This is a genomic window from Brevundimonas sp. GW821-FHT12E07, assembly GCF_058807035.1.
Window position 1 is genome coordinate 53582 of record NZ_JBXAQH010000001.1, and the last position, 110914, is coordinate 164495.

The window sequence follows — 110914 nt, forward strand, 5'->3', positions numbered from 1 at the left end:
GGAGACCTCGATCGCCGAGACCCACTGGACCCCGATCGAGAACCGCAATCGCGACAAGACCTATAACGAATACACCATCGCCAAACTGGCCGAGGAAGCCCCGGGCTTCCCCTGGCAGGCCTATTTCGACGCCGCCCAGCTGGGTTCGGCGCCGCGCCTGATCGTGTCGCAGAACACGGCCATGCCCAAGATCGCGGCCATCTTCGCCCAGACCCCGGTCGAGCTGCTGCAGGCGTGGGAAGCCTTCCACACCGCCGACGACGCCGCGCCGCGTCTGTCGCGCCGCTTCGCCGACGCCCAGTGGGAGTTCCGTTCGCGCGACCTGTCGGGCCAGCCCGAGCAGCGCAGCCGTGAGAAGCGCGGCATCTCCTTCGCCGAGGGCACCCTGGGCGAGGCCACGGGCCGTCTCTACGTCGCCGAATACTTCCCGGCCGAGTCCAAGGCCAAGATGGAGCAGCTGGTCTCGAACATCCGTTCGGCCCTGTCCGACCGGATCGCCAACCTGACGTGGATGGGCGCCGACACCAAGGCCCAGGCCCAGGACAAGCTGTCCAAGATCACCGTCAAGATCGGCTATCCGAACAAGTGGCGTGACTATTCGGCCCTGGAAATCCGTTCCGACGACCTGTTCGGCAACGCCGAGCGCACCGGCATCTTCCAGTGGAACTACCAGCTGGAGCGCCTGAACAAGCCGGTCGACAAGACCGAGTGGGGCATGACGCCCCAGACGGTGAACGCCTACTACAACTCGTCGAACAACGAGATCGTCTTCCCGGCCGCCATCCTGCAGCCGCCCTTCTTCGATCCGGACGCGGACCCGGCCGTCAACTACGGCGGCATCGGTGGCGTGATCGGTCACGAGATCGGCCACGGCTTCGACGACCAGGGCTCCAAGTCCGACGGCGACGGCGTGCTGCGCGACTGGTGGACCCCGGCCGACAAGGCGAACTTCCAGGCCCTGACCACGCGTCTGGGCGCCCAGTACGACGCCTTCGAACCCCTGCCCGGCTACCATGTCCAGGGCGGGCTCACGATGGGCGAGAACATCGGCGACGCCTCGGGCGTGGCTGTGGGTCTGGAGGCCTATCACATCTCGCTGAACGGCCAGGCCGCCCCGGTTCTGGACGGCACCACCGGCGACCAGCGCTTCTTCTACGGCTGGGCCCAGGTGTGGCAGTCGAAGATGCGCGACGAAGCCGCCAAGCAGCAGGTCGCCACCGACCCGCACAGCCCGGCGATGTTCCGCGTCATCGGCCCGCTGCGCAACTCGGACGCCTGGTACGAAGCCTTCAACGTCCAGCCCGGCGCCAAATACTATCTGACCCCGGCCGACCGGGTTCACATCTGGTAAGACGGGCGACAGTCCAGAAAGCGAAGGGCCGGAGCAGCGATGCTCCGGCCCTTTCGTTTGGGGCGGGGTCGTTTGACCTCAGCTCTTGCGCAGGGTGACGTAGATCGCGCCGTCGCCGCCGTGACGGCGGTGGGCCGAGGCGAAGCCGGAGACGACGGGGCGAAGGCCCGGCGACTGCAGCCATTCGTGGACCGAGGCGCGGATGATCCCGCCCCCTCTGCGGCCCTGCCCGGTGATGACCAGCACCGACTTCAGCCGGCGCGCCTGACAGCCCATGAGAAAGGCCCTGAGCTGGTCCTCGGCCTCGAAGCGGCTGAAGCCGTGCAGGTCGATGCGGTCCTCGATCGGATCGCGTTCGCGCGACAGGCGGCGCTGACGGCGCGGCTCCAGCTCTTCCGGCGCGCCCCGGGGGGCGTGAGGCGCGGCGGTGGGGGTCGGCGCGGGCTTCGCGGACGACCTTCCGGCGGATTTTCCGGCGACGGGCCGCTTCGTCGGCGTGGTCGCGGTGGCGAGGCTGGCGGGCGGATCGGCGGGCAGCGGGCCGCCGGGAATGACCAAAGCGGCCTTTCGGCTCCGGGGTGGCGTGACCGAGCCCGAGACCCGGGCCCAGATGCGATGATCCTCGGCCGTCAGATCCCCTGAGGCCTTCGCGGGCTTTTTGGGAGGCCCCTTGGCCACGGGTCAGTCGTCGCCGCCAAAGCCGTCCGGGCCGTCCGCGCTCATCTCCTGCGGGCCCGGCTCGTGGCTGAGCAGGTCGCCCGGCTGGCAGTTCAGCTCGCGGCACAGGGCGTCCAGGGTCGTGAAGCGGATCGCCCGCGCCTTGCCGGTCTTGAGGATCGACAGATTGGCCAGGGTCACGCCTACACGGTCGGCGAGCTCGGTCAGCGACATGCGCCGTTCGAGCAGGATGCGGTCGAGCTGAATGCGAATAGCCATGGGAATGTGCGCTCGATCAGATCGTCAGTTCGCTCTCGCGTCGCAGACGGGCGCCCTCGCGGAACACCTCGGCGAGGACGAAGACGACCAGGACGGAGAAGATGGGGGTCAATAGCTCACCGAACCCCTGGGGGTCCATCTGTCCGGGCACGAGGCCGGCGGCGACCATCCCTTGCGCGACCCAGACGCCGGCGGTCACCGTGGCCAGGGTCAAGCCGATGGCGCGCAGGCGGCGCACATTCTCGGGCCGGAAGGGATCGCCCGCGGTCAGGGTGCGGAAGATGAGGCGCAGATTGCGCAGGATCAGCAGGAAGCCGCCGACCCAGGCCGTCAGGGCCCCGAGGCCGAACAGCAGCAGCGGCTGGGTGAGGGGCTGTTGCAGCCCGCCGTCATGGGCGGTGACGGTGACGTTGTAGTTGGAGATGGGGATGAAGATGGCGGCGACGAAGGCGATCAGCAGGCCTGCGGTCACCAGCATGAGCAGCACATAGGCCACGTCGAGGGCGATCTTCAGAAGACTGGCGACCGAGCCGGGACCGAGAGTCCGCAAGGGGCCGCGAAGAAGGGGGGCAAACAGAGAGGAAAGACCGAAGCGGGGCCTGAAGCCCCTGGCGGGAAGCCGACCTTTCAGATTTTCCAGGGTCGGAAGACGCATCGGCCGTGTCGCTCAGGCCGGAAGGAAGGAGGCGAATGCCGCGCGGGGTCCGGCGAACCCCGTCGCGGTCTTATTCATCGCGATCTTCATGGGTCTCGTCAAAGCCTCACAGGACGTCTTTACCGTGAACCGGGGGTCATTGCTGACCCCCATGGTCAAATCCATGCACCGATCGAGGTGCAAGGCGCGGTAGACGGTCTCAGAAGGCCTGGACGAGGATGGCGACCAGAGCGGTCGGCAGGGCGGCGAGCAGAGCGGCGTTGACCAGCACGTTGCCGACCTTGTCCATGAAAAGCGAAGCGTTCATCGTGTTCATCGTGGTTCTCCTGATTGAGGGGGTCGTTTATTGCCACCTCGGTTATGACTGCGGGGTAAAGATTGTGCGTTTCCGTCAATCTCTGGAACAGTGCAGCCCCTGTTCGTGAGAACATAGATAGGCCTTGCAACGGGGAAGGTCACGTTACATATCGTTTAACGATATTAAACTTTGGCAATGGATTGTAACGGGGTTCGTGAAGAGCGATGAAACTCAAGCTTATCAAAGGGATGCGCCTCGTCGCGGCCACGCATAACCCCGGAAAGGTCCCCGAAATCGCGGCCTTGCTGGATGGAAATTACGAGATTGTCACGGCGGGAGAGCTGAATCTGCCCGAGCCGGACGAGACCGAGACCACTTTTGGCGGCAACGCCATGCTGAAGGCGCGCCACGCGGCCCGGCTGTCGGGCGAGGTTTCGCTGGCGGATGACTCCGGAATGTCCGTTCTGGCGCTGGACGGGGCGCCGGGTATTTTTTCCGCGCGCTGGGCCGGACCGGGGAAGGATTTCGCCCTGGCCATGAAGAAGGTGGAGGAACGGCTTGAGGAGATCGGATCGACCGACCGCCGCGCCTGGTTCACCTCGGCCCTGGCCGTCGCCTGGCCGGATGGCCCTTGCGTCGTCGTCGAGGGCGAGGTCCACGGCGAACTGACCTTCCCACCCCGGGGCACGCGCGGCTTCGGCTATGACCCCATCTTCGTCCCCGAAGGCTTCGACCAGACCTTCGGCGAGATGGAGCCGGCGGCCAAGGACGCCATGAGCCACCGCGCCCGCGCCTTCGCCAAGCTCAAGGCCGCCCTGATTGACTGATCTGGATCCGGGCTCGGACGTCGCCGTCTATGTCCACTGGCCCTACTGCGCCCGCATCTGCCCCTATTGCGACTTCAACGTTGTGCGCGACCGTGGGAAGACGGACGAGCAGGCCGGACTGGTCGCGGCGATCCTGACCGATCTGGAGGCGCAGGCGGCGCTTGTGGGCGAGCGACGACTGGCCTCGATCTTCTTCGGCGGCGGCACACCTTCGCTGATGCCGCCCGAGGCGGTGGCGGCGGTCATTGAGGCGATCCACGCCCGCTTCCCGGCCGCGCATCCGGTCGAGATTACCCTCGAGGCCAATCCGACGGACGCCGAGGCGGCCCACTTCCGCGCCCTGGCGGACGCCGGGATCAACCGGCTGTCGCTGGGGGTCCAGTCGCTCGACGACGCCGCCCTGAGGTTCCTCGGCCGAAACCATTCCGCGGGCGAGGCCCGACGGGCCATCGAGATCGCGGGCAAGGCCTTCGCCCGGCTGTCGATCGACCTGATCTACGCCCGGCCGGACCAGTCGGTCGCCGACTGGACCGCCGAGCTGACCACCGCCGTCGATCTCGGGTTCGAGCACGTCTCTCCCTATCAGCTGACCATAGAGCCCACGACCGCCTTCGGCCGGGCCTTTGCACGCGGCGACTGGACTCCACCCGACGAGGACCTGTCCGCCGCCCTCTATGAGACCACGCAGGCGGTGCTCGGGATCGCCGGGTTCGAGGCCTATGAGGTGTCCAACCATGCGCGCGGCGTGGCGGCCCGGTCGGCGCACAATCTGCATGTCTGGCGCGGCGGCGACTATCTGGGCCTCGGCCCCGGCGCCCATGGACGGCTGACGTTGGACGGCCTTCGCACCGCCACCGTCGCCCACCGCAGGATCGGGGACTATATGGCGGGGGTCGGGGAAGGCTCGCCCTGGGCCGAACGCGAGGCGCTGGACGCCGAAGGCGCCGCCGAGGAGCGGATTCTGCTGGGCCTGCGCACCGTCGAAGGCGTCGAAGCCTCGACCTTCGGGACGCTCGGGATCGCCGACCGCGTCGCCGCGCTGGCCGAGGACGGCTTCCTGACGGTTTCGAACGGGAGGGTCGTCGCGACCGAGGCCGGCCGGCCGGTGCTCGACGCGGTGTTGAAGGCGCTTCTGACATAGAGTGCTTGGCCTGAGGCCGTCGGGCTGGCACGGTCCCGCGCCATGACTGAAGCCGCCCTGTTCCCGCCGACCGCCCCGCCGTCGCGTCTCGTTTCGCCCGGCCTCTACCTCGTGGCGACGCCGATCGGGAACCTGCGCGACATCACCCTGAGGGCGCTCGACGTCCTGGCCGCCGCGGATCTGGTGCTGGCCGAGGACACCCGGGTCACCGCCAAACTCCTCTCCGCCTATGGACTGAAGGCGAAGCTGGAGCGCTGCGACGACCACGCCTCGGCCCGGGCCGCCGAGATCGCCATCGAACGGGTGCGGGAAGGCCAGGTCGTGGCCCTGGTCTCCGACGCCGGCACGCCCGTGATCTCGGACCCCGGTTTCGTGGTGGCCCGCGCCTTCATCGCCGCCGACCTGCCCGTGCATCCGATCCCCGGCGCCTCGAGCCTGCTGGCGGCCCTGTGCATCGCCGGCCAGCCCTCGGACCGGTTCCTGTTCGCCGGCTTCCTGCCGCCCAAGTCGGGGGCGCGGAAAACCATGCTGGCCGAACTCAAACAGGGCCGTCAGACCCTGGTCTTCTTCGAGAGCGGGCCGCGTCTGGCCGCCAGCCTCGCCGACATGGCCGAGGTGCTGGGCGACCGCCCCGCCGCCGTCACCCGCGAACTGACCAAACTCTATGAGGAGGCGGTCCGGGGCACGCTGTCCGAACTGGCCGCCGACCCGCGCTGCGATGCGCCCAAGGGGGAGATCGTCATCGTCATCGGGCCCGGCGCGGTCGAGGTGGCCTCGGCCGCAGACGCCGATGCGGCCCTGATCGAGGCCCTGACCCGGTTGCCGACCGGAGAGGCCGCGTCCGAGGTGGCCCAGGCGCTCGACCTGCCACGCAAGGCGCTGTACCGCCGGGCGCTGGAGCTTCAGGGCAAGGGATGACCCGGCGGGAGCGCCTGAAAGCCCCGAAAGCCGTCGCCCGCCCCAAGGCGGCATGGCGACAGGCGCTGGGCGGCAAGGCGTTTCGACAGGGTCACGCCTCGGAATGGACCGCCGCCGCCTGGCTGATGCTCAAGGGCTATCAGATCCTCGGCTTCCGCCTGAAGGGACGCGGCGGGGAGATCGACATCCTGGCGCGCCGCGGCCGGGTCCTGGCCGTGGTCGAGGTCAAACGGCGCGCGACCCTGGAGGCGGCGCTGACCGCCCTGACCCCGGAACAGCACCAAAGGCTGCTCGCGGCGGGCCGGGCAGTGTTGCACGGACGACCCAGCTTGGCCGGGCATCAATTGAGAATCGATATGGTGGCGCTGGCTCCCGGGCGATTTCCGCGCCATGTTTCAGCCATAAGTTTTCCCGGGCCCTGAAATTCAGGCAGAAATCCCGGTTGAACCCAGGTTGGGGAAGAGCGTGACGCGCGAGGAAGCGGAAGCGATCCTGGTCGAGGCCGGTCGGGCCGACGACGACGACTTCCCCTTGCTGGAAGCCGCGATCGCCTGCGCCATCCACGACTATCCGTTCCGCGACACCGATCCGGTCCGAACCCTGGCCCGCAACGCCGCCGACCGTCTGAGGGAGCGGATCGACCGCGAGAGCCCCGACGACGCCCTGGCCGAGACCATGGCCGCCGACCTGAGGCTGAACGGCGACCTGCTGCACTATGACGACCCGGCCAATACGGATGTCATCGACGTCGCCGAGCGCCGGCGCGGCCTGTCGGCGGCGCTCGCCGTCTTCTATCTCGACGCCGCCAAGCGGGCCGGGCTGGAGGCGCAAGGCGTCGATTTCCCCAACCACTTCCTGCTGCGCGTCGAGACCCCGGCCGGGCCAGTGGCGCTGGACCCGTTCAGTCAGGGCCGCATCGTCCTGCCGTCGGAGCTCAGCCGCCGGGCGCTCCGGGCCGGACTGACGCCCCATATCGCCGACCGGCTGGACCTGCTGATGGCCCCGGTCACCGACCGTCAGGCCCTGATCCGCCTCCAGAACGTCCTGTTCAGCCGCGCCATCAAGGCTGAGGACTTTCAGGGCGCCGAACGCTCGGCCATGCGCCGGGCCCTGCTCGACCCCGAGGACCACCGGCCCTGGCTGGACGTCGCGGCCGCGCGCGAGAAACAGGGCGCCCTCAACGGCGCCCTCGAGGCCCTGCACCGCGCCCGCATCGTCGGCGGCCAGGATATGGTGGTCCAGACGGCCAGCTTCGACCGTCTGAGGATGCGGCTGAACTAGGGGGGCGCCCTTGCGCCTGCGGGCCTCGCCGCCCATTACCCAAGCTTCCACCGCGCAAGGTCTCCAGCATGCTCAAGGTCGCCGTCCAGATGGACCCCGTCGAAGGGGTTGATATCGAGGTCGACACGACCTGGCTGATGATGATGACGGCGCAGGACCGGGGGCATGCGATCTGGGTCTATGACTTCCGCACCCTGGCGCTCGAAGAGGGCCGTCTCTACTGCCGCGCCCGTCCGGTAACCTTGCAGCATGTCGCGGGAAGCCATGTGAGCTTCGGCGACTGGGTGAAGCTGGATCTGGCCGAGGACGTCGATGTCATCCTGATGCGTCAGGACCCGCCGTTCGACATGGCCTATGTGACCGCCACCTATCTGCTGGAGACGGTCCATCCGAAGACCCTCGTGGTCAATGACCCGGCCGAGGTGCGTTCGGCGCCCGAGAAGCTGATGGTCACGGCCTTCCCGGGCCTGCAGCCCCCGACCCTGATCTCCTCCGACCCGGTCGCCCTGACCGAATTCCACAAGAAGCACGGCGACGTGGTGCTGAAGCCGCTGCACGGCAACGGCGGTTCGGGCGTGGTCAAGCTGCGCGCCGACGATCCCAATCTCGACGCCCTGATCGAAATCCATCAGGGCGCGTCGCGCGACCCTCTGGTGATCCAGAAATTCATCCCCGCCGTCTCGAAGGGCGACAAGCGCATCCTGCTGATCGACGGCGAGCCCGTCGGCGCCATCAACCGGGTGCCGGCAGAGGGCGCGGTGCGGTCGAACCTGCACGTCGGCGGCACGGCCATGCCGGTCGAGCTGACGCCCCGCGATCTGGAAATCTGCGCCGCCATCGGCCCGACCCTGAAGGCGAAGGGGCTGATCTTCGTCGGCATCGATGTGATCGGCGACTATCTGACCGAGATCAACGTCACCTCCCCGACCGGCGCCCAGCAGCTGAAGCGGTTCACCGGCATCGACGCCACCGCCCTGATGTGGGACGCGATCGAGGCGAAACGCGCGGGTTAAACCACGCGGGGTTGCATTACTTTCAGGTTCATGGTTCGTTCTCTTCCGGGGCGGGAGAGCGACCATGCTGGCCAGTATCGCGACGGTGGCGTTCGAGGGGGTTGAGGCGCGGCGCGTCGACGTCCAGGTGCAGCAGATCGGGGCGGCCGAGGGCTCCTTCGCCATCGTCGGCCTGCCGGACAAGGCGGTGGCCGAGAGCCGTGAGCGGGTGCGCGGCGCCTTCGCCGGCATCGGCCTGGCTTTGCCGTCGCGGCGGATCATCGCCAACCTGGCACCCGCCGACCTGCCCAAGGAGGGCAGCCATTTCGACCTGCCCATCGCCCTGGCCCTGCTGGCCTCCATGGGGGTGATCGGGCCCGATGCGCTTGAAGGCTGGGCGGCGATCGGGGAGCTCGGGCTGGACGGGCGGATCGCGGCGGTGGGCGGCAGCCTGTCGGCGGCCATGGCCGCCAACGCCATGGGGCTGGGCCTGATCTGCCCCGAGGCCAACGGGCCCGAGGCCGCCTGGGCAGGGGACGTGGCCCTGCTGGCGCCCCGCTCTCTTATCGGGCTGGTCAACCACTTCAAGGGAACCCAGGTGCTGCGCGCGCCCGAACGCGGGCCGGTGGTCGGCGGAACGCGCGTTCCGGACCTGCGCGAGGTCAAGGGACAGGAGAGCGCCAAGCGGGCGCTGGAGGTCGCCGCCGCCGGGGGCCACAATCTGCTGTTCATCGGCCCGCCCGGCTCGGGCAAGTCGATGATGGCGGCGCGGATGCCGGGCCTGCTCCCGCCCCTGACCTCGCAGGAGCTGCTGGAGACCTCGCGCATCTGGTCCGTCGCCGGAATGATCGAGCGCGGCGCCCTGACTCATGAACGGCCGTTTCGCGCGCCCCACCACTCGGCCTCCATGGCGGCCCTGACCGGCGGGGGGCTGCGCGCCAAGCCGGGGGAGGCGTCGCTGGCCCACAACGGCGTCCTCTTCCTCGACGAACTGCCCGAATATTCCGGCATTATGTATCAAACACACCAGATGTGATGATGTTTCATCCCCATATGAGGGGGTGAGATGACCGTTTCAAACGTCTGGGTAACACTCTGCGCGTTGATATGCGCGAATATCGGCACCACTGAAGCTCATCTTCAGGCCGGTCTGGCCCTCGGGAGGTTCGGACCTGCCGGGCTTACGGAACGCAACGAACTCGGTGAAGTACGCGTGTCCGAAAATGTTCTCGTAATAGATTCGCCCGCTCAGGATCAGAATCTCCGATTGGCTGTCAAACGCCGACCTGCTGATCTGGGTCGGGTCTTTCAAATAGACGGCACAGTTTCGGTCGGACCCGCCGCCCAGTCCGGCCCAACCGTTAAACGTCAGCTCGTTGTCAGGGGGTACAGGCCATTCCCGGCTCCCTCCCGGAGGCGTGGTAACGACAGCATGGACGCCAATGTCAAATCGAAGCGCTGGAGTCTGCCCAGTGTTTTTGCACCGGATGACAAAGAATGGATGTTCGCCCGTCCAGACCAAGCGGACGTGTTCAGGGTGAAGATAGGCGCGAAGCTGCTGGTTCGCCGCTTCCTCTGTGACGCGGACCGCTTCTCTGGCGGCCTCGGTGGCGTCGTTGGCTTCTTTAACCGCGTCCCTGGTGGCTTTCAGCGTCAGCCCGACCAGCACCACGCCAACGATCCCGGCGAGAAACTGGATGACCGTAAGATCAACCATTTGCTCGGCGGCGTTGGCCGCCCTGACATCCGCATAACTGCCGTTACAGGCCTTCTCCTCGCCCTTTGCGCAGGCCGCTTGGGCTTCGCTCTGTACCGTCGCCCGATCCGCTTGAATCCCAAGAAGAAGGTTTGAGAACAGGTAGAGAGCGATGATGCCAACCGCCAGCCAAGCTAGGGTGTCAGCTACGGTTCTAAGCTGAGCTTGGTTACGCCTATCGCTGTCAGACATTGAACGAGAAACGCCGCTGTGAAACCGCCCCGCGCGATCTTGTTCGCAAGGTTACGCTCGGATTCGGGAATTCCCATAGCGGTCAACTTCTCCGCGAGTTCGCGATAGCCGACACCCTTCCGCTTTAGCTCGGCCTTGAGCAGGTTTTTGGTCTCAAGGGTCCAATCGCGTTCGGACATCATCGCCTCCTAGTGAAACATCATCATATGCGATGTTTTCCCCATTGACAACGATGTCTCATAACACCATATCTGAGTGCATACACACCGGATATGATGATGTCTCAGCACTTCCTCCTCTCAGCCGCCGCCCGGACCCTCTCGCTGGTGAAGGTCATGCGCATGTCCGACGCCGAAGCCCGTTCGACGTTCCAGGGCATCCGTTGGGCGAACAACAAGGGCGAGCCGGTTTGCCCGTCGTGCGGCTGCGTGGACATCTACGACCTGACGACGCGCCAGATCTTCAAATGCGCCGGTTGCCTCAAGCAGTTCAGCGTGACCTCCGGTACGATCTTCGCCAGTCGCAAGCTGGCTATGCGCGACATCCTCGCCGCCATCGCGATCTTCACGAACGGCGCGAAGGGTTACAGCGCCCTCCAGCTGAGCCGCGATCTCGACGTCCAGTACAAGACCGCCTTCGTCATGGCTCATAAGCTGCGTGAGGCCATCGCTCTGTCGCGCGAGGCCGACAAGCTGGCCGGTACGGTGGAAGTCGATGGCGCGTACTTCGGCGGATATGTGAAGCCGGCCAACCAGAAGACCAACCGCCGCGACCGTCGCCTGTCAGAGAACCAATCCGGCAAGCGTCAGGTGGTTGTCGCCATGCGCGAGCGCGACGGCGAGACCCGCACCTTCGTCACCCAGACGGAAGCCCAAGGCGTCGCTCTGGTAACCGCCAATGTGGAAGCCGGTACGACCATCCACGCGGACGAAGCCTCGCACTGGGATGCCCTGCACGCCCGTTACGCGACGCATCGCATCAATCACTCGGAAGCGTACTCGGCGGCTGGCGCCTGCACGAACATGGCGGAGAGCTTCTTCTCGCGTCTGCGTCGGGCCGAGACCGGCATCCACCACCATATCGCGGGCAAGTACCTGAACGCCTATGCGACCGAAATGGCGTGGCGCGAGGACTTCCGCCGCAACTCCAACGGCGTCCAGTTCGGCGCGATTGTCGCCGCCTCTATGGCCGCTCCTGTGTCCCGCCAATGGAAAGGCTATTGGCAACGCAAAGCAGCGTAAGTGCGGCACTCGTTGGATCGACGGTGTGACTGTGGGTGTGCAAGGGACTTCGGTGGCGGCACAATCTCGTTGACCGGCGCGTCAAGGCAGATGTATACACATCCAACGTGAAAAGGCGGGATCAGCCAAAGCCAACCCCGCCTCCGTGTGCCGCAACCGTTCAGCGACTGCCAGCGAGTTCGACCGTAGTCAGACCCGCCGCGCCACAATCGGGATGGACCCCCGACTGATCGCGCAACCATTATATAGCCGAAGTTACGCCCCGGAGTCCAACCCCGGGGCGAAAACTTGTGTGTTTTCAATTCTCTAGGAATTACATCATCTTGCGTCCGCAGTGGGCTCAAGTGCCCACATGATGTGTTCACCGTCTGTGCCACAGTTGTGGACAAAGTCGGCCTGACGCAGGGATGTCAGGCACGCGCCGACGCGCTTCCTGATCATGATTCTGGTCCCGTCGTCAGCGTTCAGGCCCCGATCCTGAACCCACGCCTCCGCGATGTCCCGCGACGTGATTGGCCCTGTCGCCTCCTTGAGCCGGTCCAGAACGAACCGGCGCATCTGGCCCTTCTTGGCCCTGTGCTTGGTGGCGTAGCGCTTCACGGCCCGCGTGTCGGCCTGAGGATCGAATAGCCGGATACAGGCGTCTAGGTGGTCGAGGTCGCATGTGACCTTGCGCACGTCGGATTCCAGGACCGCCTTGAGCTTCACCAGTTCGCGGCGTTTGGCCTCTAGGCCAGCAATCGTATTCGGACGTTCCATCCGGCCAGATTATCACCGCTTGCAATGACGGTCGTCATCGTTCATGGTGTGTTTGCTACCTAATGCCGGAATATTCGGCCCAGGCGCTCGACAGCCTGCGCCAGCCGCTGGAGACCGGGGAGATCGTGGTCGCCCGCGCCAACCACCATGTGAAATATCCGGCCCGGTTCCAGCTGGTGGCGGCCATGAACCCCTGCCGCTGCGGCGTCGGGGGCTTCGGCAAGGGCGCCTGCGGAAAGGCCCCGCGCTGCCAGCGCGACTACCAGAACCGCATCTCCGGCCCGATGTTTGACCGCATCGACCTGACGGTGGAGACCCCGCCGGTCACCGCCGCCGACATGGCCCTTCCGCCGCCGTCCGAAGGCACGGCGGAGGCCGCGGCCCGCGTGGCCGTCGCCCGGGCAATGCAGGCCGAACGGGTCGCCGAACTCGGCCTCGATCCGGTTCAGGCCCGGGATCAGGCGATCAACGCCCGCTGCTCCGGCGAGGTGCTCGACCGCTTCGCCACCCCCGACGAGGCGGGCCGGGCGCTCCTGATGCGGGCTGGAGAGGCCGGAGGTCTGACCGCACGCGGCTGGACGCGGACCCTGCGGCTGGCGCGCACCATCGCCGATCTGGAGGGCTCTACCGGGGTCCTGCGCCGCCATATCGCCGAGGCCCTGATCTATCGCCGTACTTCGGCGGGGGCTCAGGAAGATTTCGACCGCCAGCGCGCCCGCCACGACCCGGGCCTGTCCGACGCCCCTTCCGGCCTCCCCGCCTGGTGACCCCGCAGGGTAACTGGCGGCCGGCGCCGACCCATTCCGGGCCGCGACAATTCTCCGGACGCTTGAACCGGCCTTAACCCTTGGTGGTGCAGGGTGATCGTGACGAAGGCGATCCACGGACGCGACCATGGCCCGAAGGGCGAAGACGACCGACACTCTTCCCGAGGCCCCGACCGTTTCCGGCACGGACGGCAGCGATCAGTTCCTGCGATTGATGAGCCATGAGATGCGCACGCCCCTGAACGGGGTGATCGGCATGCTGGGCCTTCTGACCCGCACCCGTCTGGACGGCGCCCAGCGCGCCTATGCCGAGGCCGCCCAATCGTCGGCCGAACATCTGCTGGGTCTGGTCAACGATCTTCTGGACTATGCGCGGCTCGAGGCCGGGCGGCTGGAGTTCGATCCCGCCCCGGTCGAGATCGAGGCCCTGGTGCGCGGCGTCGCCGAACTGCTCAGCCCGCGCGCTCACGACAAGGGGCTGGAGATCGTCTGGTCCGTTTCGGGCGACGTATCCGACATCATGGCCGACGAGGGTCGGCTGCGGCAGGTGCTATTCAATCTGGCCGGCAATGCGGTCAAGTTCACTGACGCGGGCGGCGTCCGCATCGCCGTCGAGCGCATCGGCGGCAGCCGCGCCCGGCCGCGTCTGGCCTTCATCGTCGATGACACCGGCCCCGGCGTCCCGCCCGAGGCCCGCGAACGCATCTTCGAGGAGTTCGGCCATGTCGACGCCTCGGACGCCACGCGCTTCGGCGGCGCCGGCCTGGGCCTGGCCGTGGTCCGCCGGCTTGCCGGGGCCATGGGCGGCACCGTCGCCGTCACCGACCGGCCACGTCAGGACAACTCCGACATTTCCACCGGATCGCGCTTCCGTTTCGAGGCTGTGTTCGACGCGGTCGCCGGCGCGGCCGCCCGTAGCAAACCCCTGACCGGCATCGCCGTCGCCGTCCGCTCGCCCGACCCCTTCGTGGCCCGGGCCGCCACCGACCAGATCGTCGCCAGCGGCGGCGAGGCCAGCGATGACGCCGCCATCGTGCTGGTCGACCATGCCGGGGCGGTGAAGGAATTCGGTCCGGGCGCCGTCGCCCCCCTGCCCGCCTCGGGCCGCGGCGTGATCCTGCTCAAGCCTTCGGAGCGCGAGCTGATCGCCCGCTACCGCGCCATCGGCTTCAACGGCTATCTGATCAAACCCCTGCGCCGCGCCTCCCTGGCCGAGCGGGTTCTGGCCGCGGTTCAGGCCGCCGAACCCGTCAATGACGCCGCCCCGCGCAAGGCCCTCGCCGAGGACGACCGCGTCGTGCCTGTCCGCTTCGCCGGCATTCGCGTGCTTCTGGCCGAGGACAATCCGGTCGGCGCCCTTCTGGCCAAGACCCTGCTGCGCCGCGAGGGCTGTGTCGTCGAGACCGCCGCCACCGGGCACGAAGCCGTCGCCGCGATGAAACGCGCCCGCTACGACCTGGTCTTCATGGACATGCGCATGCCCGGGATGGACGGACCGGCGGCGACGCGGGCCATCCGCGCGGCCGGGGACAGGACCCCCATTGTCGCCCTGACCGCCAACGCCTTCGCCGAGGACCGCAAGACCTGTCTGGAGGCCGGGATGGACGACCATCTGGTCAAGCCGCTGGAGCCCGACGCCCTGCGCGCCGCCCTGACCCGCTGGACGAACCGCGACAACCGCTTCAAGGTCGCGGTCTGACGCCGGGGGGCGTCGCCCCCGGAGTGACCCATGACCGACGCCGTGACCACCAAGCCCGCCGGCCGCCTCGGCGGTCTGGCCGTCTATTGTGAGCGACGCGTCATGGCCCAGCTGCTGCTGGGCTTTTCGGCGGGTCTGCCGAACCTGCTGATCTACGACACCCTGACCGCCTGGCTGCGCGATTCCGGCGTGACGCTGGAGCTGATCACCTTCTTCGGCCTGGCCACCCTGACCTATGCGCTGAAGTTCGTCTGGGCCCCGCTGCTGGACCGGACCAATATTCCCTTCCTGACCAAATGGCTGGGCCATCGCCGGTCGTGGATGCTGGCGACCCAGGCCATGATCGTGCTCGGCCTGTGGATGCTGGCGGGGCAGAACCCCCAGACCAATCTGGTCGGCGTGGCCCTGTTCGCCCTGATGGTCGGCTTCTTCGGCGCCACCCAGGACATCGCCATCGACGCCTGGCGGATCGAAGTGTCGGACGACGCCCGTCAGGGCGCCATGGCCGCCGCCTATCAGCTGGGCTACCGCGTCGCCGTCATCGTCGCGGGCGCCGCGCCCCTGGTGCTGGCCGAGCTCTATAACTGGAACTTCTCCTACGCCGTCATGGCAGCCCTGATGGCCATCGGCGTGGTCGGGGTCCTGCTGGCCCCGCGCGAGAAAGCTCACACCATCCGCGAGATTCCGGTCGGCGACATCCCGGCCCGGCCCGTGCTGCAGGTCGTCGAATGGATCGTGCGACTGGCCCTGATCTTCATCGCCGCCCTGATCATCGGCACCGGCCTGACCGACAAGCCCGACGCCCTGCTCTGGGCCTTCGGGGGCGTGCTGGGCGCGGGCGCCGAGACGATCAAGGCCGGGCTCGAGGACAACACCGCCACGGGCGTCCTGATCCAGTTCGCCTATGTCATCGGCGGCTTCGTGATGATGGCCGTGGCCTGCTGGCCCATTCCCGGCGTGAAGACCCGCCCCGGCGCCTATCTGGCCGGCTCCTTCGGCCAGCCTCTGGCCGACTTCTTCGTGCGCTTCGCCAAACTGGCCCTGCCGATCCTGGCCCTGATCTGCCTCTACCGACTGGCCGACTTCGTGCTGAACATGATGAACCCCTTCTATCAGGACCTCGGCTTCACCAAGATCGAGATCGCCGAGGTGCGAAAGGTCTTCGGAGTGGTCATGCTGTCGCTCGGCGTCTTCGTCGGCGGCTGGTCGGTGGCCAAGCTGGGGCTGATCCGCACCATGGTCATCGGCGCCTTCATGAGCCCGGTGTCCAATCTGGTCTTCGGCTGGCTGGCGACCCAGGGGCATGACCTGAGCGCCCTGTTCGTGGCCATCGGGGTGGACAATGTCGCCACCGGCTACGCGGGCACGGCCCTGATCGCCTATATGTCCAGCCTGACCTCGATCGGCTTCACCGCGACCCAGTACGCCCTGTTCAGCTCGCTCTACGCCCTGCCCGGCAAGATCATCGCCTCACAGTCGGGCAAGATCATCGAGACCTCGGCCCGGGCGGCCGATGCGGGCGGGCCGCTCAGCCTGTTCAAGCCGATGTTCAACACCCTGCCGGAGGGGTCGCTGGTCGCGGGCGCGGCAAAGAGCGGCGTGACCGTTCAGGGCTTGGGCGCCGGCTACTTCACCTTCTTCCTCTATTCGGCGGCGATCGGGATCTTCGCCATCGTGCTCGCCTTCTATGTCGCCAAACGCCAGCCGGCCGTCATGGCCGAGGCCAAGGCGCGCGAGGAGGCGGCGCAGGCCGAGGCCGCGACCGAGGCCCAGCCTTCCTGATGGGAAGCGCCGACGCCGGAGCCTAGAGCTCCGGCGCTCCGCCTTCATAGGCGGCGAAGGTGGCGGCGGTGATGATCTCGGACACCGAGGCGCCCAGGCTGACGATCTGGACCGACTTCTCGAGCCCGACCAGCAGCGGGCCGATCACGGTGGCGCCGCCCAGAGACTGGACCAGACGCGTCGAGATCGAGGCCGACTGAATCGCCGGCATGACCAGAACATTGGCGTCAGCCGACAGGCGCATGAAGGGGTAGTTGGAGCGCGCGCCCGGATCGAGGGCGAGTTCGGGCGGCATTTCGCCCTCATATTCGAAGTCGACGTCCATGCCGTCGAGGATGCGGATCGCCTCGCGCACCTTCTCGCCGCGCTCTCCGGGCGGGTCGCCGAAGGTCGAGTGGCTGAGGAAGGCGACGCGCGGGGTGCGGCCCAGCTTGCGCACGGCGGAGGCCGCCTGGACGGCGATCTCGGCCAGTTCCTGGGCGTCGGGCAGTTCGTGGATGGAGGTGTCGGCGACGAACAGGGTCCGGCCCTTGGCCAGGACGATCGACAGGCCGATCAGCCGGTCCTTGACGTCGATGACCCGGCGCACTTCACGCAGGACCATGTTGAAGTTCCGGGTCGTGCCCGAAACCACCGCATCGGCGTCGCCCAGGGCGACCATGGCGGCGGCGAAGTAATTGCGGTCCTGATTGATCATCCGCTGGACGTCACGACGCAGATAGCCGCGGCGCTGCAGCTTGGCGTAGAGCCAGTCGGTGTATTCGACGTTCTTGTGGCTGACGCGGGCGTTGACGATCTCGATGCCCAGGGCGTCGAAGTCGAGGCCGGCCTCGATGGCGTTCTTGCGGATCAGGTCCTCGCGGCCGAGCAGGACCGGGGTGCCCAGTTCGGACTGTTTGAAGGCCCAGGCGGCGCGAATGACCGGCGTCTCCTCGCCTTCGGCGAAGACCACCCGCTTGTTGGGGGCGGCGCGCACGGCCGAGGAGATCTTCTGCATCAGAGCGGCGGACGGATCGACGCGTTCGCGCAGCGAGTTGCGATAGGCCTCCATGTCGGCGATCGGCTGGCGGGCCACGCCGGTGTCCATCGCCGCCTGGGCGACGAAGGGCGGGATGTACCAGATCAGGCGCGGATCGAAGGGCGTCGGAATGATGTAGTCGGGGCCGAACTTCAGCTTGCGGCCCGAATAGGCGGCGGCGACCTCGTCCGGCACGTCCTCGCGCGCCAGGGCGGCGATGGCCTGGGCGCAGGCGACCTTCATCTCGTGATTGACCCGGCGGGCGCGCACGTCCAGCGCGCCCCGGAACAGATAGGGGAAGGCCAGGACGTTGTTGACCTGGTTCACATAGTCCGACCGACCGGTGGCGATGATGGCGTCGGTCCGGACCGACAGCACATCCTCGGGCGTGATCTCCGGATCGGGATTGGCCATGGCGAAGATGATCGGATTGGGGGCCATGGAGGCCACCATCTCCTTGGTGATCGCGCCCTTGGCGGCCAGGCCCAGGACGACGTCGGCGCCGACCATGGCTTCGGCCAGGGTGCGGTGCGGGGTGTCGGTGGCGTGGGCGGCCTTCCACTGGTCCATGCCCGTCGGGCGACCCTTGTAGACGACGCCGTCGCGGTCGACGATGACGGTGTTCTCGGCCTTCACGCCGGCGGCCTTCATCAGGGCGATGGACGACAGGCCCGCGGCGCCCGCGCCGGCCAGGACCACCTTCAGGTCCTCCAGCTTCTTGCCGACGATATGGGCGGCGTTGATCAGGCCGGCGGTCGAGATGATGGCCGTGCCGTGCTGGTCGTCATGGAAGACCGGGATGTCGAGCAGGTCCTGCAGCTCCGACTCGATCACGAAGCATTCGGGGGACTTGATGTCCTCCAGATTGATGCCGCCCCAGGTGTCGCCGATGTTCTTGACGACGGTGATGAACTCTTCCGGGTCGGTGGTCTTCACCTCGACGTCGAAGCTGTCGACGTCGGCGAAGCGTTTGAACAGGACCGACTTGCCCTCCATCACCGGCTTGGAGGCCATGTGACCCAGGTTGCCCAAGCCCAGGATCGCCGTGCCGTTGGAGATCACCGCGACCAGATTGCCCTTGGAGGTGTAGTCGTAGGCGAGGTCCGCATCCTTGGCGATCGCCAGCACCGGAATGGCCACGCCGGGCGAATAGGCCAGCGACAGATCGCGTTGGGTCGCCATCGGCTTGGTGGGCGCCATGGAGATCTTGCCCGGCGTCGGAACCTTGTGGAAATCCAGCGCGTCCTGATCGGAGAAGGTCTGTTTGTCGGTCAGGTCGGGCATGAGGGTCTTTTCGCGCGCGTCGTCAGGATCAGGGTCGAACCCCTGACTGTCCTAGAGCGAGGCTGGCGAGGGGACAACCCGGGCCGAACTTGACGCCGGGTAATCCCTGCCTCAGTCGACCCCGGCGAGGAACTCGAAGATCGCCGCCTTGGCTTCAGGCTCGTCCAGCATTGGAGCGTGGCCGATGCCGGGGACCTCGACATAGTCCATATCGGGCGCGGCCTTCTTCATCTTCGCGGCGATTCCGGCGCTCAGAAGGTCCGAGTTTCCGCCACGAACGAGCAGGGTTGGGCGGTTTTTCGCCAATTTGCGGAACCACGGCCAGAGATTCGGAACCAGGGCCTTGGCTCCCGCCGCCCGGATCGGCACGGCGATGTCGGGGTCATAGTCCAGAACCGGGGTCCCCTCGGTGCCGTCGCGGAAGATGCGGCGGGCGAAGGCCTCCCAGTCGGCGTCCGTATGGTGGGGGAAGGCGACCTCGTTGATGCGCTTCGCATAGTCGGCGGCAGCGGCCCAGGTCGGCGTCTCCACCGGCTGGCCGGAATAGGCGGCGATCCGGGCCAGGCCCTCGGGCGCGACCTCGGGGCCGATGTCGTTGAGGACGGCGGCGGTGACGGCCTTCGGCTTGATCGCGGTCAGGGCCATGGTGATCAGTCCGCCCATGGAGGTGCCCATGAAGACGGCGCGCTCGATCCCGGCCTGCTCCATCAGGGCGACGACGTCGCGGGCATAGGCGTCGGGCGTATAGGTCATCGGATCCGGCGCCCGGTCGGACCGGCCCCGGCCGCGCACATCCAGCGCCAGAACGCGGCGTCCACTCTGGGCCACCAGCGGCGCGATGCCTTCGAAATCGGCGCTGTTGCGGGTCAGGCCGTGAATGGCGATGACCGGCAGTTTCGCCGATCCTGCTCCGGGCGCGTAGTCCCGGGCGAACAGGCTGAGGCCGTCGGGAGAGGTCCAGCGACGCTCGGTGAATCCGGTGTTTGGCGCGGCCATGATCTTCTGTGTCCCCGTATCCGACGATGCGCCCCCGCCTGGACAGCGTATTTCAACGCTGGACGAATTGCGATTCCGCCGCCGGGGACAACTCTCCGAACAGGCGAACTCTGTGGCCCCCGGGACGCTTAACGGGCGAGCGCGATCAGAGACCCAGAACGTCGTGCACGAAGTCGGCCAGATCGGGGCCGTGGAACAGAAACCCCTTCACCCCGGCGCGGCGCGCGGCCTCCATGTCACTCTCGCGGTCGCCGATCATGAAGGATCGGGCCGGGTCGATATTGTGGTCCGCGATCGCGCGCAGAAGCATGCCGGGATTGGGTTTGCGGTCCGGGTGGTCCTCGTGGAACCAGGCCGGGTCCTGGGCCTCATGGTGCCAGGGGCAGGCATAGACGGCGCCGATCAGGGCGCCCTTCGCGCCCAACCGCCGCACGATCAAAGCGTTGAAAGCCTTCATCTGGGCTTCGGAAAACAGGCCCCGGGCCACGCCCGACTGGTTGGTGACGATCACGACCAGATAGCCCTGCCGGTTGAGCAGCTGGATGGCCTTGGCCGCGCCGGGCATGAACTCCAGATGCTCCTCCAGATGGGGGAAGCCGACATCGACGTTGACCACGCCGTCACGGTCGAGGAAGACCGCCGGGATACCGGCTGGCTTGCCGGCGGGAGCGGATGTCGGGGAAGAGGCGGATTCAGTCGTCATGCGCCGCCGGGTCTATCGCCCAACGTTGCAAGTCGCAACGCGAAGTGACCCTGTCGTGTTTGGCGTCAGGAACCGTCATTTGCTAGACCGCCCCACCATCGTCGCCTCCGACCTGATTTGCGGAGGCTTTTCCCGGGCGGACGCCTTTGCGTCGCTCCGGCCGTGTTCTGCGAAGCGGGGCGCGCCGGACAAGAGATGAAACGATAACCCCATGATCCCCTTCATCGACCTTCAGGCCCAGCGCCTGCGCCTCGGCGGCAAGATCGAGGCCGCCGTCCAGGACGCCGTGGTCGGCGGCGCCTGGGTCATGGGTCCGCAGGTCCGACAGTTCGAGGCCGACCTCGCCGCCTTCGGCAAGGCGAAGCACGCCCTGGGCTGCGCCAACGGCACCGACGCCCTGGCCCTGCCGCTGATGGCCTGGGGCGTGGGTCGCGGCGACGCCGTCTTCGTGCCCTCCTTCACCTTCGCCGCCACCGCCGAGGTGGTGCCGTGGTTCGACGCCGAGCCGGTCTTCATCGACGTCGATGAGAAGACCTACAACATGGACCCGGGCCATCTGGCCGCCGCCGTCGAGGCGACGATCGCCGAAGGCCGGCTGACGCCCAGGGTCGTCATCGCCGTCGACCTGTTCGGCCAGCCCGCCGACTACGCCGCCATCAAGGCCGTCTGCGACAAGCACGGCCTGAAACTGATCTCGGATTCGGCGCAGGGCTTCGGCTGCACCATCGACGGCGATCACCCGCTGAAATGGGCCGACGTCACCACGACCAGCTTCTTCCCGGCCAAGCCGCTGGGCTGCTACGGCGACGGCGGCGCGGTGCTGACCGACGACGACGAACTGACCCAGCTGATGGATTCCATCCGGGTGCACGGCAAGGCCGTCGCCGTGGACCTGAAGGACCGCACCTTCGACCACGACCCCAAATATCTGAATATGCGCATCGGGCTGAACAGCCGTCTGGACACCATCCAGGCCGCAGTCCTGATCGAAAAGCTCAAGGTCTTCGGCGAGGAGATCGAATGGCGCAACCGGATCGCCAAACGCTACAACGAGGGCCTCAAGCCCCACGTCGCGGCCGTGCCGGAAGTGCCCGAGGGCAATATCTCCAACTGGGCCCAGTACACGATCGAACACCCGAACCGCGACGCGCTCGCCGCCCATCTCAAGGAACAGGGCGTGCCGACGGCGGTCTATTATCCGATCCCGCTGCATCTCCAGCCGGCCTATGAACACTATCCTCGCGGTCCGCAGGGCCTGCCGGTCACCGAGCGTCTGAAGGAGGTCGTCATCAGCCTGCCGATGCACGCCGATCTGGACGAGGCGACCCAGGACAAGGTCATCGCCGCCGTCGCCAGCTTCAAGGCCTGAGGACCGACATGAACCCGAGCCAGCTTCACAATCCCCTGCGCGCCGGCGTCGCCGGTGTCGGCGTCATGGGCCGCAACCACGCCCGCGTCATGTCCGAGATGCGCGAGTTCGACCTCGCCGTCGTCTTCGACCCCGACAGCGCCACGGCCGGCAATGTCGCCACCGCCTTCAACGCCCAGCCCCTGACCACCGCCGCCGACTTCGTCGCAGCCGGTCTGGAAGCCGCGGTCGTCGCCACGCCGAACCGCCACCACGCCGAGCTGGGCGTCGCCCTGCTGGAAGCGGGCGTCCATGTGCTGGTCGAAAAGCCGATCGCCGCCACCGTCGCCGACGCCCAGCGGATGATCGACGCCGCCAAGGCCAACGACCGCGTCCTGATGGTCGGCCAGGTCGAGCGCTTCAACCCGGCGGTCGAGGCGGTCAAACGCGCCATCGCCGGTGAGGAAGTCATTTCCATCCAGATCACCCGCGTCGGCCCCTTCCCGCCGCGTATGGGCGAGGTGGGCGTGGTCATCGACCTGGCGGTGCACGACATCGACATCATCCGCCACCTGACGGGCTCGGAAATCGCCGAGGTCCAGCCCCAGCTGGCCCGCACCCGCGCCGACCGCGAGGATACGGCCCTGCTGCAATTCCGCCTCGACAACGGGGTGATCGCCCACATCACCACCAACTGGGTGACGCCCTACAAGACCCGCACCCTGCAGGTCGCGACCCACAACAAATTCGTCGTCGCCGACCTGATGACGCGTCAGGTGACCGAATATTTCGGCCAGCAGCCGGACGGCTCCTATTCCACGCGCGGCGTGATGAGCTGGCCCAACGAACCGCTCAAGAAGGAGCTTGAGGCCTTCGCCCACGCCATCCGCACCGGCGAGACCCCCGCCGTCACCGGCGAGGACGGCCTGCGCAACCTTGAAGTCGCCTTGAGGTGCCTGGGGGAGTGACCGGTTGCGGCCTCCGCTGAGCAAGCGTAGCGGTTCCCTGTGACCCAGCCGCTCACCAGTGATCGTTGGATGTTCTTTGCCGGCGGGTTCGCGGCGAAGGGACCGTTGATCGGCTGGTCGATCATTTGGGTCGAGCTGCTCGCCGTCCTCGCCTACCGATCGGGCGTTCCCGCGATCACGGACGGGCAAGCCCTTCTGGCGGGGCTCGGCCAGATGATCGGCCTATCGCTCTTCTCGCTGATCTTCGCCTACGGCCTGGCCATCATACCCGCCCTCTTCACGGGGTTCGTCTGCTTCCCGGTGTCCAGGATCCCCATGCCGGTCTGGTCCTGGGTCATGGCCTGTGCGGTGGTGGGGGCGACGATGTCCAGCATTGTCGGACTTCTGTTCTCCCAGCACTTCGGGATCATGCTGTTCGTGGTCGCGATCCTGCCCGGCGCGGTCGCGGCCGGCGTCTGCGGATGGCAGGCCAGAGGACGACGGCTATCGCTTTGACGGCCCGGGTCAGGCCGCGCCCGCGGTGACCCGCTGCGGCGCCGGTCTGAAGGTCAGGCGGGCGCTGAAACCGTCCGGCGCGTAGTCCAGCTCGGCCGCGCCCCCAAGATCGCCCTTCAGGCTGGTGGCGATCAGGCGCGAGCCGAAACCGGTGCGTTCGGGTTTGGGCTTGGGCACCTTCGGCCCACCGGTTTCGATCCAGTCCAGGGCGACGCGGCCCGCCGCGTCCGGCGCGGTCCAGCGCACCGAGACCCGGCCGCCGGGACGGCTGAGGGCGCCGTGTTTGGCGGCGTTGGTGGCCAGTTCGTGGATGATCATCCCCATGGCCAAGGCCTGGGGCGGGGCGAACAGGACGTCAGGGCCCTCCAGCGCGAACTGGTCCGGCGAATAGGGCCGCATCTCCCGGCCCAGCATGTCGCGCAGCATGGCCTGTTCCCAGCCGGTAGCAGTCAGGAGGTTGTGGGTGTCCGACAGGGCCATCAGCCGCGACTCGAACTGGGCCGAGAATTCGGGCACCGATTCCGTCCGCCGCGCCGTGAGCATGGCGATCGACTGGATGGTGGCCAGGGTGTTCTTCACCCGGTGATTGAGTTCGTTGATCAGGAGCTTCTGGCGGCGCTCGCTGGTCTCCAGATCCTCGAAGGCCCGTCGACGGTCGGTGATGTCCGACACCACTCCGGCCAGTTTCAGCGGCCGGCCCGAACGGGTGCGGATCAGACTGCCCTTGGACTGGACCCAGCGGCCGGTGCTGCCGATGGGGTATTCGACGTCATAGTCGGCCTCGCCCGCGATGGCCTTCTCCAGCGCCTCCATACGGGCGGCCAGATGGTCGTCGTTCATCCAGACGGGGTGTTCGATAGCGCCGGTCGGATCGTCCTCGGCCAGATTGACCAGTTCGCGCGCCCGCGCCGAGAGGGTGAAGGTCCGGTCCTTGAGGTTCAGCTCCCAATAGCCGACGTCGGCAGCGGCCAGGACCGAGACCAGCCGGGCCCGGTCGTCGGCCATGGAGGCGGCCAGGGCGATGAACAGGATGACGGCGGTGACGGCCGCCACGCTGACGGCGATGGCCAGGGGCGGGGCGCCGGCGTCGTCCATGACGTCGGCGACGGGCCTCAGGTCCAGCGCCGCCATGCCGGTGTAGTGCATCCCGACCACCGCCAGTCCGAGAATGGCCGCGGCGGCGGCGCGCCAGGCGATCGAGGTCTCGCGCCGCGCGGCCCACAGGGCGGTGATCGAGGCGCCGATGGCGATGACGATGGAAAAGACGATCAGGTCCGCGCGCCAGCCGACGGTGGCGGCGGTGCGCATGGCCGCCATCCCGACATAGTGCATCAGGGCGATGGCCGTCCCCATGGCCGCGCCGGCGAAGGGGATGCGCTTGGCGCCCAGGCCGTCGCGCGAGGCGGTGAAGAAGGCGCCGGCGGTCCCCAGGACAGCCAGCAGGAAGGACAGGACCGTCAGGGCGGGGTCGTAGCGCACCGGGGCGCCGGGATCGAAACCCAGCATGGCGATGAAATGCATCGCCCAGACGCCGCCGCCCATGGCCACGGCGGCCGCCGCCAGCCAGGGCGTCTGGTCCCGGCCCTCGCGGCCCCGGATGCGTTGGAACAGGTCGAGCGCCGTCCAGCCCGCCAGTACCGCGACGGCATAGGCCAGAAGGAGGAAGACGCCGCCGTGGTGGTGCAAGGTTGATCCCTTACAAAGACCCTTGAGTACGGTCCGTAGCAGAAACAGGTTAAGAGGCTACCCACCACTACCTATGCGCGTCCGGGAATTGGGCGCCGCCCGTTTTGCGTCAATCGGTCACCATCTGCATGCCCAGCCATTCGGCGATCAGGGCGGGCTTGGAGCCGCCTTCGATCTCGACGGTGACCTCATGCTTGATCAGCCAGCGGGTGACGCCGCCGTCCGAGCCCTTGTTCTCGGCCGAGAGCAGTTTGAAGCGGCCGCGCACCTTCGAGCCCGAGGCGACCGGGCTGATGAAGCGCAGTTTGTCGAAGCCGTAGTTGACGCCCATGACCACATTGTCGAGGCGCGGCACGCCGTCATAGCTCATGGCCGACATCAGGCTGAGGGTCAGGAATCCGTGCGCAATCGTGCCGCCGAACGGGGTCTTCGCCGCCGCCTCGGGATCGATGTGGATAAACTGCCAGTCCTCGGTGCAGTCGGCGAAGGCGTCGATGCGCTTCTGGTCGATCTCGATCCATTTCGAGACCCCGACTTCCGTGCCGATCAGTCCTTCGAGTTCGCTGGCCTTGGTCATTGCATCGCTCCCTTGATTTTGGGCGAGGCTATCCGCCTTCCCCTAGGGGAGGCCAGCCCGATTTCAGACCCCAAAGCGATCGTCGAAGCGATCCTCGATGATGGCCGAGAACAGGGCAGGATCGACATTCCCGCCCGACAGGACGATGGCCGTGGTCTTGTCCGCCGCCGAAATCTTGCCGGTCAGCAGGGCCGCCAGCGACACCGCGCCGCCCGGCTCGACCACCAGCTTCAGGGTCCGGAAGGCGTAGCGCACGGCCTCGGCGACCTCGGCGTCGGTGACGGTCAGGATCCCGGCCAGTCGACGGTTGATGGGGAAGGTCAGCTCGCCCGGCCGGTCGGTCATCAGGGCGTCGCAGATGGTGCCCTTCGCCGGGGCGTGGGTCAGCCGCTCGCCGGCGGCCAGGGAAATCTGGGTGTCGTTGTAGTCGGCCGGCTCGACGCCATAGACCGTCGTCGTGGGCGACAGGGCCGCCATCGACAGGTTGATTCCGGCCATCAGCCCGCCGCCGGATGTCCCACACAACAGTTGATCCAGAGCGCCGACGCCGGCCTCCGCCGCCTGTTCGACGATCTCCAGCCCGGCCGTGCCCTGGCCCTCGATGATGAAGGGGTCGTCGAAGGGGCGCACGAGGATCGAGCCCTTCGAGGCGGCGATCTCCTCGCCGATGTCCTCGCGGCTCTCGGTGTAGCGGTCGTACATCCGCACCTCGCCGCCGAAGCCGATGACGCCCTCGACCTTCACCGTCGGGCTGTCGGCGGGCATGACGATGATGGCCGAGGTCCCGACCATCTTCGCCGCCGCCGCGACGGCCTGGGCGTGGTTGCCCGACGAATAGGCCACCACCCCCCTCGCCTTCTCCTCATCCGTCAGCCGGCTGATGCGGTTGTAGGCGCCGCGGAATTTGAAGGCCCCCGCGTGCTGCAGGGTCTCGGCCTTCATCAGCACCCGTCCGCCCAGACGTTCGTTCAGGGCCGGGCTCTCGATCAGGGGGGTGCGCACGGCGACGCCGGCGATCTGGCGGGCGGCGTCACGGACGCCATCAAACGAGGGGGTGTGCAAGGTCATGTCCCGCTGCTTAAACCAAAGCCGAAGTCCTGGGTAAGGGCCAGTTCAAGAGTTCCTGCCCTGATCTACAGGAGACGCCGGTGTCCAATCTGATCCTCGCCATCGACCAGGGCACGACCTCCAGCCGCGCCATCGCCTTCGAGGTCGGAGAGGATCAGTCGCTCAGGGCCGTGGCCATCAGCCAGATCGAACTGGCCCAGCATTTCCCCCACTCCGGCTGGGTCGAGCATGACGCCGCCGAGATCTGGACCGCGACTCTGCAGACCTGCCGCGAGGTTATCCGCAAGGCCGGGGGGGTGTCCCGCTTCGCCGCCATCGGCATCACCAACCAGCGCGAGACCTCGGTGATCTGGGACGCCGCCACGGGCGAGCCCCTGCACAAGGCCATCGTCTGGCAGGATCGGCGCACCGCCGACGTCTCCGCCCGCCTCGCCGCCGAGGGCCATGAGGCGATGGTCCAGGCGGCGACCGGCCTGATCCTCGACCCCTATTTCTCGGCGACCAAGTTCGCCTGGCTGCTGGACAAGGTCCCGGGCGCACGCGAGCGGGCGGAGAAGGGCGAGGTCAAGCTGGGGACCATCGACGCCTGGCTGGTGTGGAAGCTCACGAACGGCCGGAGCCACGCCACCGACGCCACCAACGCCAGCCGCACCTCCCTGATGGATCTCCGGACCCGCGAGTGGCGCGACGACCTGTGCGCCCTGTTCAACGTCCCGAAAGCCGCCCTGCCCCGCATCGTCGGCTGTTCCGAGATCAGCGGAGAGAGCGACCCCAGCCTGTTCGGCCGCGCCCTGCCCATCGCCGGATCGGCGGGGGATCAGCAGGCGGCGCTGGTCGGCCACGGCGCCCTCCAGCCCGGCGACGCCAAGATCACCTACGGCACCGGCGCCTTCCTCGTCGCCAATGTCGGGGACCAGCCGGTCGCCTCGACGCGCCGACTTCTGGGCACGCTTGGCTATCAGGTGGGCGACGCCGCCGCCTACGCTCTCGAGGGCTCCATCTTCTCCGCCGGATCGGCGATCCAGTGGCTCAGGGACGGGGTGGGGATGATTTCCGAGTCGCGTCATTCCGAAGCGATGGCCCAGGGGCTGAAGGACAATGGCGGGGTCTATCTGGTCCCCGGCTTCACCGGTCTGGGCGCGCCCTGGTGGGAGCCGGATGCGCGCGGCGCCGTCATCGGCCTGACCCGGGATTCGAAGCCGGCCCATTTCGTCCGGGCGGGGCTGGAGGCCCTGGCCTATCAGACGCGCGACCTGCTCGACGCCCTGGCCGACGACGGGGCGCCCCGGCTGGCGACGCTGAAGGTCGACGGCGGTGTCACGGCCAATGCCTTCGCCATGCAGTTCGTCGCCGACATCTGCGAGGTGACCGTCGAACGTCCTGCCTTCCAGGAGATGACGGCGCTGGGCGCGGCCAAGCTGGCGGCCCTGGGCGTCGGCCTGATCACCGATCTGGAGGTCCACACCACCGAGGCGCCCGCCGTCTGGACCCCGCGCATGCAGGCCGCCGAGCGCGACCGGCTGCTCAAGGGCTGGCGCAAGGCCGTCAAGGCCGCCATCATCGCCGCGAACTGAACGACAGAGCGTCTGCAAGACGCCGACCGAGGACAACCCATGACCGACGCCGCCACGAACCTCGACGCCCAGGCCGCCTTCTCCGGCACGCGCGAAGTCGACCCCCGCTACGCCCTTGACGAGGGCCGGCTCGGCGAATGGCTGGCGGCGAATGTCGAAGGCTATGAAGGCCCGTTGACCGTCCGCCAGTTCAAGGGCGGCCAGTCCAACCCGACCTATGAGCTGGTCACCCCGGGCAAATCCTATGTCCTGCGCCGCAAGCCGCCCGGGACCCTGCTGCCCTCGGCCCACGCCGTGGACCGGGAGTTCACGGTCATCTCGGCTCTGTGGAAGCAGAACTATCCGGTCGCCCGACCCTATGCTCTGTGTACGGACGATGCCGTCATCGGCTCGATGTTCTACGTCATGGACAAGGTCGAGGGCCGGGTTCTGTGGGACCTGAAATTGCCCGGGATGGAGCCCGCCGAGCGACGCGCCATCTATGAGGCCCAGACGGATACGCTGGCCGCGCTCCACGCCTTCGATCCCGCCGCCATCGGTCTGGGCGACTACGGCAAGCCGGGCAACTATTTCGAGCGTCAGGTCGGGCGCTGGACCAAACAGTACCGGGCCTCGGAGATCGACCCCATCCCGGCCATGGACAGGCTGATCGACTATCTGCCCTCGACCCTGCCGCCCGAGGGGCCGGCGCGGATCGTCCACGGCGACTTCCGCCTCGACAATCTGATCATGGCTGCCGAGGCCTCCGAAGTCCGTGCCGTGCTGGACTGGGAGCTGTCGACGCTCGGCGATCCGATGGCGGACTTTTCCTACATGCTGATCGGCTGGGTCCTGCCGGCCAGCCAGAGGAACGGCATCAACGGCGTCGACCTCAAGGCGCTCGGCATTCCCACCATCGAGGAAACCGTCGCCCGCTACGCCGAGAAGACGGGGGCGGGGATCCCGGCCAATCTCGACTGGCTGATGGCCTATAATCTGTTCCGTCTGGGCGCCATCTGTCAGGGCATCGCCGGGCGGGTCCGCGACGGCACCGCCTCCAGCGCCCACGCCCGCACCATGGCCGCCCAGGTCGGCCCCCTCTCCGACGCAGCCTGGAGCTTCGCCAAGAAGGCGGGGGCCTGATCACCAAGCGCCATGGCCCTCAAGTAGTGAGCCGCCGCGCGGCGAACGTTAGGGCCGCCGGGCGTCAGCCCGGCTCCCCAACAAGCGTAAAGGCCGCCCAATAAGCGGGATGGGTCCAACGCCGATCGGCGCGGACGCTGCGCATGGCGCTCTGCAGGGCCCGGGCGCGGTCGCCGACGTCGGCGCCGGGCCGGTCGAGCGCGGCGAAGGTGTCGGAAATCAGTTCGGTGGTCGCCGTGTCCGAAACCTCCCAGTGCGACACCAGCACGGACCGGGCCCCGGCGTAGAAGAAGGCCCGGGCCAGACCCGACAGCCCCTCCCCGCCCGGCCGCCCGTCCGACGCCGCCGTGTTGCAGGCCGACAGGACCACGAACTCGGCATGCAGCCTCAGCTGGGCGGCCTCGGAGGCGCTCAGATAGCCGTCATCGGCCTCGGTCGCCTCGGCCGGCGGGGTCAGGACGAGGCCCGGCTCCCCCGCCGTCGATCCCGCCATCAGTCCATGGGTGGAGAAGACGACGAACCGCGCCTGAGACAGGGGCGCCGCATCGCCCTGACGCACCGCCGTCTCGGTCGCCGCGACCCCGGTCCGGACCAGAGCCCGGGGATAGCGGGTCTTGAGCGCATCCAGCTCGGCCTTGGAGCCGGGCAGATAGGGCAGCGCTCTCAGCTTGGCGACATCGGCCAGCCGACCCTCGCCCAGAATGCCGTCGGCGGGCGGGGCGCCGCGTGATCCGTCCTGCGGCGCGCCCTGCAGGATCGGCGCGCCGAAGGCGGCCAGAGAGAAGCCCGGCGCCGCAGCCGGGACCGCAGCCGTCTGGACCGGAGCCGCCGTCATCGTCGGACACCCCGGACTCCGCTCGACCGGATCGGCGACCAGATAGCAGCGCAGCGCCTTGAGGCTGGACACCGACGGCAGGGTCGCGAGCGCGTAGCGGTCGATCAGCCAGCTGGTGGTCGAAAGCGCTTCGGGCGCCGTGTCCGATCCGGTCGGCGGCTCGGTCGCCAGCACGGCCAGAGGCAGGGTGGTCAGGGCGCCGGTGACCACGGTGATCAGGGTCGTCTTGCCCTCGAACACCGCCTCCACCGGCTTCACCAGTTCGGAATAGAGCCGATACGCCTGCGTCCGGTCGAAGGCCGCGACCGGGCGGCCGGCGAAGATCGAGGGATCCAGCGTCGGATCGCCGCGCGAGGCGCCGGTGGTCAGGGCGCCGCGCAGATCATTGACGGCCTTGGTCATCTCGGCGTCGCCGAGATCGGCGGCCCGGGCCCAGGCGATCCGGTCGCGCGACACGCCCCAGACATAGGTCGCCTCCGGATTCACGAGAACCAGCAGCAGGGCCTCATTGTCCTTGAGCAGGCCCTGCGCCTCGGACACGCTGAGCGCCCGCGGGCTGGTCAGTTCGGAATAGGCGGGAAAGCGCGTCTCGATGTCGGCGTCGACCGTCTTTAACCGGGCCAGCACGGCCTCATAGTCGGTGCGGGTCGCGGCGCGGCGGGCCTGGGCCTCCGGCGCATCGGCGGCATAGAGCTGCTCCAGCGTCCGCTCCAGCCCGTCGCGACGGGTGATCAGGGTCTCGCGCTCCTCGGCCAGACGGCCCAGGGCGTCGTCCCCTTGCGCGAACCGGGCCGAGACCTTGGCCAGGGCGTCGGCGGCGTCGGACGCGATGGCCCACTGCGCCGCCTCGAAGGCCTCGGCGCGCAGGGCGTCGGGTGTGTCCGTTGACGGCGTCTGGGCGAGGGCGGGCGCGGCGAACATCAGCCCCAGCGCCGCCAGAAGACCCCCTGCCCTGCCCCCCATCTTCGCCCCGTCAGTTGCTCAGGATCTGGACCTTGGTCCAGACCGCGCCGCGGTTGACGATGTCGACGCGCATCTTGCCCGACCGGGCCCGGGCCACGGTGCAGACCGGATAGTGGTCGCCGAAGCCGTCCTGACACAGGAGGGCGCCGTCGGCGTCGCGAACGGACATGTCGATATTGGTGTCGCCGTCGCCGATGGCCGCGACGCGCAGCACCTCCCCGCCCCGCGCCTCCAGGTCGAAACCATAGGTCTCGCGCGCCCGGATCTGGCGGACCAGATAGATCGGGCCCCGGCCGAAGGGCGAGGACTGGACCCCGCGCGTGCCGCCGCGCAGCCGTTCGATGGCGTCCAGAACCCCCTGTCGCCCCGCCGCCAGCGCCGCCGCCTCATCCAGCAAGGCGTCGGGAGTCAGGGAGGGGGTCAGGGCGCTGTCGCTGTCGGCTCCGGTGCGCACCGGCACCTCGGCCAGCAGGCGGGCGGCCATGATCAGGGCGCCGGCATCCGAATTGCGTCGCCCCCAGGCCGCGACCTCGGCCGCAGTGACCATCTGGCGCACCCCGTCAGCCTCGGGCGTGACGCGGGCCGCTTCCGACGTCGGGACTTCGGCGGTTTGGGACACGGCGGCGCAGGCGGCCGAAACCCCGGCCAGCAGGACCCCGAAAATCAGTCCAGTTCGCCCCAAGCCCCGATGCGCGCGCATTCCATCCCCCGTTCCGTCGGCCTCGCAGGGGCCGATCGGGCAACAGGCTGGACGGTAAACGGTTTTCGGGAAACTGCCAGAACCTGACTAGGCGAACCGCGTCCCTTCAACGGGACGAGCCGCCTATTGGGTGGCGGCCGTCAGGATGCGGCGGTCGCCCTTGGCCTGGACCATGACCGCGACGGATTCGCCCGGATCGCGCTGCGCTGGAAGAGCATAGAGAACCGGACGGCCGTTCCAGTCTCCCAGTTTACGCAGATCGCGCACCACATTGACGTGGCGCACCACCCGACCGCGATTGTCGCCGCCGCTGACGGTCACGGTCTGGGCCCCGGGCTTGTAGATCACGGCCCAGACCTCGGCTCCGCCGACGGGGGCCCGGCCCGAGCCGACGCCGACGCGGTCGCCGCGCTCGCGGAACTCGACCTGGGGCGGGAAGACGCGGCGCGTCGCCTCCTCGTCCACCGCCGCCTGAACGGCCGGAGCCTCGGCGCCCGAGACCTGACGGCGGCCGTCGATGATGACCTGGGGCGTATAGACGCCGCGCAGCCGCATCGCCGTCTGATAGGCGCGCTGGCGCTGGGCGAACTCCGGCTTGGCGAAGGTGTCGGGCCAGCCCATGTAGTCCCAGTAGCCCACAGCATAGGTCAGGGCGATCACCCCGGGCTCGTCGGCGATGGTCTCGACCACCTGATTGGCGTCGGGGCAGCCGGGACAGCCCTGGGCGGTGAACAGTTCGACCACCACGGGCTCGGCGGGGGTCCGGCGATGCAGGGCGGGATTTTCACGCGCTGGCGCGGGTTGGGCCCACGACCCCAGGGCCGCTCCCATGGTCGCAGTCCCGGCGGTCAGAACCGCCGCCCCGATGATCCATCCCCTGAGCTTCATGCCGCGAACCGTAGCGGGCGGCGGCCCGGACCGCCCCTCATATCTGCGTGAGGCGCCGGTGATGGGCTCAAGGTTTCGGAACCAGACGCCACATTCGCAGGGGATGGCGCACCGTTCCGGCCTCGGCGCCCGCCGCCTGGCCCCGGCCCATGTAGAAGTCGGCGCGGACCGGGCCCCGGATGGCCGATCCGGTGTCCAGGGCCATGACCAGGCCGCGATAGGAGCTGTGGGCGCCGTTCAGATTGCCGCCGTCGGCCTCGATCCAGACGAGATCGCCATAGGTCCAGCTGGCCGGATCGACCGCGATCGACCGGCGCGCGGGCAGGGGGACGCCCGCCGCCCCCGCCGGATTGCCGCCGTCGTCGGGCTGGAGGTCGAAGAAGATGTAGCGCGGATTCAGCGCCGTGATGGCCCGGGCTTCGCGGCCTCGATGGGCGGCCAGCCAGGCGCGGATGGCCTCGCCCGAGGTTCCGTTGCGGGGCAGGAGGCCCTGCTGCTCCATCGGCCGGGCGATGCCGACGAAGGGACGGCCGTTGTCGGCGGCATAGGCGGCGCGGCCGGTGGCTCCGTCCTCGAAGGTCAGATAGCCCGAGCCCTGGATCTGCAGGAAGAACAGGTCCTCGGCCCGCATCCAGGCCAGGACCGGCGCCGAGGGCGAACCCGCGGCCGCCGCGGCCTCGATGGCGGCGCGGTCGGCATAGGGGCCGGTCGAGCCGTCCGGGCGGCGCTGCACCACCCCGCCGGAACCGCGTTCCAGATCCAGAGGCCGGGCCAGCACCGGCATGTCGAACTCGGCCGTCTGGCGGTGGCTGGCCGAATATTCGGGGGCGAAATAGCTGGTCAGCAGGCCGTCGCGGCCGTCGGCGGTGCGGGCCTGAACCACCCGGAAGCCGCCTTCGAAGAAGGCGCGGGCGAGGGCCGGGGTCACCGGGCGCGAGGTGCGCTGCAGATCCATGGCCCGGGCGCACTGACGGGCCCCGGCCGGATCGCGGGCCACGCCGCAGGTCCTTAAGTAGGCGTCGAAGGCCGCGACGAAATCCTCATTGTCCCAGCCGGCCAGCCGCGCGGGGCTGTCGGCGCCCGCCGGACCGGAGACGGGCGGCGGAACGGGATTGGGAACCGGCGACACCACCGGCGGCCGGTTGGGCACGGCGGGGGGCGTCGAGGCGCAGGCGGCGAGAAGGGCGGAAAGGGCGAGGCCGGTCGCGGCCGACCGCCAGCCCTTCGCGCTGATGGGCCGCATCAGGCGGTGGCCGGCTCGACCCGGGCCAGGACCCAGTTGGGATCTGCGGCGCCCAGGGTGCGCTCGAACGTCCAGTGCTCGGCCGTGCGGCGTTCCTCGATACGGGGCTCGCCCGGAGCGCCCGGGGTGGCCTCGCCTTCGGGCGGGATGATCTTGCTGCGCAGCTCGGACAGGAAGCGGACCTTGGCGATGGCCTTGTCGCCCTCGGCGGTGGCGCTTTCCAGATCGGCGCGGGGCGCGTGCAGGAACTCGACCTGTTCGGTCTCGCCCCGGGTCTCGCGCGCGGCGATGCCGTGCTCGAAGGATTCCATCACCGCGGGGGCCAGCAGCGGCTTCAGCGCGGCCCGGTCGCCCGAGGCGTAGCCACGCACGATGGTCTCATAGGCCTGACGCGAGCCGTCGAGGAATTTCTGCGGATCGAACTGCGGGTCGCGGGCGCGAAGGCCCGAGATGGCGGCCAGGGTCTGGGCGTCCAGCGCCGGACGGACCGGGGCGGTTTCGGCCGCCGGCAGGACCGGGGCGCGGGCGTCTTCCTGCGGCTGGCGGCCGACCTTCTTGCCCAGCACATTGTACAGCTGGAACAGGACGAAGACGGCGATGCCCGCGAAGAGCAAGATCTGGAACTGGACCGGCAAGACTCTATCCTGAATGACGTCGGGCCCGACGGCCCCAAATCAGGGCTGAACCGGAACGCGCGACGGACGATTAGGGTCTCATATAGGGCGGCGCAAGGCGAGACGCACCCGCCGACATGCCCCGACAGGCGCGCGCCGTTGCCGCACGCCCGTCCGCCGTGGTAGTCGCCGCGCCTTCACCCGGTCGCGCGAGACGCACCGGTCCACTCCATTCACGGCCCCTTCGCCCATGACAGACGTCACGACCACCGCCGCCGACACCCCGCAAACCCAGGACGGCGCCCCGCCCAACGGCGGCTTCCGCATCCTGGCCCAGTACGTCCGCGACCTGTCGTTCGAGAACCCCAAGGCGCCCGACAGCCTGCGCATCGAGGGCAAGCCCGGCATCGACATGGGCGTCGAGCTGAACGCCCAGGGCCGTCCCGACGGCCTGTTCGAGGTCGACATGAAGCTGTCGGTCAAGGCCTCGACCGACGCCATGACCGTGTTCAACGTCGAACTGCTGTACGGCGGCCTGTTCCAGCTGAACAATGTCGCCCCGGCCGACATCGAGCCCCTGCTGCTGATCGAATGCCCGCGCTACCTGTTCCCGTTCGCGCGCGAGATCATCGCCCGAGCCACGGCGGACGGCGGCTTCTATCCGCCCTTCATGATGGACCCGATCGACTTCGTGGCCATCTATATGGCCCGCCAGCAGCAGATGGCCGCCAACGCCGACGCGGGCGCCGGCCAGGCCTGAGTCTCTGAAATCAACGACTGTGGAAGGCGTCCGTCAGCCGGCGGACGCCTTTTCCATGTCTGCCTCGACGGTGATCCCGTAGCCCTGCCACAGGGACCGGTCCTTCAGGGTCGCGGTCAGGAAGGCCAGATGAGCCTCATGCTCGGCCGGAGTCGAGCGCGGGGCGAGGGGACGCGGCCGGGCGCCGTGACCGCCGGCGGCGGCGAAGGCGGCGGCCTGTTCGGCGCCCTTGCGGCTGGTCAGGTCCAGCACCCGCTCCTTGCCGCCGCGCAGCTCGAGATAGACCTCGGCCAGCAGACGGGCGTCGATCAGGGCGCCGTGAAACGAACGGTCGGCCAGCGAGACCTTGTAGCGTTTGCACAGGGCGTCCAGCGAGTTGGGCATGCCCGGCCAGCGCTTCTGGGCCAGCTGCAGGGTGTCGATCCAGCGGTCGGCCGGCAGCAGGGGCGAGCCGCAGCGGCCGTATTCATGGTCGATGAAGTTGCGGTCGAACTGGGCGTTGTGGGCGACCACCGGAGCGTCGCCGATGAATTCCATCAGGTCGGCGACGATCTCCGCGAATTTCGGCGCGTCCTTGACCTTCGCGTCGGTGATGCCGTGCACCCGGATGGCGTCTTCGGGGATCAGCCGCTCGGGATTGCAGTAGCGGTGGAAGGTCCGGCCGGTCGGCAAGAGGTCCATGATCTCGATACAGCCGACCTCGATCAGCCGGTCGCCCGTGCGCGGGTCGAAGCCGGTGGTTTCAGTATCGAGGACGATTTCGCGAGCCATGGGCCTTTAATGGTGTGCTTTGGGTCCGTGCGAAAGACGGACAAAGGTCACGATCGGGGAGAAACCCAGTCCGGGTCAAGCACAGTCGCCACAATGGCCCGGACCTGATCGCGCGCCGCGTCCAGCCCCCGGTCGGTCTCGACGAGGAAGTCGGCCAGGCGGCGTTTCTCGGCGTCGGGGACCTGCCGTTCCAGAATGGCCTCGAACCGCTCGCGGGTCATGCCGGGGCGGGACAGGACCCGTTCGGCCTGAACCTCGGGGCTCGCCGTGACCACCACCACCGCATGGAACGCCTTCTGGCCGGCACCCTCGAACAGCAGGGGGATGTCCAGCACCGCCAGCTTCACGCCACGCTCCGCCGCCTCGGCCAGTTCGCCGGCCCGGCCCGCGGCGACCAGGGGGTGGACGATGGCCTCCAGACGTTTGAACGCGGCGTCGTCGCGGCCGAGCGCCCCGGCCAGCCGGGTCCGGTCCACGGCGCCGTCGACGACCACGCCGGGGAAGGCCTCGCCGACCGGTTCGACCGCGGCCCCGCCGGGCGAATAGAGTTTGTGCACGGCCTCGTCGGCGTTCCAGACCACGGCGCCTTCGTCGGCGAACATCTGCGCCGTCGTCGACTTGCCCATGCCGATGGAGCCGGTGAGGCCCAGCAGGATCATTTCGCCTGGCTCTCGATGGCCGCCAGCAGCAAAGGCCGAAGGGGCAGGGCAGGGGGTTCGACGCCGAAGATGGCCTTGAACGACGGCCCCGCCTGACCGATCAGCATGCCCAGCCCATCGACGGTCCGAAGGCCCCGGGCGCGCGCCGCCAGCAGGAATTCGGTGTCCACAGGGCGATAGGTCATGTCCATCACCGCCGTCTCGGGTTCGAGCACCCCCAAGTCCAGCGTCGGCTTGATGCTGAGCGCATTGATCACCAGAACCGCGCCGACGAAGGCATCGGCCTCGTCCACAACCGTGACCGACGGCCCCAGATCGGCGGCCAAGGCCTCGGCCCGGTCGCGCGACCGGTTCAGGATGCGGACCCTCGCCCCTTCGGCGATCAGGGTCCCCGCCGCCGCCCGGGCCGCGCCCCCGGCGCCGAGGATGACCACCGGCTGGTCCTTAACCGTCAGACCCGGCGCCTGATCGGAGATCGCCCACATCATGCCGAAGCCGTCGGTGCTGTCGCAGGCGACATGGCCGTCGCGGAAGACCAGAACATTGGCCGAGCCTGAACCCTTCGCCGCCTCACTGGCGCTATCCGCCAGGGCGAAGGCCTGTTCCTTGAACGGGGCGGTGACATTGATCCCCATCAACAGCCCGGCCCGGCCGGCCGCGACCAGGGCCTCGAACCCGGCCTCGTCGGCGGGGGCGAAGGGGACATAGGCGGCGTCCATGTCGGCGGCGGCGATCCAGGCGTTGTGGATGACCGGGCTCAGCGAATGGCCGATGGGATTGCCGGCGATGCCGCCGACCTTCGCGGCGCCGGAGATAGTCTGCTTCACGAGGCGATCACTCCGGCGCGGCGCAATTCGGCCAGAACCGGCCACAGCGGCAGGCCCAGGACGGTGAAATAGTCGCCCTCCACCGCCTCGAACAACTGCGACCCCAGCCCCTCCAGCCGGTAGGAGCCGACGCAGGCCAGCAGTTCATTGCCCTCCGTGGCCAGATAGGCGTCGAGGAAGGCGTCGGAAAAGTCGCGCATCTTCATCTGGACCGTATCCACGCCCGACCAGACCACCTGTCCCTTGGTCGCGAGGGCCGCGCCCGAGTGCAGCTGGTGCGATTTCCCGCGCATGGATTTCAGCCGCGCCTTCGCCTCATCCAGCGATTTCGCCTTGGAGATCAGACCCCCGTCGAAGGCCAGGGTCTGGTCGGCGCCCAGAACCCAGACGTCGGGATCGCGCCGCGACACCGCCAAGGCCTTGGCGCAGGCCAGTTCCACGGCCAGTTCATCGGCGCCGGCGCCCTTCATAGCGACCTTGATCGCATCCTCGTCGACCCCGGCGTCCTCCAGCCCGAAGGTCACGCCAGCATCCGTCAGCATGGCCCGGCGCGCGGCGCTGCGGGACGCCAGTATAAGGCGCTCACTCACCAGGCGGCTCCGATCCGGCGGGTGCGTTTCTCGCTCAACAGGTTGACGATGGCCGCCGCCGTCTCCTCGACCGAACGCCGGGTCACGTCGATGGTCGGCCAGCCCCGCCGTTCGAAGGCCCGGCGCGCCTTGACCGTCTCCTCGCGCACCAGATCGTGGTCGACATAGGCCGAGGTATGGTCGGCATTCAGTCCATCGAGGCGGTTGCGGCGGATCTGGACCAAACGGTCGGGCGAGACGGTCAGGCCGATGACCAGCGGGTTCTTCAGCCCGACCAGACGCTCCCCGTCCTCCTGCCCCGGCACAAGGGGCACATTGGCCGCGCGGATACCGCGATGGGCCAGATAGATGCAGGTCGGGGTCTTGGACGTCCGGCTGACGCCGCACAGGACGACGTCGGCGCCCTCCAGCTGCTCGGCCGTGCCCTGGCCGTCGTCATGGGCCATGGCGTAGTCCAGGGCGCTGATCCGGTTGAAATATTCGTGGTCCAGGGCGTGCTGGGCCCCGACCCGGGTCGACAGGGCCGCGCCCAGATAGCGGGACAGGGCCCCGACCAGCGGATCCAGCGCCCCGATCTGGGGCATGTCGGCGGCACGACAACCTTCCTCCAGCTGGGCGCGCAGATCGCGATCGACCAGGGTGTGCAGCACCACGCCCGGGGCCATGGTGATCTCCTCCAGCACCCGCTCCATCTGCTTCTCCGAGCGGACCAGGGCGTAGATGTGCTCGATCGGGATTACGCCCTCGAACCGGGCCGTGACCGCCTTGGCCATGGCGTTCAGGGTCTCGCCGGTCGAATCCGACACCAGATGGACATGGAAATAGGTCGCCAGTCGCACGGGACCGGCCGGTTTGCCGACGGGAGAGTTGGGCGTCATGCGGTGGGACTCATCAACGGATTCCTGTGGAAACCCCGGTTGCCTTTCTGGGCGCCGAAATCCCCGGACTGGGCGCCGATCTCTATAGCCGCGCCCGCCGACGGGGGCGAGCGGGGACAGCGGGGAGGATTCATCCCTCCGAACCCTGAGATTTCCAATGGCGATGGGGGCTCCCGGGGGCTGCAGTGGATAAGGTTAACAGGAGGTAAACGGCGCCCACCAGTCGTGCCCAGGCGCGGTGGCGCTCAAACCCCCGTCCGTTAAGGCTTCGTTAAGGATTATCCCCGGTTTCTACAGCCTCATCCCGGGGTCTGGATCGGTCCCGGACGACCGGTGAAGGTTCGCTTTCCGTTCACGGCGCCACCTGAAAATCATCCCCGTCGTCCCGGCCCCCTACCGCCTTCCTCCAATCTTTTTAAATTCTTGATCAGAGAAGGGGGAGGGCCTGTGACCCCTTGGACAAACCGGGCACTTGAGCGAAGGCCGGGCTCCCCGTAGGACCAAGCTCATGACAACGCCTTCGGTCCAGCCTCTCGTCCTTCAGGTCCTTTCGGGTCAAAAGACGGCCCGTCCTCCCGTCTGGTTCATGCGTCAGGCGGGGCGGTATCTGCCGGAATACCGGGCTCTGCGCGCCGAGGCTTCCGACTTCATCGCCTTCTGCATGAACCCGGAGATGGCGGCCGAGGCGACCCTGCAGCCGATGAAGCGGTTCGGCTTCGACGCGGCCATCGTCTTCGCCGACATCCTGCTGATCCCCCGGGCCCTGGGTCAGGACGTCTGGTTCGAGAGCGGGGAGGGACCCCGGCTGGGCGAGATGCCGCCGGTGGGCCGCATGGCCGAACTGGCCGAGGGCGCGGGCGAACACCTGGCCTCGATCGGCCAGACCCTGTCCCTGGTCCGGGAGGGGCTGGAGCCCGAGCGCGCCCTGATCGGTTTCGCCGGCGCCCCCTGGACCGTCGCCACCTATATGCTGGACGGCCAGCACAACACGATCGGCAAGGGCGAGCGGGCTACGGCGCGGAAGTACGCCTACGAAGACCCGGAGACGGTCGACGCCCTGCTCGAGGTTCTGGTCGAGGCCACCGCCCGCTATTTCGTCATGCAGGCCAATGCTGGCGCCCAGGTCCTGAAAATCTTCGAGAGCTGGGCCGAAGGGCTCCCCGACGATCTGTTCGAACGTCTGGTCCTCAAACCCCACAAGGCGCTTGTCGCCCGGACCCGCGAGCTGGGGGTGACCGTCCCCCTGATCGGCTTCCCGCGCGGTTCGGCCATCCACGCCGAACGCTATGCGAGCGAAGTGGACGTTCAGGCCGTGGCGCTCGACACCGCCTGTCCTCTGGCGGTCGGTCAGAGGGTGCAGAAGATCAAGCCCATCCAGGGCGCGCTCGACCCCCTGCTTCTACGTGCTGGCGGCAAGGCGCTGGACGCCCGCGTCGATCAGCTGATGGAGGCCTGGAACGATGGTCCATGGATCTTCAATCTCGGCCACGGCATCCTGCCAGACGTGCCGATGGCCCATGTCGAACAGGTTCTGAAACGGATCGGCGCCCAATGAGTGAGCCGTTCGCGCGTCCGAAACGGATCGCGGTCATGCTGTTCAATCTCGGCGGCCCCGACGGTCAGGCGGACGTACGGCCCTTCCTCTACAACCTGTTTTCGGACAGACGGATCATCGGTTTGCCCTGGGGGGCGCGGCACGCCCTGGCCTGGCTGATCTCCACCACCCGGGCGAAGTCGGCTCGCGCCAACTATATGAAGATGGGCGGCGGATCGCCCCTGCTGGCCGAGACCCGCAAACAGGCGGTCGCACTGGAGAAGGCGCTGAATCGCAAGAAGGACCGGGAGGTCCGCGTCTTCGTGGGCATGCGCTACTGGAAGCCGTTCATCGACGATGTGGCCCGGGAGATTTCCGCCTGGGGACCGGACGAGACGGTGGTCCTGCCCCTCTATCCCCAGTTCTCCTCCACCACGACCCTGTCCGGTTTCGACGTTTTCGACCGGGCCTTCGGAGGGCCGGCGAAGAAGATCTGCTGCTACGCCGGCGACGCGGACTTCATCGAAACCCATACCCATGTGGTGCGCGAATGGCTGAAGCTCCTGCCGACGGAACCCGGCGCGGTGCGCATCCTGTTTTCCGCCCACGGTCTGCCCGAGCGGATCATTCAGGCCGGGGATCCCTATCAGGAGCAGATCGAGGCCACCGTCGCCCGGATCATGGCCGGGCTGGGACCTGACGCGCCCGAACACCGCGTCTGCTACCAGAGCCGTGTGGGCCGGCTGGTCTGGATCGGTCCTTCGACGGAAGAGGCCCTGGCCGAGGCCGGAGCAGATGGAAAAGCGGTTCTGGTCGTGCCCGTCGCCTTCGTCTCCGAACATATTGAGACCCGGGTCGAGCTGGACATGGATTATGCCGAGCTGGCCGGGCGTTCCGGTGTGAAGACCTATGCCCGGGCGCCCACCCTGGGGGTCGCCCCGGGATTCATCGGCGCCCTGGCCGGGCAGGTGGACGCCGCCCTGCAGTCGCAGGACCCGATCATCGGCGACCACCACTGTTCGGCCGCTCATCCCCTGTGCCCTCGAAGGAGAGCCGCATGAACCCGTACGATCTTGCCCGCGGCCTCCACATCCTGGCGGTCATCGCCTGGATGGCTGGTCTGCTCTTCCTGCCGCGCCTGTTCGCCTATGACGCCGAGCAGAACGCCAAGCCCGAGCCCCTGAAGTCCGAGATGCAGGCCCTGCTGCGCACCTGGCAGGGTCGGCTGATGAAGATCATCATCAACCCGGCCTCCATCCTCGTCTTCATCTTCGGCGCCTGGCTGATCCACCTCGACATCCAGATGCGCGGCGCGGAATTCCTCGCCCAGCCGTGGATGATCACCAAGCTGGTCGGCGTCGTCCTGCTCTATGGCTGGCACGGCTATCTCTCGGCCGAGCGCAAGCGGATCGCCGCCGGGACCTCGGTCCGGACCTCGAAATTCTGGCGCATGACCAATGAGATCCCCTTCATCCTGGCCATCATCATGGTCCTGTCGGTGACGACGGAGTGGACATTTTCCTAGGGCGCTAACGCTCGGCTCGCGGAGCCTCGCTGCTTGAGCGCCGCTTGACCTTATGGGGGGTTTCGTGGTTTCGCTGGCGCGAACCGCGAGGCGCGACCCGCCCACGGTCCCCCTCTCTTCGCGACGCCGGTCGGATCGACCCGCCGGAGCCCGTCGCAAATCCCTTGGGCCGCAAGGCCAGACTTTTCCAACGCCTCTTCGTCCCGCGCCCTCACGGCGTCCGGGCGCGAGGCCGGGTGCTATCCTGACATGACCGACGTACGCGACACCGATCCCACCGCCCCCGAAGCCGAAGCGCTCGAAGGGCTGACCCCTGAAAACACCGCGGAAGAAATCGCCGCCGCCCAGAGCGCCATCGAGGCCGCCGAGGCGGAAGACGAGGAGGAGGGCGAAGCCGTCGTTCCCTCCGGCCGCATCACCCTGCAGGAACTGAACGACAAGACGCCGGCCGATCTGGTCGCCTTCGCCGAACAGCTCGAGATCGAGAACGCGGGCAACCTGCGCAAACAGGACCTGCTGTTCGCCATCCTCAAGGCCCTGGCCGATGAAGAGGTCGAGATCATCGCCTCGGGCGTGCTCGAAATCCTCTCCGACGGCTTCGGCTTCCTGCGCAGTCCGGACGCCAATTACCTTCCGGGTCCGGACGATATCTATGTCTCGCCCTCGCAGATCCGCCGCTTCGGCCTGCGCAACGGCGACACCGTCCACGGCGCCGTCCGCGGCCCGCGCGAGGGCGAACGCTACTTCGCCCTGCTCAAGGTCGACACCATCAATTTCGAGGATCCGGAAACGGTCTCGACCAAGGTCCTGTTCGACAACCTGACGCCCCTCTATCCCGAAGAGCGGCTGCACATGGAAATCCAGGACCCGACCCTGAAGGACCGTTCGGGCCGGGTCATCGACATCGTCGCCCCGCTCGGCAAGGGCCAGCGCTGCCTGATCGTCGCCCCGCCGCGCGTGGGTAAGACGGTCATGCTTCAGAACATCGCCAAGTCGATCGAGAAGAACCACCCCGAGGTCTTCCTCATCGTTCTGCTGATCGACGAACGCCCCGAAGAAGTCACCGACATGCAGCGCACCGTGAAGGGCGAGGTCGTGGCCTCGACCTTCGACGAGCCGGCCAGCCGTCACGTCGCCGTCGCCGAGATGGTCATCGAAAAGGCCAAGCGCCTGGTCGAGCACAAGCGCGACGTCGTCATCCTGCTCGACTCGGTCACCCGTCTGGGCCGCGCCTACAACGCCACCGTCCCCTCGTCTGGCAAGGTCCTGACCGGCGGTGTCGACGCCAACGCCCTGCAGCGTCCCAAGCGCTTCTTCGGCGCGGCGCGAAATGTGGAGCAGGGCGGCTCCCTGACGATCATCGCCACGGCCCTGATCGACACCGGCTCGCGCATGGACGAGGTCATCTTCGAAGAGTTCAAGGGCACCGGTAACTCGGAAATCGTCCTGGACCGCAAGGTCGCCGACAAGCGCATCTTCCCGGCCATCGACGTGCTCAAGTCCGGCACCCGCAAGGAAGAGCTGATCACGCCGAAGGAACAGCTGACCAAGACCTATGTCCTGCGTCGCATCCTGAACCCCATGGGTCCGCAGGACGCCATCGAGTTCCTGCTCGACAAGCTGCGCCAGTCCAAGAACAACGGCGACTTCTTCCAGTCGATGAACACCTGATCGTCGATCACGATTGGGCGAGCGGCGGTATGGCCGGGCACTACGTAGTTTCACGTGAAACATCGGGTTCCGGCAGTGGAGTGAGGCCATGAAGGTCACCATCAATATCGAGTGCGAACCGGCCGAGGCCCGCGCCTTTCTCGGTCTTCCGGATGTCACCTCGCTCAACGACCATCTGGTCGAGGAGATGAAAAAGCGCATGGACGCCAATGTCTCGGCCATGCAGCCGGAAGAGCTGATGAAGTCCTGGACCAGCTTCGGCCTGACCGCCCAGGACCAGTTCCGCCGCCTGATGGAAGCCGCGACGACGTCGAAGTGACCGTCCCGTCTCCTCCCCATCGCGCTGCGATGGGGAGGTGGCTCGGAGCGCAGCGAAGAGACGGAGGGAGTTCTTTGCAAACAGCCTCGGCGCGGTTCAACCCCTCCACCGCTTCGCGGTCCCCCTCCCCACTGCGTGGGGAGGAGATATTTTCCCCATGACCCACACCATCTTCGCCCTTGCCACCCCGCCGGGTCGCGGGGCCATCGCCATCCTTCGCCTGTCCGGTCCCGGGACTGACGCCGTCCTGACCGCCCTCGGTGCGGGCGGCCTGAAGCCGCGTCTGGCGTCGCTGCGTACGCTGCGGCACGTGGAACAGATCATCGACCAGGCCCTGGTCCTCCGCTTCCCAAGCCCGAACTCCTACACGGGCGAAGACTGCGCCGAGCTCCATCTGCACGGCGGGCCCGCCGTGGTCGAGGCCGCCTCCAACGCCCTCATCGCTCTGGGCCTGCGTCCGGCCGAGCCCGGCGAGTTCACGCGTCGAGCCTTCGAGAACGGCCGGATGGATCTGGCCCAGGCCGAGGCGGTCGCCGACCTGATCGACGCCGAGACCACGGCCCAAGCCGGTCAGGCCCTCGGCCAGCTCGACGGCGCCCTTTCCCAGACCTACGCCGGCTTCCGCCGCGACCTGCTCAAGGCCCTCGCCCTCGTCGAGGCCGAGATCGATTTCCCGGATGAGGACGTGCCCGACAATCTGGCGCGCACCGCCGGGCCAGTGCTCGACGATCTGGCCGCCGATCTACGCGCGGCCCTGGCTGACGCCGACCGCGGACGCCGGGTGCGTGAGGGCTATCGCATCGTCCTGATCGGCGAGACCAATGCCGGCAAGTCGTCCCTGTTCAACGCCCTGGTCGAGCGGGAAGCGGCGATCGTCACCCCCATCGCCGGCACGACGCGTGATGTACTCGACGCTGAACTGGTCATCGGCGGCTATGCCGTGACCCTGTCCGACACCGCCGGCCTGCGCGACAGTGAGGATCCGGTCGAGGCCGAGGGTGTCCGACGCGCCCGCGCCCGCGCCGCCGAGGCCGACCTTCGTCTCTGGGTCCGGGCCCCCGGCGACCCCGACGGCGTCGCCGCTGGGTTCGCGAAAGCTGACGATCTGGTCGTCCTGACCAAGGCGGATCTGGGCGCGGCGTCGGTCGAGGCCACAGAGGTTCTGACCGTGAGCACTGCAAGCGGGGAGGGGCTCGGCGCCCTTCACGACTGGATCGCCGCCCGCCTCGCTCGCGATCTCTCGGGCGCCGACTTCCCCGCCGTTACACGTGAAAGACACCGCCGCCGTCTGACCGAGGCCCTGTCCGCCGTCGAGGCCGGGCGCGCTGCCCTGGACCGCGCGCCCGAGATGGCGGGGGACGATCTGCGCCGCGCCGCCGAGGCCCTGGCCCGGGTCACCGGGGCCATCGGGGTCGAGGATGTTCTCGGCGAGGTGTTTTCGACCTTCTGTATCGGAAAGTGAGGGCGGTCTGTTCCACGTGAAACACCGCCTCCAGTAGCTTTTTCGGCCCATTTCCCCTATGTCCCGCCCCATGCATTCCCCCCATTCCTTCGACGTCATCGTCATCGGCGGCGGCCACGCCGGCTGTGAGGCCGCGGCCGCCTCCGCGCGCGCCGGCGCCCGCACCCTTCTGCTAACCCAGAAGCTGGAGACGGTGGGGGAGATGTCGTGCAACCCGGCCATCGGCGGTCTGGGCAAGGGCCATCTGGTGCGCGAGATCGACGCCCTCGACGGTGTCATGGGTCGGCTGGGCGATGTGTCGGGCATCCAGTTCCGCCTGCTGAACCGCTCCAAGGGCGCCGCCGTCCAGGGCCCTCGCAGCCAGATCGATCGCCGTCTGTACCGCGAGGCCATGCAGGCTGAACTGGCCCAGACGCCGAACCTGACCCTGATGGCCGGCACCGCCGAAGGTCTGATCATGGACGGGCACCGCGTCGTAGGGGTCACCACACTTGGAGGCGAGCCGATCCGCGCCGCCGCTGTCGTCCTGACCACGGGCACCTTCCTGAACGGCGTCATCCATCGCGGCGACGAGCGTATCCCGGCGGGCCGCCACGGCGAGGATCCCTCGACCGGCATGGCCGCCGACCTCTATGGCGCGGGCCTCCAGATGGGCCGTCTGAAGACCGGCACCCCCGCTCGTCTCGACGGTCGCACCATCGGCTGGGACCGGCTGGAGATGCAGGCCGCCGACGAGGAGCCGGTGCCGTTCAGCTTCCTGACCGACCGGATCGACGTGCCCCAGATCGCCTGCGGCATCACCTCTACCAATGAAGAGACCCACCGGATCATCGCCGCCAACCTCGGCGAGAGCGCCGTCTATGGCGGCCACCTGACCGGTCGCGGCCCGCGTTACTGCCCCTCGATCGAGGACAAGGTGGTCCGCTTCGCCGACAAGATTTCGCACCAGGTCTTCCTCGAACCCGAGGGTCTGGACGATCCCACCGTCTATCCGAACGGAATCTCGACCTCGGTTTCGCCCGAGACCCAGCTAGCCTTCCTGCGCACCATGCCGGGGCTGGAGGCGGTCGAGGTCTTCCGCTTCGGCTATGCCATCGAATACGACTATGTCGATCCGCGCGAGCTGACCCCGGCTCTGGAGGTCAAGCGCCGCCCGGGCCTCTATCTGGCCGGCCAGATCAACGGCACGACCGGCTATGAAGAGGCAGGGGCCCAAGGCCTGATCGCCGGCCTGAACGCCGCCCGCGCCGCCGCCGGATCGGACCCGATCATCCTCGGCCGAGACCAGGCCTATATCGGTGTGATGATCGACGACCTCGTCACCCGGGGCGTCACCGAGCCCTATCGGATGTTCACCAGCCGGGCCGAGTATCGTCTGACCCTGCGCGCCGACAACGCCGACCAGCGTCTGACCCCCATCGGCATCGCAGCCGGCGTCGTCGGCTCTGACCGCGCCCTCCGGTTCGGAGCCAAAGCCGCCGCTCTGGCCGAGGCCATGACCCTTGCACGCGAAACGCGCTACACGCCGAAGGAGGCGCAGGCGCTCGGCATCGCCGTCAACTCGGACGGTCAGCGCCGCTCGATGCGCGACCTGCTGGCCTATCCGGGCGTCGACCTGACCGCCTTCGAGGCTGAGCATCCGGTCATCGGCGAGTGGCCCGCCGCCGTGCGCGAACAGGTGCAGATCGATGCGGGCTATGCCGGCTATCTGGACCGTCAGGCCGCCGACGCCGAGGCCCTGCGTCGTGAAGAGCAACTGAAGCTTCCGGCCAATCTCGACTATACGGCCATCGGCGGCCTCTCCAACGAGGTGCGCGAGAAGCTGTCGCTCATCCAGCCCCAGACCCTCGGGCAGGCGGGCCGGATCGAGGGCATGACCCCCGGCGCCCTGACCGCCCTGTTGTCTCACGTGCGCAAGGGCGCGCGGGCCGAAGCCGCCGCATAAGATGACCCCGCCCGAATTTCAGACCCTGACCGGCGCATCGTCGGAGCGTATGGCCGACCTCGCCGTCTTCGTCGAGCGGCTGACCGAGGCCAATGAGGTCATGAACCTCGTCGGGCCGGATTCGATTCCCGACTTCTGGAATCGGCACGCCTGGGACTCGGCCCAGCTGCTGGATCTGGCGCCGGAAGCGAAGACCTGGGCGGATCTGGGGGCAGGGGCGGGTTTCCCCGGTCTGGTCCTCGCCATCCTGTTGAAGGATCGGCCGGGAGCGCACGTCTGGCTGATCGATTCCCTGCAGAAACGCTGCCGATTCCTCCAGACCATCGTCGATGAGCTGGCCCTGCCGGCGACCGTCATCTGGGGCCGGGCCGAGGAGCAGAACGTCAAGGTGGACGTCGTCACCGCCCGCGCTGTCGCTCCGATGGACAAGCTTCTGAGTTATGCACAGCCCTACCTCTCGCGCGGTGCACAAGCTGTGTTTCTCAAGGGAGAGAAGGCCGAGGCGGAGTTGCAGGAAGCGGCCAAGGTCTGGCATCTGGAGGCTGACCTCTCCGTCTCCCGCAGCGATCCGCGCGGTCGTATCGTAACCGTCAGGACCCTTCGCCGTGGCTCCCAAAAGCGTAAACATGCCTGAAGTCGAGAAGAAGACCCGCGTCCTCGCCGTCTCCAACCAGAAGGGCGGGGTGGGCAAGACCACGACCGCGATCAACCTCGGGACGGCCCTGGCCGCCATCGGCGAGAAGGTGCTGATCGTCGACATGGACCCGCAGGGCAATGCCTCCACGGGTCTGGGTGTTCCACGTGAAACGCGTCGGATCACCATCTATGACGTGGTCGTCGACGGCCGCTCGATCCATGATGCGGCCGTACCGACGGCCGTACCGGGTCTGCATATTATTCCGGCCGACGCCGACATGTCGGGGGTCGAGATCGAGCTGAGCCAGGCCGACCGGCGCTCCTACCGTCTGCGAGACGCGCTCGAGGCGCAGCAGAACGGAACTACCGGGTATGACCCGGCCCCCTACGACTATGTCCTGATCGACTGTCCGCCGTCGCTCAACCTGCTGACGCTGAACGCCATGGCGGCCGCCGACGGGGTGCTGGTCCCGTTGCAGTGCGAATTCTTCGCTCTGGAGGGGCTGACACAGTTGATGAAGACCATCGACATGGTCCGTCAATCATTGAATCCGGCGCTGGAAATCCAGGGTCTGGTCCTGACCATGTACGACCGCCGCAACGCCCTGTCGGCCCAGGTCGCCGCCGACGTGCGCGGCCATTTCGGCGACAAGGTGTATGATGCGGTCATCCCGCGGAACGTCCGGGTGTCGGAGGCGCCGTCCTTCGGCAAGCCTGTGTTGATCTACGATCTGAAATGCACGGGCAGCCAGGCCTATCTGCGCCTCGCCAAGGAGGTGGTCGGCCGCGAACGCCGCCGCCGCGCCGAACCGGCCGCCGCCTGAAAACAATAAAAGAAACGGAACAAAGACTTGTCTGAACGTCAAAGAGGATTGGGCCGCGGCCTGTCGGCCCTGCTGGGCGAGAACGCCGCCGAGGCTGTGCCGGTTTCGGGCGCGCCGGCGGCTGGAATCCAGACCGCGCCGATCGAAAGCCTCAAGCCCAACCCCGATCAGCCGCGCAAGATCTTCACCCAGGAAGACCTCGACGAACTGACGACCTCGATCCGCGACAAGGGCATCCTCCAGCCCATCCTGGTGCGCACCCAGCCGGGTCAGGACGGCATGTGGCAGATCATCGCCGGCGAACGCCGCTGGCGCGCCGCCCAGGCCGCCCGCCTGACCGAAGTGCCGATCGTCGTGCGCGAGATGGACGACGTCGAGGTGTTCGAGGTCGCAATCATTGAAAACGTCCAGCGCGCGGACCTGAATCCTCTGGAAGAGGCCGACGCCTACCGGATGCTGATGGAGCGGTTCGGCCGGACCCAGGACACGGTCGCCGGCGTCGTCGGCAAGAGCCGCAGCCATGTGGCCAACACCCTGCGCCTGCTGCAACTGCCCGAGGAAGTCCTCTGGTATGTCCGCCACGGCAAGCTGACCGCAGGTCACGCCCGCGCCCTGATCACCGCCCCCAACCCGGGCGAACTGGCCGAACAGGTCTTCAAGGAAGGCATGAACGTCCGTCAGGCCGAGGCCCTGGCCCGGCGCGCGGCCGAGGGTCCGAAGCCGTCGTCGGCCAAGCCGGTTGCGGCCTCGGGCGAAGGCTCGGCCGACGTTCAGGCGCTGGAGCAGGATCTGGCCGACGCCCTGGGGCTGAAGGTCCAGCTGGCCGACAAGGGCGGCAAGGGCGAGATCACCATCCGCTATGGCTCGCTGGAGCAGCTGGACGACCTCTGCCGCCGCCTTATGCGCGGCTGAGGCCGGTCTGTGCTAGGGTCCGGGCATGACTGAAAAGACTGAAACCGCCGCCGAAGCCCTGAAACGCGTCCTCGCCGCCAAGAAGGCTGGCGCTACCGGAAAGGGCGGCCCGGCCTTCAAGCCCGGCCAGCATCCTGAGAAGGCGGCCGGCGCCAAGAGCGCGGCCATGGCCAAGCCCGCGTTCAGGAAGGCCTCGAAGCGGGGTTAGGTTTCCTCACCATCGCTTTGCGATGGGGAGGGGGACCGCCCGCCGCTTGGCGGGTGGTGGAGGGGGGTCTTTGCAGCCCGAACGCCACCCTCGGAAAAGGAAGAAAGAACCCCCTCCGTCTCCTCGCGAAGAGCTCGGAGCCACCTCCCCACGCTGAGCGTGGTGAGGAGACAGCTTGGCTAAACCACTTCGCCCCTCAACAGGCTCGGCAGATCCCCCGTCGCGCCGCCGGCCTCGCGCATGAAGGCGCGGCGCAGGGGGCCGATGCGGTTGACGGCGGCCATGCCGAGATCACGCGCCAGACGCACCGGCGGCAGATCGTTCGAGAACAGCCGCACGAAGCCGTCGAAACCGGCCGCCAGAGCCGCATTGTCGAACCGGCGCCAGCGGGCGTAGCGGTCCAGCACCGTCTCCGAGCCGAAATCCTCGCCCAGCCGCACAGCCTCGGTCAGCACCTCGGCGAGGGCTGCGGCGTCCTTCAGCCCCATGTTCAGCCCCTGACCCGCGACGGGATGCACCCCATGGGCGGCGTCGCCGAGCAGGGCGGTGCGCGGGGCGGTCAGCTTTTCGGCCAGCTCCAGCGACAGGGGATAGACGAAGCGCGGGCCCTCGGGCGTCGCGCCGTCCAGAAACTCGCCGAAGCGGCGCATCAGATGGGCGTTGAAGGCCTCGTCCGAGGCGGATTTCAGGGCCTCGGCGCGGCGGGTGGTCTCGGTCCAGACCAGACTGGCGCGCTGGTCGGTCAGGGGCAGGATGGCGAAGGGGCCGCCGGGCAGGAAATATTCGTGGGCCACCCCGCCGTGGGGCCGGCCCAGACGCACCGTGGCCACGACCCCGCTCTGGCCATAGCCCCAGCCGACCGTGCCGATCTTCGCCGCGCGACGCACCACCGAGGCCCGGCCTTCCGCGCCCACGACCAGCGGCGCCTTCAGGACATCGCCGTCGCTCAGGGTCACGATCGCGCCGAAGCCGTCGGTCTCCACCAAGGTCACCGAAACGGGCGCGCGCACCTCGATCCCGGCGGCGGTCACCGCCTCGGCCAGGGCCGTGCGGATGCGGCGGTTCTCGACCATATAGCCCAGCGGCTCGTCGCCGTTCTGGTCGCCGATCTCGGCGGCGTCGAAGCGCAGGTAGGCGGGCAGGGGCCTGTGCGAGGCCGCACCGGGCCGATGGCCGTCGGTCACCAGAATATGGTCCATCCGGCAGGCGTGGGGGCGCAGACCCTCGCCGACGCCGAGCGCGTCGAACATGCGGAAGGTAGCGTAGGCGACGGCGGTCGAACGGCCGTCGAAGGTCGGGGCCAGCTGGGCCGAAAACGGCTGAGGATCGACCAGCACCACCTTCAGCCCGCCTTGAGCCGCCGCCAGGGCGAAGGTCGCCCCGGCCATGCCGGCGCCGGCGATGATGACGTCATGCGTAAAGGGCGTGCTCATGCCCCGCTTGTCGCGCCCCCTGAGCCCGTCGTCCAGAGGTCAGAAGGTCCACAGGCCCGCCTCTGCAAGCGTGGCTTGGTAAATGCCCCCTTAACCACCCTCGGGCGACAACGGCGGTAAGACCGTTTCGTCCGGAGTAAGCCGTTCCATGTCCGCCGTTCTGATCCTCGGCAATCGCGCCTGGTCCAGCGCCCGCATCCTGTGGGACGCGCCCTTCGTGGTGCGGTTCCGGGGCGTGCTGCAGGCCCTGCTGGCGGCCCTGCTGCTGGTCGCCCTGATCTCGTGGAATCCGGCCGATCCGAGCCTGAACGCCGCCTCCTCGACGAGCGCGACCAACTGGCTGGGCGGCAACGGCGCCCTGTTCGCCGATCTGGCCATGCAGTCCGTGGGTCTGGCCGCCTGGCCGATGACGGTGCTGATCATCGCCTTCGGCTTGGCCACGGCCATCGGAGAGGCCATCCAGCAGCGGCTCAAGCCGACGCCGCTGAAGGCCCTGTCGGCCTCGGCGGGCGTGCTTCTGCTGTCCGCCGCCCTGTCGGCCCTGGCCGCGCCCGCCGCCTGGCCTCTGGCGACCGGAATGGGCGGCCTGTGGGGCGACGCCTTCACCGGCCTGACCGCCGGCGGCCTGCATGCGCTCAAGATCCCCGGCGCCCGCGTCATCGTCGGCCTGCTGTTCGCGGGGCTGGGCCTGTGGGCCTGCGCCTATGCCGTGGGCGTGCGCCTGACCGACTTCTCCGAGGCCCTGCACTGGGGCGCGACCCTGCGCCGCCAGCCCGATCCCCAGCCGGTCCCTGCGCCGCGCAAGCCGCGTGCGGCAAAGCCAAAGCCGATGACGGAAGCCGCCGCCATCCAGTCCGAACAGCGGATGGCCGAGGTTTCCAGCCGCGCCCCCACGGCGCCGGAAGCCGCTCCGGAAGCCGCCTGGACCCCCGATGAGGCCGACAGCGACGGCGCCTATGCCGACGACGGTCCGCCGTGGGAAGAGGCCGCGCCTATGGCTCCGACCTCTCTGGCCGCCGCCGTCGAGCCGCGCGTCGCCGCGCCCAAGACGCCCAAGCCCGCGAAAAACACCGGCGATCCGGATCAGGGCGCCTTCGTCTTCGACCGGCCGGAAGGCGACTTCGACCTGCCGCCGCTCGGCATGCTGGCCAAGCCCCAGGCCCGCGTCGGCATGATCGACGAGGATTCCCTGAAGCAGAACGCCAAGATGCTGGAAGGCGTTCTGGCCGAGTTCGGGGTCAAGGGCGTCATCGACCAGATCCGCCCGGGCCCGGTCGTCACCCTGTATGAACTGGTGCCCGCCGCCGGGGTCAAGCACGGCCGGGTCGTGGCCCTCTCGGACGACATCGCCCGCTCGATGAGCGCCCGCGCCTGCCGCATCTCGGTCGTTCAGGGCCGTAACGCCATCGGCATCGAACTGCCCAACGCCAAGCGCGAGACCGTCTATCTGCGCGATCTGCTGGCCTCGGGCGAATACGCCAAGCCCTCGCACATCCTGCCTCTGGCGCTGGGCGAAAGCATCGGCGGCGAGCCCTATGTCGCCGATCTGGCGCGCATGCCTCACCTGCTGATCGCGGGCACCACCGGCTCGGGCAAGTCGGTCGGGGTCAACGCCATGATCCTGTCGATCCTCTATCGCCTGACGCCGGCCGAGTGCCGCTTCATCATGATCGACCCCAAGATGCTGGAACTGTCGGTCTATGACGGCATCCCGCACCTGCTGGCCCCCGTCGTCACCGATCCCAAGAAGGCCGTCGTCGCCCTGAAATGGACGGTGCGCGAGATGGAGGACCGCTATCGCCGCATGTCCAAGCTCGGCGTCCGCAACGTCGCCAGCTACAACGAGCGCGCCGTCGAGGCCCAGAAGAAGGGCGAGCATTTCGAACGCACGGTCCAGACCGGCTTCGACGAACAGGGCCGCCCGATCTACGAGTCCGAGAAGATCCGTCCCGAGCCCATGCCCTATCTGGTCGTGGTCATGGACGAGATGGCCGACCTGATGCTGGTCGCGGGCAAGGACGTGGAAGGCGCGGTCCAGCGTCTGGCCCAGATGGCGCGCGCCGCCGGCATCCACCTGATCATGGCGACGCAGCGGCCGTCGGTCGACGTCATCACCGGCACCATCAAGGCGAACTTCCCGACCCGGATCTCCTTCCAGGTCACCTCCAAGATCGACAGCCGCACCATCCTGGGCGAACAGGGTGGTGAGCAGCTGCTGGGTCAAGGCGACATGCTCTACATGGCCGGCGGCGGCCGCATCACCCGTCTGCACGGTCCGTTCGTGACCGACGGCGAGGTCGAGAGCGTCTGCGCCCACCTGCGCGCCCAGGCCGAGCCCGACTACCTCGACCTGATCACCGACGACCCCGACGGCGACGGCGACAACGCCATGGGCGGCGATGACGGCGGCTCTTCCGGCGACGACCTCTACGACCGCGCCGTCGCCGTGGTCACCCGCGACCGCAAGGCCTCGACCTCCTACGTCCAGCGCCGTCTGCAGATCGGCTATAACCGCGCCGCCTCCCTGATCGAGCGGATGGAGCAGGAGGGCGTGGTCTCCCCCGCCAACCACTCCGGCAAGCGCGACGTCCTCGCCGGCCCGCCGCCGATGGGGTGAGGCCTGTTCTATGGGGAGTTGGGTGTTGCTAGGCGGGTCTAACAGGGAAAGGGCGAAACGCCTCCTGGCGGTCACGGCTCTACTTCTGGCGTCTTGCTCTGGGTCGCCAAACTGGACGGGCTTTGTCTACCCAGATGCCAACAACCTCGTCGTCAGCGTTCAGATCGGCCAGTTTAAGACCTTCGAGCAGTGCAGGGCATCTGCCCTCGAAACGCTGGTGGTTTTCGGCGTTCCTGATCGCGGAACATTCGAATGCGGCCGCGATTGCCATCCAAGCAAAGACACAGGTCTGAACATTTGCGCGGAAACCCGCGACTAGCTCTCTCAAATACGCGTACCAAAGAAAAAGGCCGGTGGATCGCTCCACCGGCCTTTCCTCATTTCAAACCGCTGGGGCCGATTACTCGGCCGCGATGGCTTCGGCTTCCGGAGCGGTGCCGCCGCCCGCGAGGTTGCGCAGGACGTAGGGCATGACGCCGCCGGCGCGGAAGTAGTCCAGCTCGGTCTGGTTATCGATGCGGCAGCGGACCGGGAAGCGGGCCATCTTGCCGTCCGACGGGCGGAACAGCTCGACCCACAGGTCCTGACGCGGCTTCAGCTTGCCGATGTTGACGTCCGACAGGCCGCGGACGGTGACGATTTCCTCGCCCGTCAGACCCAGCTTCTGCCAGCCGTCGGCCTTGAACTGCAGCGGCACCACGCCCATCCCGACCAGGTTGGAGCGGTGGATACGCTCGTAGCTTTCGGCGATGACGGCGCGGACGCCCAGCAGCTTGGTGCCCTTGGCCGCCCAGTCGCGCGACGAGCCGGTGCCGTATTCCTTGCCGGCGAAGACGACCAGCGGACGGCCTTCCGACTGGTAGCGCATGGCCGCGTCGTAGATCGACATGGTGTCGCCCGACGGGAAGTGCTTGGTCACGCCGCCCTCGATGTCGGGGGTGATGCGGTTGCGGATGCGGATGTTGGCGAAGGTGCCGCGCATCATGACTTCGTGGTTGCCGCGGCGGGCGCCGTAGCCGTTGAAGTCCAGCGGGTCGACGCCGTGGTTGATCAGGAAGGCGCCGGCGGGCGACGAGGACTTGATCGAACCGGCCGGGGAGATGTGGTCGGTGGTGATCGAGTCGCCGAAGATGGCCAGCACGCGGCCCTCGACGATGTCGGTGACCGGAGCCGGGTCCATCGACAGGCCCTCGAAGTAGGGCGGGTTCTGGACGTAGGTCGAATCCGCGTCCCAGTCGTAGGTCTGGCCGCCTTCGATCTTGATCGCCTGCCAGTGCTTGTCGCCCTTGAAGACGTCCTTGTAGCGCTTGGCGAACATGGCCGGGGTGACCGACTTGCGCTGGATGTCCGAGACTTCCTGCGAGGTCGGCCAGATGTCCTTCAGGAAGACATCCTTGCCCTTCTTGTCCTGACCGATCGGGTCCTTGGTGATGTCGATGCGCATCGAACCGGCGATGGCGTAGGCCACGACCAGCGGCGGCGAGGCCAGGTAGTTGGCCTGGACGTCGGGGTTCACCCGGCCTTCGAAATTGCGGTTGCCCGACAGGACCGAGGTGGCGACCACGGCGTTGTCGTTGATCGTCTTCGAGATCGCCGGCGACAGCGGGCCAGAGTTGCCGATGCAGGTGGTGCAGCCGTAGCCGACCAGGTTGAAGCCCAGGGCGTCCAGATCCTTCTGCAGGCCGGCGTCGGTCAGATAGTCGGTGACGACCTGCGAGCCGGGAGCCAGCGAGGTCTTGACCCAGGGCTTGGCCTTCAGACCGAGAGCGGCGGCCTTGCGCGCCACCAGACCGGCGGCGATCAGGACCGAGGGGTTGGAGGTGTTGGTGCACGAGGTGATGGCCGCGATGACCACGTCGCCGTCGCCGACGGTGAATTTCTCACCTTCGACGTCGTAGCGCGGGGCGTCCGACGGACGGCCGAAGGTGCCGGTCAGATGGCCTTCGAACTCGGGGGCGGCAGTGGTCAGTTCAACGCGGTCCTGCGGACGCTTCGGGCCGGCCAGCGACGGCACGACCGAGGCCAGGTCCAGCTCGAGGGTGTCGGTGAAGACCGGCTCTTCGGAGTTTTCGTCGATCCACAGGCCTTGAGCCTTGGCATAGGCTTCAACCAGCGCAACGCGGGCCTTGTCGCGGCCGGTGGCGGTCAGGAAGTCGATGGTGGCTTGCGACACGGGGAAGAAGCCGCAGGTGGCGCCGTATTCGGGGGCCATGTTGGCGATGGTCGCCTGGTCTTCCAGGGTCAGCCCGGCCAGGGCGTCGCCGAAGAATTCGACGAACTTGCCGACCACGCCCTTCTTGCGCAGCATCTGGGTGACGGTCAGGACCAGATCGGTCGCGGTCGCGCCTTCCGGCAGACGGCCGGTCAGCTTGAAGCCGATGACTTCCGGGATCAGCATCGGGATCGGCTGGCCCAGCATGGCCGCCTCGGCCTCGATGCCGCCGACGCCCCAGCCCAGAACGGCCAGGCCGTTGATCATGGTGGTGTGGGAGTCAGTGCCGACGACGGTGTCGGGATAGGCGACGGTCTTCTTGCCCTCTTCCAGCGTCCAGACGGTCTGGGCGAGGTTTTCGAGGTTCACCTGGTGGCAGATGCCGGTGCCGGGCGGGACGACGCGGAAGTTGGCGAAGGCCGAGGAGCCCCAGCGCAGGAAGTTGTAGCGCTCGATGTTGCGCTCATACTCGCGCTCGACGTTCTGGCCGAAGGCTTTCGCGGTGCCGAAATTGTCGACCATGACCGAGTGGTCGATGACCAGGTCGACCGGGTTCAGCGGATTGATCTTGGAGGCGTCGGCGCCCAGGGCGGTCATGGCGTCGCGCATGGCGGCCAGATCGACGACGGCGGGCACGCCGGTGAAGTCCTGCATCAGGACGCGGGCCGGGCGGAAGGCGATCTCGTGCTCGACCGAGCCCTTGTTCTCGATCCAGGCGGCGACGGCCTTGAGGTCGTCCTCGGTGACCGAAACGCCGTCTTCGTTGCGCAGCAGGTTCTCGAGAAGCACCTTCATCGAGCGCGGCAGACGGGAAATCCCGGCCAGACCGGCTTCCTCGGCGGCGGGAAGGCTGTAATAGGCGTATTTCTTGCGCCCGACGGTGAGATCCTGACGGGTCTTGAGGCTGTCATTCGACGGCATGGAGAGTCTTCCTCTGGTGTACGCCGCCCGACAATCCGGTTGCGCCTCCGCGCGACAGACGCCGGGTCACACAGGTCCCCGACGCGCGCGGCGAAAGCCTGCTGCGGCACGGGGGGCTATAGCTCCGCGAAAGTATACAGTCCATGTATCCACGTCCTCTGTGGGGACATTGAGAACGGGTCGCAAAAAGTGATCCATTCCCTGAGCTTGAGCCGACTTTCCATCCTTCGCGGCGAGCGGGTCCTGTTCCGCGAACTGGACTTCGAACTTCAGGCCGGTGAGGTCTCGGCCCTCACCGGAGCCAACGGGGCGGGCAAGACCTCCCTGCTGCGCGCGGTCGCCGGACTGATCCGGCCCGAGGCCGGTGAAATCACCTTCTACGACGGCGACCGCAACCGGCTCGATCCGCGCGAGGCGCGGGGGCGGGAGGTCCATCTGCTGGGCCATCTGGACGGGTTGAAGGGGGCGCGGACGGCGCGCGACGAACTGGCCTTCCAGTGCGACTGGCTGGGCCACACCCAGGACGGGGTCGACGAGGCCATCGAGACCTTCGGCCTCAAGCCCCTGCTGGATCTGGAGGTGCGCAAGCTGTCGGCGGGACAGCGGCGTAGGCTCGCTCTGGGGCGTCTGGTCGGATCGCCGCGCGCCCTGTGGCTTCTGGACGAGCCCATGGGGCCGCTCGATGCCCGCTGGCGCGCCGTCTTCGCCGAGGTGATGCAGCGACATCTGCGGTCCGACGGCCTGATCCTCTGCGCCGTCCATGACGCCCTGCCGATGCCGGTGCGGACGCTGGATCTGGGGGGCTTGGGATGACCGAGCCCAGATTGCCCAAATGGAACGACCCGAAACCCGGCAAGCCCGAGCCCGGCGCGCCGGAGCCGCGCGCCCCCGGCCTGCGCGGGGCGACGCGGGTCCTGTTCGAACGGGAGCTGTCGCTGGCGTGGGGCGGGGGCGGCGGGCCCTTGCTGGCCTGCGCCTTCTTCGCCTGTATCACCGCCATCTTGCCCCTGGCGGCGGGCGGGGAGCTGAAGACCCTTGGCCCCGTGGCGGCGGGCGTGGCCTGGCTGGCTCTGGCCCTGTCCTCCCTGCTGTCGCTGGAGCGGCTGTTCGAGCGCGATCTGGAGGACGGGGCGCTCGATCTTCTCGCCACCGGCCATCTGCCGCTGGAATCCGTCTTCATCATCAAGGCGCTCAGCCAGTGGATCGCCACCGGCCTGCCGCTCGCCCTGACCGCGCCCGTCGCGGCCCTGGCCCTTGGACAACCGATTGGACTGGCCCCCCTGACGGCGCTGGCGGCGGGGCTCGGGGGGCTGGGCTTCGCCTTCACCGGGGCGCTCGGCGCGGCTCTGGCTCTGGGCGCCAAACGCGGCGGCCTGCTGATCGCCGTCGTCGTCCTGCCGCTGTTCATCCCGCCGGTGGTGTTCGGCTCGGGCGCGCTGGCCCGGGCGGTTCAGGGTCTGCCGCCGGGGCCCGCTCTGGCTCTGCTGGCCGCCTACGCCCTGTTCGCCGCCGTCATCGCCCCGTTCGCCGGCGCCGCCGCGATCCGCAATGCGCAAGGCTAGGGCGTAAGTGATCGGTGATAATCTGAAACCGGAGTTGGCTTGCCGTCCCGCCCGGCAGGCGTAAAGCGGATCTCATGACCGAAACCGTCCAGCCCGAAACCCCGCTCCAGGCGCCCGACCAGCAACCGGTCGTACGCGTCATCGCCATGCCCGCCGACACCAACCCCGAGGGCGACATCTTCGGCGGCTGGCTGCTGGCCCAGATGGACCTCGCCGGCTCGACGCCGGCCTTCGATCTGGCGCGCGGCCGCTGCGCCACCATCGCGGTCGACGGCATGGTCTTCCACCAGCCGGTCTCGGTCGGCGACGAGATTTCCATCTATGCGAAGGTGCTGCGCGTCGGCCGCACCTCGATCCGCGTCCATGTCGAGGCTTGGAAGCGGCCGCGCGCCTCGCACACCGTCATTCGCGTGACCGAAGGCGTCTTCACCTATGTCGCCATCGACGAACATCGCAAGCCGAGAGCCATTCCCGAACAGGGCTTCGAACAGGCCTAAAGCCCCACCGCAAAGGTCGGAAATCTTGACCAAACGGGCCTTCGCGCCTACCTGAGCCCCATGGCCGTCAGACGTATCCTCACCATCGACAACCCCGCCGACCTGTCGGTGCTCAAGCAGATCTCGAAACCGGTCGAGGCTGTGGACGCCGACGTGCGCGCCCTGATGGACGACATGCTGGAGACCATGTACGCGGCGCCGGGCATCGGCCTGGCCGCCGCCCAGATCGGCGATCTGCGCCGTGTCGTGGTCATGGATCTGCACGACGGCGAGCCGACGACGGACGCCGAGGTGGTCGACGAGGCCGGCGAGGACGCCGAGCCCAATCTCGCCGCCAATCCCCGCTTCTTCGCCAATCCTGAAATCCTCTGGGCCTCGGACGAGTTGTTCCAGTACGAGGAGGGCTGCCTGTCCCTGCCGGAGTATTTCGACACCGTCTCGCGCCCGGCCCGCATCCGCATCGCCTACCTCAACCGCGACAACCAGCGCATCGAGGAAGAGATCGACGGCCTCTACGCCGTCTGCTTCCAGCACGAACTGGATCACCTCGAGGGCGTTCTGTTCATCGACCATCTGTCGCGGCTCAAGCGCGACCGGGCGGTGACCAAGGTCAGGAAATACATGCGCTCGCGGGCGCTGGAGGACGCATGATGGGCCGCAGATCGACGGTGATCGACACCCACGGCCGCCGCCGTCTGACGCGTAGCGAGAAGATCGGCATCGGCAGCCTGGCGACCATCATCGGCGTCGCCGCCATCGGTCTGGTCGCCGGGGTCCTGCTGGACCGCCTGCTCGACTTCGACGACGCGCTGGACGCTGGCGGCGAATGGGACGAAGGCGGCGGGGTCGCCTCGCGCTGGGACTGACGTCCCAGCTTTTCTTGTTTTAGGGCGCTACGCTCGCGACGCGGTCGCTTGCTACTTGAGCGCCAGAGTGCGACCGGATCGCGCTCAAGCAGTGAGCCAGAGCCTGTCCTCCGGCCGATCGAAGATCGGACCGGGGGGCGCGGCGAGCGGTAGCGCGCCGCCGTCAGGCGGCCAAAGGAAAGCCGATGCGTTTAGCCTTCATGGGCACCCCCGAATTCGCCGTGCCCTCGTTGGGCGAGCTGATCGCCTCGGGCCATGAGATCGTCGCCGTCTATTCCCAGCCGCCGCGCCCCAAGGGCCGGGGCCAGAAGCTGACGCCGTCGCCGGTCCATGCCTTCGCCGAGGCCATGGGCCTGCCGGTGTTCACGCCCGAGTCGATGAAGGCCGACGAGGCCATCCAGATCTTCCAGAGCCTCGACCTCGACGCCGCCTGCGTCGTCGCCTACGGCCAGATCCTCAAGCCCGCCGTGCTCGAAGCGCCGCGTCTGGGTTGCTTCAACCTGCACGGCTCGCTTCTGCCCCGCTGGCGCGGCGCCGCCCCGATCCAGCGCGCCATCATGGCCGGCGACCGCGAGACGGGCGTCCAGATCATGCGGATGTCCGAAGGCCTCGACGAGGGGGCGATCCTGCTGTCCGAGGTCCTGCCCATCCATCCCGACGACACCGCCGCCAGCCTGTCCGAGCGGATGGCGACCACCGGCGCCACCCTCTGGACCCGGGCGCTCGCCGCCATCGAGCGTGGCGGGGTGACCGAGACGCCCCAGGCGGGCGAGCCGACCTATGCGAAGAAGATCACCCCTGCCGAGGCCCGCATCGACTGGACCCGTCCGGCGGCCGAGGTCGACTGCCACATCCGCGGCCTGTCGCCCTTCCCCGGCGCCTGGTTCGCCGCGTCGGACGGAACCCGCGTGAAGGCCCTGATGTCGCGCACCAGCCTGAAGGGGACCGGCGCCCCCGGCGAAGTCCTCGACGACGAACTGCTGGTCGCTTGCGGCGAAGGGGCGATCCGCCTGACCCGCGTCCAGCGCGAGGGCAAGGCGGCGCAACCGGCCTCCGACCTGCTCAAGGGCTTCCCCCTGCCCGCCGGGACCGTATTGGGCTGATGCCCCGCTATCGCCTGACCATCGAATACGACGGCTCGACTTATGCCGGGTTTCAGGCCCAGGCGGGCCTGCCGACCGTGCAGGGCGCGATCGAGACCGCGGTGAAGGCCTTCTCGGGTCAGGACGTCCGCATCGCCGCCGCCGGCCGCACGGATTCCGGCGTCCACGCCATGGGTCAGGTCGTCCATGTCGACCTCGAAAAGGACTGGCCCGCCGACACCGTCATGAACGCCCTCAACGCCCATCTGGTGAAGGAGGCGGTCGCCGTGCTGGACAGCAAAGCCGTCGGCGACGACTGGCACGCGCGCTTCTCGGCCACCGGCCGCCGCTACCTCTATCGCATCCTCAACCGCCCCGGCCGTCCGGCGCTGGAGCGGGGCAAGGTCTGGCACATGAAGAAGGCGCTGGACGCCGAGGCCATGCATGAGGCCGCCCAGGTTCTGGTCGGCCATCACGACTTCACCACCTTCCGCGATCTGGCCTGCCAGTCGAAATCGCCGGAGAAGACGCTGGACGTCGCCCGTGTCACCCGCGTCGGCGAGGAGGTCCATCTGGTGTTCGAGGCCCGGTCCTTCCTGCACCGTCAGGTCCGTTCCATGACCGGCACCCTGGTCGAGGTCGGTCTCGGCCGCTGGACGGCTGAAGACGTCGCCGAGGCCCTGGCCGCGCGCGACCGCACGGCTTGCGGGCCGGTGGCGCCGTCGGACGGGCTTTATCTGACCGGCGTGGCTTACGACTGAGGCCCGGCGTCCTCGGGCCTCAAGTAGCGCAAGGCGCGATAGGCCCAACCAGAAAGCCTACTTCTTCAGAAATCCGCCGATCATCCCGCCCAGACCGCCCGGCAGCTGGTCCAGCAGGGCGCCGGCGTCGTTCGTATGGCCGTTGGGCGTCAGCCGGTCGATGGCCTCGGGCAGGAGGCCGGCCAGGGTCTGGCTGGCCTGCTCCGGCGAGACGCCCAGCTTTCCGGCCAGATCGGCGATGGGGCCATGGCCGATGACCGACTGGATCTGTTCCGGGGTGATGTTCAGATTGGCGCCCTTGCCGATCCAGCTGGCGGCGATCTCGCCCAGACCGTGCTGGCCGAACTTGTCCGCCAGACCCTGAACCCCGCCCTGACCTTTCAGAAGGTCGGCGAGCCCGCCCGCGGCGTCGTCGCCGAGGCCGTGCATGACGTTGTCGAGAAGTCCCATGATCGTTCTCCGGTTTCAGCACCGAGGGTGCGCCGGACAGGCTACGCCTTCGTGACGGGCGACACCGTAAAACAATGCAAAAAGGCCCGCCGGTCAGGGCGGGCCTTCGAACAATCCGGGGCTTTCGCCTCAGTGCTTGGCCGTCTCGGCGCCTTGGGTGACGGCCGAACCGGCGGCCGAGACGTCGCGGCCAACGCCGGAGACGGTGTTGCAGGCCGAAACGGCCAGGGCGGCGGCGACGATGGACAGGGCGATGATCTTGCGCATGGGGGTTTCTCCGAGGGGGGAACTGTTGAACCGTGGCCGTAACGCGAAGCGTAACCGTTGGGTTGCATGGCCAATTCAGGCTTGCGTCTGCTAGGTCAGCGGCATGACCCAAGCCGCGAACACCGCCCGCCGTCTCGTCGATGTCCTCGTCATGAACGGGGTGGAGCGGATCTTCTGCGTCCCGGGCGAGAGCTATCTGGCCGTGCTGGACGCCCTGGCCGACGTGACGGATCAGATCCAGGTCATCACCTGCCGGCATGAGGCGGGCGCCGCCAATATGGCCGAGGCCTATGGCAAGCTGACCGGCAAGCCGGGCATCTGCATGGTCACCCGCGGCCCCGGCGCGACCCACGCCTCCATCGGGGTGCATACGGCGCATCAGGACTCGACCCCGATGATCCTGTTCGTCGGACAGATCGCCGTCTCGGACCGGGGCCGCGGCGCCTTCCAGGAGGTCGACTATCGCGAGGTCTTCGGCGGCCTGGCCAAATGGGCGACCGAGCTGGAGACCTCGACCCGCACCGTCGAGGTGGTCGAGCGCGCCTTCGCCACCGCGCTTCAGGGCCGGATGGGTCCGGTGGTCATCGCCCTGCCCGAGGATGTGCTGGAGGCCGACGGCGGCCCGGCCCCGGTGCGGCCCGTCTCGCCCGCCCGGTCGGCGCTCGATCCCGCCTTCGTCGCCGAGGTCGGCTCCCATCTGGCCAAGGCCGAGCGGCCCCTGCTGGTGCTGGGCGGCTCCGGCTGGACGCAGGAAGCGACCACCGCCATCAGCGACTGGGCCGAGCGGATCGGCCTGCCCGTCGCCCTGTCGTTCCGGCGCAAGGACCTGATCTCCAACGCCCGACCCAACTATGTCGGCGATCTCGGCCTCGGCCCCAATCCGGTCCTGCTGCAGCGGGTGCGCGAAGCCGATCTGATCCTGACGATCGGCGCGCGTCTGGGCGAGAACCCGACCCAGGGCTACACCCTGCTCGACCGCGCCCGGACGCCCGAGACCCTGATCCATATTCATCCCGGACCTGAGGAACTCGGCCGCGTCTGGCCGCCCCTGATGAGCGCCTGCGCCGATGTGTCGCTCGCCGCCATGGCCCTCGCGGAGATCGAGCCGGGCCGGACCTGGCACGATCAGGCCGAGGCGGGCCACGCCGCCTATGAGGTCTTCACCACTCCGGTCGCGGTCACCGGCGCGGCCAATATGAGCGAATGCATGGCCCATCTGCGCTCGGTCCTGCCCGCCGACGCCATACTGACCAACGGGGCCGGCAACTACGCCGCCTGGCTGCACCGCTTCCACAAGCACACGGCCATGCACACCCAGCTGGGGCCGACCTCGGGCGCCATGGGCTATGGCTATCCGGCGGCGGTGGCGGCCAAGAGCCTCTATCCCGACCGCGACGTCGTCTGCATCGCCGGCGACGGCGAATATCTGATGACCGGCCAGGAGCTGGCCACGGCGGTCCAGTACGGCATCAACACCGTCACCGTCATCGTCGACAACGGGACCTATGGCACCATCCGCATGCATCAGGAGCGGGACTATCCGCGCCGGGTCATCGCCACCGACCTGAAGAACCCCGACTTCGTCCAGTACGCCCGGGCCTTCGGCGCCTTCGGCATCCGCTGCGAGACGACGGAAGACTTCCCCGCCGCCTTCGCCGCCGCGCGCGAGGCGGCGTCCGGGAGCCAAGGGGTGCCCGCGATCGTTCACCTGATCACCTCGGCCGAGGACATCGCCCCCGGCCGCACCATCACCGCCCTCAGAGGCGGGTAGTTCCGGGAGACCTGTGATGCGTCTGGCTGTCCTGTCGATCGCGCTCGCGACCACCACCCTGTCCGCCTGCGCCACCGAACCCTCAGGCCCCGGCGGTCCCCCGCCGCCTGCCGACAACGGCAACGACTGCGCCGTCATCGCTGCGGTGGCCGGGGAACACTACGGCTTCAACACCACCGACCGCCTGCCGCCGCCGCTGTGGCTCAAGGACGGCGACCGCGCCTGGAGCCCGCGCTGCGACTGGGGCCGCTACGGCCTCAGCTTCCCGCGCACCTACGACCCCAACAGCCGTCCGGAGCCGGGCAAGCCGGCCCAGTGGGTCTCGTTCGACCGGCCCGTCTATGACGGCCGCGGCGCCACGATCGAGAGCGGCATCCTCCACGGCCCCCTGGCCGGAATGGGCGTCCGCTGCACGGTGGTCTCGGGCTTCGCCGGCTGGACCGTCACCGAGTGCAAGAACACCTGGATATCCTAGGTCGGATCACCCCGCCGGATCACCCCGGACAGGGCAGGGGCGAACAGGCGGCGGCGGGACGGGCTCGCCGGGAACGATGGGGACCGACCCGCTGACGGGCATATCGGGATCCGCTTTCCGGAACTCGGCCAGATTGGCCGCGAACAACTCTTGCCGTCGGGCGGGGGTCAGGGTGTCGATAATCTCCTCGTGCAGAACCTGACCCTCGTCGTCTTCGAGCCGGAGCGTGAACCGGCCCCCCGCGGCGAGGGCTTCCAGCAGGCGGGCCCGGACGGGGTGTTCCCGGCTGATGGGACCGGCGGGTCCACGGGCAAGGTCGCTCAACCGATCGGGACCGGCGGGTACGGCGGTCCGGTCGCCGTGCCAGACCTGACCCTCCGGCCCGCTCAACACGGACTGGACCCAGCTGGGCCGGTTTCGACAATAGTCGCCCAGCCGCATCGACCATCCCACGGTTGCGGGTTCGCCCAGGTCTTCACCCTGACCATCGAACCAGATGTGGAAGACGAAGGGCGAGGTTTCCGAATAGTCGCCGACCCTGACCATGTTCGGGCCCATGGTCGGCAGGCCGCCTTCGAGCCGGTAGATCGTGAGCGGCATCCGTCCCTCATGGACCTTGAGCTCATCGGCCCGGGACGAGTTCGCCCCGCCGCACACGGCGAGAGCGGCGAACAGCAGGACTGGAATACGCATGAAGCCTCGCAGAATGTCCTGAGCGAGTTGAGCGGGGCGCGCGTGAACGGTCAAGTTGTCTGGCCCTGCGCACTGGCGAGTATTTACCCGGGCAAAATATAATCTATTACACCCGGGCAAAAAGGATACCCGCCATGACGCCCGCCGCCCGTAAGGCCCTGATCGCCGACTACAAGGACACGCCGACCGTTGCCGGGGTCTATGCCGTCATCTGTTCGGCGACGGGCCAGGTCTGGGTCGGCCAGAGCCGCCATATCGACACCCGCTGGAACGGGCTCAGCTTTACCCTGAAGACCGGGTCGGGCCGCGACCCCTCGCTGCAGGCGGCGTGGAATGCGCATACGCCCGAGGATTTCCGCTTCGAACAGCTGGACCGGCTGCCCACGGACCTTTCGGATCTGCGGCTCAAGGACGAGCTGAAGGAAAGGGCCGCCCGCTGGACCGCGCGGCTGCAGGCGGAGACCCTGTTGCCGGGGTGAGCTTGACGGGTTCGCATCCACACCTTCCGTCATCCTCGGGCTTGTCCCGAGGACCCAGGGTTCGGCAGGCGGGCGGTGCGGGTAGCAGGCGGGGCCTTCAAGCGAATGCTGACAGCGTCCGAAGTCGTCATGGGCCCTCGGAACAAGTCCGAGGGTGACGAATGGGGGGCGGAGGCCTCAACTCCGCATCCCCGCCCGGATTTTTCCGCGTCTTTTCAATCCTCAGATTGAAAGTCGGCGACTTCGGCATGGCGCCGTTCGCCTCGGGCCTATATTGGGCGCGCGGCCTCAACGCCTTGTCCGCGCCGGCGAAATGGCGCGATTTGGCGGTGTGGCGGTGTTTTTCGACGGCTTGCCCCGCCACTTTCCGGACCGACCCGACCCTCCATGCCCTTTACCGCCACCGTCCTGACCATGTTCCCCGAGGCCTTTCCGGGCGCGCTCGGCGTGTCGTTGATCGGCACGGCCTGGCGCGAGAAGGGGCTGTGGAGTCTGGAAACGCTGGACATTCGGGACTTTTCCGAAGATAAGCGCGGCTTCCTGGACGACACCCCCGCGGGTGGCGGCCCGGGACAGGTACTCAAAGCGGACGTGGTGGCTCGCGCACTCGACAGTGTGCAGGGGTCGTCCCGGCCGCTTTTGTACATGAGCGCACGCGGTCGGCCCCTGACCCAGGCGCGAGTGAAGGAATGGGCGAAAGCGGACGGGATCACCGTCCTCTGCGGCCGGTTCGAGGGGGTGGATCAACGGGTGCTCGACGCCCGGGGGTTCGAGGAGGTCTCCGTCGGAGACGCGGTTCTCGCCGGCGGCGAGGCGGCGGCGATGCTGGTGATCGAGGCGTGCGTCAGACTGATCCCCGGAGTGCTCGGTGCGGCGGAAAGCCTGTCGACCGAGAGTTTCGAGGACGGGCTTCTGGAGCATCCGCAGTACACGCGACCGCGGACGTTCGAGGGGCTGGATATCCCCGAGGTGCTGTTGTCGGGCGACCATCGCAAGATGGCGGTCTGGCGTCAGGAGCAGCGGGAACTCACTACGCAGGAGCGGCGCCCGGATCTCTGGGAAGCCCATCTTGCCAATCGACCAGCGGAATCCTCCGCCAAATCAAAGCTAAAGGGCAAAAAAGCCCGAGGAGAATAGACTATGGCCAACATCCTTCAGACCATCGAAGCCGAAGAAAAAGCCCGCCTGATCGCAGTTCGTGAAATCCCGAACTTCCAGCCCGGCGACACCCTGCGCGTCATGGTCAAGATCAAGGAAGGCGAACGCGAACGCATCCAGGCGTTCGAAGGCGTCTGCATCGCCCGTGACGGCGGCGGCGTGAACGAGACCTTCACGGTCCGCAAGATTTCCTTCGGTGAAGGCGTGGAGCGCAAATTCCCGATCCTGTCGCCGAACATCGACGCCATCGAAGTGAAGCGTCGCGGCGTCGTCCGTCGCGCCAAGCTCTACTACCTGCGCGACCGTCGCGGTAAGTCGGCCCGTATCGCCGAGCGCCAGACGGTTCGTCCGGCCAAGGGCGCCCAGGTGCCGGTCACCGGTTCGGCCGACAAGGCCGGCGACGAAGCATAAGATCCGGGGCTACCGCCCTTCGGGCGACTTGAGCCCCGACATGATGAGGCCCCGGTGGAAACACCGGGGCCTTTTTCATTTTCTACTGCGGAAACAGTCTGTTGGACGCGTCCTTCTGGCCGTCCACACTGCGTCTGAGGCTATGAACCTCGGTGGTTTCGCGGTGGATGGCCGCATGGGCCCGGCGGATGGTCTCGCGCGTGGTCGCCGACAGCTTCTCATCGGCGACGGCGGCGTGGAACCGCTTGTCGAGCGCGGCCTCGCCCCGGTCGGCCGCGTCGACCAGACCGGCCTCGTCGCGCATCAGGGCGTGGCTCATGTCCATGACGGCGCGCTGGGCCTTGGCGAGGATCGAGCCCGAGGTGTCGGGATGGCCGCCGAGGGCCGTGACAGTCGCGGCCATGACCCGGGCCATGTCCCGGCGCTCCTCGGCCAGGGCGCTGAACAGGCTGCCGTGGCCCGAGCTTTCGCTGTCGTCCGCGATCAGGTCCAGACGCTCCGCGCTGTCGAGCGTGGCGGCGATCAGGCCGTTGAGGACGTGGATATCGTGACGGTTGGGCATGGGGGTCTCCAATACTTACCCACTGGAACGGCCCAGCCTCGCCCCGGGTTGCGGCGCGATTGCGACCGGCCGATCACCGTCGGATCAGCAAACCATCACAGCTTCGTGCGCCTGGAGCCCCGTTCAGAGCCCCGTTCAGAGCTTTGTCCGGAGCGACCAGAGCTCGGGGAAGCAGCGCTTCTCCAGCGTCGTCATCAGATAGGCCGCGCCCTCGGTGCCGCCGGTGCCGCGACGCCGGCCGATGATCCGCTCGATGGTCACTACATGTTTGTGTCGCCAGGTCAGCAGGGCGTCGTCGAGGTCGACCAGCTTTTCAGCCAGCTGGTACTGGGCCCACCAGCGGTCGGTGTCGCGATAGACCTCCAGCCAGGCCGCCTCGACGGCCTCGGATGGCTCATACGGCTGACTGACGTCGCGGTTCAGGACGGCTTCGGGCACCGGCAGGCCGGCCGCCGCCAACTGGGCCAGGGCGTCGTCATAGAGGCTGGGGGCCTCGATCGCGGCCTTGAGCGCGGCATGGGCCTCGGGCCGGTCTTCCTGGAAGGCGAGGAAGCGGGCGTCCTTGAGCCCCAGCATGGCCTCGAAGCGGCGGAACTGGTCGCTCTGGAAGCCCGAGCTGGAGCCCAGCACATCGCGGAAGCGCAGATAGTCGGCGGGCGTCATCGTCGCCAGGATGTCCCAGCTCTGGGTCATCACCGCCTGGATGCGGCTGACCCGCGCCAGCGACTTGTAGGCCGGGACCAGATCGCCGTTCCGGACCATCGACTGGGCCAGGGCCACCTCGTGCAGAATCTGCTTGAGCCACAGCTCCTTGGTCTGGTGGATGATGACGAACAGCATCTCGTCGTGCTGGTCCGAGATCGGATCCTGCGCCGACAGCAGCCGGTCGAGCCCGAGGTAGCGGGCATAGGTCATGTTCGAAGCGTCGGTCATGGGGCTTCCGATACGGCGATCAGGGTCCCGGGTCGAGGGCGGGGATCGACCCTATTTGATCCGGATCTCGAACAGCTGCGGCCAGTTCTTGCCGGTGACGAACAGGCGTTTGCCCGCCGCGTCCCAGGCGATGCCGTTCAGGACGTCGTCGTTGACGTCCTTGCGCTCGCTCTCGGGAAACAGGCCGGTCAGGTCGATCCAGGCCACGACATGGCCGGTGGTCGGATCGATGCGGGCGATGCGGTCGGTCTGCCAGATGTTGGCGTAGATATAGCCGCCGCCGGGCGCGTCCGGATCGGCGACCCATTCCAGCTCGTTCAGCTGGTCCACCCCGCGGCCGTCGGCAGTGACCATCAGCCGGCCGGTCACCGTGAGGGTCCGGGGGTCGAGGAAGCGCAGGACGGGGGTGCCGTCGCTCATGATGATGCGGTGGTCGTCCTTCGTCAGGGCCCAGCCTTCGCCCGTATAGGAGAACAGCCCCATAGGGCTCAGGTCCGTGGCGTTCCAGATGAAGCCCAGATGGTTGCGCCAGGTCAGGCTGATCAGCCGGTCGCCGACCTGGACGATGCCCTCGCCGAAATAGGCGGTGTCCAGCACCCGCTTCTTCAGGACCTCGCCGTCGGCCAGCCGGACGATGCGGATATCGGAGGGAAAGCGGCCGGTGCTCTCGACCAGTTCGGCATCGGCGCCCTCGCCGCGATAGAAGAGGCCCTCGGTGAAAGCGTCGGTCGCGTGGGGAAAGGTGCGCACGACCTCATAGCCCAGCACCGGGACCGTCCCGGTCGTGCTCGCAGCGGGGGCCGCCTGCGGCAAGGGGGCCGAGGCCGCCCCCATCGGGGCGGCGCAGGCGCCGAGGAGCAGGAGAAGGCCGAAAAGGGCTTTGGGAAGGATGGGGCGCATCCTTCGCCTATACCCCGGGTCCCGCCGTTTCGCGCGCGTTCAGTTCGGCCTGCTGCGCGTCGAGCGTGGCCTGTTTCTTCTTCGCCGATGCGCGCCCGGCCATGTTCAGCCCCTCGACCAGGGCCGAGAAGGCCATCGCGGCGTAGATATAGCCCTTGGGCACATGGACGCCGAAGCCGTCGGCGATCAGGACCGCGCCGATCATCAGCAGGAAGCCGAGGGCCAGCATGACCACGGTGGGGTTCTTGTCGATGAAGTTGGCCAGCGGGTCCGAGGCCAGCAGCATCACGGTCACGGCGACGACCACGGCGACCATCATGATCGGCACATGATCGGTCATGCCGACGGCGGTCAGGATCGAGTCGACCGAGAAGACCAGGTCCAGCAGGATGATCTGGACGATGGCGGCGCCGGCGTTGTTGATGACGACCGCCTTCTTGTCGAGGACGTCGTGGCTCGGCGTCGGATCGACCGTGTGGTGGATCTCCTTGGTCGCCTTCCACAGCAGGAACAGGCCCCCGGCGATCAGGATCAGGTCGCGCCAGCTGAACATGGTGTCGAACGACGGCTCACCGTGGCTGTTCAGCGGGCCGTGGAAGCCGAGGTTGAACACCGGCGCGGTCAGGCCGACGATCCAGCCGATCGTGGCCAGAAGGCCCAGGCGCATGATCAGGGCCAGGCCGATGCCCAGCCGGCGCACCTTCTGCCGCTGCTCGGGCGGCAGCTTGTTCGACAGGATGGAGATGAAGACCAGATTGTCGATCCCCAGCACCACCTCCATCACGATGAGGGTGGTCAGGGCCAGCCAGGCGGCGGGATCGGTCAGAAGGGGGACGATGGCGTCGAACATGAGGGTCCTTGAAAGCGTGGCCGCCTAGATAATGCAGGAGTTGGCATTCTCGTCATCCCCGGCCCGCGTCTGATTGTCGCTTGGGGGCGGTTCACGGCTGTGACGGGGCCGGGACGTCCGAGACCAGAGCCCCGGCCCCGCCGCCCGCGATGACCGCTTCGCGCACCGCCGAGTGGGAGGCGAAGCTCTGGGCCTCGACATAGATGCGGCCCGCCTGCGGATAGGCGGCGCGGATCTTCTGCTCCAGCCGGGCGACCGTGTCCTCGACGTCGGCGGCCGAAAGGTCGTTGCGGAAATCGAGGCTCAGGCAGACGAGGATTTCGTTCGGGCCGAAATGCATGGTGCGGGCGTCGTTCAGCCCGTCGACGCCGGGCTCGGCCGCGGCGATGGCGCGGATGCCCTCGCGGGTCGCCGGATCGGCGGCCTCGCCGGTCAGCAGGCTCTGGCTTTCGAAGGCGAGGAAGGCGGCGGTCAGGGCCAGGATGACGCCGATGACGATCGACGCGACCCCGTCCAGCACCGGCAGGGCGAACACCTGACTACACACCACCCCGATCAGGGCCACCACCAGACCGGACAGGGCGGCGGTGTCCTCAAACAGGACGGTGAAGACGGTCGGGTCCTTGGAGCCGTGGATGGACTTCAGGAAGGGCCGGTCGCCGCGCTCGGCGTTGAATGCCTTGAGGGCGATGATCCAGGATGTTCCCTCGAACAGCACCGACAGGCCCAGGATGATATAGTTGACCCACGGGTTCTCGATTGGCTCGGGCGCGCGGATGCGGTCGATCCCGTGGGTGATCGAGACCACGGCCCCGACCCCGAAGATCAGCACCGACACCACGAAGGTGTAGAAATAGAGCTGCAGCCCGTGCCCGAACGGATGGGTCTCGGTCGCCGGCCGGGCCGCGCGCCTCAATCCAACCAGCAGCAGCACCTGATTGCCGGTGTCTACGGCGGAGTGGATCGCCTCGGACATCATCGCCGCAGATCCGGTGATCAGGGCGGCGATCAGCTTGGTCACGGCGATGGCCAGATTGCCGGCGAGGGCGGCGAAAATAACGTTCTTGCTGGTCGAGGCGGCCATGCGGTCTTTCGGGGCGGGAGAGCGAACGCGGTGAGACGGAACGCCGCAGGCCCGCAACCGTGCCGTTCATTGGTCCGATCACGACTTGTTGCGAGCGGGAAAACCCCATGCTATCAGGCGCCCGGCTTCATAGGGGCGTTTCAGGCGAAGCGGCCCTTTGCGTGCTTTCCTTAAGCATTACAGGCCTTTGGCCGGCGTGGGCATCCTCCGCCGGTCGCGACCACAAAAGCTTGACCGAACGGGTACGACACCTTGGCAGACGATTTCAGGACGACGGAAGTCGGCGAGCGCTACGCACAGGCGCTGTTCGACCTCGCTCTCGAGACGAAGAAACTCGACGCCGTGCGCGCCGATCTCAAGTCGCTGAAGGCCGCCTGGATCGAAAGCGCCGACCTGCGCCGCCTGGCCACCTCGCCGATCATCGCCGCCGAGGACCAGGTCAAGGGCCTGATCGCCATCGCGACCAAGGCGAAGTTCGAGACCACCACGAAGAATTTCCTCGGCCTGCTGGCCCAGAACGGCCGCGCCCGCGATCTGGCCGCCGTCATCGCCGGCTTTGAAGCCCTCTACGCCAAACACGCCGGCATCGTCGCCGCCGAGGTCGTCTCGACCCAGGCCCTGACCGCCGCCCAGCTGAAGACCATCACCGCGGCGCTCAACACGGCGCTCGGCAAGAACCCCGAAATCACCACCCGGGTCGATCCGTCGATCCTCGGCGGTCTGAAGGTGAAGGTCGGCTCGACGCTGTTCGACGCCTCGCTGAAGACCAAGCTCGACCAGATGAAGTTCGCCCTCAAGCGCGCCTAAGGCGCGCGCCAACAAGAATGTAGCGGGCCTCACAGCCCGACCTGAAGACGAAGACAGAGAGATCCAAATGGACATCCGCGCCGCCGAGATTTCGGCCATCCTCAAGTCGCAGATCGCCTCCTTCGGCGTTGAAGCGGACGTGTCCGACGTCGGCAGCGTGCTGTCGGTCGGCGACGGCATCGCCCGCATCCACGGTCTGGACAACGTCCAGGCCGGCGAGATGATCGAGTTCCCGAAGGCCGGCGTGAAGGGCATGGCCCTGAACCTCGAGCGCGACAACGTGGGCGCGGTTATCTTCGGCGCCGACGCCGCCATCGCTGAAGGCGACGAAGTCCGCCGCCTCGGCGAGATCGTGGACGTGCCGGTCGGCAAGGGCCTGCTGGGCCGCGTCGTCAACCCGCTGGGCGAGCCGATCGACGGCAAAGGCCCGATCACCTTCACCGAGCGCCGCCGCGTGGACGTCAAGGCGCCGGGCATCATCCCCCGCAAGTCGGTGCACGAGCCGATGCAGACCGGCCTGAAGGCCATCGACACCCTGATCCCCGTCGGCCGCGGCCAGCGCGAGCTGATCATCGGCGACCGTCAGGTCGGCAAGACCGCCGTCGCCATCGACACCATCCTGAACCAGAAGTCGACCAACGCCGCCGCGGCGTCGGAAGGCGAGAAGCTGTACTGCATCTACGTCGCCATCGGTCAGAAGCGTTCGACCGTCGCCCAGATCGTCAAGACGCTCGAAGAGCGCGGCGCGCTGGACTACACCATCGTCGTGGCCTGCACCGCCTCGGAACCGGCCCCGCTGCAGTTCCTGGCTCCGTTCGCCGGCACCGCCATGGGCGAGTTCTTCCGCGACAACGGCATGCACGCCCTGATCGTCTATGACGACCTGTCCAAGCAGGCCGTGGCCTACCGTCAGATGTCGCTGCTGCTGCGCCGCCCGCCCGGCCGTGAAGCCTATCCGGGCGACGTCTTCTACCTGCACTCGCGCCTGCTGGAGCGTTCGGCCAAGCTGAACGGCGACTACGGCTCGGGCTCGATGACCGCCCTGCCGCTGATCGAAACCCAGGCCAACGACGTTTCGGCCTACATCCCGACCAATGTGATCTCGATCACCGACGGCCAGATCTTCCTGGAATCCGACCTGTTCTACCAAGGCATCCGCCCGGCCGTGAACGTCGGCATCTCGGTGTCGCGCGTGGGCTCCTCGGCCCAGACCAAGGCGATGAAGAAGGTCGCGGGCTCGATCAAGGGCGAGCTGGCCCAGTATCGTGAAATGGCCGCCTTCGCCAAGTTCGGTTCGGACCTGGACGCCTCGACCCAGAAGCTGCTGGCCCGCGGCGCCCGCCTGACCGAGCTGCTCAAGCAGCCCCAGTACGCCCCGCTGACCATGGAAGAGCAGGTCGTGTCGGTCTACGCCGGTACGCGCGGCTATCTGGACGGCATCGCCGTCGGCGACATCGGTCGTTTCGAGAGCGAGCTGCTGGCCCGCATCCACTCGTCGAACGCGTCGCTGCTGGAAGGCATCCGCACCAAGAAGGACCTGACCGCCGAGCTCGAAGCCGAGCTGAAGTCGGTGCTGGAAGCCTTCGTCAAGACCTTCGCCTAAGCCTGATCACCGGAAGCTGAAAGAGTAGCGCCCGATGGCCAGCCTCAAGGAAATGCGCAATCGGATCGACAGCGTGAAGTCCACGCAGAAGATCACGAAAGCCCTGAACATGGTCGCGGCGGCCAAGCTGAAGCGCGCCCAGGACCAGGCCGAAAGCGCGCGTCCCTACGCCCGCAAGATGGCCGCCGTCATCGCCAACCTGGCGGCGGGCGTCTCCGGCGACGGCGCGCCCAGGCTGCTGGCCGGCACGGGTTCGGACAAGAAGCACCTCGTGATCGTCGCCACCGGCGACAAGGGTCTGGCGGGCGGTTTCAACACCAACGTCATCCGCGCCGCCAAGGAACGGATCAACTCGCTGATCGCCTCGGGCAAGGACGTCCGCATCGTCGCCGTGGGCCGCAAGGTTCGTGACGGTCTGTCGCGCCTGTACGGCGACAAGCTGATCCGCACCTTCGAGCTGTCGGAGCACAAGGTCATCGGCATGGCCGCGGCCGAGCCGATCGCCGCCCTGATCGCGGAAGAGTTCGAGGCCGGCAACGCCGACGTCGTGACCCTGTTCTACAGCCGCTTCCAGTCGGTGATCTCGCAGGTCCCGACGCCGAAGCAGCTGATCCCGGCGGTGGTGGACGGCGACGCCGCCCCCATCGACCTGAACGGCGCCGTCTACGACTACGAGCCCTCGGAAGAGGAAATCCTCGACGTCGTCCTGCCGCGCAACATCACGACCCAGGTTCTGGCCGCTCTGTACGAGAACCAGGCCAGCTTCTTCGGGGCCCAGATGGGCGCCATGGACAACGCCACGCGCAACGCGGGCGACCTCATCAACTCGCTGACGCTGCAGTACAACCGCAAGCGCCAGGCCCAGATCACCACCGAACTGATCGAGATCATCGCCGGCGCGGAAGCGCTCTGATCCTCCGATCCTGACAGAACATACGAAACGGACGCACCCGATGACCGACACCGTCAAGAAACCCGCCGCCCGCAAGCCTGCGGCTCCCAAGGCTCCGAAGGCCACCAAGGCCGCCGCCACGGGTAACGCCGTCGTCACCGCCGGCACGGGCGTGGGCAAGATCGCCCAGGTCATCGGCGCCGTCGTCGACGTCGAGTTCACCGGCCAGCTGCCGGCGATCCTGAACGCCCTGCACACCCAGAACGTCGACCAGAAGACGGGCGAGCCCTTCACCCTGGTTCTGGAAGTCGCCCAGCACCTCGGCGAGAACATGGTCCGCACCATCGCCATGGACACCTCGGAAGGCCTGACGCGCGGCCAGGCCGTGACCGACACGGGCACCTCCATCCTGGCGCCGGTCGGCCCGGGCACGCTGGGCCGCATCATGAACGTCGTCGGCCAGCCGATCGACGAACAGGGCCCGATCAACACGACGATGTACCGTCCGATCCACCGCGACGCCCCTTCGTTCGAAGAGCAGTCGACCTCGTCGGAAATCCTGGTCACGGGCATCAAGGTCATCGACCTGATGTGCCCCTACACCAAGGGCGGCAAGACCGGCCTGTTCGGCGGCGCCGGCGTCGGCAAGACCGTGACCATGCAGGAACTGATCAACAACATCGCGAAGGCCTACGGCGGCTACTCGGTGCTGGCCGGCGTGGGTGAGCGCACCCGCGAAGGCAACGACCTGTATCACGAGATGATCGAGTCCAACGTGAACGTGGACCCGACCAAGAACAACGGCTCGACCGAAGGCTCCAAATGCGCTCTGGTCTACGGCCAGATGAACGAGCCGCCCGGCGCCCGCGCCCGCGTCGCCCTGACCGGTCTGGCCCAGGCCGAGTACTTCCGCGACGAGGAAGGCAAGGACGTGCTGCTGTTCGTCGACAACATCTTCCGCTTCACGCAAGCCGGTTCGGAAATGTCGGCTCTGCTGGGCCGCATCCCGTCGGCGGTGGGCTATCAGCCGACCCTGGCGACCGAGATGGGCAACCTGCAGGAGCGCATCACCTCGACCAAGAAGGGCTCGATCACCTCGATCCAGGCCATCTACGTTCCCGCCGACGACCTGACCGACCCGGCCCCGGCCGCCTCGTTCGCCCACCTGGACGCCAAGACCGTTCTGTCGCGTGACATCGCCGCCCAGGCCATCTTCCCGGCCGTGGACCCGCTGGACTCGACCTCGCGGATCATGGACCCGCTGATCATCGGCGAAGAGCACTACAACGTCGCCCGTTCGGTCCAGGAAGTCCTGCAGTCCTACAAGGCCCTGAAGGACATCATCGCCATCCTCGGCATGGACGAGCTGTCGGAAGAGGACAAGCTGGTCGTCGCGCGCGCCCGCAAGATCTCGCGCTTCCTGTCGCAGCCCTTCTTCGTCGCCGAGCAGTTCACCAACTCGCCGGGCAAGTTCGTCTCGCTGGAAGACACGATCCGCTCGTTCAAGGGCATCGTCGCCGGCGAATACGACCACCTGCCGGAAGCCGCCTTCTACATGGTCGGCTCCATCGAGGAAGCCGTCGAGAAGGCCGCCAAGCTGGCCTCCGAGGCCGCCTAGGTCATGGCGGGCAAGCTGCAGTTCTCGCTGGTCGCGCCTGAACGCGAGGTCTTTTCGGGCCTCGTGGATCAGGTCGACGCGCCGGGCGTCGAAGGCGACTTCGGCGTCCTGCCCGACCACGCCCCCTTCATGACGGCCCTGCGCGAGGGCACGGTCACCGTCTTCGACAACGGTTCGAAGCGGGTGTTCGAGGTCCACGGCGGCTTCGCCGACGTGACCCCGGCGGGCCTGACCATCCTGGCCGAACAGGCCTCGGAAGTGACGGCGGCCTAAGAAGCCGACGGGCGGCGATGCCGCCCTGATCTCCTTGCGAACAGCCGACGCGAAAGCGTCGGCTGTTTTGCGTTTCAGATCCCGAGCGGTCGTCAAAACCTGGCGCCAAACTGACCCGGGCCGCTTGAACCGGGGGTTCGGGGCGCTAGACTGGCCCTTATGGGGCCACGTCCCCGCCGCCGGTCCTGCGCCGGCGTGAAGCCCGGGACGGCCCGGCTCCTTGTCCAAGGAGGGCCCCCAATGGCCTTGACCCTCATCGATATCGCCGGCGTCGGCGGCGTACTTCTGATCCTGATCGCCTATGCGGGCGCGACGGCCGGGAAGCTGGATCCGAAACAGTGGCCGGCCCTGACGCTGAACCTCATCGGCGCCTTGCTGATCCTCTGGTCCCTGTCGGTCGACTTCAATCTGTCGGCGGCCCTGATGGAGGGGGCCTGGGCGCTGGTGGCCGTGGCCGGGTTGGCAAGGCTGGCCATCCAGAGGTTGAAGCGCTAGCTTTCCTCTCCTTCAGGGGGAAGCTCTCATGACCGGCTTAATGCGATCTATGGCGGCGATGGCCGCCCTGGCCCTGCCTCTGGCCATGGCCGGCTCGGCCTGTGCCTCGCCGCCACAGTCGTCCACCCCCAGGCAGGGCCCCGCGCCCTTCAGCGCCCTGACCTCGCCGACGGCCGCGCTCAAGGTCGCCTTCGACGAGGTCTGCCTCCCCGCTGTGCTTGAGGGTCGGTCGCTCGAGGAGCTCGCGCTGCAGCGCTATATGGTCGCCGTGCCCCCGCGTTCGACCGGGTCGCCCACCGCCACGGCGGCCTGGCGGCTGGCGTCCTATTCCCACGTCTATGTCGTGGCCTTGCCCGGCGGAGGGTGTTCGGTCTCGGTTGAGGGAGGCGATCCGGACGGGTTGAACGGAGCGGCCATCGAGATGATGCAGGCCCGGGCCGCCTTCGCCCCGGCGACCCCGGAGTCTGTGGACAACGGAAAGGCGGAACGCATCGCCTGGTGCACGCCCGAAGCTGACCGGCCGTATTTCGTCGCCCTGCTGCGCCGGACCTCAGGGCGGCGAAACGCCTTCGTGGCCAATGTGCTGCGGGCGCAAGGGCTCCGCCCGTCCTTCTGTCCAGTTTCTGGACAGGCGGGTTAGCCCGCGAACTTTCCGAACGCCGCCACCACCTGCTCATAGGCGGCGCGCTTGAACGGCACGATCAGGTCGCAGGCTTCCGAAAGGTCGCCCCAGCGCCAGGCGTCGAACTCGACCTCCTCGTGCTGGTTCAGGTCGATCTCGGCCTCGTCGCCGGTGAAGCGGAAGGCGAACCAGGTCTGGCGCTGGCCGTTCCAGGGCTTGCGCTTCTCGCGCAGGTGCCGGGCCATCAGTTCGGGCGGGAAGTCGTAGAGGATCTCGTCTTCCGTGCGGCCCAGAAGCTCCACCGAGTTCACCCCGGTCTCTTCCTGAAGCTCGCGCAGGGCCGCGACGGCGACGTCCTCGCCCTTGTCCACGCCCCCTTGCGGGAATTGCCAGTTGTACGGCCCTTCGGTGGCGTGGCGGCGGCCGTACCAGACCTTGCCCTCGGCGTTGAAGAGCACGACGCCGACATTGGGGCGGTAGAGGGAGAGGTCGGGGGATGAGGTCATGATCCGCCTTACCCCAAGGCCAACCCGATAGGCCAGAGTGAGCGGCCATCCGGCCTCAAGCAGCGCTACGCGCGACAGGCCAACAAAAAAGCAGAGCCGGGTCGCGTCAGCGACCCGGGCGCTGCGTCATCGCCGAAGCCGGCGCCAGCTGCAGACCACGCGCGTCCAGACCGGCGGTCCAGCGGGCGGCGGCCTCGACGGTGACCGGATAGCTGAAGCCGGTCCCCAGGGCCGCCCCGGTGGCCTTGGCGCGGGCTTCCAGGGCGTTCAGGCGGCCGACGATGAAGGCCGGGGTCTGGGTCTCGTCAATGATGGAATCGGCGCTGGCCCGGGCCCAGGCGCCCGGCCTGCGACGGGCGGAGCCGTCGTCGACGAAGGCGACGCCGTGCTGGCGCAGCACGCTCAGGAAGGCGGCCATGCCGTTGTCCGAGGTCACGAACCGGTCGCCCAGATAGTTGGTCACCGCGAAATAGCCGGTGGCGCGGCCCAACAGCCAGTTCATCCGGGCGATGATGTCGTCGGGCGTGGCGGAGGCCAGCAGGGTCTGCGGACCCGGATCGTTGTCCGGATAGCCCGAGGGCTCCATCGGGATCTCGATCATCACCTCATGGCCCTGGGCCCGGGCCAGGTCGATCCAGCCCTGCAGGCCGTCGGCATAGGGGACGAAGCTCAGGGTCACCTCGGCCGGCAGCCGCTCGATGGCGGCGCGGGTGGTGACGGCGTTGAGGCCGAGGCCGCCGACGATCAGGGAGACGCGCGGCTTCCCGTTCGGGCGGAAGGGACGGGCATAGGCCTGGGCCGGGACGCGGCCGTCGGCGGCGATGGTCGGCAGGGGGCCGTTGGGGCCCGGCTGGTTCAGGCCCGCGATCGGGGCCGAGACCAAGGGCTGGGGCGCCTGTTTGGGCGCCGAGATGGCCCCGCCGCCGCCCGCGACGGTCGCGCCGTCGGGCAGGGTGATCAGGGCGTCGCCGCCGGCGGCGCCCGAGGCGGGATCGGCGTTGGGATCGCCCAGGGTCTGCCAGGCGGCCCAGTCGCCGCCCATGCCGAAGGCTTCCAGTCCTGTGGGGGCCTCGGGTCCGGCGGCGGGGGCGTGGGCTTCGCGGTGGAGGGCGGCGCGCGCCGAAGGGGTTCCGGCCGTGGGATCGCCCAACACCGTCAGGAACAGGGCCACGGTCCCGAGCAGCAGCAGTCCCGCCGCGCCCACGGCGACCGGCGGCCGTTTCAGGGCGTCGACGATCGGGGCCAGGCTCAGGCGCGGCAGCTTGCTCTGCGGAGCGGCTCCGGCGGCGGCGGCGAGGGCGGATTCTCTCTTGGCGAACATACGACGACGAAACGCTCGGGACCCGCGACGGGCGGTCCTTCTCGGGCGTCACTCTGCCGTGCGGCGGTTAAGAAACCCTAACGGCCTGTTCACCAAGAATTAGGCTTACCGCCGCCGCTGCTGCGGGGTCGGGGTGGCCTCCGGAGCAGGCTCGGGCTTCGCTTCCGGCGCGGGGGCCGCGTCGTCATTGGCCGCGGTTTCCGTCGCGCCGTCCGAGACCACGATCCCCGCCGGGGCGGCCGCGAGCTTCGACAGATCGCCGCCGGCGCGCAGCACGTCCAGCGCCCGCTCCAGCTGATAGTCCTTCGACTTGTCGAAGTCCGGACCCGGGGCCTCGTGCGGGGTGTGGGCGCCTTTGCGCTCGGCCCCGATGGAGGCGTCCAGCGCCGTGGCGTAGGCGGCCTCGGAATAGATGAAGCTGGAGCGCGAGACGATCCGGCCCTCGGCCTCCGACCGGGCGACCTCAAGATCCGGCTCGATGCCGATCTTCTGGATCGAACGTCCCGACGGTGTGTAGTAGCGCGCCGTGGTGATCGACAGGGCGCCGTCCTTGCCGCCGCCCAGCGGGATGACGGTTTGAACCGAGCCCTTGCCGAAGCTTGTCAGGCCGACCATCGTCGCCCGTTCCTGATCCTTCAGGGCGCCGGCCACAATCTCCGACGCAGAGGCCGAGCCGTAGTTGATCAGGACCACCAGCGGCAGGCCGTTGGTCAGGTCGCCGGGCTTGGCGGCGTAGCGGTCGATCTGGTCGGGCTTGCGACCCCGTTGGCTGACGATCTCGCCCCGCTCGAGGAAGGCGTCCGAGACGTCGATGGCCGCCGTCAGCAGGCCGCCGCCGTTGTTGCGCAGATCCAGGACGAAGCCCTTGATCCCGGGCTTCTCGGTCTTCAGCCGGGTGATGACCTGGGTCAGCTCGCGGCCGGTGTTCTCGTTGAAGGTCGAGATGCGGATATAGCCGAAGTCGCCTTCCAGACGGCCGGTGACGGATTCAACCTTGATCACCTCGCGAACGAGGGTGACCTCGCGAGCCTCCTCGCCGTCACGCAGCAGGGTGACATTGACCGAGGTGCCCATGGCGCCGCGCAGCTTGTTGGAGACGTCCGAGACGCTCAGGCCCGCGGCGTTCTGGCCGTCGATGGCCGAGATGACGTCGCCGGCCTGGATTCCGGCGCGGCTGGCCGGGGAGTTGTCCATCGGCGAGATGACCTTCACCAGACCGCCCTCGGCCGTGATGGTCAGGCCGACGCCCGAATATTCGCCCGAGGTGCGCTCCTGCAGGTCGCCATAGCCATCCGGCGACAGATAGTTGGAGTGCGGATCCAGCGCCGACATCATGCCGGCCAGCGCCGCCTCGATCAGCTTCTTGTTGTCGACCGGGACCACATAGGCCTGTTCGACCACGGCCAGGACGTCCCCGAACAGCTGCAGCATCCGGAAGGTCTCGTTCCGGGGCGTCTGGGTGGCGACGGTCATGCCGCTCAGGCCCAGAGCCAGCACGGCGCCGCCGGCGAGGAGCAGTTTACGCATTCGGTCTCTTTCGCGGTCGTCCAAAAGGCTTCGAAGCCGAAGCCTTCAGGCGTCCGGTATCAGGGTCAGGAGCGCCGAAGTCACGACGAAATCGTGGCGCCGACGGTTGCTGCGGATAAAATCAGCGTCGGGGGCGGATGGAAAGCGGTTTCGCGTTCGCCGAACCCGTCACCGCAACCAGGGCGCCGGGTCGACCGGCCGCTCGTCGCGGCGCAGTTCGAAATAGACCTCGCCGTCGTCGGCGGAGCGTCCCAGGGCCTGACCGTCCGCGACCCGGCCGCCGGCCTCGACCGAGACCGTGTCCAGCCCGGCGATGACGGCCCGCCAGCCGGGGCCTAGGTCGAGGATGACCACCTGACCCCAGCCGCTCAGCGGACCGGCGTAGTCGACCACGGCGTTGGCCGGGGCGGTGATGGTCCGCGCGCCCGTGCGCCAGCGCCAGCCCGAGGAGCCGCGGCCGAAGACGGCGTCCGGCTCGCCCGGGGCGGGCGGGCTCAGACGCGAACGGCCGCCGGGCAGGCGGGTGACCACGGTCTCGGCGTCGGCCTCGGCGGCGGACAGGGGCTGGATCTCGCCGCCCAGACTGCGGATCCGGGCCTCGAGCACCCTGGCGGCGCGCTCGGAGCGTTCGGCGTCGGCCTTGAGCACGGCGACGAGGGCGGCCTTGCGGGCCGACAGGTTCTCGATCTCGCCGCGCCGGTCGCCTTGCGCGCTTTCGGTGGTCATCAGCTGTTCGCTGGACAGGACGGCGAGGCGGCGGATGCGGGCGATCTCGGTCTGCTGGTCGACCAGGGCCCGGGTGCGCCGTTGGAGTTCGGGGGTCATGGCCCGCATCAGGATGGCGGCGCGGACGGTGTCGACGGCCTTGTCGGCGGGGATCAGCAGGGGCGGCGGCGGGTCGCGGCTCATCATCTGCAGGGCCGAGAGCAGGCGCGCCTGCTGGCCGCGGTCCTTGGCCAGGGCGACCAGAAGCACGGATTCGCGCCGGCTCAGCTCGTTCAACCGGGCGCGCTGGGCGGCCATCTGGATGTCGTCGTGGCTCTCGGCCTGACGCAGGGAGGCCAGCTGGCGGTCCAGATCGACGATCTCGGCCGCGGCGTCGGCCGCGTCGGCCTTCAGGCGCCGCGCCCGGACCTGTTCGTCGCGGTATTCTGACTGGAGCCCCGCCAGTTCGCCGTTCTGCTGCAGGGCGCGCAGGCTCGCCGCTGGCGTCGCCGCCAGCGCGAAGGCGCAGCCGAGGAGAAGAAGGCGTTTCAAGGCTTCAGGGGACCTTCAGAAGGCGGATCAGTCCCGATGATAGGGTGATCCGGCCAGGATCGTCACGGCCCGATAGAGCTGTTCGGCCAGCATGGCGCGGGCCAGGGCGTGGGGCCAGGTCTGGGGCCCGAAGGCCAGGGTCGAGCCGGCCGCCGCCAGCACGGATTTATCGAGCCCGTCCGCCCCGCCGATGACGAAGACGACCTTGCGCTCGCCCCGATCGCGCAAGGCCGCGATATGATCGGCGAAGGCGCGGCTGGAGTAGGTCTTGCCGCGCTCGTCGCAGGCGATCAGGTGCGACCCTTCCGCCGCCGCCAGCAGCAGCTCGGCCTCGGGCGCCTTGCCGGTCTTCTTCGCGTCGAGATCGACCAGCTCCAGCGGCCCGAGACCCAGCGCCCGGCCCGAGAGGGTGGCGCGCTGGGCGTAGTCCGCCGCGAGCGCGGCTTCAGGCCCGCGCCCCGGCTTGCCGATGGCCGCGATGGCGAGTTTCAAATCAGACGGCGGCTTGGGTGCGGTGGGCGCTGTCGACGGCCCAGATCTTCTCGATGTTGTAGAACATCCGCACTTCCGGCCGGAACAGGTGGATGATCACATCGCCGGAATCGATCAGGACCCAGTCGCAGTGCGGCAGGCCCTCGACCTTGGCCTTGCCCAGGCCGTGGTCCTTCAGCGTGCGCAGCAGGTGGTCAGCCAGCGCGCCGACGTGGCGGTGCGACCGGCCCGAGGCCACGATCATGGTGTCGGCCATGGGCGACTTGCCCTTGAGGTCGATCAGGACGATGTCCAGGGCCTTGTCGTCATCCAGCTTGGCCAGAATGGCGTTTTCCAGATCGGTCGAACCGGCGGGCAGGGCCGCGCGCGGACCGTCAAACCCCGTAGACTCGTCGCCGTCTTCGGAATGGATGGGCTCGAAATCGTCCATCTCATGGGCCGTGTTGGAAACGGCGTCGTCTTGCGTATCGTACGCGGGCGAGGGGGTCAGCGGAGGGCTCCAGGGCGGTGACTAAAGAGGGTCTCTAGCACAGATGGCCCCCGAGGTCACCCGACTCAAGCGGAGCAGGCCGATCAGATCGATTCGCGGGCTTTCGCGCGCAGGGCGGTCGAGGAGCTGAGGTTCAGCGGCGCGGTCAGATAGGTCCAGGCGGGGGCCGCCATATCGGGCAGGCGACGCGCCTCGGCCTCAGACACCCGGGCGCCGGCGAACCGCCGCGCGGCGGGCGCCGACCGGCTCTCCAGCAGGGAGCCCGGCCGGGCGATCACCGCCACGGGCATCATCCGCATGATGTCGGTCCAGCCTCTCCAGCGATGGAAGCTGGCCAGATTGTCCGACCCCATCAGCCAGACGAAATGCACCCCGGGATGGCGCGCCTTCAGGGCCCGCAGCGTATCGACCGTCCAGGCCGTGCCGATGCGGGTCTCGAAGTCCGAGACGATCATGCCGGGCCCCTTGGCGAAGGCGCGGGCGGAGGCGATGCGGCCTTCCAGCGGCGCCGTCTCCTGGCGGCCCTTCAGCGGATTCTGCGGCGAGACCAGCCAGATCACCCGCTCCAGCCCCAGCCGGCTCATGGCCGTCTCGGCGACATGGGTATGGCCGTCGTGAGCCGGATTGAACGAGCCGCCGAACAGGCCGACGCGCATCCCCCGGGTCAGGGCCAGCCCATCCCTCAGCGCCCCGTGACGGGGCCCGGAGATCCGGGGCGCAGGACCGGCGTGGAAGAAGGACAAGGCGGGAGAGGCTCTGACAGGCTTATGCTCAAGGCTGCGCTATCACGGCGTTACGCCCCTGTCGCGTATCGTTTGACGCCTCGCGTGTCAGATCGGGGATGCGAAAGGTCTCCGGGACCCGTTGAACCCCGCCTCGGCGCCGACCGTTGATCTCCCACGCCTTCAAGGAGGGAGAGATGAGCCAATTCAACACCGAGTGGACGGTCGGGCCCCACGGGGCGATCGAGACGATCGACGAGGGCCTGATCAGCGTCGCCGGCGAGATCGTCATGCCTCTGGGCCGCTTTCCCCGCCGCATGACGGCGGTGCGGCTGAAGGACGGCGGCGTCGTGATCTGGAGCGCCATCGCCCTCGACGCGGCCGGGATGGCGGAACTGGAGGCCTTCGGACCGCCGCGTTTCCTGGTCGTGCCCAATGCCGGACACCGGCTGGACGCGCGGTTATTCAGGGACCGCTATCCGGCCCTGACGGTGGTGGCGCCGGCGGGCTCGCGCGAGGCGGTGGAGGCGGCGATCCCCGTCGATGCGACGGACGACGTCTTCGACGATCCGGACGTCAGCTTCATCACGGTCGCGGGCACGGCCTCGGCCGAGAGCGCCCTGATCGTGAAACGGCCCGGCGGAACGACCCTGATCACCAACGACATCATCGGCCATGTCACCCACCCGCACGGTCTGGGCGCCAATGTCATGGCGCGGCTGTTCGACTATGGGGTGCACGAGCCGAGCATTCCCCGGACCATCCGTCGCTTCATCAAGGACAAGGCGGCGCTGGCGGCCCAGATGCGCGACTGGGCGGCCCTGCCTGACCTGAGGCGGATCATCGTCTCCCACGTCGATCCGATCACCGACGCCCCGGCCGAGCACCTCAGGCGGCTGGCCAGCGAACTGGACGACTAATTTCCGGCGATCAGGGCCGCCAGGCCTCGGTCAGCTGGACGCGTTCGTCGCCCTCTTCGTCGATCTCGCCGCGGTTCTTGCGGACCTCGGCCCAGGCGGCGCGCAACAGTTCGGGCACGCCCTCGCCGGAAACGCCCGAGACCAGCATGGGACGACGCCCGGCGACGGCCTCCAGCTCGGCGGCCTTTTCCTCGCGGGCTTCCGGGGTCAGGGCGTCGATCTTGTTGAGGGCCAGGATCTCGGCCTTGTCGCCCAGACCCTCTCCATAGGCGTCCAGCTCGCCGCGAATGATCCGGTAGGCCTCGACGACGTCGTCCTGGGTCCCGTCGATCAGATGGATCAGGGAGGCCGAGCGTTCGACGTGGCCGAGGAAGCGGACGCCCAGCCCGGCGCCTTCCGAAGCGCCCTCGATCAGGCCGGGGATGTCGGCGATGACGAAACGCTCGCCCGGCGACAGATCGACCATGCCGAGGTTGGGGGCCAGGGTCGTGAACGGATAGTCGGCGATCTTGGGCCGGGCGGCCGAGGCGGCGGCGAGGAAGGTCGACTTGCCCGCATTGGGCAGGCCCGCCAGGCCGATGTCGGCGATCAGCTTCAGCCGCAGCCAGATCCACATCTCCTGGCCTTCCTGGCCGGGATTGGCGAAGCGCGGCGCCTGGTTCTGCGGGCCCTTGAAACGGACATTGCCCCAGCCGCCGTTGCCGCCGCGCAGCAGGCATTCGGTCTGGCCGACCTCGGTCATGTCGAGCACGACCGTTTCCTTGTCCTCGCCCAGCACCTGGGTGCCGACGGGAACCTTGAGCACCACATCCTCGCCCTTGCCGCCGTGCATCTGGCGGCCCTGGCCGTGGTGGCCGGTGCCGGCCTTGAAATGCTGTTTGTAGCGATAGTCGATCAGGGTGTTCAGGCCCTCGACCGCCTCGATCCAGACATTGCCGCCATTGCCGCCGTCGCCGCCGTCGGGACCGCCGTTGGGAATGAATTTCTCACGCCGGAAGGAGACGGAGCCGCCGCCGCCGTTGCCGGAACGAATATAGATCTTGGCCTGGTCGAGAAATTTCATTTTGCTTTGGGCGCTACCGCTCGCGACGCGGTCGCTCGCTACTTGAGCGCCGGGCTTATAGTCGAAGAGAGCGGCGAATTACAGGCGCGTGATGATTCCGCCGTCTGGGCGATCTCGGCGCGAGGACAAAGGCGGCCTTAAAAGTCGCGCACGGCTCGCGCTCAAGCAGCGAGCGACCGCGTCGCGAGCGTTAGCGCACTCAGGAATCAAGACGTGAAAAAGCCCGCTGCGGGGGATACATCGCAGCGGGCTTTCACGCTCTCTGTGGAGCGGACGTTTCCTCCCCGAAACGCCTCCGACCGGCAGCTGTGCTTCCGCGTTGCGCCGTTCGAGTGAGGCCAAATGACCCGGATGCCCGGCTGTCGTCAATGAACCGTCACGTAAAAACCGAAACTTTTATGAGTGATCGTCGATAAGTCATCCGGGAGGGCGGATTTTATCGAAGCTTATTCGATAATGCCGCGAATGGTTTGCACGAGGGCGGTGCGAGCGACCGTGACCTGACCCGGTCGGGCCGCCTTCCAGGCCTCATTGTCGGCCACGCCGGCGGCCAGGGCGCGCCCGGCGTCGAGGTCCTTGATCGTCACCTGACCGGCGGCGATCTCGTCGCCGCCCAGCATGACGGCGGCCGGAGCGCCGCGACGGTCGGCGTATTTCATCTGGGCCTTCATCCCGGCCCGACCGAGGTAGAGCTCGGCGGGTATGCCCGCGTTCCTGAGCTCCGAGACGGCGTCGAGGTAGGACTGCATGTCGTCCTGCGAGAAGACGATGACCACGACCGGCCCGCGCACCGCGCCGTCGTCACGACCCGCCGCCTTCAGGGCCGAGGCCAGACGCGACACCCCGAAGGAAAAGCCCGTCGCCGGGGTCGACTGGCCGGTGAAGCGGGCGACAAGGTCGTCATACCGGCCGCCGCCGCCGATGGAGCCGAAACGCATCGGCCGACCCTTGTCGTCCTTCGTCTCCAGCAACAGTTCGGCTTCGAAGACCGCGCCGGTGTAATATTCCAGACCGCGCACGATGGTCGGGTCGAACTTCACCGAGGCCTGATCCACGCCCATGGCGTTCAGGGCCGCGTCGATCCCGGCCAGTTCTTCCAGCGCGGCCTCGCCGGCGGCGCCGAGGCCGCCGGCGCGGGCCACGGCTTCAAGCGTCTCGGCGCGCGACAGGGCCGCGTCTCCGGCGGAGGCGAGGAAGGCCTCGATGGTGGCGGCGACGCCCAGCGGCAGCTTCGCCCCCTTGGTATAGTCGCCGCTCTCGTCCAGCCGGCCCTCTCCGAGCAGGGCCGAGACCCCTTCCCAACCCAGACGGTCGAACTTGTCGACGGCGCGCAGAGCGGTCAGGCGCTGGGCCGGATCGGTCACCCCGCCCGCATCGAACAGGCCGTCGAACAGCTTGCGATTGGAGACGCGGATCACGGCCTGACCCTCGGCCAGACCCGCCGCCCTCAGGCCCGAACAGGCCATGGCGATGATCTCGGCGTCGGCCTCGGGCCGGTCGGAGCCCACGGTGTCGGCGTCGCACTGCCAGAACTCGCGGAAGCGGCCGGGGCCGGGCTTCTCATTGCGCCACACCGGCCCGAAGGCGTAGCGGCGGAAGGGCTTGGGGAGGGTCTCCCAGTTCTGGGCCGCGAACCGGGCCAGGGGCGCGGTCAGGTCGTAACGCAGGGCCATCCACTGGTCGTCGTCGTCCTGCAGCGCCAGGACGCCCTCGTTCGGCCGGTCGGTGTCGGGCAGGAATTTGCCGAGCGCATCGACGTATTCGAAGGCTGGCGTCTCCAGCGGCTCGAAGCCCCAGCGTTCATAGACTTCCGACACCTTCGCCACGATGCGGCGCTCGGCGATCAGGTCGCGGCCGCGCTTGTCGCCGAAGCCGCGCGGGCTGCGGGCTTCAGGGCGGGCGGGGGCGGCGTCGGGGGTGGTCTCAGGCGTATCGGTCATGGCCGGGCGATTAAGCCATGCGGCCCGCTGCGGCAATGTTTTGAAGGGTCAGCGCTGCTTCACCAGCGGCACCCTCCGCCCGTAGGTCAGACAACGCCACACCCACTCGAGCGGCCCCATCTCGAACACCGACAGCCACAGCGGCGACCAGAGCAGCTGCAGCAGCCAGATCGCCCCCACGATGCCCCACAGCGGCGCCGGTTCGACCTTGCCGTACAGCAGCGGCCCCCACGGCATGTAGAACAGCGAGGTCATGATCAGCGTCTGGGTCAGGTAGTTGGTGAAGGCCATCTTCCCGACCGGCGCCAGTCGCCGCGTCAGCCAGCTGAGGCCATGGCGGGTCATCAGCACCAGCAGCCCGACATAGGCCAGGGTGCAGAAGGGAGCGAGCTGGTCCAGCACCGTCCGGGCGACCACCATCTGGGGCGGGGCGTCTCCGGGCGCCAGGGTGATCCAGTCGACATAGCCGAAGGCCGCCGTGATCGCCGCCCCGGGCAGCAGCATCAGCCCATAGGCCCAGGCCGGGGCCCGTCCGGCCAGATAGCCCGACTTGAACAGGCTGAGGCCGATCATCATCAGGCCGACGGTCGGGAAGACGAACAGCAGGACGCTCATCCCCTGGACGAAGACCCACATCTTCAGATTGGCCAGCATGGCGCCGGCCCAGCCGGACCGGACGGCATCGACGGTGGCCAGAAGTTCGGCGTGGTCCTTGGCCAGTTTGGCGGCTTCCTTCGCCGCATCCACGGGCTGGAACACCGTCAGGGCCGTGAAGACCGGTTCGATCAGGGCGAAGGCGGCGACCAGAGCGACGCCCGTCCACATCAGCCGCGTCGCCGACCACGACCGGGCCTTGAGCATGAAGACGCCCGACCAGGCGTAGAGCAGAAGGATGTCGCCGAACCACAGGGCGAGCCCATGGATCAGGCCGAAGATCGCCAGCACCGTCAGGCGGCGCTGCAGAATGGCCTCGCGCGTCTTGTCGCTCCGCTCCCCGCCGACGAGGAAGATCGACACGCCGAACAGCATGGAGAACAGGGTCCTGCATTTGTTGTGCAGTAGGGTCTGGACGGTCCAGACGGCCCACTGGTTGTCCGGCGTGGGCGGATAGAGGGCGCCGGGCGGGCCGGCCTCCATCATTCCGGGCCAGGCGAAGGCGATGGCGTTGACCGCCAGAATGCCCAGCACCGCGAAGCCGCGCAGGATGTCCAGCGTCTCGATCCTGTCGGCGCGGCTGACCGGGCCCGGCTTCAGCGCGGGTTGGACCTCCAGCGCGACGGCCGTGGCGGTTGCAGTCATGACGATGTCCCCCGGCCCATCTTTAGGGGCCGTGCCGACCGTGCCGAACGCAGGTTCGTGAAGCAAGCCGCACGAGGCCCGTAGGCCGCAGATCAGCCCAGGGGGTTGTCGTCGCGCATCAGGCCCAGACGGTCGCGAACCTTTTCGGGCGCGGGCTGGAAGGCCAGGAAGGCGGCGCAGACTCCGGCCCAGAGGGCATAGCTGACGCCGACCAGGATCGACACCGGCAGACCGCCGACGCCGTAGATCAGAAGGACGGTCTCGGTCGAGCCGAGCGCCTGCATGACGCTGCCCGACGAGATCGCGCCGATCAGGATCTGGATCAGGGCGAAAAGCACCGCCAGCGCCGCGCCCAGCAGGCCGCCGTACAGCATGAAGCGCCAGATGACGCCGAGGCGCGACGCCGGGCGGCCGGTGCGGTCGCGTTCGCGGCCCAGCAGCCACAGGCCGGTCGGGGCGGCGATCAGGCCGATGAACAGGACCAGCAGCCGCCAGTCCATCTCGCGGCCCGGGATCCAGTGCGCCCCGCTGGGCGGCCAGACGAAGAAGGTGATGATCAGCGGCGGCCAGCAGACGGCGGCGAGGCTGGCCAGCACCCGCGATCCCGGGGTGCGCCGCCACATGACCCGGGTCTGGCCGGGCAGGTCCTCGGGCTTTTCGAAGGTGGGGATCATCGCGTCGGCGCCGGAACAGGGCCGGAATAGTCGTAGAAGCCGCGGCCCGACTTGCGGCCCAGCCAGCCGGCCTCGACATATTTCACCAGCAGGGGGCAGGGGCGGTATTTCGAGTCCGCCAGCCCGTCGTACAGCACGTTCATGATGGCGAGGACCACGTCCAGACCCATGAAGTCGGCCAGCTCCAGCGGACCCATCGGGTGATTGGCCCCCAGTTTGAGCGCCTTGTCGATCGAGGCCACGTCGCCGACGCCCTCGTACAGGGTGAAGATCGCCTCGTTCATCATCGGCACCAGGATGCGGTTGACGATGAAGGCGGGGAAGTCCTCGGCATTGGTGGTGGTCTTGCCCAGGCTCTCGGCGAAGGCGACGGCGGTGTCATAGGTGTCGGCCGAGGTGGCGATGCCGCGAATGATCTCGACCAGACCCATGACCGGGGCCGGCTTCATGAAATGCAGGCCGATGAAGCGGTCGGCGCGATCGGTCGCCGAGGCCAGCCGGGTGATCGAGATGGAGGAGGTGTTGGACGCCAGCAGCGTATGGGCGGCCAGATGCGGGACCAGTTCGGCGTAGAGGGCCTTCTTGACGCCCTCGTCCTCGACCGCGACCTCGATGACCAGATCGGCCGATCCGGCCTGGGCCAGCGAGTCGGTGGTGGTGATCCGCGCCAGGGCCGCGTCGGCGTCCGCCTGGCCGAGTTTGCCCTTGCCGACCTGGCGGGCCAGGTTGGCGGCGATCTCGCCCATGGCCACCGGCAGGCGCGCCGCCGCGATGTCGTACAGCCGCACGGAATAGCCGCCCAGAGCCACGGCGTGGGAAATCCCGACGCCCATCTGTCCGGCGCCGATGACGGCGACTGTTCCGATCGTGGTCATTTAGTCGTGGTGTTCAGCGGCCCGTGGCCAGTCGGCGGCACCTTAAGAGGGTCGCCGGACGGTGCAAGGCTGGAATCGTGCAATGCAGCAACAGAGCCGAAGCCGGGGCGGCGCCGGAGACACGGTTTCGCGTCCTGGACGAGCCCCATGGCCCCGCTCCGACCCGGCCCTAGCCCAGCAGGCCGATCAGGATCGGCGCGGCCATCCGGTCGAACAGGATGCGGGCGAAATTGAGCAGCAGCAGCACGACGATCGGCGAGATGTCGATCCCGCCCAGCGACGGAATGACCCGACGGAACGGCTCCAGCAGGGGGCGGGTCACGGCGTCGAGGAAGCCGGCCAGCTGGTTCACGAACCGGTTGCGGTGGTTGATCACATCGAAGGCGAACAGCCAGCTCAGGATCGCCGAGGCGACGATGAACAGGATCATCAGGCCGATGACGGTGTCGACCAGCCAGACGAGGGCGTAACCCATGAAAGCACTCCGCAGCGTGAAATCGGGCGGAAACCGGCCCGAACGCCGCTTCTAGCCGAGGTCGCCTGACGTCACAAACGCCGATACGTCGCACGGGCGTGGGGCAGGCCGGGCGGCCCGGGCGGTCAGGCTGTTGACACCATACCCCCGCCCCCCGTATGTCCCGCCCTCGCCTGCACCCTGAGAAGGGGGCCGTAGCTCAGTTGGTAGAGCGCGTCGTTCGCAATGACGAGGTCAGGGGTTCGACTCCCCTCGGCTCCACCAGGCGATTTTTCGTTCCGGTTCAGACGGGTTCCGTCAGACCGCGGACGCTTTCTCCGGTTCGCATATCCGTGATAGCGTCGCCGTAACGGGTCCGTTTCGAGGCCCGTCTGTCGGGGGAAGATCATGACCGCAAAACTCATCAAGGGCGTTCTGGGCGCGGCGTCGCTCTTCGCTGTCCTGGCCGCCGGCGCTCCGGCCCTGGCCCAGGACGCCTCGCTGGATCCGGTGTTCGGCTCCCTGACCCTGGGCGCCGGCTTCGAGCCTGATCCGCGCCGGATCGACATCGTGGCGGGCGGGACCGAGGACGCCTCGCATCTGGGCGGCGCCTGCGTGGGCATGGTCGGGGACGCGCCGGACTTCCGCCTTGAGTACAAGGCCGGAAGCTATCCGCTCAACATCTGGGTCTATTCGGACGTCGATACGACCCTGGTGGTCAACGGGCCCGACGGCAAATGGTCCTGCAATGACGACGGCGCCGGCGACGGCGGCAACGTCAATCCGGGCCTGCGCTGGGCCAGTCCCCAGAGCGGCGTCTATGACATCTGGATCGGCCGCTATGGCTCGGGCGACGGCGCCAAGGCCCAGCTGGTGATTACCGAGACCCACTAGGCTGCACCCCGAACGTCAAAAAGGCCGCCCGGAGGGCGGCCTTTTCAATTCCGGATCGCTCCGTCGCCAGTCCTATTCAGGACGGGCGCGCTTCTTGCGGAACGAGGGGTTCAGGATCTGCTTGCGCAGACGGATCGACTTGGGCGTGACCTCGACCAGCTCGTCGTCCGAGATATAGGCGATGGCCTGTTCCAGCGACATGACGCGCGGCGGGGTCAGGCGAACCGCTTCATCCTTGCCGGAGGCGCGGACGTTGGTCAGCTGCTTGCCCTTGATCGGGTTGACGTCGAGGTCGTCCCAGCGGGCGTTCTCGCCGATGATCATGCCTTCATAGGTCTTCTCGCCGGCGCCCACGAACATGATGCCGCGGTCTTCCAGGTTCCACAGGGCGAAGGCCGCCGTGTCGCCGTCCGAGTTGGAGATCAGCACGCCCTTCAGACGGCCGGCGATCTCGCCCTTGTGCGGCTCATAGTGGCTGAACACGCGGTTGAGCACGCCCGAACCGCGCGTGTCGGTCAGGAACTCGCCCTGATAGCCGATCAGCGAACGCGACGGGGCCTTCAGGCTGATGCGGGTCTTCCCGGCGCCCGAGGGGCCCATGTCGGCCAGTTCGGCCTTGCGGGCCGACAGCTTCTCGATGACCACGCCGGTGAACTCGTCGTCGACGTCGATCATGACGTCCTCGATGGGCTCCAGACGCTCGCCGTTCTCGCCGGTCTGATAGACCACGCGCGGACGCGAGATGGACACTTCGAAGCCTTCGCGGCGCATGTTCTCGATCAGAACACCCAGCTGCAGTTCGCCGCGGCCGGCCACTTCGTAGGCGTCGCCGCCTTCGGTGGTGGTGACGCGGATGGCGACGTTGGCCTCGGCTTCCTTGAGCAGGCGATCGCGAATGACGCGCGACTGGACCTTGTCGCCTTCGCGGCCGGCCAGCGGGCTGTCGTTGACCGAGACGGTCATGGAGATGGTCGGCGGGTCGATCGGCTGGGCGTCCAGCGGCTCGGTGACTTCCATGGCGCACAGGGTGTCGGCCACGGTCGCCTTGGACATGCCGGCGATGGCGACGATGTCGCCCGCTTCCGAACCCTCGTCCAGCGGCTGGCGCTTCAGGCCGCGGAAAGCCAGGACCTTGGTGATCCGGCCGCGCTCGATTTCCTTGCCGTCGCGGTCCAGGGCGTGGATCGCCATGCCGGGAACAGCCTTGCCGCTCTCGATCCGGCCGGTCAGGATGCGGCCCAGGAACGGATCGGACTCGATCAGCACGTCCAGCATGCGGAACGGCTTGTCCTTGTTTTCCTGAACCTTGGGCGGCGGCACGTGGCGCACGATCAGGTCGAACAGGGGCGCCAGGGTGTCGTTGGGCTTGTTCAGGTCCAGCGTCGCCCAGCCGGCGCGGCCCGAGGCGTAGATGTGCGGGAAGTCCAGCTGCTCTTCGGTCGCGCCGATGGCGGCGAACAGGTCGAAGGCCTCGTTGTGGACGCGGTCCGGATCGGCGTGGGCGCGGTCGACCTTGTTGATGCACAGGATCGGACGCAGGCCCATCTTCAGGGCCTTGGTCAGGACGAACTTGGTCTGGGGCATGACGCCCTCTTCGGCGTCGACCAGGATGACGCAGCCGTCCACCATGCCCAGGATGCGCTCGACCTCGCCGCCGAAGTCGGCGTGACCGGGGGTGTCGATGATGTTGATGCGGGTTTCGCCGGCTTCACCGTTCCAGAGCACCGAGGTGCACTTGGCCAGGATGGTGATGCCCCGTTCCTTTTCCTGGTCGTTGGAGTCCATGGCGCGTTCGGTCGTGGCCTCATTGGCCCGGAACACGCCCGACTGGGCCAGGAGTTGGTCGACCAGGGTCGTCTTGCCGTGGTCAACGTGGGCGATGATGGCGACGTTGCGAAGGTTCATATCGGATCGTTCAATGCGAAAAGGCGGCCGAAAAACCGGTGGCCGCTCTGGGATGTGCGTCTGCGGGGAGCGCGCGCCTCATACAGGGGCGCGATGAAAAAGACCAGTAGCTGAGAAATGAGGCCGAACGGCGATTCCTCTCCACGAAGCGGGGAGGTGGCCCGGAGCGCAGCGAAGAGACGGAGGGGCCGGTCCGGACGCCGACCTAGAAGTCGACCGCCAGCCCCTTCTTCTCCCAGTCGCCGTACCGCGTTGGCTCCGGCCCCGTCGGGCCGCCGTGTTCCAGCGCCATCTCGGCGGCCTCGATCGCACGCCGCTCCGCCGCCTCTTCCAGCGCCCGGCGGGCGGCGGGGGTCAGGGGCCGTTCCCGCGTCGCGCCCGGGACATCCAGATTGAAGCCGGGATCGTTGGCGGGGGCGGCGTCGGAGGTTTCGTCGGTCATGAGAGGCCAGATAAGCCTTCCGTGGCACGAGGAGAAGGCGACAAAGGCGATAGTCTCCTCCCCATTCGCCCAGCGGCGAACGGGGAGGAGACACCCGACCCCAATCCTCTCGACCCTTTGCGACCCTCGCCGGAGACACCCGACCCTGGCCGCCGTCGCGACCTCCCGGCCCTCGGCCCAGCACGCCCTGCCACGGTGGTAGACTGCGCATGGAGGCGCCCAAACCCGCCTCCCGCCTGACCGGTCCTTGACATCGCGGCGCGCTCCAGACGCCGTCCCCTCATGCGCCAGACCGTCGCAGGTCTCGCGTCAAAGGCGACAGGGCCAATGGGTCCAATGTCTCCACAATCCCGCTTTCCGGCGTTTTTCGGAGAGCGGAGACACCCGACCCCGTGTCAGGTCCTCACCGCTCCGCTTTGCCCCTGCCCCCCGCATGGTCTAGGCAGGGCCGGGGAAGGAAAGGTGGCGTAAAATGAAGGTACTGATTCTCGGCGGCGACGGCTTCTGCGGCTGGCCGACGGCCCTGCATCTGTCGGCGCGCGGCTGGGACGTCGTGATCGTCGACAACCTGAGCCGCCGCAACATCGACAATGAGCTCGAGGTTCAGTCCCTGACTCCGATCCGGACCATGGGCGAGCGCATCGCCGCCTGGAAGGAACTGACCGGGCGCACCATCGGCTTCGTCAACATGACCGTCGGCAAGGAGTTCGACCGGCTGGTCGCCCTGATCCGCGACGAGAAGCCCGACAGCGTCGTCCATTTCGCTGAACAGCGCGCCGCCCCCTATTCGATGAAGTCGGCGCGGCACAAGCTCTACACCGTCGACAACAACATCAACGCCACCCACCACCTGCTGGCCGCCATCGTCGAGAGCGGCCGCGACGTTCATCTGGCCCATCTGGGCACCATGGGTGTCTATGGCTACGGCACCGCGGGGCTGAAGATCCCCGAGGGTTATCTGAAGGTCACGGTCGAGACCGACAACGGCCCGACCGAGCAGGAGATCCTGTTCCCGCCGAACCCGGGCTCGATCTACCATATGACCAAGACCCAGGACGCCCTGCTGTTCCAGTTCTACGCCCGCAACGACCGGCTGCGCATCACCGACCTGCACCAGGGAATCGTCTGGGGCGCCCAGACCGAACAGACGCGGATGGACGAGCGGCTGATCAACCGCTTCGACTATGACGGCGACTACGGCACGGTGCTGAACCGCTTCCTGATGCAGGCGGCGGTCGGATACCCCCTCACCGTGCACGGCGCCGGCGGCCAGACCCGGGCCTTCATCCATATCCAGGACACAGTCCGTTGCGTCGAACTGGCGCTCAACAACCCGCCGTCGCGCGGCGAGCGGGTCAAGATCCTGAACCAGATGACCGAGAGCCGCCGGGTGCGCGATCTGGCCGCCATGGTCGCCCAGATGACCGGCGCCGAGGTCCACAACGTCGCCAATCCGCGTCAGGAGGCCGACGAGAACGAGCTGGTCGTGGCCAATGACCAGTTCAGGGATCTGGGCCTCAAGCCCATCACCCTGGCCGAGGGGCTGATGGCCGACGTGACCGAGGTGGCCCGCCGCTACGCCGACCGCGCCGATCTCGCCCGCATCCCCTGCGTCTCCGCCTGGAACGCCGACCGCGCTGAAGCGCTGGAAGCAGCCGTCTGTCCGGCGACGAAACCTTCGGCCGATGTCGAACCGCTGCGGCCCCGGGTGCGAGCGTAAAGGGTCAGGGCCTGAAAGAGATCGATTTGAGTGCGGATCTGAAGCTTCTGGTGTTCGGCGGCGGCTATCTGGGCCGGGCCGCCGCTCTGGAGGCGATCCGTCGGGGCGGAACCGCCGTCGCCACCTCGCGGGACCCGGCGCGGCGTCTCGCTCTGGAGGCCGAGGGGATCATGGCTGTCGATCCCGACGACCGCGAGGCCCTGTCGGCGACTCTCGCGGGGGCCACGAAGGTCCTGATCACCGCCCCGCCCGACGCCCAGGGCTGTCCGGCGCTCCGGGCCCTGGCAGTCGCGGAATCGGTCTCCACGGCCTGGCCGGACTGGATCGGCTATGTCTCCTCCACCGCCGTCTATGGCGACCGCAACGGCGGCTGGGCCTTCGAGGACGACGCGCTCAACGCCTCCAGCCTCGAGGGCGGCCGGCGTGTCCGGGCCGAGGCCGACTGGCTGGACGCCGGGCGCGGCATGGGGCTGACGGTGCAGATCTTCCGCCTGCCGGCCATCTACGGTCCCGGCCGGTCGGTGGTGGATCGTCTGCGCGACGGCTCGGCCCGGCTGGTCAGAAAGCCCGGCCAGGTCTTCAACCGGGTCCATGTCGAGGATGCGGTGGCGGGCCTGTTCGCCTCGATGGCCCGGCCCCGGCCCGGCGCGGCCTATAACCTTGCTGACGACGAACCGACGCCCGCCGACGTGGTCATCGCCGGCGCCGCCGAACGGCTGGGCCTGCCGCGCCCGCCCGAGGTGGACTGGCATGACCCCGAGGTCTCGGACGCCATGCGCCGCTTCTATCTGGACAACAAACGCATCTCCAACGCCCGCGCCAAGGCCGAACTGGGCTGGCGGCCGCAGTATCCGACCTGGCGGGAGGGGCTGGAGAGCGTGATCTGAACACCCTCTCCCATAGGGAGAGGGCTTGAGGCTCGCAGAGCGCAGCGATGCGCGAAGCCGAAAGGGTGAGGGGTTTCGTCGCTGACCGTTGAGGGCCTAACCCCTCACCTTCCCACTGACTGCGTCAGCGGGCCCCTCCCTCTCCCTCTGGGAGAGGGGTCAGATCAGAAAGGAAGCACGTTGCGCTGGCGCGAGTAGGCCATGGTGCCGACGTTGGCGCCGAGGCGCAGGCCCACACCGGTGCGGACCGGGGCCAGGACGATGCCGTCGGCGCGCTGGTAGTTCACGCCCAGACCGCCGACCAGATAGGCCGAGCCCTCGACGCCGGGGTAGCGGCGGTAGATGGCGTCGGGGGTGTAGAGGCCATAGACGAGGGTGAAGACCCGGCTGGCGTTGCCGCCGAGATCCCAGCCGATCGAAATGCCCTGCCAGTAGACGTCCTGGGCCGTGCCGAGGTCCTTCATATGCAGGGCGCCGCGGCCGTAGCGAACGCCGAGCGCCACAGCGCCCGCGCCCTCTTCACCGGCAATATAGCCGGTCGGGCTGTCGCCCTGGTCGCGGAAGATGCGTTCGATCGCCCCACCCATGGCCTCGGCGGCGATGCCGAGCTGGCGCGAGCCGGCGGCGATCAGCTCATCGGCCGAATAGGCGGGGGCGTTGGCGTCCGAGGCGATCGGATAGGCCGGCTCGGTCCCCTGACGCGGGGCGACGCCTCCGCTGGCGCAGGCGCCGAGAGCGCTGGTGGCGGCGGCGGCGAAACCGGTCTGGATGAGTTGGCGGCGATGCATGGCAGGGTCCCCGGCGGTGAGAATCGCCCGTCATGCGAGCGTTGCGTCCAACCTCGCGGGCCTTTGCGGCAGCCTTGCGGCGTGAGAGTTAACGAGAGGTTGAGGGCATGCTTCAGAGCGCTACCGCTCTCGACGCGGTCGCTCGCTGCTTGAGCGCGAAAAGCTCAAGCAGCGAGCATCACCTTTACGTCAGGCGCGCAGCTGGGCGCCGAGTTTGGTCGCGGCGGCCACGACCTTGGCCGACAGGGCCTCGATCTCGGCCTCGGTCAGGGTCGCTTCGCGGGGCTGAAGTACGACTTCCAGCGCGACCGACTTGGAGCCTTCCGGGACGCCGGCGCCGCGATAGACGTCGAACACCCGGACCTCCTCGATCAGGGCCTTGTCGGCGCCCGCGACGGCGCGGACCAGATCGCCGGCCGCCCTGTCGTCCTCGACCACGAAGGCGAAGTCGCGGGTCAGGGGCTGAAGCACCGACAGGTCGGCCGAGCCGCGCGTCTTGGCTTTCGCCTTCGGCTCGGGAACGCTTTCCAGCACGATCTCGAAGGCCAGCATCGGTCCGTCCGCGTCCAGCGCTTTCAGAACGCGCGGGTGCAGGGCGCCGAACTCGGCGATGACCGTCTTGGGGCCCAGCTGCAGCCGGGCCGAACGGCCGGGGTGCCACCATTCGCGGTTCTGTCCCTGCGCCAGCTGCAGGGAGCCGACCGGCGCGCCGATGTCCTCCAGCAGGGCCATCAGGTCGCCCTTGAGCTCAAACAGGGCGTCGTCCGCGCCGTCCTTGCCGGTCCAGTGACGAGCCGGATGGGGGGCGATCAGGCCGGCGATGACGGTGCGCTGATCCCTGGGACCATCGCCGGGATAGATCGGACCGATTTCGAACAGGGCGGCGTCGGCGTGGCCGCGCGCGGCGTTGCGGGCGGCGGCCTGAATGAGGTTCGGCAGGGCCGAGGGCCGCATGCAGTCCAGCTCGGAGGCGATGGGGTTCTCCAGCACCAGACGCTCATCTCCGCCGCCGAACAGGGCCGCGATCTTCTGGTTGGTGAAGGACCAGGTCACGGCCTCGGCGTAACCGGCGGCCGCCAGCGCCCGGCGAGCCAGACGGATACGGGCCTGACGCGGGTTCAGCACGCCCTTCGAGGACGGGTTCTGGTCGGGCAGGGGGGTGTTCGGCAGGTGGTCGAAGCCGACGATGCGGGCGACCTCCTCGACCAGATCCGCCTTGCCCTCGACGTCACGCCGCCAGGACGGCGGCGTCACGGTCCAGGGCTCGACCTGACCGGCGTCACCCGCCTTCACGAGGAAGCCGAGCTGACCGAGGATGGTCCCGATGCGGTCGTCCTCGAGGTCCATGCCCGACAGCCGCTTCACATAGGCGGGGTCGAAGGCGAAGGCTTCGGGATTGGCCGGATGCTCGCCTGTCAGCACGATCTCGGACGGCTCGCCGCCGCACAGGTCGAGGATCAGGCGGGTGGCCAGTTCCAGCCCCGGGATCACCGAAGCCGGGTCGACGCCGCGCGCGAACCGGTACTGGGCGTCCGAGGAGATGGTCAGGCTGCGGCCAGTCTGGGCCGTGACGATGGGGTCGAACCAGGCGCTTTCGAGGAAGACGTCGGTGGTCTCGTCCGAACAGCCGGTCGATTCACCGCCCATGACGCCGCCGAGGCCGATGGGGCGCTCGCCGTTGGCGTCGGCGATGACGCACATCTCAGGGCTGAGAGCGTATGTCTTCCCGTCCAGCGCGATCAAATGTTCGGGCTCAGGCGAACCGAATTTCCCGAATTCGGTGTCGTCTGCATAGTTGGTCAGTTTTGACTGATTGGAAATGCCGCCGCGCACCACGATCTCGTCGCCGACCAGCTTGCCGGCGTCGTAGACGTGCAGCGGGCGGGCGCGGTCGTAGGCGATCAGGTTGGTGACATCGACCAGACGATTGATCGAGCGCAGGCCGATGGCCTGCAGCCGCGTCTGCAGCCAGGCGGGAGACGGGCCATTCTTCACGCCGCGGATCAGGCGGCCGGCGAAGACCGGGCACATCTCGGGCGCCTCGATCCGGACCTTGATCGGCGAGGCGAAGGCGCCGCGCACGACGGCGATGTCATAGTGTTTGAGCTTGCCCAGACCCGTGGCGGCCAGGTCGCGGGCGATGCCGGCGACGCCCAGCCAGTCGGGACGGTTGGGGGTCACCTCGAAGTCGATGACGGGTTCCAGCGCATAGACGGTCGCGGCCGGGGTTCCGACCGGAATGGACGGCGGCAGTTCGAGAATGCCGTCGCTCTCGCCCGGCAGCTCCAGCTCCTCGGCCGAGCACAGCATGCCGTTGGACACGACGCCGCGCACCGGCTTCTCGACCAGGGTGACGCCCAGGCCGGGCACGTATGCGCCGATAGGGGCGTAGATGGTGGTCAGGCCCGCACGCGCGTTCGGGGCGCCGCAGACGATCTCCTTCATCCCGTCGACGGTCTCGACCTGGCAGACGCGCAGGCGGTCGGCGTTGGGGTGCTGCACCGCCTCGACGATGCGGGCGACGGTGAAGGCCTTGAGGGCGACGGTGGGGTCCGAGACGTGTTCGACCTCCAGACCCGCCATGGTCATGGCGTCGGCGACGGCCGCGGCGTCCGCGGTCGTCTCCAGATGGTCCTTCAGCCAGCCGAGGGTGAACTTCATGCGGGGCCCTCGGTCGAGCCTACGGCGAGCAGGTCGTTCAGGACGACTTCCGGGCCGGTGAAGCCGACATTGTAGAATTCGCAGCCGTCGAACAGGGTGTCGCGGAACGGGACCGTGCCCAGGGCGCGCGCGCCGACCGGACGCAGGACAAGGTTGCGCATATCGCCGTCCGGATCGCCGAAATTGCAGTCGTTGAAGCGAACACCCGACGACACCAGCATGACCGCCGGCCCCTGAATCCGGCAGCCGCGGAAGGTCCGGCCCATGATGACGCCCAGCGCGGCGCCATGGTTGCCGATATGAAGTTCATACAGGTTCAGGTCGACGTCCTCGAAGACCTCGGCCCTCATGTCCCGGGCGACGTTGACGGCGCGCGTGATCGGAAGCCGGGACATCAGTTGCCGCCCTGTTCGGAGCGCGCGCGGGCCGACACGAGTTCGTCGGACATGGCGTCGATCTGCTCGACGTGGCCGGTGAAGCCGACCTGGACGAAGCGGCAGCGCACGAAACGGGTGTCGGCGAAGGCGATGGTTCCCACCAGCACCGGGCCCTGGCCCTTGTAGAACAGGGATTTGGGGTCGCTGGCGACGCCCATGTTGCAACCTTCGAAGAAGACCTGGTCGACGATGGCCATCAGGGCCGGACCTTCGATGACGCAGTCGGTGAAGGTCTTGCCGCGGATGACCAGTTCGTTCGCATTCAGGTGGTGGATGGACAGCAGCGGAAGCCAGATGGCCTCCTTTTCGAAGGTCGTGCGGGCGATCAGCTCGCGGCCATAGGCTTCGGACAGAATGTCGGTCATGGGTTCAGCTCAGGCCGGAGGCGGCGTTGGGGGCGGAAAAGGCGGAGAAGCCGTAGTGGGCCAGCCAGCGGACATCGGCCTCGAACATCGGGCGCAGGTCGGGCATGCCGTACTTCAGCATCCCCAGACGGTCGACGCCCATGCCGAAGGCGAAGCCCTGGTATTCGTCCGGGTCGATGCCGCAGGACCGCAGTACGTTCGGATGGACCATGCCGCAGCCCAGGATCTCCAGCCAGTCGGTCCCCTGGTTGAACCTGATCTGGCCGCCCGAGCGGTCGCAGCGGATGTCCATTTCGGCCGAGGGCTCGGTGAAGGGGAAGTGGTGCGGACGGAAGCGGGCGTCGACCGTGTCCAGCTCGAAGAAGCGGGCGATGAAGGTCTCGAGCGTCGTCTTCAGGTGGCCCATGTGGATGTCGCGGTCGATCACCAGACCCTCGACCTGATGGAACATCGGGGTGTGGGTGGCGTCCGAATCCTTACGGAAGGTCCGGCCCGGGGCGATGATGCGGATCGGCGGTTGCTGCGACATCATCGTGCGCACCTGCACCGGCGAGGTGTGGGTGCGCAGCACCTTGCGCTCGCCCGTTTCGGGGTCGGGCTTGAGGAAGAAGGTGTCGTGCATCTCCCGCGCCGGATGTTTGGGCGGGAAGTTCAGGGCCGTGAAGTTGTGGAAGTCGTCCTCGATGTCCGGACCTTCGGCGACGGCGAAGCCCATGGCGGCGAAGATGGCGACCATCTCGTCCATGACCTGCATGGTCGGATGGACCCCGCCCTTGCGGCGCGGACGGGCCGGCAGGGTCAGGTCGACCTTTTCGGACAGCAGGCGGGCGTCCAGCTCGGCGGCCTCCAGCCCGGCCTTGCGGTCGGCGATGGCCGAGGCGACGCGGTCGCGCAGGCCATTGATCATCGGCCCCTGTTCGCGGCGCTCGTCAGGGCTCATCGCCCCCATGCCCTTGAGCAGGCCCGAGATGACGCCCGTCTTGCCCAGGGCGTTGACGCGCACGGCCTCCACCTCGGCGACGGTGGTCGCGCCGCCGATGGCGTTGATCAGATCAAGTTCGAGTTGGGGAAGATCGGTCATTGCCGGGAGCATCTAGCGGCTGGCGAGGCGTTCGTCACCCTCCGGCCCGGGAGGAGCGGGCTTAACGCTGTTCGGCGCCGCTTTCTCAACCGCGGGACGGCGAGGATGGGGCGTCAACCGGAGGACTATCGATGCTGAATGCCGAGCATGTGGCCGAGCTCGTTCGATGGGGGCGCTGGCTGGGACGCCAGGGAGGGCTCCGCCTGGGAAGCCGGTTGGGATACCGCGGCCGGTCGGACCGGCGGGAGTTCGCCGTCGGCGTCGCCCTGACGGTGATCACCCCCTACGCCCTGTCCATGGCGATCAGGGGATCGGTGAACGCCCTGTTCGCGGCCTTCCCGACGACCGTCGCCCTGGTCCTCGCGCTGATTCTGACCCTGTTCGTCTGCGCCGCCATCATCGCATGGTTCTGGGGCTGGACCGTGCTTCTGACCCGCCGCGCCCGTGATATCGGCCTCGCGCCCTGGGCCGGGCTGGCCAGTCTGTTCGGTCTGGTCGCCGTCCTCGCGACCGTGAAGACGTTGGCTCCAGCCGGGGTCTACGACTGGATCGGCCTGGCGGCCTGGCTGGCCTTCGCCCTCATCTGGGGGATCTGGCCGAGTCGTGGCGGAGACTGGACGCCGGGACGCGGGAGTCCCGTGGAGCCTTCGGCCGAGCCGGCCTGAACACTGATCGCAAACGAAAACGCCCGCCCCGGCGACCGGGACGGGCGTTTCAGATCGTGCAAACCGTCGGGTTTACGCCAGAGCGGCGCGGACCTTGTCGGCGATTTCCTTGAAGCCCACGCCTTCCATGGCGATCGCGGCCAGGACCTTGCGGTCCAGCTCGATGCCGGCCTTGCCCAGGCCGTGGATGAACTGGGAGTAGGTGAAGCCTTCCTGACGGGCGGCGGCGTTGATGCGCTGGATCCACAGGGCGCGGAAGTTGCGCTTGTTCACCCGGCGGTCGCGGTAGGCGTATTGCCCGGCGCGGTCGACGGCGGCCTTGGCCGTGCGGATGGTGTTCTTGCGGCGGCCGGAGAAGCCCTTGGCCTGCTCCAGAACCTTCTTGTGCTTGGCGTGGGACGTTACGCCCCGTTTGACGCGAGCCATGTGTTTAGTCCTTCAAATTCTTTGCGATGAGATCAGTTCAGGATGCGCGCGCCGATCAGGCGTACGGCATGTAGGACTTGATCTTCTTGGCGTCGGCGTCGGCCATGACCGAGGTGCCGCGGTTCTGGCGGATGTATTTGGAGTTGTGGCTGATCAAGCGGTGACGCTTGCCCGCAACACCGGCCTTAACCTTGCCCGTCGCGGTGAATTTGAAGCGCTTCTTGGCGCCCGACTTCGTCTTCAGTTTCGGCATTTTCCACTCTCGTTTTGAGTGGGCTACCGCTCTTCGAGCTACTTGAGCCCGTCGTTGGGTAACCCGGTTTCGAAACCGCCAAGGCATGCCATTAGCCCGGCGGTTCGTAGGCGAAGGCGCGGCTAGTAGGGGAACCGGGCCCGAAAGGCAAGCGGAGTCTGGATTCGCGAGTCAGTTCGGCGGGTTGTTGGCCTCCAGGAAGCGAACCGTTTCGGTCAGCATCCGGGTGCGGGTCTCCTCGCGCGACAGCCAGTGGTCCTCGCCGTTCAGCTCGATGAACTCCACCGGCTTGCCGGCCCGGCGAAGGGCCGAAGCCATGGTCCGGCTCTGTTCGATCGGGACCACGGTGTCGTCGCGGCCGTGCAGCAGCAGGATGGGCGCATCGGCCGTTTCCGCCAGTTTCGCGGGCGACCGCGCATCCAGCGACCGGTCGCCCGGACCGTCGCCGCCCATGAACCGGTTCCAGTAGCGCACGGTCTCGTTGTCGCGCCGCTCGCCGCGTCCGGCCTCCCAGGCCACCATCCGCCGAAGGTCCGAGACCCCCGCGACCGAGACGGCGCAGCGATAGACGCCGTGATCCAGGGTCGGACCCGCCAGGGCCGCATAGCCGCCATAGCTGGCGCCGACGATACAGACGCGTTCGGGATCGATGATCCCTTCGCCGGTCAGATAACGCACCCCGTCCGACAGATCGGTCTGCATCTTGCGGCCCCATTCGCCGTAGCCGGCCTCCATGAAGGCCTCGCCACGGCCGGTCGAGCCCCGGAAATTGGCCTGAAGCACCGCATAGCCGCGCGAAGCCAGGGCCTGGGCCCACCAGTCGAATTCCATAAGGTCGCGCGACGCCGGTCCGCCATGAGCCAGAACCACGAGCGGCAGACCCTTCGCATCGGCGCGGCCGGGAGGCAGGGTCAGATAGCCCCGGATTTCCAGCCCGTCCGCGGCGCTGTAGGCGATCGGCTTGACCGGTGCGACCCGGTCCGCCGGAACCCCGGCATAGGCCCGCCCCACGACCTGGGTGGATCCGTTGTTCAGGTCGACGATGTGATAGGTGCCGGAATCTCCGGCCCCGTTGGTGAAGACCACCGCGGTCTTGAGATCGTCGCCCCAGCCGACCAGGGACGGCGCGCCGTCGGGGAAGGTCTGTTCCACGCTGGCCCACATGAGGCTGGCGTCCCTGTCGGCGAAACTGTAGCGCCGCCCTTCGTCATCCAGGCGGGTGGCGCCCATCAGCCGTCTCGTGACCGGATGGAACAGCAGGGCCATGGGATCGAAATCGAACCGCACCGCCCGCCACGTCCCCGTCTCCAGATTAACGTCATAGAAGTCGGCCTCCTCGCGGTCGTCGCGTTTGAGGTCTGGGCGGTCGGCGGCCACGATGACGCTTTCGCCTGCCAGGCCCAGACCGATCAGGGTGGGGGCGTCCAGCGGCGCGGTCGTGCGCCAGGTTTCGCGGAAGCCGCCGCCCTGACGAAGCAGAAGACTCCACACCCGCGTCCGCTCATCATAGTCGCTGCGCGCCATGGATCGCCCGGAGGCGTCCAGAACATAGCCCTCGACATCGCGGTCCATCGCTTCCGCGCTGCGCACGCGCCCGGTCTCTCCGTTGATCCGGTACAGGTCGATGCCTTCCGGGGTGGTGCGGGAGAAGAGGCGGACCAGAACCTCGGGGTGACCGTTGGCCTGGATGACGTCGACGCCGCTCAACAGGGCCGGGAAAAGCCCGCCGTCGTTCTTGACGAGGGATGTGACCCGTCGGCGCGCCGGCTCATAAATCTGGCCGAGGTAGAGTTCGCGCTGAAAGATGCCCAGCTCGGGCAGGGTTTCGGTGCTGGAGGTGGTGGCCAGGACCCGATCATCGCCGATCCATTGCAGGTCGCGGACCTTGGTCTCCCCGACGCCGACCCCGCCCATGGACCTGTTGTTGACCAGATCGATCACGGCGAGGGCGCGGTGCTCGCCGATGACGGTGATGAAGGCGATGCGGTGTCCCGAGGGCGAGAGCTGGACCAGCTCCACCCCCGGCAGGGCGCCGTAGACAGACAGGGGGACCGGATCCGGCGTCTGGGCGCCCGCTGCGCCCGGCGCGAAGAGAAGAAGCGCGCTCGCGAGCGCCGTCACTACACCACGATACAAGGTCGGCCCCCGCCGCTGATCAACCGTGGCCATACTCAGCCGGGACGCGCGCGATCTCAAGTCGTTTCGCGCTGAGGTCGTTTCGAATTCAGGCGGTCGCCCCGGCCTGTCGCTGGCGGAACGCCCGACCGGCGTTGACCGCGGCGACGGCGGCCGGGACGGTCAACAGGGCGCCGATCAGGAAGGGCCAGTCGTGGCCGACGCCCGAGAAGACGGCGCCCGCAACGATCGGACCGACGATACGGGCGCTGGAGCTGGCGGCCATGTTCAGACCCAGCATGGCCCCCTGCCGGTCCGGCGGCGAGGAGCGCGAGATCAGGGCCGAAATATTGGGCATTGTGATCGCCATGCCGAAGGCGCCGACCGCCATCATCACCGGCACGGCCCAGGCGACCGGCGACAGGACCTGGCCGACCAGACCGACCCCGAACAACAGACAGCCGCAGGCCAGGACCCGGCTCTCGCCGAAGCGCCGCGCCAGCCGGCCGGTGACCAGGCTCTGGCAGATGACCGAGACCACGCCCACGGCCATGAAGCTGAGCCCCACCTCGCGGGCGCCCCAGCCGTAGCGGGCCTCGACCCACAGGCCGAAGGTCGATTCCATGCCGGAGAAGCCGGCCATATAGATGATCGTCACCAGCAGGACGCGCGAGACGACCGGATTGGACAGAGCGTCGCGCACCCCGCCCAGGAAGGGCGGGCGCGGGGCGGCGGGATCGGCCCTGGCCCGGCTCTCCTTCAGGAAGACGAGGACGCCGAGCGCCGCGAGCAGGCAAAGGCCCGCCGCCGCGAAGATCGGCAGCTGATAGCCGAGCCGGCCCATGTCGGGATGCACCATCAGTCCGCCCAGACCCGGTCCGACGATGAAGCCCAGGCCGAAGGCGGCCCCGATCATTCCCATGCGTCCGGCGCGTTGCTCGGGCGGGGTGATGTCGGCGACATAGCCCTGGACAGTCGAGATATTGCCGGCGCCCAGACCGGTGAACAGGCGCACGGCCACCGCCAGCCAGATGTTCGGGACGAAGGCCAGGGCCAGATAGCCGACGGCGTTGGCCAGGACGGTGATCAGCAGCACCGGCTTCCTGCCGATCCGGTCCGACAGCCGCCCCCAGAAGGGTTCGCCGAAGAACTGGCCCAGCGAATAGGCCGAGAACATCAGGGCCACCTGCCAGGCCTCGGCCTTCAGGCTCTGGCCGAAGAAGGGCAGCAGGGGCACGACCAGGCCGAAGCCGACCAGGTTGATGAACACCACCGCGAACAGCACCGCGAGGGCGGGGGCCTGGCGCTTTGGAGACGGGGTCGGCTCAGGGGTTTGCATGTCCCCGGCTTACCCGGCTCCGCGGCAAAGGCCAATCGCCTGACGCTGTTCGCCCCGCGCCTAGTTCGGAGGGTTGTTGGCCTCGAGGAAGCGGACCGTTTCGGTCAGCATTCGCGTGCGGGTCTCGGCGCGTGAGAGCCAGTGATCTTCGCCGTTCAACTGGACGAACTCGAACGGTTTGCCCGCGGCCCGCAGGGCGTCGGCCAGACGCTGACTCTGGCTGAACGGCACCACGGTGTCGTCGCGGCCATGCAGCAGCAGGATCGGCGCGTCCGACCGGCCCGCTTGCTGGGCCGGGGAACGGTCGTCGAGCGAACGGTCGCCCAGCCGGTCGGCGCCCATGAAGCGGTTCCAGTACTGAACGGTCTGGGAATCGCGGCGGCCCTGTTCGGCCTCCCACTGGACCATGGCCCTGAGGTCCGAAACGCCGGCGACGGCGACCGCGCAACGATAGACGCCGTTGTCCAGGGTCGGACCGGCCATGGCCGCATAGCCGCCGTAGCTGGCGCCGACGATGCAGACGCGTTTCGGATCGACGATTCCCTGGGACGCCAGCCAGCGGACCCCGTCGGAGAGGTCGGTCTGCATCTTGCGGCCCCATTCGCCATAGCCGGCTTCCAGATGGGCCATGCCGAGGCCATCGGAGCCGCGATAGTTGGGTTGCAGGACGGCGTAGCCGCGCGAGGCGATGGCCTGGGCCCACCAGTCGAAGCCGAGGCTGTCGCGCGCCTGGGGTCCGCCATGGGGCAGGACGACCAGGGCCAGCCCCTTGGGATCGCTGACGCCGGGCGGCAGGGTCAGATAGCCGGGAATGCGCATCCCGTCGGCCGCGTCATAGTCGACCACGCGCACCTCGCCGACCTGTTCCGGGGTCAGGGGGTAGGTCTCGCCGAAGATTTCAGCCGAGCGCCGGTTCATGTCGACGATCTGGTAGGTGCCCGGGTCCCCGTCGCCCTCGGTCCTGACCACCAGAACCTTCAGATCGTCCGACCAGGACACCACATGCGTGCGCTTGCCCCGGAACGCCGCCTTGACCGTGTTCCAGGCGCGCTGGGCGTCCGGATCGGAGAATTGCAGGGCCGCCTCTCCGTCGCCCTCGACGGCGGCGCCGATCAGGAGCTGGGTCCGGGGATGGGTCAGGATGCCGGTGGGCTCGCCCTCGAACGGCAGGTCCGACCATTCTCCGGTATCCAGGTTGAGCAGCCTGTACTGGTCGGGACGCGAATCCTTGCCGCCCTGGATCACCAGTTCGCGGTCGGTGCGGCCGAAGGAGGCGACGCTGGGCGTATCGATGGGAGCTTCGACGCTCCAGACGTCTCGCCAGCCGCCTTCGCGGGTGCGGCGCTGAACCGTCCAGACCTTGCTGCGCCCGCTGTATTCGATGCGGCTGATCGGTTCGCCCGCCTCGTTCAGCATATAGCCGCCGGCCTGGTCCTGTTCGAGCAGGGTGCTGTCGCCGCGCCCCGTCGCCAGATTGATGCGATAGAGCCCGAGGCCGTGCGTGCCCACGCCGCCCGCGATCAGCCGGCCCTGTCGGACATAGGCGCCGTTCAGGCGCGGAAAGACGCCGGGTGTGGTGGTCAGGGCCTTGGCCACCTGACGGCTGGCCACCGAATAGATCTGGCCTTCGGACAGTTCGGCGCGGCGCAGGCCCGTCATATCCGACGACTGGGTCGCCGAGGTGATCAGCATGACGTGGTCCTCGCCGATCCAGACCAGCCCACGCACCTTCACGTCTCCGGCGCGCACGCCTCCGATCAGGTTCAGCGTGCCCATGTCGCAGACGATCAGACTGCGTTGCTCGCCGACGATCGCCACATAGGCCAGCCGGTTCCCGCTCGGCGACAGCTCCACCATATCCGTCGACGGCATGCCGCCGAAGACCTGGAGCGGGGCCGGCCCCTGGGTCCGGACCGGTTCGGGCGGCAGGCAGGACGGCGTCGCGGTCTGGGATTCCGTTGTCGCCCCCGCTCCGGCCGGCGCGCTCGCCTCCGTATCGGCGAGGGCCCGAGAGCCCGGCGCGATCACAAGCAGTGCGGATGCGGCGAGCGCAGCGGCGCGCAAGGGTTGTCTGAAAATCATGCCCGTTTCCCCCGGTTTCAGGGGTAGCCTAACGTCGGTCGGCGGCGCGGCCAAGGTGGTCAGGAGCAATCCGTGCAACTCCAGATACGAAAACGCCCCGACCGGGCGGTCGGGGCGTTTCAAACCGGATGACGGCGGCCGGATAAGGCCTATTTCGGCGCCAGGATCATGATCATCTGGCGGCCTTCCATACGCGGGGCGTATTCGACCTTGGCGATCTCGTCGAAGTCTTCCTGGACCTTGTTGAGCAGCTTCATGCCCAGTTCCGGGTGGGCCATTTCACGACCGCGGAAGCGCAGGGTCACCTTGACCTTGTCGCCCTCGTCGAAGAAGCGGTGCATGGCCTTGGCCTTCACCTCATAGTCGTGGGTGTCGATGTTCGGACGAAGCTTGATCTCTTTCAGCTCGACGATCTTCTGGCGCTTGCGGGCCTCGGCCTTCTTCTTCTGCTCCTGGAAACGGAACTTGCCGTAGTCGAGGATCTTGGCCACCGGCGGTTCGGAGGTGGACACGATCTGAACCAGGTCCATGCCCGCTTCTTCAGCGGCTTCCAGCGCGGCGGACGTCGGCATGACGCCCTGCTTCTCGCCGTTCTGATCGATGAGCAGAACGCGCGGCGCGCGGATATCGTGGTTCATGGGCGGCCCATCCTTGACGGGCGGCGTTTGCATCGGACGGCGAATGAGCGTCGTTTCCTTGTGTGGACGAAAGTCTTGTCGGCTTGCAGGGGTCAGCGCACGGCTCGGCGCCGCGTTCCCTGAGGCGCGCTATATGCGCCTGAAAGCCCGTTTTATCAAGGCGAGGCTGATCAGCCGTTAACGG

110 protein-coding genes, 1 tRNA gene and 2 pseudogenes (1 of these 113 only partly in view) are annotated in these 110914 nt (G+C 68.0%); 55 read left to right on the forward strand and 58 right to left on the reverse strand.

What is annotated here, in order from left to right:
- On the forward strand, window positions 1-1351 hold the 3' portion of the coding sequence (locus tag AC1ROD_RS00295) for a M13 family metallopeptidase (protein ID WP_492946268.1). The gene continues 794 nt to the left of window position 1, outside the view; the window shows 1351 of its 2145 coding nt (coding positions 795-2145); its start codon lies beyond the left edge, outside the window; it ends in the stop codon at window positions 1349-1351.
- 78 nt (window positions 1352-1429) lie between these two features.
- Here the strand turns inward: AC1ROD_RS00295 and AC1ROD_RS00300 are convergent, their stop codons facing one another.
- The 3 genes from AC1ROD_RS00300 to AC1ROD_RS00310 are packed head-to-tail and all read right to left on the reverse strand — an operon-like array spanning window position 1430 to window position 2837.
- Complete coding sequence (locus tag AC1ROD_RS00300) at window positions 1430-2029, reverse strand: Smr/MutS family protein (protein WP_492946269.1); 600 nt, start codon at window positions 2027-2029, stop codon at window positions 1430-1432.
- A 3-nt stretch (window positions 2030-2032) separates the two neighbouring features.
- Window positions 2033-2287, reverse strand: a complete 255-nt coding sequence (locus AC1ROD_RS00305) for a helix-turn-helix domain-containing protein (protein ID WP_492946270.1) — start codon at window positions 2285-2287, stop codon at window positions 2033-2035.
- A gap of 16 nt (window positions 2288-2303) precedes the next feature.
- Complete coding sequence (locus tag AC1ROD_RS00310) at window positions 2304-2837, reverse strand: DUF2975 domain-containing protein (protein WP_492946271.1); 534 nt, start codon at window positions 2835-2837, stop codon at window positions 2304-2306.
- Between the two features lie 627 nt (window positions 2838-3464).
- On the opposite strand from AC1ROD_RS00310, the gene rdgB reads away from it, so the two are divergent.
- The 7 genes and pseudogenes from rdgB to AC1ROD_RS00345 all read left to right on the forward strand — a co-directional run.
- The gene (rdgB, locus tag AC1ROD_RS00315; protein ID WP_492946272.1) at window positions 3465-4067 is read left to right on the forward strand and encodes an RdgB/HAM1 family non-canonical purine NTP pyrophosphatase; all 603 of its coding nucleotides are present in this window, start codon (window positions 3465-3467) and stop codon (window positions 4065-4067) included.
- Window positions 4060-5208 carry a radical SAM family heme chaperone HemW gene (gene hemW, locus AC1ROD_RS00320; RefSeq protein WP_492946273.1) on the forward strand — a complete coding sequence of 383 codons (1149 nt, stop codon included), beginning with the start codon at window positions 4060-4062 and terminating at the stop codon, window positions 5206-5208. Before rdgB ends, hemW begins: the two co-directional genes overlap by 8 nt.
- Window positions 5209-5250: 42 nt before the next feature.
- Window positions 5251-6126, forward strand: coding sequence for a 16S rRNA (cytidine(1402)-2'-O)-methyltransferase (gene rsmI, locus AC1ROD_RS00325; RefSeq protein WP_492946274.1), 876 nt, complete (start codon window positions 5251-5253; stop codon window positions 6124-6126).
- A complete protein-coding gene (locus AC1ROD_RS00330; protein ID WP_492946275.1) occupies window positions 6123-6548 on the forward strand; it encodes a YraN family protein in 426 nt (141 codons plus the stop codon). Before rsmI ends, AC1ROD_RS00330 begins: the two co-directional genes overlap by 4 nt.
- A 43-nt stretch (window positions 6549-6591) precedes the next feature.
- Window positions 6592-7407 carry a SirB1 family protein gene (locus AC1ROD_RS00335; RefSeq protein ID WP_492946276.1) on the forward strand — a complete coding sequence of 272 codons (816 nt, stop codon included), beginning with the start codon at window positions 6592-6594 and terminating at the stop codon, window positions 7405-7407.
- A gap of 68 nt (window positions 7408-7475) precedes the next feature.
- Complete coding sequence (gene gshB / locus AC1ROD_RS00340) at window positions 7476-8420, forward strand: glutathione synthase (RefSeq protein WP_492946277.1); 945 nt, start codon at window positions 7476-7478, stop codon at window positions 8418-8420.
- A 64-nt stretch (window positions 8421-8484) separates the two neighbouring features.
- A pseudogene (locus AC1ROD_RS00345) lies at window positions 8485-9402 on the forward strand (YifB family Mg chelatase-like AAA ATPase); the annotation flags it as partial.
- 72 nt (window positions 9403-9474) lie between these two features.
- On the opposite strand, the gene AC1ROD_RS00350 reads toward AC1ROD_RS00345, so the two are convergent.
- Together AC1ROD_RS00350 and AC1ROD_RS00355 are read right to left on the reverse strand one after the other, a co-directional pair.
- Window positions 9475-10347: a hypothetical protein gene (locus AC1ROD_RS00350; RefSeq protein ID WP_492946278.1), complete on the reverse strand. Its 873-nt coding sequence runs from the start codon at window positions 10345-10347 to the stop codon at window positions 9475-9477.
- Complete coding sequence (locus tag AC1ROD_RS00355) at window positions 10302-10526, reverse strand: DUF6471 domain-containing protein (RefSeq protein WP_492946279.1); 225 nt, start codon at window positions 10524-10526, stop codon at window positions 10302-10304. Before AC1ROD_RS00355 ends, AC1ROD_RS00350 begins: the two co-directional genes overlap by 46 nt.
- 99 nt (window positions 10527-10625) lie before the next feature.
- Here AC1ROD_RS00355 and AC1ROD_RS00360 point away from each other — a divergent pair, with 99 nt between their 5' ends.
- Window positions 10626-11588: an IS1595 family transposase gene (locus AC1ROD_RS00360; RefSeq protein ID WP_492946280.1), complete on the forward strand. Its 963-nt coding sequence runs from the start codon at window positions 10626-10628 to the stop codon at window positions 11586-11588.
- A gap of 318 nt (window positions 11589-11906) precedes the next feature.
- Here AC1ROD_RS00360 and AC1ROD_RS00365 read toward each other — a convergent pair whose 3' ends face one another.
- Complete coding sequence (locus AC1ROD_RS00365) at window positions 11907-12347, reverse strand: hypothetical protein (protein ID WP_492946281.1); 441 nt, start codon at window positions 12345-12347, stop codon at window positions 11907-11909.
- Between the two features lie 62 nt (window positions 12348-12409).
- On the opposite strand from AC1ROD_RS00365, the pseudogene AC1ROD_RS00370 reads away from it, so the two are divergent.
- The 3 genes and pseudogenes from AC1ROD_RS00370 to AC1ROD_RS00380 form a co-directional block, all read left to right on the forward strand.
- Window positions 12410-13114 (forward strand): annotated as a pseudogene (locus AC1ROD_RS00370) (ATP-binding protein); the annotation flags it as partial.
- 127 nt (window positions 13115-13241) lie between these two features.
- Window positions 13242-14813 (forward strand): response regulator, encoded by a 1572-nt coding sequence (locus AC1ROD_RS00375; RefSeq protein WP_492946282.1) that lies wholly within the window; start codon window positions 13242-13244, stop codon window positions 14811-14813.
- Window positions 14814-14843: 30 nt separating this feature from the next.
- Window positions 14844-16595: an AmpG family muropeptide MFS transporter gene (locus AC1ROD_RS00380; RefSeq protein WP_492946283.1), complete on the forward strand. Its 1752-nt coding sequence runs from the start codon at window positions 14844-14846 to the stop codon at window positions 16593-16595.
- Between the two features lie 22 nt (window positions 16596-16617).
- Here AC1ROD_RS00380 and AC1ROD_RS00385 read toward each other — a convergent pair whose 3' ends face one another.
- The 3 genes from AC1ROD_RS00385 to AC1ROD_RS00395 all read right to left on the reverse strand — a co-directional run bounded on the left by AC1ROD_RS00385 (window position 16618) and on the right by AC1ROD_RS00395 (window position 20596).
- Window positions 16618-18897, reverse strand: a complete 2280-nt coding sequence (locus AC1ROD_RS00385; RefSeq protein WP_492946284.1) for an NADP-dependent malic enzyme — start codon at window positions 18895-18897, stop codon at window positions 16618-16620.
- A gap of 111 nt (window positions 18898-19008) precedes the next feature.
- Window positions 19009-19893, reverse strand: a complete 885-nt coding sequence (locus AC1ROD_RS00390) for an alpha/beta fold hydrolase (RefSeq protein ID WP_492946285.1) — start codon at window positions 19891-19893, stop codon at window positions 19009-19011.
- Between the two features lie 145 nt (window positions 19894-20038).
- Window positions 20039-20596, reverse strand: a complete 558-nt coding sequence (locus AC1ROD_RS00395; protein WP_492946286.1) for a D-glycero-alpha-D-manno-heptose-1,7-bisphosphate 7-phosphatase — start codon at window positions 20594-20596, stop codon at window positions 20039-20041.
- Between the two features lie 211 nt (window positions 20597-20807).
- Here AC1ROD_RS00395 and AC1ROD_RS00400 point away from each other — a divergent pair, with 211 nt between their 5' ends.
- Genes AC1ROD_RS00400 through AC1ROD_RS00410 form a run of 3 tightly spaced genes read left to right on the forward strand, consistent with a single transcriptional unit; the run spans window position 20808 to window position 23407 of the window.
- The gene (locus AC1ROD_RS00400; protein ID WP_492946287.1) at window positions 20808-21965 is read left to right on the forward strand and encodes a DegT/DnrJ/EryC1/StrS family aminotransferase; all 1158 of its coding nucleotides are present in this window, start codon (window positions 20808-20810) and stop codon (window positions 21963-21965) included.
- Window positions 21966-21973: 8 nt separating this feature from the next.
- The gene (locus AC1ROD_RS00405; RefSeq protein WP_492946288.1) at window positions 21974-22912 is read left to right on the forward strand and encodes a Gfo/Idh/MocA family protein; all 939 of its coding nucleotides are present in this window, start codon (window positions 21974-21976) and stop codon (window positions 22910-22912) included.
- A 39-nt stretch (window positions 22913-22951) separates the two neighbouring features.
- The gene (locus AC1ROD_RS00410) at window positions 22952-23407 is read left to right on the forward strand and encodes a hypothetical protein (protein ID WP_492946289.1); all 456 of its coding nucleotides are present in this window, start codon (window positions 22952-22954) and stop codon (window positions 23405-23407) included.
- Between the two features lie 9 nt (window positions 23408-23416).
- Here the strand turns inward: AC1ROD_RS00410 and AC1ROD_RS00415 are convergent, their stop codons facing one another.
- The 3 genes from AC1ROD_RS00415 to AC1ROD_RS00425 form a co-directional block, all read right to left on the reverse strand.
- Complete coding sequence (locus AC1ROD_RS00415; RefSeq protein ID WP_492946290.1) at window positions 23417-25093, reverse strand: MHYT domain-containing protein; 1677 nt, start codon at window positions 25091-25093, stop codon at window positions 23417-23419.
- Between the two features lie 109 nt (window positions 25094-25202).
- Complete coding sequence (locus tag AC1ROD_RS00420; RefSeq protein ID WP_492946291.1) at window positions 25203-25670, reverse strand: MaoC family dehydratase; 468 nt, start codon at window positions 25668-25670, stop codon at window positions 25203-25205.
- 63 nt (window positions 25671-25733) lie between these two features.
- Window positions 25734-26738 carry a threonine ammonia-lyase gene (locus tag AC1ROD_RS00425; protein ID WP_492946292.1) on the reverse strand — a complete coding sequence of 335 codons (1005 nt, stop codon included), beginning with the start codon at window positions 26736-26738 and terminating at the stop codon, window positions 25734-25736.
- An 80-nt stretch (window positions 26739-26818) separates the two neighbouring features.
- On the opposite strand from AC1ROD_RS00425, the gene glpK reads away from it, so the two are divergent.
- Both glpK and AC1ROD_RS00435 read left to right on the forward strand, forming a co-directional pair.
- Window positions 26819-28312 (forward strand): glycerol kinase GlpK, encoded by a 1494-nt coding sequence (gene glpK, locus AC1ROD_RS00430; protein ID WP_492946293.1) that lies wholly within the window; start codon window positions 26819-26821, stop codon window positions 28310-28312.
- A gap of 39 nt (window positions 28313-28351) precedes the next feature.
- Complete coding sequence (locus tag AC1ROD_RS00435) at window positions 28352-29434, forward strand: phosphotransferase family protein (RefSeq protein ID WP_492946294.1); 1083 nt, start codon at window positions 28352-28354, stop codon at window positions 29432-29434.
- Between the two features lie 64 nt (window positions 29435-29498).
- Here the strand turns inward: AC1ROD_RS00435 and AC1ROD_RS00440 are convergent, their stop codons facing one another.
- From AC1ROD_RS00440 to timA, 5 genes are all read right to left on the reverse strand, one after another.
- Window positions 29499-31232, reverse strand: coding sequence for a CHAT domain-containing protein (locus AC1ROD_RS00440; RefSeq protein WP_492946295.1), 1734 nt, complete (start codon window positions 31230-31232; stop codon window positions 29499-29501).
- A gap of 10 nt (window positions 31233-31242) precedes the next feature.
- On the reverse strand, window positions 31243-31914 hold the full coding sequence (locus AC1ROD_RS00445; RefSeq protein WP_492946296.1) for a hypothetical protein: 672 nt from the start codon (window positions 31912-31914) through the stop codon (window positions 31243-31245).
- A 141-nt stretch (window positions 31915-32055) separates the two neighbouring features.
- Complete coding sequence (locus tag AC1ROD_RS00450; RefSeq protein ID WP_492946297.1) at window positions 32056-32820, reverse strand: DUF1223 domain-containing protein; 765 nt, start codon at window positions 32818-32820, stop codon at window positions 32056-32058.
- Window positions 32821-32887: 67 nt separating this feature from the next.
- Window positions 32888-34063: an MltA domain-containing protein gene (locus tag AC1ROD_RS00455; RefSeq protein WP_492946298.1), complete on the reverse strand. Its 1176-nt coding sequence runs from the start codon at window positions 34061-34063 to the stop codon at window positions 32888-32890.
- Window positions 34063-34698 carry a TIM44-related membrane protein TimA gene (gene timA, locus AC1ROD_RS00460; protein ID WP_492946299.1) on the reverse strand — a complete coding sequence of 212 codons (636 nt, stop codon included), beginning with the start codon at window positions 34696-34698 and terminating at the stop codon, window positions 34063-34065. The genes AC1ROD_RS00455 and timA overlap by 1 nt, the downstream gene beginning before the upstream one ends.
- A gap of 229 nt (window positions 34699-34927) precedes the next feature.
- Between timA and secB the strand changes: the two genes are divergently transcribed.
- Window positions 34928-35437: a protein-export chaperone SecB gene (secB, locus tag AC1ROD_RS00465; protein ID WP_492946300.1), complete on the forward strand. Its 510-nt coding sequence runs from the start codon at window positions 34928-34930 to the stop codon at window positions 35435-35437.
- Between the two features lie 33 nt (window positions 35438-35470).
- Here the strand turns inward: secB and dnaQ are convergent, their stop codons facing one another.
- From dnaQ to AC1ROD_RS00490, 5 genes are read right to left on the reverse strand one after another with little or no spacing between them, the layout of a single operon-like run.
- Window positions 35471-36208, reverse strand: coding sequence for a DNA polymerase III subunit epsilon (gene dnaQ, locus AC1ROD_RS00470; RefSeq protein WP_492946301.1), 738 nt, complete (start codon window positions 36206-36208; stop codon window positions 35471-35473).
- A 47-nt stretch (window positions 36209-36255) separates the two neighbouring features.
- Window positions 36256-36867, reverse strand: a complete 612-nt coding sequence (gene coaE / locus AC1ROD_RS00475) for a dephospho-CoA kinase (RefSeq protein ID WP_492946302.1) — start codon at window positions 36865-36867, stop codon at window positions 36256-36258.
- Window positions 36864-37694, reverse strand: a complete 831-nt coding sequence (locus tag AC1ROD_RS00480; RefSeq protein WP_492946303.1) for a shikimate dehydrogenase family protein — start codon at window positions 37692-37694, stop codon at window positions 36864-36866. The genes coaE and AC1ROD_RS00480 overlap by 4 nt, the downstream gene beginning before the upstream one ends.
- Entirely contained in the window at window positions 37691-38284 is a 594-nt protein-coding gene (locus AC1ROD_RS00485) for a Maf family protein (protein WP_492946304.1), read from the reverse strand. Before AC1ROD_RS00485 ends, AC1ROD_RS00480 begins: the two co-directional genes overlap by 4 nt.
- Window positions 38281-39162, reverse strand: a complete 882-nt coding sequence (locus tag AC1ROD_RS00490; protein ID WP_492946305.1) for a pyruvate, water dikinase regulatory protein — start codon at window positions 39160-39162, stop codon at window positions 38281-38283. Before AC1ROD_RS00490 ends, AC1ROD_RS00485 begins: the two co-directional genes overlap by 4 nt.
- 508 nt (window positions 39163-39670) lie before the next feature.
- Between AC1ROD_RS00490 and hemE the strand changes: the two genes are divergently transcribed.
- The 11 genes from hemE to AC1ROD_RS00545 all read left to right on the forward strand — a co-directional run bounded on the left by hemE (window position 39671) and on the right by AC1ROD_RS00545 (window position 50198).
- On the forward strand, window positions 39671-40717 hold the full coding sequence (hemE, locus tag AC1ROD_RS00495) for a uroporphyrinogen decarboxylase (protein ID WP_492946306.1): 1047 nt from the start codon (window positions 39671-39673) through the stop codon (window positions 40715-40717).
- The gene (gene hemH / locus AC1ROD_RS00500; protein ID WP_492946307.1) at window positions 40714-41757 is read left to right on the forward strand and encodes a ferrochelatase; all 1044 of its coding nucleotides are present in this window, start codon (window positions 40714-40716) and stop codon (window positions 41755-41757) included. Before hemE ends, hemH begins: the two co-directional genes overlap by 4 nt.
- Window positions 41754-42221, forward strand: a complete 468-nt coding sequence (locus AC1ROD_RS00505) for a CopD family protein (RefSeq protein WP_492946308.1) — start codon at window positions 41754-41756, stop codon at window positions 42219-42221. The genes hemH and AC1ROD_RS00505 overlap by 4 nt, the downstream gene beginning before the upstream one ends.
- A gap of 249 nt (window positions 42222-42470) precedes the next feature.
- Window positions 42471-43892, forward strand: a complete 1422-nt coding sequence (gene rho / locus AC1ROD_RS00510) for a transcription termination factor Rho (RefSeq protein WP_492946309.1) — start codon at window positions 42471-42473, stop codon at window positions 43890-43892.
- A gap of 88 nt (window positions 43893-43980) precedes the next feature.
- Entirely contained in the window at window positions 43981-44211 is a 231-nt protein-coding gene (locus tag AC1ROD_RS00515) for a DUF6489 family protein (protein ID WP_492946310.1), read from the forward strand.
- Between the two features lie 157 nt (window positions 44212-44368).
- Window positions 44369-45673 carry a tRNA uridine-5-carboxymethylaminomethyl(34) synthesis GTPase MnmE gene (gene mnmE, locus AC1ROD_RS00520; RefSeq protein WP_492946311.1) on the forward strand — a complete coding sequence of 435 codons (1305 nt, stop codon included), beginning with the start codon at window positions 44369-44371 and terminating at the stop codon, window positions 45671-45673.
- A 70-nt stretch (window positions 45674-45743) separates the two neighbouring features.
- A complete protein-coding gene (gene mnmG, locus AC1ROD_RS00525) occupies window positions 45744-47618 on the forward strand; it encodes a tRNA uridine-5-carboxymethylaminomethyl(34) synthesis enzyme MnmG (protein ID WP_492946312.1) in 1875 nt (624 codons plus the stop codon).
- A 1-nt stretch (window position 47619) separates the two neighbouring features.
- Window positions 47620-48252 (forward strand): 16S rRNA (guanine(527)-N(7))-methyltransferase RsmG, encoded by a 633-nt coding sequence (gene rsmG, locus AC1ROD_RS00530; protein ID WP_492946313.1) that lies wholly within the window; start codon window positions 47620-47622, stop codon window positions 48250-48252.
- On the forward strand, window positions 48245-49078 hold the full coding sequence (locus tag AC1ROD_RS00535) for a ParA family protein (protein ID WP_492946314.1): 834 nt from the start codon (window positions 48245-48247) through the stop codon (window positions 49076-49078). Before rsmG ends, AC1ROD_RS00535 begins: the two co-directional genes overlap by 8 nt.
- Before the next feature lie 27 nt (window positions 49079-49105).
- On the forward strand, window positions 49106-49990 hold the full coding sequence (locus AC1ROD_RS00540; protein ID WP_492946315.1) for a ParB/RepB/Spo0J family partition protein: 885 nt from the start codon (window positions 49106-49108) through the stop codon (window positions 49988-49990).
- Window positions 49991-50015: 25 nt separating this feature from the next.
- Window positions 50016-50198 (forward strand): hypothetical protein, encoded by a 183-nt coding sequence (locus AC1ROD_RS00545; protein WP_492946316.1) that lies wholly within the window; start codon window positions 50016-50018, stop codon window positions 50196-50198.
- 179 nt (window positions 50199-50377) lie between these two features.
- Here the strand turns inward: AC1ROD_RS00545 and AC1ROD_RS00550 are convergent, their stop codons facing one another.
- Window positions 50378-51631 (reverse strand): UbiH/UbiF/VisC/COQ6 family ubiquinone biosynthesis hydroxylase, encoded by a 1254-nt coding sequence (locus AC1ROD_RS00550; RefSeq protein ID WP_492946317.1) that lies wholly within the window; start codon window positions 51629-51631, stop codon window positions 50378-50380.
- Window positions 51632-51779: 148 nt separating this feature from the next.
- Here AC1ROD_RS00550 and AC1ROD_RS00555 point away from each other — a divergent pair, with 148 nt between their 5' ends.
- Window positions 51780-54248 (forward strand): FtsK/SpoIIIE family DNA translocase, encoded by a 2469-nt coding sequence (locus AC1ROD_RS00555; protein WP_492946318.1) that lies wholly within the window; start codon window positions 51780-51782, stop codon window positions 54246-54248.
- Window positions 54249-54648: 400 nt separating this feature from the next.
- On the opposite strand, the gene acnA is transcribed toward AC1ROD_RS00555, so the two are convergent.
- Window positions 54649-57381, reverse strand: coding sequence for an aconitate hydratase AcnA (gene acnA, locus AC1ROD_RS00560; protein WP_492946319.1), 2733 nt, complete (start codon window positions 57379-57381; stop codon window positions 54649-54651).
- A 189-nt stretch (window positions 57382-57570) separates the two neighbouring features.
- Between acnA and ccmA the strand changes: the two genes are divergently transcribed.
- The 7 genes from ccmA to truA all read left to right on the forward strand — a co-directional run bounded on the left by ccmA (window position 57571) and on the right by truA (window position 62149).
- Window positions 57571-58194: a heme ABC exporter ATP-binding protein CcmA gene (ccmA, locus tag AC1ROD_RS00565; RefSeq protein ID WP_492946320.1), complete on the forward strand. Its 624-nt coding sequence runs from the start codon at window positions 57571-57573 to the stop codon at window positions 58192-58194.
- The gene (gene ccmB / locus AC1ROD_RS00570) at window positions 58191-58943 is read left to right on the forward strand and encodes a heme exporter protein CcmB (protein WP_492946321.1); all 753 of its coding nucleotides are present in this window, start codon (window positions 58191-58193) and stop codon (window positions 58941-58943) included. Before ccmA ends, ccmB begins: the two co-directional genes overlap by 4 nt.
- A gap of 74 nt (window positions 58944-59017) precedes the next feature.
- Entirely contained in the window at window positions 59018-59440 is a 423-nt protein-coding gene (locus AC1ROD_RS00575; protein ID WP_492946322.1) for an acyl-CoA thioesterase, read from the forward strand.
- Between the two features lie 60 nt (window positions 59441-59500).
- On the forward strand, window positions 59501-60091 hold the full coding sequence (gene def / locus AC1ROD_RS00580; protein ID WP_492946323.1) for a peptide deformylase: 591 nt from the start codon (window positions 59501-59503) through the stop codon (window positions 60089-60091).
- Window positions 60091-60306 carry a hypothetical protein gene (locus AC1ROD_RS00585; RefSeq protein ID WP_492946324.1) on the forward strand — a complete coding sequence of 72 codons (216 nt, stop codon included), beginning with the start codon at window positions 60091-60093 and terminating at the stop codon, window positions 60304-60306. The genes def and AC1ROD_RS00585 overlap by 1 nt, the downstream gene beginning before the upstream one ends.
- A 185-nt stretch (window positions 60307-60491) precedes the next feature.
- Window positions 60492-61409: a methionyl-tRNA formyltransferase gene (fmt, locus tag AC1ROD_RS00590; RefSeq protein WP_492946325.1), complete on the forward strand. Its 918-nt coding sequence runs from the start codon at window positions 60492-60494 to the stop codon at window positions 61407-61409.
- Window positions 61409-62149: a tRNA pseudouridine(38-40) synthase TruA gene (gene truA, locus AC1ROD_RS00595; RefSeq protein ID WP_492946326.1), complete on the forward strand. Its 741-nt coding sequence runs from the start codon at window positions 61409-61411 to the stop codon at window positions 62147-62149. The genes fmt and truA overlap by 1 nt, the downstream gene beginning before the upstream one ends.
- Before the next feature lie 57 nt (window positions 62150-62206).
- On the opposite strand, the gene AC1ROD_RS00600 is transcribed toward truA, so the two are convergent.
- Window positions 62207-62599 carry a YidB family protein gene (locus AC1ROD_RS00600; protein ID WP_492946327.1) on the reverse strand — a complete coding sequence of 131 codons (393 nt, stop codon included), beginning with the start codon at window positions 62597-62599 and terminating at the stop codon, window positions 62207-62209.
- Window positions 62600-62728: 129 nt separating this feature from the next.
- Complete coding sequence (locus AC1ROD_RS00605; protein WP_492946328.1) at window positions 62729-62866, reverse strand: entericidin A/B family lipoprotein; 138 nt, start codon at window positions 62864-62866, stop codon at window positions 62729-62731.
- A 103-nt stretch (window positions 62867-62969) separates the two neighbouring features.
- On the opposite strand from AC1ROD_RS00605, the gene AC1ROD_RS00610 reads away from it, so the two are divergent.
- Together AC1ROD_RS00610 and AC1ROD_RS00615 are read left to right on the forward strand one after the other, a co-directional pair.
- Window positions 62970-64637 (forward strand): thiamine pyrophosphate-binding protein, encoded by a 1668-nt coding sequence (locus tag AC1ROD_RS00610; protein ID WP_492946329.1) that lies wholly within the window; start codon window positions 62970-62972, stop codon window positions 64635-64637.
- Window positions 64638-64653: 16 nt separating this feature from the next.
- Window positions 64654-65112 carry a hypothetical protein gene (locus AC1ROD_RS00615; RefSeq protein ID WP_492946330.1) on the forward strand — a complete coding sequence of 153 codons (459 nt, stop codon included), beginning with the start codon at window positions 64654-64656 and terminating at the stop codon, window positions 65110-65112.
- 6 nt (window positions 65113-65118) lie between these two features.
- Here AC1ROD_RS00615 and AC1ROD_RS00620 read toward each other — a convergent pair whose 3' ends face one another.
- A complete protein-coding gene (locus AC1ROD_RS00620; RefSeq protein ID WP_492946331.1) occupies window positions 65119-65805 on the reverse strand; it encodes a hypothetical protein in 687 nt (228 codons plus the stop codon).
- 134 nt (window positions 65806-65939) lie between these two features.
- On the opposite strand from AC1ROD_RS00620, the gene AC1ROD_RS00625 reads away from it, so the two are divergent.
- The 3 genes from AC1ROD_RS00625 to rplS all read left to right on the forward strand — a co-directional run bounded on the left by AC1ROD_RS00625 (window position 65940) and on the right by rplS (window position 67853).
- Window positions 65940-66284, forward strand: coding sequence for a GIY-YIG nuclease family protein (locus AC1ROD_RS00625; RefSeq protein WP_492946332.1), 345 nt, complete (start codon window positions 65940-65942; stop codon window positions 66282-66284).
- 387 nt (window positions 66285-66671) lie between these two features.
- Window positions 66672-67421 carry a tRNA (guanosine(37)-N1)-methyltransferase TrmD gene (gene trmD / locus AC1ROD_RS00630; RefSeq protein WP_492946333.1) on the forward strand — a complete coding sequence of 250 codons (750 nt, stop codon included), beginning with the start codon at window positions 66672-66674 and terminating at the stop codon, window positions 67419-67421.
- A 3-nt stretch (window positions 67422-67424) separates the two neighbouring features.
- Complete coding sequence (gene rplS, locus AC1ROD_RS00635; RefSeq protein ID WP_492946334.1) at window positions 67425-67853, forward strand: 50S ribosomal protein L19; 429 nt, start codon at window positions 67425-67427, stop codon at window positions 67851-67853.
- Between the two features lie 82 nt (window positions 67854-67935).
- On the opposite strand, the gene AC1ROD_RS00640 is transcribed toward rplS, so the two are convergent.
- The 5 genes from AC1ROD_RS00640 to AC1ROD_RS00660 all read right to left on the reverse strand — a co-directional run bounded on the left by AC1ROD_RS00640 (window position 67936) and on the right by AC1ROD_RS00660 (window position 72182).
- Window positions 67936-68415, reverse strand: coding sequence for a PA2169 family four-helix-bundle protein (locus tag AC1ROD_RS00640; protein WP_492946335.1), 480 nt, complete (start codon window positions 68413-68415; stop codon window positions 67936-67938).
- 135 nt (window positions 68416-68550) lie between these two features.
- A complete protein-coding gene (locus AC1ROD_RS00645) occupies window positions 68551-69348 on the reverse strand; it encodes a tryptophan 2,3-dioxygenase (protein ID WP_492946336.1) in 798 nt (265 codons plus the stop codon).
- A gap of 51 nt (window positions 69349-69399) precedes the next feature.
- Window positions 69400-70248: a glutaminyl-peptide cyclotransferase gene (locus tag AC1ROD_RS00650; RefSeq protein WP_492946337.1), complete on the reverse strand. Its 849-nt coding sequence runs from the start codon at window positions 70246-70248 to the stop codon at window positions 69400-69402.
- 7 nt (window positions 70249-70255) lie between these two features.
- Window positions 70256-71098 (reverse strand): TerC family protein, encoded by an 843-nt coding sequence (locus tag AC1ROD_RS00655; protein ID WP_492946338.1) that lies wholly within the window; start codon window positions 71096-71098, stop codon window positions 70256-70258.
- 91 nt (window positions 71099-71189) lie between these two features.
- A complete protein-coding gene (locus AC1ROD_RS00660; RefSeq protein WP_492946339.1) occupies window positions 71190-72182 on the reverse strand; it encodes a cation diffusion facilitator family transporter in 993 nt (330 codons plus the stop codon).
- Between the two features lie 252 nt (window positions 72183-72434).
- Here AC1ROD_RS00660 and AC1ROD_RS00665 point away from each other — a divergent pair, with 252 nt between their 5' ends.
- From AC1ROD_RS00665 to AC1ROD_RS00695, 7 genes are all read left to right on the forward strand, one after another.
- Window positions 72435-72989: a F0F1 ATP synthase subunit delta gene (locus AC1ROD_RS00665; protein WP_492946340.1), complete on the forward strand. Its 555-nt coding sequence runs from the start codon at window positions 72435-72437 to the stop codon at window positions 72987-72989.
- A 67-nt stretch (window positions 72990-73056) separates the two neighbouring features.
- The gene (gene atpA, locus AC1ROD_RS00670; protein WP_492946341.1) at window positions 73057-74592 is read left to right on the forward strand and encodes a F0F1 ATP synthase subunit alpha; all 1536 of its coding nucleotides are present in this window, start codon (window positions 73057-73059) and stop codon (window positions 74590-74592) included.
- A gap of 34 nt (window positions 74593-74626) precedes the next feature.
- Complete coding sequence (locus AC1ROD_RS00675) at window positions 74627-75505, forward strand: F0F1 ATP synthase subunit gamma (protein ID WP_492946342.1); 879 nt, start codon at window positions 74627-74629, stop codon at window positions 75503-75505.
- Window positions 75506-75545: 40 nt separating this feature from the next.
- Window positions 75546-77102 (forward strand): F0F1 ATP synthase subunit beta, encoded by a 1557-nt coding sequence (atpD, locus tag AC1ROD_RS00680; protein WP_492946343.1) that lies wholly within the window; start codon window positions 75546-75548, stop codon window positions 77100-77102.
- 3 nt (window positions 77103-77105) lie between these two features.
- Entirely contained in the window at window positions 77106-77375 is a 270-nt protein-coding gene (locus AC1ROD_RS00685) for an ATP synthase F1 subunit epsilon (RefSeq protein ID WP_492946344.1), read from the forward strand.
- A 240-nt stretch (window positions 77376-77615) separates the two neighbouring features.
- Window positions 77616-77870 (forward strand): CBU_0592 family membrane protein, encoded by a 255-nt coding sequence (locus tag AC1ROD_RS00690; protein ID WP_492946345.1) that lies wholly within the window; start codon window positions 77616-77618, stop codon window positions 77868-77870.
- A 28-nt stretch (window positions 77871-77898) separates the two neighbouring features.
- Entirely contained in the window at window positions 77899-78510 is a 612-nt protein-coding gene (locus AC1ROD_RS00695) for a hypothetical protein (protein ID WP_492946346.1), read from the forward strand.
- On the opposite strand, the gene AC1ROD_RS00700 is transcribed toward AC1ROD_RS00695, so the two are convergent.
- The 7 genes from AC1ROD_RS00700 to AC1ROD_RS00730 all read right to left on the reverse strand — a co-directional run bounded on the left by AC1ROD_RS00700 (window position 78507) and on the right by AC1ROD_RS00730 (window position 84828).
- Entirely contained in the window at window positions 78507-78998 is a 492-nt protein-coding gene (locus AC1ROD_RS00700) for an RNA pyrophosphohydrolase (RefSeq protein WP_492946347.1), read from the reverse strand. The genes AC1ROD_RS00695 and AC1ROD_RS00700 overlap by 4 nt on opposite strands.
- A 106-nt stretch (window positions 78999-79104) precedes the next feature.
- Window positions 79105-80319, reverse strand: a complete 1215-nt coding sequence (locus AC1ROD_RS00705; protein ID WP_492946348.1) for a divergent polysaccharide deacetylase family protein — start codon at window positions 80317-80319, stop codon at window positions 79105-79107.
- Between the two features lie 105 nt (window positions 80320-80424).
- A complete protein-coding gene (locus AC1ROD_RS00710; protein ID WP_492946349.1) occupies window positions 80425-81846 on the reverse strand; it encodes a S41 family peptidase in 1422 nt (473 codons plus the stop codon).
- A gap of 168 nt (window positions 81847-82014) precedes the next feature.
- On the reverse strand, window positions 82015-83103 hold the full coding sequence (locus tag AC1ROD_RS00715; RefSeq protein ID WP_492946350.1) for a murein hydrolase activator EnvC family protein: 1089 nt from the start codon (window positions 83101-83103) through the stop codon (window positions 82015-82017).
- A gap of 27 nt (window positions 83104-83130) precedes the next feature.
- Window positions 83131-83595: a 23S rRNA (pseudouridine(1915)-N(3))-methyltransferase RlmH gene (gene rlmH / locus AC1ROD_RS00720; protein WP_492946351.1), complete on the reverse strand. Its 465-nt coding sequence runs from the start codon at window positions 83593-83595 to the stop codon at window positions 83131-83133.
- Window position 83596: 1 nt separating this feature from the next.
- Window positions 83597-84025: a ribosome silencing factor gene (gene rsfS, locus AC1ROD_RS00725; RefSeq protein WP_492946352.1), complete on the reverse strand. Its 429-nt coding sequence runs from the start codon at window positions 84023-84025 to the stop codon at window positions 83597-83599.
- A 143-nt stretch (window positions 84026-84168) separates the two neighbouring features.
- Window positions 84169-84828, reverse strand: a complete 660-nt coding sequence (locus AC1ROD_RS00730) for a nicotinate-nucleotide adenylyltransferase (protein ID WP_492946353.1) — start codon at window positions 84826-84828, stop codon at window positions 84169-84171.
- A gap of 176 nt (window positions 84829-85004) precedes the next feature.
- On the opposite strand from AC1ROD_RS00730, the gene AC1ROD_RS00735 reads away from it, so the two are divergent.
- Window positions 85005-85727, forward strand: coding sequence for a hypothetical protein (locus AC1ROD_RS00735; RefSeq protein WP_492946354.1), 723 nt, complete (start codon window positions 85005-85007; stop codon window positions 85725-85727).
- 10 nt (window positions 85728-85737) lie between these two features.
- Here the strand turns inward: AC1ROD_RS00735 and obgE are convergent, their stop codons facing one another.
- The 6 genes from obgE to AC1ROD_RS00765 all read right to left on the reverse strand — a co-directional run bounded on the left by obgE (window position 85738) and on the right by AC1ROD_RS00765 (window position 92053).
- A complete protein-coding gene (obgE, locus tag AC1ROD_RS00740) occupies window positions 85738-86790 on the reverse strand; it encodes a GTPase ObgE (RefSeq protein WP_492946355.1) in 1053 nt (350 codons plus the stop codon).
- 446 nt (window positions 86791-87236) lie between these two features.
- A complete protein-coding gene (gene hisS / locus AC1ROD_RS00745; protein WP_492946356.1) occupies window positions 87237-88730 on the reverse strand; it encodes a histidine--tRNA ligase in 1494 nt (497 codons plus the stop codon).
- A gap of 48 nt (window positions 88731-88778) precedes the next feature.
- Window positions 88779-90029: a DUF418 domain-containing protein gene (locus AC1ROD_RS00750; protein ID WP_492946357.1), complete on the reverse strand. Its 1251-nt coding sequence runs from the start codon at window positions 90027-90029 to the stop codon at window positions 88779-88781.
- A gap of 92 nt (window positions 90030-90121) precedes the next feature.
- Window positions 90122-90703, reverse strand: a complete 582-nt coding sequence (locus AC1ROD_RS00755; protein WP_492946358.1) for a phthalate transporter — start codon at window positions 90701-90703, stop codon at window positions 90122-90124.
- On the reverse strand, window positions 90700-91578 hold the full coding sequence (locus AC1ROD_RS00760; protein WP_492946359.1) for a 3-hydroxybutyryl-CoA dehydrogenase: 879 nt from the start codon (window positions 91576-91578) through the stop codon (window positions 90700-90702). The genes AC1ROD_RS00755 and AC1ROD_RS00760 overlap by 4 nt, the downstream gene beginning before the upstream one ends.
- A gap of 169 nt (window positions 91579-91747) precedes the next feature.
- Window positions 91748-92053: a YggT family protein gene (locus AC1ROD_RS00765; protein WP_492946360.1), complete on the reverse strand. Its 306-nt coding sequence runs from the start codon at window positions 92051-92053 to the stop codon at window positions 91748-91750.
- Between the two features lie 188 nt (window positions 92054-92241).
- On the opposite strand from AC1ROD_RS00765, the gene AC1ROD_RS00770 reads away from it, so the two are divergent.
- Together AC1ROD_RS00770 and AC1ROD_RS00775 are read left to right on the forward strand one after the other, a co-directional pair.
- Window positions 92242-92317 (forward strand) — tRNA-Ala (locus tag AC1ROD_RS00770).
- Between the two features lie 123 nt (window positions 92318-92440).
- Window positions 92441-92926 (forward strand): peptidase S1, encoded by a 486-nt coding sequence (locus AC1ROD_RS00775; RefSeq protein ID WP_492946361.1) that lies wholly within the window; start codon window positions 92441-92443, stop codon window positions 92924-92926.
- 72 nt (window positions 92927-92998) lie between these two features.
- On the opposite strand, the gene typA is transcribed toward AC1ROD_RS00775, so the two are convergent.
- The gene (typA, locus tag AC1ROD_RS00780; protein ID WP_492946362.1) at window positions 92999-94831 is read right to left on the reverse strand and encodes a translational GTPase TypA; all 1833 of its coding nucleotides are present in this window, start codon (window positions 94829-94831) and stop codon (window positions 92999-93001) included.
- Window positions 94832-95036: 205 nt separating this feature from the next.
- Window positions 95037-95273 carry a DUF1674 domain-containing protein gene (locus AC1ROD_RS00785; protein WP_492946363.1) on the reverse strand — a complete coding sequence of 79 codons (237 nt, stop codon included), beginning with the start codon at window positions 95271-95273 and terminating at the stop codon, window positions 95037-95039.
- A gap of 472 nt (window positions 95274-95745) precedes the next feature.
- Here AC1ROD_RS00785 and AC1ROD_RS00790 point away from each other — a divergent pair, with 472 nt between their 5' ends.
- Window positions 95746-96993, forward strand: a complete 1248-nt coding sequence (locus AC1ROD_RS00790; RefSeq protein ID WP_492946364.1) for an NAD-dependent epimerase/dehydratase family protein — start codon at window positions 95746-95748, stop codon at window positions 96991-96993.
- A gap of 26 nt (window positions 96994-97019) precedes the next feature.
- Window positions 97020-97880 (forward strand): Rossmann-fold NAD(P)-binding domain-containing protein, encoded by an 861-nt coding sequence (locus AC1ROD_RS00795; RefSeq protein ID WP_492946365.1) that lies wholly within the window; start codon window positions 97020-97022, stop codon window positions 97878-97880.
- A gap of 164 nt (window positions 97881-98044) precedes the next feature.
- Here the strand turns inward: AC1ROD_RS00795 and AC1ROD_RS00800 are convergent, their stop codons facing one another.
- The 5 genes from AC1ROD_RS00800 to pheS all read right to left on the reverse strand — a co-directional run bounded on the left by AC1ROD_RS00800 (window position 98045) and on the right by pheS (window position 103212).
- Window positions 98045-98668, reverse strand: coding sequence for a DUF1134 domain-containing protein (locus AC1ROD_RS00800; protein ID WP_492946366.1), 624 nt, complete (start codon window positions 98666-98668; stop codon window positions 98045-98047).
- Between the two features lie 189 nt (window positions 98669-98857).
- The gene (gene pheT, locus AC1ROD_RS00805; protein WP_492946367.1) at window positions 98858-101329 is read right to left on the reverse strand and encodes a phenylalanine--tRNA ligase subunit beta; all 2472 of its coding nucleotides are present in this window, start codon (window positions 101327-101329) and stop codon (window positions 98858-98860) included.
- Window positions 101326-101724: a hypothetical protein gene (locus AC1ROD_RS00810; protein ID WP_492946368.1), complete on the reverse strand. Its 399-nt coding sequence runs from the start codon at window positions 101722-101724 to the stop codon at window positions 101326-101328. The genes pheT and AC1ROD_RS00810 overlap by 4 nt, the downstream gene beginning before the upstream one ends.
- The gene (locus tag AC1ROD_RS00815) at window positions 101724-102131 is read right to left on the reverse strand and encodes a hypothetical protein (RefSeq protein WP_492946369.1); all 408 of its coding nucleotides are present in this window, start codon (window positions 102129-102131) and stop codon (window positions 101724-101726) included. Before AC1ROD_RS00815 ends, AC1ROD_RS00810 begins: the two co-directional genes overlap by 1 nt.
- A 4-nt stretch (window positions 102132-102135) precedes the next feature.
- On the reverse strand, window positions 102136-103212 hold the full coding sequence (gene pheS / locus AC1ROD_RS00820; RefSeq protein WP_492946370.1) for a phenylalanine--tRNA ligase subunit alpha: 1077 nt from the start codon (window positions 103210-103212) through the stop codon (window positions 102136-102138).
- 131 nt (window positions 103213-103343) lie between these two features.
- Between pheS and AC1ROD_RS00825 the strand changes: the two genes are divergently transcribed.
- A complete protein-coding gene (locus AC1ROD_RS00825; protein ID WP_492946371.1) occupies window positions 103344-103877 on the forward strand; it encodes a DUF805 domain-containing protein in 534 nt (177 codons plus the stop codon).
- Window positions 103878-103949: 72 nt separating this feature from the next.
- Here AC1ROD_RS00825 and rplT read toward each other — a convergent pair whose 3' ends face one another.
- The 6 genes from rplT to infC form a co-directional block, all read right to left on the reverse strand.
- A complete protein-coding gene (gene rplT, locus AC1ROD_RS00830) occupies window positions 103950-104303 on the reverse strand; it encodes a 50S ribosomal protein L20 (RefSeq protein WP_492946372.1) in 354 nt (117 codons plus the stop codon).
- 55 nt (window positions 104304-104358) lie between these two features.
- Window positions 104359-104556 carry a 50S ribosomal protein L35 gene (gene rpmI / locus AC1ROD_RS00835; RefSeq protein WP_003166435.1) on the reverse strand — a complete coding sequence of 66 codons (198 nt, stop codon included), beginning with the start codon at window positions 104554-104556 and terminating at the stop codon, window positions 104359-104361.
- A 171-nt stretch (window positions 104557-104727) separates the two neighbouring features.
- Window positions 104728-106677, reverse strand: a complete 1950-nt coding sequence (locus tag AC1ROD_RS00840; protein WP_492946373.1) for a S9 family peptidase — start codon at window positions 106675-106677, stop codon at window positions 104728-104730.
- A 103-nt stretch (window positions 106678-106780) separates the two neighbouring features.
- Window positions 106781-108010: an MFS transporter gene (locus AC1ROD_RS00845; RefSeq protein WP_492946374.1), complete on the reverse strand. Its 1230-nt coding sequence runs from the start codon at window positions 108008-108010 to the stop codon at window positions 106781-106783.
- Window positions 108011-108070: 60 nt separating this feature from the next.
- Complete coding sequence (locus tag AC1ROD_RS00850) at window positions 108071-110092, reverse strand: alpha/beta hydrolase family protein (protein ID WP_492946375.1); 2022 nt, start codon at window positions 110090-110092, stop codon at window positions 108071-108073.
- A gap of 149 nt (window positions 110093-110241) precedes the next feature.
- Window positions 110242-110763: a translation initiation factor IF-3 gene (infC, locus tag AC1ROD_RS00855; protein ID WP_492034557.1), complete on the reverse strand. Its 522-nt coding sequence runs from the start codon at window positions 110761-110763 to the stop codon at window positions 110242-110244.
- Between the last annotated feature and the right edge of the window lie 151 nt (window positions 110764-110914).

Excerpts from the sequence above, each read along its gene's own strand:
- AC1ROD_RS00305 (WP_492946270.1), bottom strand. The coding sequence starts at position 2,287 with ATGGCTATTCGCATTCAGCTCGACCGCATCCTGCTCGAACGGCGCATG.
- rdgB (WP_492946272.1), top strand. The coding sequence starts at position 3,465 with ATGAAACTCAAGCTTATCAAAGGGATGCGCCTCGTCGCGGCCACGCAT.
- rsmI (WP_492946274.1), top strand. The coding sequence starts at position 5,251 with ATGACTGAAGCCGCCCTGTTCCCGCCGACCGCCCCGCCGTCGCGTCTC.
- AC1ROD_RS00330 (WP_492946275.1), top strand. The coding sequence starts at position 6,123 with ATGACCCGGCGGGAGCGCCTGAAAGCCCCGAAAGCCGTCGCCCGCCCC.
- gshB (WP_492946277.1), top strand. The coding sequence starts at position 7,476 with ATGCTCAAGGTCGCCGTCCAGATGGACCCCGTCGAAGGGGTTGATATC.
- AC1ROD_RS00350 (WP_492946278.1), bottom strand. The coding sequence starts at position 10,347 with ATGTCTGACAGCGATAGGCGTAACCAAGCTCAGCTTAGAACCGTAGCT.
- AC1ROD_RS00355 (WP_492946279.1), bottom strand. The coding sequence starts at position 10,526 with ATGTCCGAACGCGATTGGACCCTTGAGACCAAAAACCTGCTCAAGGCC.
- AC1ROD_RS00360 (WP_492946280.1), top strand. The coding sequence starts at position 10,626 with ATGTCTCAGCACTTCCTCCTCTCAGCCGCCGCCCGGACCCTCTCGCTG.
- AC1ROD_RS00365 (WP_492946281.1), bottom strand. The coding sequence starts at position 12,347 with ATGGAACGTCCGAATACGATTGCTGGCCTAGAGGCCAAACGCCGCGAA.
- AC1ROD_RS00375 (WP_492946282.1), top strand. The coding sequence starts at position 13,242 with ATGGCCCGAAGGGCGAAGACGACCGACACTCTTCCCGAGGCCCCGACC.
- AC1ROD_RS00380 (WP_492946283.1), top strand. The coding sequence starts at position 14,844 with ATGACCGACGCCGTGACCACCAAGCCCGCCGGCCGCCTCGGCGGTCTG.
- AC1ROD_RS00385 (WP_492946284.1), bottom strand. The coding sequence starts at position 18,897 with ATGCCCGACCTGACCGACAAACAGACCTTCTCCGATCAGGACGCGCTG.
- AC1ROD_RS00390 (WP_492946285.1), bottom strand. The coding sequence starts at position 19,893 with ATGGCCGCGCCAAACACCGGATTCACCGAGCGTCGCTGGACCTCTCCC.
- AC1ROD_RS00395 (WP_492946286.1), bottom strand. The coding sequence starts at position 20,596 with ATGACGACTGAATCCGCCTCTTCCCCGACATCCGCTCCCGCCGGCAAG.
- AC1ROD_RS00400 (WP_492946287.1), top strand. The coding sequence starts at position 20,808 with ATGATCCCCTTCATCGACCTTCAGGCCCAGCGCCTGCGCCTCGGCGGC.
- AC1ROD_RS00405 (WP_492946288.1), top strand. The coding sequence starts at position 21,974 with ATGAACCCGAGCCAGCTTCACAATCCCCTGCGCGCCGGCGTCGCCGGT.
- AC1ROD_RS00420 (WP_492946291.1), bottom strand. The coding sequence starts at position 25,670 with ATGACCAAGGCCAGCGAACTCGAAGGACTGATCGGCACGGAAGTCGGG.
- AC1ROD_RS00425 (WP_492946292.1), bottom strand. The coding sequence starts at position 26,738 with ATGACCTTGCACACCCCCTCGTTTGATGGCGTCCGTGACGCCGCCCGC.
- AC1ROD_RS00435 (WP_492946294.1), top strand. The coding sequence starts at position 28,352 with ATGACCGACGCCGCCACGAACCTCGACGCCCAGGCCGCCTTCTCCGGC.
- AC1ROD_RS00440 (WP_492946295.1), bottom strand. The coding sequence starts at position 31,232 with ATGGGGGGCAGGGCAGGGGGTCTTCTGGCGGCGCTGGGGCTGATGTTC.
- AC1ROD_RS00450 (WP_492946297.1), bottom strand. The coding sequence starts at position 32,820 with ATGAAGCTCAGGGGATGGATCATCGGGGCGGCGGTTCTGACCGCCGGG.
- AC1ROD_RS00455 (WP_492946298.1), bottom strand. The coding sequence starts at position 34,063 with ATGCGGCCCATCAGCGCGAAGGGCTGGCGGTCGGCCGCGACCGGCCTC.
- secB (WP_492946300.1), top strand. The coding sequence starts at position 34,928 with ATGACAGACGTCACGACCACCGCCGCCGACACCCCGCAAACCCAGGAC.
- dnaQ (WP_492946301.1), bottom strand. The coding sequence starts at position 36,208 with ATGGCTCGCGAAATCGTCCTCGATACTGAAACCACCGGCTTCGACCCG.
- coaE (WP_492946302.1), bottom strand. The coding sequence starts at position 36,867 with ATGATCCTGCTGGGCCTCACCGGCTCCATCGGCATGGGCAAGTCGACG.
- AC1ROD_RS00490 (WP_492946305.1), bottom strand. The coding sequence starts at position 39,162 with ATGACGCCCAACTCTCCCGTCGGCAAACCGGCCGGTCCCGTGCGACTG.
- hemE (WP_492946306.1), top strand. The coding sequence starts at position 39,671 with ATGACAACGCCTTCGGTCCAGCCTCTCGTCCTTCAGGTCCTTTCGGGT.
- hemH (WP_492946307.1), top strand. The coding sequence starts at position 40,714 with ATGAGTGAGCCGTTCGCGCGTCCGAAACGGATCGCGGTCATGCTGTTC.
- AC1ROD_RS00505 (WP_492946308.1), top strand. The coding sequence starts at position 41,754 with ATGAACCCGTACGATCTTGCCCGCGGCCTCCACATCCTGGCGGTCATC.
- rho (WP_492946309.1), top strand. The coding sequence starts at position 42,471 with ATGACCGACGTACGCGACACCGATCCCACCGCCCCCGAAGCCGAAGCG.
- AC1ROD_RS00515 (WP_492946310.1), top strand. The coding sequence starts at position 43,981 with ATGAAGGTCACCATCAATATCGAGTGCGAACCGGCCGAGGCCCGCGCC.
- mnmE (WP_492946311.1), top strand. The coding sequence starts at position 44,369 with ATGACCCACACCATCTTCGCCCTTGCCACCCCGCCGGGTCGCGGGGCC.
- mnmG (WP_492946312.1), top strand. The coding sequence starts at position 45,744 with ATGCATTCCCCCCATTCCTTCGACGTCATCGTCATCGGCGGCGGCCAC.
- rsmG (WP_492946313.1), top strand. The coding sequence starts at position 47,620 with ATGACCCCGCCCGAATTTCAGACCCTGACCGGCGCATCGTCGGAGCGT.
- AC1ROD_RS00535 (WP_492946314.1), top strand. The coding sequence starts at position 48,245 with ATGCCTGAAGTCGAGAAGAAGACCCGCGTCCTCGCCGTCTCCAACCAG.
- AC1ROD_RS00545 (WP_492946316.1), top strand. The coding sequence starts at position 50,016 with ATGACTGAAAAGACTGAAACCGCCGCCGAAGCCCTGAAACGCGTCCTC.
- AC1ROD_RS00550 (WP_492946317.1), bottom strand. The coding sequence starts at position 51,631 with ATGAGCACGCCCTTTACGCATGACGTCATCATCGCCGGCGCCGGCATG.
- AC1ROD_RS00555 (WP_492946318.1), top strand. The coding sequence starts at position 51,780 with ATGTCCGCCGTTCTGATCCTCGGCAATCGCGCCTGGTCCAGCGCCCGC.
- acnA (WP_492946319.1), bottom strand. The coding sequence starts at position 57,381 with ATGCCGTCGAATGACAGCCTCAAGACCCGTCAGGATCTCACCGTCGGG.
- ccmB (WP_492946321.1), top strand. The coding sequence starts at position 58,191 with ATGACCGAGCCCAGATTGCCCAAATGGAACGACCCGAAACCCGGCAAG.
- AC1ROD_RS00575 (WP_492946322.1), top strand. The coding sequence starts at position 59,018 with ATGACCGAAACCGTCCAGCCCGAAACCCCGCTCCAGGCGCCCGACCAG.
- def (WP_492946323.1), top strand. The coding sequence starts at position 59,501 with ATGGCCGTCAGACGTATCCTCACCATCGACAACCCCGCCGACCTGTCG.
- AC1ROD_RS00585 (WP_492946324.1), top strand. The coding sequence starts at position 60,091 with ATGGGCCGCAGATCGACGGTGATCGACACCCACGGCCGCCGCCGTCTG.
- fmt (WP_492946325.1), top strand. The coding sequence starts at position 60,492 with ATGCGTTTAGCCTTCATGGGCACCCCCGAATTCGCCGTGCCCTCGTTG.
- truA (WP_492946326.1), top strand. The coding sequence starts at position 61,409 with ATGCCCCGCTATCGCCTGACCATCGAATACGACGGCTCGACTTATGCC.
- AC1ROD_RS00600 (WP_492946327.1), bottom strand. The coding sequence starts at position 62,599 with ATGGGACTTCTCGACAACGTCATGCACGGCCTCGGCGACGACGCCGCG.
- AC1ROD_RS00605 (WP_492946328.1), bottom strand. The coding sequence starts at position 62,866 with ATGCGCAAGATCATCGCCCTGTCCATCGTCGCCGCCGCCCTGGCCGTT.
- AC1ROD_RS00610 (WP_492946329.1), top strand. The coding sequence starts at position 62,970 with ATGACCCAAGCCGCGAACACCGCCCGCCGTCTCGTCGATGTCCTCGTC.
- AC1ROD_RS00615 (WP_492946330.1), top strand. The coding sequence starts at position 64,654 with ATGCGTCTGGCTGTCCTGTCGATCGCGCTCGCGACCACCACCCTGTCC.
- AC1ROD_RS00620 (WP_492946331.1), bottom strand. The coding sequence starts at position 65,805 with ATGCGTATTCCAGTCCTGCTGTTCGCCGCTCTCGCCGTGTGCGGCGGG.
- AC1ROD_RS00625 (WP_492946332.1), top strand. The coding sequence starts at position 65,940 with ATGACGCCCGCCGCCCGTAAGGCCCTGATCGCCGACTACAAGGACACG.
- trmD (WP_492946333.1), top strand. The coding sequence starts at position 66,672 with ATGCCCTTTACCGCCACCGTCCTGACCATGTTCCCCGAGGCCTTTCCG.
- rplS (WP_492946334.1), top strand. The coding sequence starts at position 67,425 with ATGGCCAACATCCTTCAGACCATCGAAGCCGAAGAAAAAGCCCGCCTG.
- AC1ROD_RS00640 (WP_492946335.1), bottom strand. The coding sequence starts at position 68,415 with ATGCCCAACCGTCACGATATCCACGTCCTCAACGGCCTGATCGCCGCC.
- AC1ROD_RS00645 (WP_492946336.1), bottom strand. The coding sequence starts at position 69,348 with ATGACCGACGCTTCGAACATGACCTATGCCCGCTACCTCGGGCTCGAC.
- AC1ROD_RS00650 (WP_492946337.1), bottom strand. The coding sequence starts at position 70,248 with ATGCGCCCCATCCTTCCCAAAGCCCTTTTCGGCCTTCTCCTGCTCCTC.
- AC1ROD_RS00655 (WP_492946338.1), bottom strand. The coding sequence starts at position 71,098 with ATGTTCGACGCCATCGTCCCCCTTCTGACCGATCCCGCCGCCTGGCTG.
- AC1ROD_RS00660 (WP_492946339.1), bottom strand. The coding sequence starts at position 72,182 with ATGGCCGCCTCGACCAGCAAGAACGTTATTTTCGCCGCCCTCGCCGGC.
- atpA (WP_492946341.1), top strand. The coding sequence starts at position 73,057 with ATGGACATCCGCGCCGCCGAGATTTCGGCCATCCTCAAGTCGCAGATC.
- AC1ROD_RS00675 (WP_492946342.1), top strand. The coding sequence starts at position 74,627 with ATGGCCAGCCTCAAGGAAATGCGCAATCGGATCGACAGCGTGAAGTCC.
- atpD (WP_492946343.1), top strand. The coding sequence starts at position 75,546 with ATGACCGACACCGTCAAGAAACCCGCCGCCCGCAAGCCTGCGGCTCCC.
- AC1ROD_RS00685 (WP_492946344.1), top strand. The coding sequence starts at position 77,106 with ATGGCGGGCAAGCTGCAGTTCTCGCTGGTCGCGCCTGAACGCGAGGTC.
- AC1ROD_RS00690 (WP_492946345.1), top strand. The coding sequence starts at position 77,616 with ATGGCCTTGACCCTCATCGATATCGCCGGCGTCGGCGGCGTACTTCTG.
- AC1ROD_RS00695 (WP_492946346.1), top strand. The coding sequence starts at position 77,899 with ATGACCGGCTTAATGCGATCTATGGCGGCGATGGCCGCCCTGGCCCTG.
- AC1ROD_RS00700 (WP_492946347.1), bottom strand. The coding sequence starts at position 78,998 with ATGACCTCATCCCCCGACCTCTCCCTCTACCGCCCCAATGTCGGCGTC.
- AC1ROD_RS00705 (WP_492946348.1), bottom strand. The coding sequence starts at position 80,319 with ATGTTCGCCAAGAGAGAATCCGCCCTCGCCGCCGCCGCCGGAGCCGCT.
- AC1ROD_RS00710 (WP_492946349.1), bottom strand. The coding sequence starts at position 81,846 with ATGCGTAAACTGCTCCTCGCCGGCGGCGCCGTGCTGGCTCTGGGCCTG.
- rsfS (WP_492946352.1), bottom strand. The coding sequence starts at position 84,025 with ATGGACGATTTCGAGCCCATCCATTCCGAAGACGGCGACGAGTCTACG.
- AC1ROD_RS00735 (WP_492946354.1), top strand. The coding sequence starts at position 85,005 with ATGAGCCAATTCAACACCGAGTGGACGGTCGGGCCCCACGGGGCGATC.
- obgE (WP_492946355.1), bottom strand. The coding sequence starts at position 86,790 with ATGAAATTTCTCGACCAGGCCAAGATCTATATTCGTTCCGGCAACGGC.
- hisS (WP_492946356.1), bottom strand. The coding sequence starts at position 88,730 with ATGACCGATACGCCTGAGACCACCCCCGACGCCGCCCCCGCCCGCCCT.
- AC1ROD_RS00750 (WP_492946357.1), bottom strand. The coding sequence starts at position 90,029 with ATGACTGCAACCGCCACGGCCGTCGCGCTGGAGGTCCAACCCGCGCTG.
- AC1ROD_RS00755 (WP_492946358.1), bottom strand. The coding sequence starts at position 90,703 with ATGATCCCCACCTTCGAAAAGCCCGAGGACCTGCCCGGCCAGACCCGG.
- AC1ROD_RS00760 (WP_492946359.1), bottom strand. The coding sequence starts at position 91,578 with ATGACCACGATCGGAACAGTCGCCGTCATCGGCGCCGGACAGATGGGC.
- AC1ROD_RS00765 (WP_492946360.1), bottom strand. The coding sequence starts at position 92,053 with ATGGGTTACGCCCTCGTCTGGCTGGTCGACACCGTCATCGGCCTGATG.
- AC1ROD_RS00775 (WP_492946361.1), top strand. The coding sequence starts at position 92,441 with ATGACCGCAAAACTCATCAAGGGCGTTCTGGGCGCGGCGTCGCTCTTC.
- typA (WP_492946362.1), bottom strand. The coding sequence starts at position 94,831 with ATGAACCTTCGCAACGTCGCCATCATCGCCCACGTTGACCACGGCAAG.
- AC1ROD_RS00785 (WP_492946363.1), bottom strand. The coding sequence starts at position 95,273 with ATGACCGACGAAACCTCCGACGCCGCCCCCGCCAACGATCCCGGCTTC.
- AC1ROD_RS00790 (WP_492946364.1), top strand. The coding sequence starts at position 95,746 with ATGAAGGTACTGATTCTCGGCGGCGACGGCTTCTGCGGCTGGCCGACG.
- AC1ROD_RS00800 (WP_492946366.1), bottom strand. The coding sequence starts at position 98,668 with ATGCATCGCCGCCAACTCATCCAGACCGGTTTCGCCGCCGCCGCCACC.
- pheT (WP_492946367.1), bottom strand. The coding sequence starts at position 101,329 with ATGAAGTTCACCCTCGGCTGGCTGAAGGACCATCTGGAGACGACCGCG.
- AC1ROD_RS00810 (WP_492946368.1), bottom strand. The coding sequence starts at position 101,724 with ATGTCCCGGCTTCCGATCACGCGCGCCGTCAACGTCGCCCGGGACATG.
- AC1ROD_RS00815 (WP_492946369.1), bottom strand. The coding sequence starts at position 102,131 with ATGACCGACATTCTGTCCGAAGCCTATGGCCGCGAGCTGATCGCCCGC.
- pheS (WP_492946370.1), bottom strand. The coding sequence starts at position 103,212 with ATGACCGATCTTCCCCAACTCGAACTTGATCTGATCAACGCCATCGGC.
- AC1ROD_RS00825 (WP_492946371.1), top strand. The coding sequence starts at position 103,344 with ATGCTGAATGCCGAGCATGTGGCCGAGCTCGTTCGATGGGGGCGCTGG.
- rplT (WP_492946372.1), bottom strand. The coding sequence starts at position 104,303 with ATGGCTCGCGTCAAACGGGGCGTAACGTCCCACGCCAAGCACAAGAAG.
- rpmI (WP_003166435.1), bottom strand. The coding sequence starts at position 104,556 with ATGCCGAAACTGAAGACGAAGTCGGGCGCCAAGAAGCGCTTCAAATTC.
- AC1ROD_RS00845 (WP_492946374.1), bottom strand. The coding sequence starts at position 108,010 with ATGCAAACCCCTGAGCCGACCCCGTCTCCAAAGCGCCAGGCCCCCGCC.
- AC1ROD_RS00850 (WP_492946375.1), bottom strand. The coding sequence starts at position 110,092 with ATGATTTTCAGACAACCCTTGCGCGCCGCTGCGCTCGCCGCATCCGCA.
- infC (WP_492034557.1), bottom strand. The coding sequence starts at position 110,763 with ATGCAAACGCCGCCCGTCAAGGATGGGCCGCCCATGAACCACGATATC.